This window comes from Guyparkeria halopsychrophila (assembly GCF_044582135.1).
Classification (GTDB): domain Bacteria; phylum Pseudomonadota; class Gammaproteobacteria; order Halothiobacillales; family Halothiobacillaceae; genus Guyparkeria.
Window position 1 is genome coordinate 1 of record NZ_JBDODP010000011.1, and the last position, 89,038, is coordinate 89,038.

Genomic DNA, 89,038 nt, shown 5'->3' on the forward strand with positions numbered 1-89,038 from the left:
CCTTTCATCATGGCCGTGGCATTCGGGGCTAGCGCCTGCTTTCTGGTGCCCTTCGGCTATCAGACGCATCTCATGGTGTATTCGACCGGGCGGTACCGGATGGGGAATTACTTACGGACCGGCCTGCCCCTGACAGTGGTCTACTCGGCGGCCGTCATCATCTTGATTCCACTCGTCTTTCCTTTCTGATCGATCGAAAACCGAGGCCCCAATCACCGTCACTTTCGCCTCCGGATTGGCACGCCGCATTTGCCAAACCCGTGGTCAGAAAATCGAAAGACAGGCCTACTGCCCTACCACGATCAAGCGCGGCCACTCCACCTACCGGATTTAAGAGGTACTCGGCCCGCTGCTCGGACTGGGTGGGTCCATCATCAAATTGTCATCTGAGTAGTTATCTTCAGCATGATTCTCACCGTCAGTGTTTTCGCCTTGGTTTTTGGACGAGTCTTTCTCCTTGGAATTATCCGGAGCGTTCATCGCTGCGACCGCCTCGACATCCTCCTCTGACGGTTCAACGCCAAGAGCCCGGCCACGCCGACCACTGCGCCGTTTCCCATAGTGCTGGGCAGCAGTTTCGTCGCTGCCATGCCCCATCAAGGCGGCGATTACGGTTGGTTTGAGGCCGGCTGCCTTCGCATTCGCGGCAAACTGATGGCGAGCACTGTAGAGCGTGATCTTTCGCTTGTAGCCGCGCAGTTTTCTCGCCCGCGCTAGGCTTTGCTGAATCGCCCGAAGACCGCACGGGTCTGCATCTTCATCCCCGGACTGCCGCTCCCTGCGTCGTTTGAGTGCACGAACTTTCATTGCCAAATTGCATCGCATACAAACTTTCAGATCCGTGGGCTCAATCGACCCGCGAGAGAAATGCAAAGTTCGATGGGAGCCAAACGAACGCCCTTGGGTCGCCTTGGCATTTCTGACGACAAGCCGGCTGTCGCACTCGGTCGCATCAGTCGGGCGATCGAAAAACGTGAACTGAGCCTCCGCCCATTCGCTAGGCCGTAGGCCGAACTGACATCCGGCAATCAACAGGTCGGCAGCAAGGTGGGCGCTCTTGGACCGCGTACTACGCAGTGCGCCGCACAGGCTTACCAATTCCCGAGGGTTGATGTGCTTTGCCTTCCCCGAACTTGTACCACTGGGCTTGGTAAAACGCCTGTCTATTCCCCGATCGCTTTCCCATTCCCTTTGCTCTTTGCCTTCGCGAATGCTGAGGACAGTTCGGCCGCCACGGAATTCGATGTAATACCGAACTGCCGCTCGGTACTGCCGCTGGGTAGCCTTGCCACGCTCCGCCAGAAAGTGATTATTGAACCAGGACTCAAACCATTCCGGCTCTTCCTCGGGATCTACCCCATCATGTGCCTGGGAAAACTGTCTTAGAATCGAACGCGCGCGTTTCAGGTAACTGTGATGCGTTTCTGGGGTAACTGCCTGAGATTGATGATCGCTTCCTTTCATAACAATAGACCGGTGGAGTTTTGGCTTCCTCCATATGTTACACGAACACCACAAACATGCGTGTAACACCTATGTCAGATTGGAATATCCGGGCCGGAAAGCGATCGACGGCTCTTCCCCGATCACGCAGCATCAAGACATTACACAGGTGACGTATTCCGGGTCTGCCCCCTGCAAAACAGAACGTTTCGCCCCTTAGTAAAAGCACGAAGGAGCGCTTCTTGCGCACCACGTCTGATCAGGCGGGGGTAATAGGCAACGCCGTCTCGACGAACAGCTTGAGGCGCTTTCGGCCGCGGAAGCTGTCGGCGACGGGGCGGTAGGCGATCTGCCAGTGACGGCCGGGGGGGAGTGGATCGGGGGCGCGGAACCAGATGGCGTCGACGGGTCGGGTATCCGGGTGGTCGAGCAGCCGCACCGACAGGCGCCAGTGCTTGCCGTCTTTCAGGGCGGTTTTCTCGAGCACTTCGAAGGTGTTGTCGAACAGCGGTTCGGGAAAGCCGGTGCCCCAGGGACCGTGGTGGTCGAGGGTGTCGATGAAGTCGAGGTGGAGGTCGGCGGCTTCCAGGGGGCCGTCGGTGATCACTTCGCGGCCATCGGGTAGCCGGTCGTGGTGACGAGCGACGGCCTGCGTGAAGGCCTGACGAAAGGCATCGAGTCGGTTGCGATCAAGGGACAGGCCGGCGGCCATGGCGTGTCCGCCGAAGCCGTCGATCAGGCCGGGGTGTCGGGCGTCGATCTCGACCAGCAGGTCGCGCAGGTGGATGCCGGATATCGAGCGACCGGAGCCCTTGAGCCGGCCGTCGTTTGTACCGACCTCGGCCGGGGCGAAGACGAACACGGGGCGCACCCAGCGGGTTTTCAAGCGCCCGGCGACGATGCCGATCACGCCGGGATGAAAGCCCGGATCGAAGCGCACCCAGTCGGCCGGGTTTGACGGCGGCGTATCGCCCTGCCCGGCCATCGCTCGATCGAGGTCGGCGGCGACGGTGTCGAGCATGTTGGCCTCGACGTCGCGACGTTGCCGGTTGATCTGATCGAGCGTGCCGGCCAGTCGGCGGGCCTCGGCCGCATCATCGGCGAGCAGGCATTCGACGCCAAGCCGCATGTTCTCCAACCGCCCGGCGGCGTTCAGGCGCGGACCGATGGCAAAGCCCAGATCGCTCGACCGGGCCTCGCGCGGGTCACGCCCGGCGACGGCAAACAGCGCCAGGATGCCCGGCGCGCAGGCGTGGGAGCGGATGCGGGCCAGGCCCTGGGCAACCAGGCGCCGGTTGTTGGCATCGAGTTCGACCACGTCGGCGATGGTGCCCAGGGCCACGAGATCCAGCCAGTTGGCAAGATTGGGCCGCTGACGCGTGGCGAACCAGCCACGCCGGTCGAGCTCGCCACGTACGGCGGCAAGCAGGTAGAAAGCCACGCCGACGCCCGCCAGCGCCGTCGAGCCGAAGGCCGCATCGGCGCGGTTGGGATTGACGATGGCATCGGCGGCGGGGAGCGTCTCGCCCGGCAGGTGATGGTCGGTGACCACCACGCGCGACCCGGCGGCCTTCGCGGCGGCGACCCCGGCGTGGGCGCTGATGCCGTTGTCGACGGTGAGGATCAACGCCGGTGGCGTGTCGAGTTCGTCCAGCAACGCCGGGCTCAGGCCATAACCGTGGCGCTGGCGATCGGGGATCAGGAAGTCGACCTGCTCGGCTCCCATGGCACGCAGGCCACGCAGGCACAGCGCCGTGGCAGTGGCGCCGTCGGCATCGAAGTCACCGACGATCAGGATGGATTCGTGGCGCTCGATGGCATCGCTGACCAGTCGAGCGGCCTCGTCCAGATCCGGCAGGCCGGCGGGCGGGAGGACCGCCTGCAGTCGATGATCGAGTTGTGCGGCCTCGGTAATGCCCCGCGCGGCGAGCACGCGGGCCAGCCGCGGGTTGAGATGTGCCAAGGCCTCGGTGGGTTCGCCCGCGGGGCGTCGCCGGATGCTGGCGACACCCAGAACGCGCGCGGCCTTGGGGCCGGCTTTTATCTCAGTGGTCATCGACCCACCCGCTGGAGCAGCCGGCGCCAGGCACGTCTCAGCGACGATTCCGGCTGCCATACCCCGCCCTGACCATCATCTAGGCGAATGCGCACGCCTGGACACTCGGCCTGCAGTCCCTCGAGCCAGGCATCGATAGAAGTCAGCTCTTCCTGGAAGCCCCCCAGATCGCCCTCCAGGCGGCACCACGCCGCCTCGGTCAGTAGCACGCGCACGGGCCTGCCGGCACGGATCGCCTCGCTTGTGGCCGCCACCTCGTCGTCTCGCCACGGGTTGGCCTCGAACGTGGCGAGCACGGCCGGCGAGTCGGTCAGGATCAGCCGCTCCCCGACGGGCGGTGACGGCAGTTCATCGGTCAGGGCACTCAGCCCATGCGGCCAGAAGCTGCTCAGAATGGGTTGGCCGTGGGCGGCGCGGCGGTCGTTGAGCGGTTGGGGGTAGAGCCACATCTGCAACTCGGTCAGCCATTGGCGCAGCAAGGGGTCACTGTGTTCCTCGTCGATAAACACGCCGGCGTTGCGGTTCAACAGGCAGGCCAGAGGCGCCCCGCCCCGCGTGAGGGCCGCGTTCGCCGGGCCGATCCCTTCCGGGCGCAATTGGGCCAGCAGGTAGAGCTGGCGACCCAGGCGAATGGCCTGCATGCCGTCTTCGGCCAGCCACGGGTTGAGCTTGGATAGCAACCCGTCGAGCTCCCCCTCGGTCAACGCGAGATAGCGGGGGCCGAGGGTGATGGCGTGATCGGTCTCGGGCTTGAGGTGAACCGGGTCGAAACACAGCAGCCGCTCGAAACCCTGCGCACGCCACTCGGCCACTTGTTGGGCAAACCCGGCGCGTGTGCCGCCGGCAAGGCGCCAGTCGCCCAGGGCGCGGGCCAGGGGATAATCGGGGGCGGTGATGGCAAGCGGCGTATCGGCGGACCCGGTCTCGTCCACGGCCGCCAGCGCGAGCGCATCGGGATCGTCACAGGCGATATCGTCAGGGCCTTCGACGGTCAATAAACCACGCTGGAACCGGCCACCGAGCAGATGGGGCAACGGGCGCTCGCCCGCCTCGGGGGCATCCAGACCCTCTCTCGGCCAGGTCCAGACGGGGTGCGAAAAGCCGCTCTGGTCATCGCCCGATGCGTCGAGCGGGTCAAGGCCCAGTACACCCAGTTCCACGTCAACGATTCCGCGCGTCACGCCTCGTCACCCAGCAAGGCATTATCCAGACCAAGCAACCGCCGGCCGCGGTGGTTGTGGCGAATGGAGAGCATGGCGGCGTATTCCGTCTCCACGTGCGCGATCGCCGCCATTGGCGCGTTCAGCACCCAGGCGCAGGCGACCCGCATGACAATCGCGTGCGAGAGCACCAGCACGGACTGGCCGGCGTGATTGGTCTCCAGGCGGGCAAGCCCGCGTGTGACGCGCTCGAAGAAATCGGCCATTGGCTCGCTGCCGGGCGGACGGCCGTCGACCGGGTCGGCGAGAAAGGCGGCGTGCTGTTCGGGGTAGCGCTCGGGGATCTCGGCATGCCGCAAGCCCTCCCAGGGGCCAAAGCCGATCTCGCGCAAGTCCGGGTCGACGACCAGTTGTAGTCCGCGGCGCTCGGCGACCGATGCGGCGAAGGCCTTGCAGCGACGCAGCGGCGAGGTGGCGACCACGTCCCAATCGGCCAACCCGCGCGCCTCGAGCATTTCCAGGCGTCGCTCGAGTTGCTGCCAGCCAAGGTCGCTCAACGGGTCGTCGACGGCATCGCCACGAAAGCGGCGGCCGCCGACGGGTTCGCCGTGGCGAATCAGGTCGAGTCGGGTGGTTTGAGAGGGCATGGACGCTCGGGGTTCGAATTCGAGGCGAGAGTCTAACAGCCGGGCGAGGGTCGCCGAGCGGGAAGCTCGGTTCGCCACAATCCGGTGAGAGCGGCTTGCGACGAACGGTGAGCGACGGCGGGCGCCGTCGGTCGGAAAGGAGGTTATCCGACCCGTGTCACTTCTTGCCGGCAACCAGCATGACCAGCCCAACAACGACGCTCACGCCACCGGCAATCCAGTAGATCATGGTGTTGTCGGTGTACTCGCCGGTGAACGCCTCGGAAAGTTGGTCTTCCAGACCTTGCGATGCCTGGTAACCGAAAAAGAGGAGGATGAGACCCAGTACAAGCAGGGCGATGCCGATAATTTGCTGCGTTTTCATGACGATTACTCCTGGAGCGGGAAACCGGGTCAAGTGTAGGCGGTCGTCCCAACCACTGCTTGGGCGTCTGAAACCTGCCGGATTGGTCGCGTGCCGAAAGAGAGCGGCAAGCGACCAATCCGGCGTTCGGTCACGGCACCCAGCCGATCATGGTGAGCACGGCCACCAGGGCCAACCCGAACAACAAGGCACGCAGCACGATGGCGTGGGCGGCTCGATACCAGGCGCGCTGGTCGGCGAGACAGGCGTTCTCGTCGAGGCATTCGTCGGCCCGCTCGACGTCGATCACGGCGTGACCCACCCGGGCGATCAGGCCGATCGACCCGGCCTCCCAACGATCCATGGCGCCGTGTTCGCGGCCCAGCACCGGGTCGCCACGCCAGGCATTCACCCCGCGCTGGAACGAGCCCGCCAGGAGCATCAGCACGGTGAACACCGGGGCCGCCGGTACAACGAGCAACGCATGCGCCTTCTTCTGCCAGCGGTGTAACCAGCCTGCCTTCGCCTCGTCTGCATCTCCCGGATCGCTCTCGCGCGCCAGCCACTCGGTCAGCCGATAAAAGAGCGCGCCGGCCGGGCCGAGCAACACGAACCAGAACAGCACCAGGAACCATTCGCTGAAGGCCAGCACGATGATGCGCTCGCCGGTCTGGCGGGTGGTCGCCGTGGCCGGATCGACCGGCGTGCCGTCGAACAGCACCCCCCGGGCCGACTCGACCGTCTCCTGATCCTCCCGGCCCGCCGCGTCCAGCAACTGCCGGTTGATCTCGGAGGTGTTGCGCGGGGTGATCACCAGCAGCAGCACGACCAGCGATACGAGCCAACCGATCCAGCCGTCACCGCCGGGGCCGAGCCACGCCAGCAAGACCAACGGCAGCAACAGCCAGACGATCAACCGGGCCGCGGTGGCGCCAATCATCCCGGCCAGCGTGTCGAACACCTCGACCGTGGCGCGATGCGGCCAACGATCGGCCCGCCATCGCTGGAACAATTCCAGGAATCGATCGAAGGCGATGACGAGTATCAGGATCAGGAGTTTCATCGCGTGGATACCCCAACGTTTGGCGGGAATGGAAAGGACGTCATGCGGTGGCAAGTCCGTCAGGCAGTCGGGAAGCCAGGTGCCCCCAGTCGAACGCCGGGCCGGGGTCGATCTTGCGGCCCGGGGCGATGTCACTGTGGCCACGCACGGCATGCACCGTTGGATAGGCGTGCTTGATTGCGGCGAGCACCTGGCCGAGCACTTCGTATTGCACGGCGGTGTAGGGCTCTGTGTCGGTCCCTTCGAGCTCGATGCCGATGGAGAAGTCGTTGCAGCGCGTGCGTTCGCCGTACCGCGACTGCCCCGCATGCCACGCGCGCCGATCGAAGGGGACGAACTGCGTGACCGAACCGTCACGATAGATCACGACATGGGCGGACACCCGCAGATCACGGATCTCATCGAAATAGGGGTGCTCGGCCGGATCGAGGTCATTGGTGAAAAACCGCTCGATGGCGGTGCCGCCGAACTCGCCCGGCGGCAGGGAGATGCCGTGGACCACCACCAGTTCGAGGCGCTCGTCGCGGGGACGCAGATCGTGGTTGGGCGAAGGGACATAGCGCACGCTGTCCAGGCGATGAGTGGCGGGATCGATATTCATTGCGGATCAGTCCTCAGTCCATTTGAGTGCGGCGGCCGGCCAGTGGGCCGACGACCACTCGCTGGCGACTTGTTCGTTCCATGCCTTGCCGCCCTGATGCGCGCAGAGGCCTTGTAATGCCACGTCGACGGTGGCCTCGCGCACGGCCTGCCGGTCGCCGGGGAAACGAAAGCGGGTCGCGAAGGCGACGATGCCCGACGCGGTCACCTCTGCGTCGACGGGTGAGCGATAGCCCCAGGCGATCCAGACCGTGCCGACCGGCTTGGTCTCGCTGCCACCCCCCGGCCCGGCCACTCCACTGATGGCGACGGCGTAATCGACATCGGCCCGCTCGATCGCCCCGCGCGCCATCGCCGTGACCACCTCGCCGGACACCGCGCCCACCTCGGCGAACAGGGAAGACGGCACCGCCAGGTCACGCTGTTTCGCGCGGTTGCTGTAGGTGACCCAGCCGCCCTCGAACCAGGCCGAGCTGCCGGCCCGTTCGGTCAGATTCGCCGCCAACAGCCCACCCGTGCAGGACTCGGCCACGGCCAGGTGCAGGCCACGCGCCTGGAGGGCCTCGCCCAGACACTGGATACGGGCGCGGCGATCGAGACCGTCGTCGGTCATCGCATCAAAGCCCGTCCAGTTGGGCGGTCGCTGCATTGGTTGGGCGTCTTCTGGCTCGGCCATCCTGCTTGCTTGTCCCTGGTGACGCCGGCTGCTCCCGAAGCAATCCGGGGGCCGGGTTTTGGTTACAATGCCGCGCATGACGAAACCGACATCGCCCCGCCCCGCCCCGTCCTCCCAGACGACCGGAGAGACCGACCCTCTCGGCGCGCATACCCCCATGATGCAGCAGTTTCTCGGGATCAAACAAGATTACCCCGACGTGCTGCTGTTCTATCGCATGGGCGATTTCTACGAGCTGTTTTTCGAGGACGCCCGTCACGCAGCGAGGCTGCTCGATCTCAACCTGACCCAACGCGGCACCTCGGCCGGCGAACCCATCCCGATGGCCGGCGTGCCGGTGCATGCCTACGAGGCGTACCTGGCGCGCCTGTTGAAGGCCGGCGAGTCGGTCGCCATCTGCGAGCAAGTCGGCGACGTGCAGGCCAAGGGGCCGATGAAGCGCGAGGTGGTCAAGGTGGTCACCCCGGGCACCGTCACCGATGAGGCCCTGCTCGAACAGCGCCAGGCCCATCGGCTGGTGGCGGTGGCGCGCACCCGTTCGCGGGGCCGTGAACGACTCGGCCTGGCGCACCTGGACCTTTCCAGCGGCCACTTCGCCATCATGGCGCCGAACGGACCGGACGAGTTGGCCACCGAGCTGGCCCGCGTCGACCCGCGCGAACTGCTGCTGCCCGAAGGGCTGCGCATCGAGGCGTTGACCGATAGCCTGTTCCGCGCCGAGGGGTTCAGCCGGGAACGCCCGATCTGGCACTTCTCGAGTGAGACGGCCACCGAACGGCTGTGCGCCCAGTTCGGCACGCGGGATCTGGCCGGCTTCGGCATTCATGCCGACAACCGCCAGTCTCTCGACGCGGCCCTGGGCGCGGCCGGGGCGCTGTGGCAGTACGTCAACGACACGCAGAAGACGCACCTCGGGCATATCGACGGGCTGGCCGTCGAGCAGACCAGTGATGCCCTGCTGCTCGACGTGCATACCCGCCGCCACCTGGAACTGTTCGAGGACAGCCAGGGGCGCCCGGACGGGGCGTTGATCGGCCTGCTCGACCGCACGGCCACCGGCATGGGCGCGCGCCGCCTGCGCGAGTGGCTGGCCCGCCCGCTGCGCGATCACGACGCACTCGCCGCCCGGCACCAGGCGATCGGCGAGCTGCGCGAGCGCCACCTGCCGGCCGCACTGTTCGACGCCCTGCGACAGGTCAATGACATCGAGCGGATCACCACGCGCATCGTGCTGGGCACGGCCCGGCCCCGCGATATGGCCGCCCTGCGTGACTCGTTGCACCAGTTGCCCTCCCTGACCGCCACCCTTGCCGCCTGCGACCAGCCGCTACTGACCACGCTGATCGACGAGCTGGCCGATCTGCCCGAGGTGCGCGAATTGCTGGATGCCGCGATTGCCGAAAAGCCCTCGGTCTGGCTGCGCGACGGCGGGGTGATCGCCGTCGGCTTCGACGAGGAGCTCGATCGACTGCGCGGGCTGTCCCAACGCGCCGACACCACGCTGACCGCCATGGAAGAGGACGCGCGGCGCCAGTCGGGCATCGACAACCTCAAGCTCGCCTACAACCGCGTCCACGGCTACTACTTCGAGGTGCCGCGCAGCCAGTCGGCGCGCATGCCGGAGACCTTCACCCGTCGCCAGACGCTTAAGTCCGTCGAGCGCTACACCAACGACACGCTCAAGACCTTCGAGCAGGAGGTGCTCACGGCGCGCGACCGATCGCTGGCCCGCGAGCGCGAATGCTTCGAGGGGCTGCTGGTCACCCTGGCCGGTCAGCAGGGCGAGTTGCGCCGGCGTGCCAATGCCCTGGCGGATCTGGACACGCTGGCCGCGCTGGCCGATGTCGCCGAACGCCACGGCTGGAACGCACCGCGCTTTCGCAAGGCACTGGGCGTGGATATCCGCCAGGGCCGCCACCCGGTGGTCGAGGCCAACAGCGAGGCGATCTTCGTGCCCAACGATGCCGAGCTGGCACCGGACCGGCGCATGCTGCTGATCACCGGCCCGAACATGGGCGGCAAGTCGACCTACATGCGCCAGACCGCGCTGATCGTGCTGCTGGCCCATGCCGGGGCGCACGTGCCGGCCGAGGGGGCCGAGATCGGACCCATCGACCGCATCTTCACCCGCATCGGCGCCTCCGACGATCTGGCCTCGGGGCGCTCGACCTTCATGGTGGAGATGACCGAGACCGCGGAGATCCTGCATCACGCCACCGAGCGCTCGCTGGTACTGATCGACGAGATCGGGCGGGGCACCTCGACCTTCGACGGCCTGGCCCTGGCGTGGGCGGTCGCCGAGCACCTGTTGCAGAAGAACCGCGCCATGACGCTGTTCGCCACCCACTACTTCGAGCTGACGACGCTCTCCGAGCAGTTCGAGACGCTGATCAACGTGCACCTCGAGGCGATCACGCACAACGGCGAGCTGGTGTTCCTGCATGGGGTGAAGGACGGCCCGGCCAACCAGAGCTACGGCATCGACGTCGCCCGGCTGGCCGGCCTGCCCCGCCCCACCATCCGGCGGGCGCGCGGGCTGCTGGAAAAACTCGAGTGGCAGTCCCATGCCGGCGGCGAGGTGCCGCAACTGGACCTGTTCGCGGCCGAAGCGCCCACCGAGATCGCCGAACCCGAGCCCGACCCGTTGCTCGAGGCCATCGACGCACTCGATCCGGACGAGCTCTCGCCGCGCGCCGCACTCGACCTGCTTTACGAGTGGAAGACGCACCGCGAGCAAGACCTCTGAGCCGCCCCTTGTTTCGAAAGATATACTGAGTCCATGCCATCATCCGCCGACCGACCGCTAGTCTCTCTTACCGTGGCCGGCATCGCCCGCCGTGACGACGAGTACCTGATCGTCGAGGAACGGATCCGCGGCCAGCGCTACCTCAATCAGCCGGCCGGGCACGTCGAGCCGGGCGAAACCCTGCTCGAGGCGGTGATCCGCGAGGTACGCGAGGAGACCCGCTTTGCCTTCGAGCCGACCGAACTGCTGGGGCTGTACCATGACAACCCGCACCAGGGTCGGCGCGTGCTGCGGGTGGCGATCATCGGCGACATCGGCGATGCCCCGGACGACGAGCCCCTCGACGAGGGCATCCTTGCCGCGCACTTCATGAGCCGCGAGGCGATCGAGCGCTCGGCCCTGCCGCACCGCTCGCCGTTCGTCACCGCCGCGATCCGCGACTTCGAACGGGGGCGCCGCTACCCCCTCGACCTGCTGAACTCGCTTTGATGACCGATACCCGTTTCGACAATCTGATCCCCCCGGCCCCGGCCGATGCCCCGCGCGTCATGGTGGGCATGTCCGGCGGCGTGGATTCCTCGGTGGCCGCCCTGCTTCTCAAGCAGGCCGGCTACCGCGTCGAGGGCCTGTTCATGAAGAACTGGGAGGGTGACGACGACGAGGATTTCTGCGCCGCCAAGGACGACATGCTCGATGCCATGGCGGTGGCCGACAAGCTCGGCATCGAGTTCCATTTCGTCAATTTCGCCGCCGAGTACTGGGACCGGGTCTTCGAGCACTTCCTGGCCGAATACCAGGCCGGACGCACGCCCAACCCGGACATCCTCTGCAATCGCGAGATCAAGTTCCGCGCCTTCCTCGACCATGCCCGCGCGCTGGGTGCCGATGCGATCGCCACCGGTCACTATGTACGACGGCTCGACGACGAGACCGGCGTGCACCTGGCGCGCGGCGTGGATGCCAACAAGGACCAGAGCTACTTCCTGCACGCATTGACGCGCGAACAGGTCGGCGCAGCCTATTTCCCGGTCGGTGAGCTGGAAAAGCCGCGCGTACGCGAGATCGCCGCTGCCCATGATCTCGTCACGGCGGACAAGAAGGACTCGACCGGTATCTGTTTCATCGGCGAGCGTCGGTTCGCCGATTTTCTCAAGACCTACCTGCCCGCCCAGCCAGGGCCGATCGAGACCCTTGACGGCGAACGACTGGGCACCCACCAGGGCCTGATGTACCACACCATCGGCCAGCGCCAGGGGTTGGGCATCGGCGGCACGAAAACCCATGGCGACGCGCCGTGGTACGTGGTGGGCAAGGATCTCGAGACCAACACGCTGCTGGTCGCCCAGGGCAAGAACCATCCGGCCCTGTTCGCCGACCGGCTGGAGGCCGAGCAGGTCCACTGGATCGAGCCGCCACCGACCGACCGGCCAATGAGCGCCAAGATCCGCTACCGTCAGCCCGATCAGGCAGTCAGCATCGAGCAGACGGGCGATCGCCTGATCGCCACGTTCGCCGAGCCACAACGGGCCATCACCCCCGGCCAGTCGGTGGTGTTCTATGATGGACCCATCTGTCTGGGCGGTGCGGTGATTACCCGCGCCCTGCCCCGGGACTGACTCTCGACACTCATCCAACCGATTCAGGACGCATGGCACAAGATACCGACGACCAATTGATCGCCATGGCCGGCATGACCCAGGCCGTCCAGTTGATCCAGACGCTCGCCTACGAAGGGCGTGTCGCCGATCAACAGGCGTTAGAGGGGAGCATTGGTTCGCTGTTCGCTTTCGACGCGCCCGACACGGCCAGCATCTACGGCGGCCTGCCCGGGGTGCGCTTCGGCATGACGCGCCTGACCGAACTGCTGGCCGGCAACTCGCGCGCGCCGCGTGATCTCGAGTTGACCCGCTACCTGGTCACGCTGTTTGCCGTGACCAAGGCCTTTCGTCGCGATGACGAGATGGCCGGCAAATTGTTCAGCCGACTCGAGGAACTCAAGCCGGCCTTCGATCAGCACGGCGCCGACAGTGGCCTGATGGCCGATCTGAACAACCTCTACCGCGGCACCCTGAGCAACCTGCCGCAAAAGTTCGTCATCAACGGCGAGAAGCATCACCTCGAGGACATGGCCATCTCCTCGTCGGTACGCGGACTGCTGCTCGCCGGGGTGCGTGCCACCATCCTGTTCGACCAGGTCGGTGGCCGACGCTGGCGCCTGCTTTTCCAGCGCGGCAAGTACCTGGCCCGTGCCGAGGAAATCGTTCGGCACCTCTGAACCGCCCGACAACCGGCCGCCCTTTTCACAGGATCATCGCATGCCCGAACAGCTGCTCCGGATGCTCACCGAACGCCACGCGGACGATCCGGTCGGCACGCTGGTTGCCACCATCGACTGGTTGCGTCCCGGTTCGGACGAGGATGCCTCGGCGGCAATCGAACGCATCGATCAATTGCAGGCGACGCTGGAGGCAAACCCCAGTGTGCAGGCGGCCCTTCATGAGCGCCTCGGGGATTGGCTCGACGAGGCGCGATTCTTCCAGATCCTGGCCGGCCTCGGCCTGTTCTCGCGACGCGGCTTCCTGCGGGAGCTGGGCCAGCGGGTCTACGAGCGCCTGAATCCGGCACCGGCCGACCCGATGAGCGTGCGTGACGTGTTCTACCTCGCATTCCACGAGGCCGATGATGGTGACTGGGTGGCACAGGTGCCGCCGGCCTGCTGGGTGAGGCTGATGCGGGCGCTCTGGCCCTGGTCGCCGGACGACGCCGGCCAGAAAGGCAGGGATCGGCTCACGCGCGAGACGCTTTACGCCGTGGAGATGCTCGCCATCTGGATCGCCGCCGAGGAGTTCGAGCCCGACATCCTGCGGCTCGACCCGAGCATGGCGACACGCGATTCCAGTTTCATCGCCCTGCAGCGAGAAGTGGGCGCGTACGTGCGCGACTACGGCGGCTGGATGGACGGCAAGCTCGAGGACTTCCACGACGATGCCCACATCCGGGTCCTGCTCGAGCAATGCACCGAGGAAATCGAACGCCTGCAACGCCGCGCGGTCACGCGTGGGACCAGTATCGCGTTGACCCATCTGCTGGAGCGACTCGGCCAGACCATCGATCGGATCGAACGACTACTCGACATCCTCGATCCCAAGGCATGCGAGCAGTGCAACGCACGATCGACGGCCCTGTTCACCGAGCTGGTCGAGGCCAGCTCCGAACGTCGCGGTATCCGCCCGCTGATCCGCCGCAGCGTGCGTCAACTCGCGCGCAGCGTCACCGAGAACGCCAGTGACAAGGGCGAACACTACATCGCTGGCGACCGACCCGCCTACTACCGAATGCTGGCCTCGGGGCTGGCCGGCGGGCTGATCATCGCCATGATGGCGCTACTGAAGATTCACATCCTGGAGAGCGACTTTGCGCGCCTCTCTGAAACCGTGCTGGTGAGTCTCAATTACGGGCTGGGCTTCGTCCTGATTCACATCCTGCACGGAACCGTGGCCACCAAGCAGCCGGCGATGACGGCGGCGAGCATCGCCGAGCAGGTCGAACAGGGCGAACACGGCCGGGCAAACCCCCGCAAGCTCGCCGATCTCCTGCTGCGCGTGGGACGCACCCAGTTCGTCGCCATCGCCGGCAACGTCATTGCCGCACTTACGCTTGCCTACCTGATCGCGTGGTTCTGGCAACAGCAGGCGGGTGTCACCCTGATTGGCCCGGAACGGGCCGCGTACATGCTCGAGGGCATCAATCCCGTGACCGGCCTGGCCCTGTTCTATGCCGCCATTGCCGGCGTCTGGCTCTTCCTCTCGGGCCTGATCGCGGGGTTTTTCGACAACCGGGCCGCGTATCTGGGCCTTGAAGCGCGGCTGCGTGAACACCCGCTGCTGCAACGTTTGCTGCCGCAGGGAGCCCGTCACCGGCTGGCTGCCTACATCGATGGCCATTACGGCGCCCTGATCAGCAACTTCGCCTTCGGCGTGATGCTCGGCTCTACCGGCTATGTGGGCTACCTGCTTGGCCTGCCACTCGACATTCGCCACGTCGCCTTCTCGTCGGCGGATCTGGGCTACGCGATGTCGCACGAGTTCGTCGGGCCGCTGATGTTCGTCCTGTTGCTGGGCTTCGTGCTGCTGATCGGCGCGGTCAACCTCACGGTGAGCTTCGCCCTGGCGCTCAACGTCGCCCTGCGGGCGCGCGGTACCCGCATCGCCCGGCCCCGCAACCTTGCGCGGGCGTACTGGCAACTGATCCGTGAGCGCCCGGCAAGCCTGGTCTATCCACCCGCCGGGCCTAATGTCGAATCACCGGATGCGGCGTCCGACAGTGCCGAACCGGAATCCGCATCCAGCGAGCAGCCCGGCGATCAATCGACAGGCCGCCAGTGACAGCCTGTGAGAAGCCGCCCTCCCCTTCGCGCATCGGACAACGGGGCGGCGGGGCAACGGACAAGGAAACGACCGAGCAGGCCCACCGCCTCCGGCTTAGGTCGTAGCGACAACACGACAAAGCAACCAGACAAGAAAAACCGCCAGTGAGCCTTGCTCGACTGGCGGTTTTTCATGCGTAGGCGATCCCGCGGGCGGGCTAAGGACCTGTCAGACCTGTAGGTGTTTCCGCAACTGGTACTGCCAGATAAAGCCGATCACCGAGAAGACGGCGAAGATGCAGGCCGACACGGCCCAGAACTCCCAGCCCTTGGGCTCAATACCGCCGATCGAGTATTCGATATAGAGACCCGTGCCCATGCCGGTGACGAAGTAGACCAGCCATTCGACGATCCGCCACCAGAACGACTTTTGGCGGCCCGGCTCGACCACCGGGATCGCCAGGAACAGTCGCTGATTGATGAACGGCAGGTTCGCCAGGACGAACAGCCCGATCAGGTAGCTCGCGATAATCCAGTCGGCGATCATGTAGGCCTCGTTTCGATGGCGTGTGAGAGTGTCGGGTTACAGTCCGAAGGCACCGGCCGTCAGTGCGGTCAGGCCGGTCGGGTACAGGCCGAAGATCAGCATCGAGGCGCCGCTGAGCACCAGCACGCCTCGTACATTGAGATCGGCCTGGATGGGGCTGGTGTCCTCCGGCTGGTCAAAGTAGACCATCTTGACCGCGCGCAGGTAGTAGAACGCCCCGATCACCGCCGTGACCACGGCGAAGGTGGCGAGCCACCACAGGCCCACCCCGACGATCGACTGCAGCACGGCCAGTTTCGCCCAGAAGCCGAAGGTGAACGGGATGCCGGCCATCGAGAACATCAGCAACAGGAAGACGAATGCCATCACCGGGCTACGATCGTTGAGCCCCTTCAGGTCGTCCATGCTCTCGGCCTCGAAGCCCTGGCGGGCCAGCAGCAAGATGATGCCGAAGCCACCGATGGTCATCACGGCATAGGCGATGGTGTAGAACAACGCGGCGGCGTACCCCTCGTTGGTACCGGCCAGCACACCCAGCAGGATGAAACCGACGTGACCGATGGTCGAGTAGGTCAGCATCCGCTTGAAGCTGGTCTGCGCAATGGCGACCACGTTGCCGATCGCCATCGACAGCATCGCCACGACGATCAGCATCGGCTGCCAGTCGGCGAACAACGGCCCCATGCCATCGACCAGCAGGCGCATCACCAGGGCGAGCGCGGCGACCTTCGGTGCGGCGGCCAGATACAGCGTCACGGCCGTGGGCGCCCCTTCGTAGACGTCGGGCAACCACATGTGGAACGGGGCGATGCCCATCTTGAACACCGCGCCGACCACGATGAGCACCAAGGCGGCCTTGAGCGCCATCGAGTCCTCACCGCCGGCGACCGACTCGGCAATCGCGGTCAGGGTCAGGTCACCGGTCACGCCGTAGAGCAGCGACATGCCGTAGAGCAAGATGCCCGAGGCCAGTGCACCCAGCACGAAGTACTTCATCGCTGCCTCGGAGGCGCGACCGTCGTCACGCTTAAAGGCGGTCATGGCATACAGCGCGAGCGACATCAGCTCCAGGCCGAGATAGAGCAGCAGCAGGTGGTTCGAGGAGATGGTGATCATCATCCCCAGCACGCCGAACAGGCCGAGCATGTAGTACTCGCCCTTGTCGATGCCGCGCTGGCGCAGGTAGGTGCGCGAGATGACGAACACCGCCGCGACCAGCACGTAGACCACCAGCTTCATCAGATCGGCCATGGGATCGTTGACCACCATGTCGCCGAAGCTCATCCGCACGCTGTCATCCATCTGCACCAGCGTGATCACGAACAGCGCGACCAGGGTGAGGATGGAGAGCACGAAGCTCACCGTCGGCCCGCGCTTGGGCAGGAACGGATCGACGAGCAGGATCAGGCACGCCATCGCCGCGAGGACGATTTCGGGAAGGACCGGTTGCAGGTTCAGTGAGGCGAGTGTCATAGGGAACGTCTTACAACTTGGTGGTCAGCGCCTGTTGCGCCAGGTTCTCGATCGAGGCGTGCATGACCTCGACCAGCGGGTTCGGCCAGACGCCGATCAACACGATCAGGAATGCGAGCACACCCAGCATCCAGGCCTCGCGGAAGTTCAGGTCTTGAAGGGTCTTCACCCCTTCATTTTTCACCTCGCCGAAGATCACGCGCTTGACCATCCACAGGGTGTAGGCCGCACCGATGATCAGGGTGAGGGCCGCGGCGAACGCAATCCAGAAGTTCGCCTTGAACGCCGCGAGGATGACCATGAACTCGCCGACGAAGCCCGAGGTGCCCGGCAGGCCGACGTTGGCCATCGCGAACAAGACCACCAGCGCGCCGAACCACGGCATCGTGTTGACCACCCCGCCATAGGCCGAGATGTCACGGCTGTGCAGCCGGTCGTAGAGCACGCCGATCGAGAGGAACATCGCCGCGGAGATCAGGCCATGGGAGATCATCTGCACCATCGCGCCCTCGAGCGCCAGGGTCACGCCACTGGCCGAGGTGTTGTCCGGATTGGCAACGATCATGTAGATCAAGAACAGGCCGAGGGTGACAAAGCCCATGTGCGAGATCGACGAGTAGGCGACCAGTTTCTTCATGTCCGACTGGACCATTGCCACTAGGCCGATGTAGACGATCGCGATCAGCGACAGCGCGATCACCAGCCAGTCGAGCGTCGCCGCGGCGTCCGGCGTCATTGGCAGCGAGAAGCGCAGAAAGCCGTAACCACCGATCTTGAGCATGATCGCCGCCAGGATGACCGAGCCGCCGGTGGGCGCCTCGACGTGCGCATCCGGCAACCAGGTGTGCACCGGCCACATGGGGATCTTGACCGCGAAGGCAATCAGGAACGCCAGGAAGATCAGGATCTGCTCGGTCAGCGTCAGCGGCAATTCGTGCAGCACCGGGATGGCGAAGCTGCCGGCCTGGAAGTACATGTAGATCAGCGCGACCAGCATGAACACCGAGCCGAGGAAGGTGTACAGGAAGAACTTGATCGTCGCGTACACCCGCTGCGGGCCACCCCAGATCCCGATGATGATGAACATCGGGATCAGCATGGCCTCGAAGAAGAAGTAGAAGACGATGGCGTCCATCGCGGCGAAGGTGCCGTTCATCATCCCTTCCATGATCAGGAACGCGGCCAGGTACTGGTGGGCCTTGTCCTTGATCACTTCCCAGGCGGCGACCACCACGAGGATGGTGGTGAAGGTGGTCAGCACGATCAGCGGCATCGAGATGCCGTCGACGCCCAGCGCGTAGTTGATGCCGAAGGCCGGAATCCACGGCAGGTGCTCGACGAACTGCATCGCGGCGGTCTGGGTGTTGAAGCCCACGATCAGGCCGAGGCTGATCACGAAGACCACGACGGAGACGATCAGCGCGAACCAGCGCGCCGAGGTGGCACGCCGTTCGCCGAACAGCATGACGGCAAGGCCTGCCGCGATCGGCAACCAGACGAGCAGGCTCAGTATGGGCCAGGAGGTCAGCATCGAACCGTTATCCTTCGCTTGTTATCGGTATGGGCGTTACGCGCCAATGAACACGATCCAGGTCATCAGCCCGATCAGGCCGAGGATCATGACGAACGCGTAGTGGTAGAGGTAACCGGTCTGGATCAGGCGCCAGGTGCGGGCCATGTAGCCCACCAGCGCGGCCGTGCCATTGACCAGCCAGCCGTCGATCGCCCGCAGGTCTGCGCCCTGCCAAAGACCACGACCCAGCAGCCGGGAGCCGCCGGCGATGACGGTGTTGTTGAAGCTGTCGAAGCCGTAGCCCTCGTCGAGGATTCGCTTGGGCCAGGCGAACACGCGGGCGAACAGCGGCGGCAGCACCTTCGGCATGCCCAGGTACATGATCGCCGCCAAGGCCACACCGGCCAGCGCCATCCAGACCACCGGCGTGGTCCAGCCGTAGAGGAACATGCCCCAGGCGCCCTTGAACTGGTCTTCCAGGGTGGCCATCGCACCATGAGTGGCAAGTACGCGGATCGAGTCATCGAAGTAGGCGCCGAACAGCCACGGCTCGACCACGAGGAAACCGATAATCAGCGATGGCACGGCCAGCAGCATCAGCGGCACGGTGACCACCTTGGGCGATTCCTTGGCGTGCGATTCGGTGTGGGCATCCATCCGCGACTCGCCGAAGAACACCAGGAACAGCATGCGGAAGGTGTAGAACGCGGTCACGAACACGCCGATGAACAGCGCCCAGTAGGCGAACTCCGCCCCCGGCAGCTCGGAGGCAGCCACGGCGTAGATGATCGACTCCTTCGAGTAGAACCCGGAGGTGCCGGGGAGGCCGATCAGCGCCAGTGCCCCGATAAAGAAGGTCGCGAAGGTGATCGGCAACTTCTTCGCCAGCCCGCCCATCTTGCGCATGTCCTGCTCGTGGTGCAGCGCGATGATCACGGAGCCCGCCGCCAGGAACAGCAGTGCCTTGAAGAAGGCGTGGGTCATCAGGTGGAACAGCGCCGGGCTGTAGGCCGAGACGCCCAGTGCTGCCGTCATGAAACCGAGCTGCGAGAGCGTCGAGTAGGCGATCACGCGCTTGATGTCGTGCTGGACGATGCCCAGCAGGCCCATGAAGATCGCGGTCACCGCGCCAATCACCAGGATGAACGACAGTGCGGCGTCGGACAGCTCGAACAGCGGCGAGAAGCGCGCCACCATGAAGATGCCGGCGGTGACCATGGTCGCCGCGTGGATCAGTGCCGAGATCGGCGTCGGGCCTTCCATGGAATCCGGCAGCCACACGTGCAGCGGCACCTGCGCGGACTTACCCATCGCGCCGATGAACAGCAGGATCGCGATCACGCTGATCAGCGACCACTCGACGCCCGGCCAGTACTCAACCGTGATGTCGGCCAGTTCGGGCAGCCGCTCGAACACGGTCGCGTAGTGCAACGAGTCGGTGTACGCCAGGATCGCGGCGATGCCGAGCAAAAAGCCGAAATCACCCACCCGGTTGACCAGGAAGGCCTTGAGGTTGGCGAAGATCGCCGACTCGCGCTTGTACCAGAAGCCGATCAATAGGTATGAAACCAGGCCAACGGCTTCCCAGCCGAAGAACAACTGCAACAGGTTGTTCGCCATCACCAACATCAGCATCGAGAAGGTGAACAGCGAGATGTAGCTGAAGAAGCGCTGGTAGCCGGGATCATCGTGCATGTAGCCGATGGTGTAGATGTGCACCATCAGCGAGACGGCGGTAACCACCACCATCATCATCACGGTGAGGTTATCGACCAGGAACCCGATATTGAACTCGAACAGGTCCGAGGCGATCCAGGTGTAGACGGTCGCGTCGAACGTCGACAGCCCGCCGAAGACGTGCATATAGAAGGCGTACAGGGACGCGGCCAACGCGATCGCCACGCCGATGATGGTCACCCAGTGGGCGCCGGACCGACCGATCTGTCGTCCGAACAGGCCCGCGATGATCGAGGCGATCAGCGGGGCAAGTACGACGGCAAGGTAAACCTTTTCCATTGGATCAGCCCTTCATCTCGGTCAGGTCTTCGACGTTGATCGTGCGTCGATTGCGGAACAGCGTCACCAGGATCGCCAGACCGATCGCCGCCTCGGCCGCGGCCACGGTCAGGACGAAGAACACGAACGCCTGGCCGTCGATATCACCGGAGAAATGCGAGAACGCCACGAAGTTGACGTTCACCGCGAGCAGCATCAGCTCGATGGCCATCAGAAGCACCAGCACGTTCTTGCGGTTGAGGAAGATGCCGGCGACGCTGATCGAGAACAGCAGACCGCCGAAGATCAGGAACTCGGACAGGCTGATCATGACGTTTCCTTATCCTGGTTGGCTTTGGAGTCACCCGCGACATCACCACGGCGGGTCTTGTCATCATCCAGCTCGGCAATGCGTACGCGATCCTCGGCCCGCACACGCACCTGGGCGTCGATGTCCTGGTAGTGGACGCCCGGGCGGCGGCGATGGGCGAGCGCGATCGCCGCCACGATGGCGACCAGCAGGATGAATGCCGCGATCTCGAACGGGTAGACGAACTTCGTGTAGAGCACCTGGCCGATGGCGCGCGTGTTACCCGCGTCCGCCGCAGCCGGCTCCGATGCCGGGTAGAGCTCCAGCCCGAAGGTCGCCGGGCCGAGGATCAAGGCCAGTTCGACGATCATTACCAGCGCGACCAACACGCCCACCGGCAGGTTGCGGATGAAGCCCTCGCGCAACGGCGCGATATTGACGTCGAGCATCATCACCACGAACAGGAACAGCACCATCACCGCGCCGACGTAGACGAGCAGCAGCACGATGCCGAGGAACTCCGCCTCCATCAATATCCAGATCAGCGCGGTGGAGAAGAACGTCAGCACCAGGAACAGGGCGGCGTGCACCGGGTTCCTGACCGTCACCACCCGGATGGCGGCGACCACCGCGACCGAGGCAAATACGTAGAAAAGGATCTGGTAGAGCGACATGACTATCCTTCTGCTGGGAGCGGGTGTCCGCCCCTGAGCCGGTTGACCGTTGTTTCGTTCGTTGTTTCAGGTGCGGGGCGCCGTGCCACGACCGGACGGGACGTTACCACGACCACCGCCCGCCGGCACGTCACCCCGTACCGATTACCCGTTGCCGGTAAACATCACCGGTACGCGGCATCCGCAAGGCGGTCCGCCGCGATCTGTGGCTCGAGGCGGTCACCAATCTCGAGGAGTTTCTCCTTGGTCATGATGTTCTCGCCACGATTCTCGAAGTGGTACTCGTAAACCCTTGTCTCGACAATCGAATCCACCGGGCAGGCCTCTTCGCAGAAGCCGCAGTAGATGCACTTGAACAGGTCGATGTCGTAGCGCGTGGTCCGGCGCGTGCCGTCCTCGCGCTGCTCGGATTCGATGGTGATCGCCAGCGCCGGGCAGACGGCCTCGCAGAGCTTGCAGGCAATGCAGCGCTCTTCGCCGTTGGCGTAGCGGCGCAGCGCGTGCAGACCACGGAAACGCGGCGACTGCGGGGTCTTCTCCTCCGGGTACTGGACGGTGTACTTGTGACCGAAAAAGTACTTGCCGGTCACCGACATGCCGAGCAACAGCTCCCACAGGAACCACGTCTTGAAAAAATGCTTGATCGCGTTCATTGCAGGCTTCCCCTTAACCGAACCACGGGCCGACTTCAAAGTAGAAGAATGCGCCTTCCACCACGATCCAGAGAATGGTTACCGGAATAAAGACCTTCCAGCCCAGTCGCATGATCTGGTCGTAGCGGAACCGCGGAAAAGTCGCGCGGAACCAGATGAAGACGAACAACAGAACCGAGATCTTGAGTATGAACCAGACGATACCCGGCACGAAGGCGAACGCCGGCTCGAGGAACGTGCCCTGGAACGGTGACAGCCAGCCACCCAGGAACAGCACCGCGGCCAGCGCCGAGATCAGGATCATGCTGGCGTACTCGGCCAACATGAACAGGGCGAAGGCGATGCCCGAGTACTCGACGTGGAAGCCGGCGACGATTTCCGATTCACCCTCGGAGATATCGAAGGGAGCGCGGTTGGTCTCGGCCACGCCGGAGACGAAGTAGACAACGAACATCGGCAACAGCGGCAGCCAGTACCAGTGGATGATGCTGCCCTCCTGGCCACGCACGATCTCGGAAAGGTTCAGGCTCCCGGAGACCATCAGCACGCCGACCAGCGCAAAGCCCATCGCCAGCTCGTAGGCGACCTTGTGGGCCGCCGAGCGCATGCCGCCGAGCAGTGCGTATTTCGAGTTCGAGGCCCAGCCGGCCAGGATCACGCCGTAGACGCCGGCCGCGCCGATCGTCAGCACGTACAGCAGCCCCGCGTTGATGTCGGCCAGCACCCAGCCGTCGTCGAACGGGATGACCGCCCAGGCGACCAGCGCGGCCACCAGCATCAGGATCGGCGCGAGGTAGAAGATGAACTTGTTGGCGACCGTCGGGGTGATCACCTCCTTGAACATCAGCTTGAACACGTCGGCGAACGGCTGGAACAGCCCGCGCGGGCCGACCCGGTTGGGGCCGATACGTACGTGCATGTAGCCGATGACCTTGCGCTCGGCCAGCGTCAGGTAGGCGACGGCAAGCACAACCGGCAAGACAATCACCAACGTGAGCAGCACGTGCACGACGAAGTACTGCCAGGACGGCGACATCCAGCCGATGACCGGGGAAAGCCATTCGGTGATCATGCGGCGACCTCCACCTGAATTTCGACCTTGCCGGGACGCGCGGCCAGTTCGCCGGCATGCATGCCGCTGAACACGACGACGCTGCCCGGCATGACGCGCGGATCAACGCGAATCGGCAATTCAGCGCGCAAGCCATCCTGTTCGATCATCGCGGTCAGGTCATCGGCCCACCCTTCGCGCTCAGCGTCGGCCGGATTGACCAGCACGTGCCGCTGCATCTCGGCCTTTTCGGTGCCTTGCAACGGCGCGGCGCGGCGGATTACCGGATCGATGCCGTACATCGCCACCGCGGCAATGCGCTGATAACCGCCCTGCCCAGCCATTGCCGGCAGTTCGAAGCGGGCATCGGCAAGCGACGTGGTCTTGTTCTCGAGTGCGACTTCCTGGCAATGCCCCTGGATCTCGCGGCGCACCTCGGTGACCGCCATGTAATCGAAGCCGTTGAGGTCGAGCAGGTTGCCCAGCACCCGCAGGATCTTCCAGGCCGGACGCGACTCGCCCAACGGACGAACCGAGCCGTTCACCGACTGCCAACGACCTTCGCCGTTGACCCAGGTGCCGGCGGTTTCGACCGCGGTGCCCATTGGCAAGAGCACGTCGGCGTAACGCTTCATCGCCGGGGTGACGTAACTGGTGATGGCGACCACGCAACCGGCCTGTTCCAGGCGTGCGATTGCCGCCTGACCCGCCGCCGAGTCGTATTCCGGCTCGACGCCCTGCAGAATCATCGCCTCGCAGGGCTCGGCCAGCATGTCCGCGGCATGACGACCGTGACCGACGGCATCCGCACCACCAGCGGCACGATGCGGCACCGCACCGGCCAGCCAAGCGCCGGCGGCGTTGCCGCCCTGGGCGACGATGCCCAGTTGAGCGCCGGTCAGACGCGCCAGCTCGGCGGCCACGGCACGCATCGCGGCGAAGTCGGGGGCATTCTGTGCCACGGCACCGAAGAAGATCGCGGCGTTCCCGGCCTCTTTCAGTTCGTTGACAATCGCCGCGGCGTCCTCGATCTCGGCGACCGGGTGATCGGACAGATTCGACGGGATCTCACCACCGGCCGCCTTGAGCAGGGCGAGCAGGCTGCCCAGCTCACCGCCGTCGGCCACCTTGCTCGGGGCTTGGCGCGCCGGGAAGGTCAGATCCTGTTGGTAGGGATGGATCAGGGTGACCCGTGCCTGGTTGTTCAGCGCGGTCTGGCGCAGGCGGTGGGCAAACAGCGGCACCTCTTCACGCACTGCCATACCGACCGTCACGGCCGCGTTCAGATCGGCGATCGCCGGAATATCCATGCCCAGCCACGGCATGACCGGATCGTCGGCATCGCCGGAGAAGTCGGTCTGACGCAGACGGTGATCGATGTTGTTCGAGCCCATGCCGCGGACGATGCGCGCGGTCAGGTACTGCTCCTCGAGGCTCGCGTTGGGCGAGACCAACGCGCCCAGCGAGGCCGGACCCTGTTTGTTCACGATCTGTTGAATGCCCTGAGCGGCAGCGTCGAGCGCCTCTTCCCAGCTCACGGCAACCCAGTCGCCGTCACGCTTGACCATCGGACGGGTCAGGCGATCGTCGGTAAACAGGCCGGTGTAGGCATAGCGATCGCGGTCGGCGATCCAGGTCTCGTTGACCGCATCGTTTTCGCGCGGAACGGTGCGCATTACCCGCCCGTCGCGGGTGTGGATATAGAGATTCGAGCCGAAGGCATCATACGTCGACAGGTGCTTGTGCTGCACCAGTTCCCAGGGACGGTGCGTGTAGCGCGACGGCTTGGCCGTCAGCGCGCCGACCGGGCACAGGTCGATGACGTTGCCGGAAAGCTCCGAGGTCACGCTTTTGGAGATGTAGGTGCCGATCTCCATCTGATCGGTACGACCGGTCGCGCCCAGTTCCTTCAGGCCGGCGATTTCCTCGCCGAAGCGCACGCAGCGTGTGCAGTGAATGCAACGGGTCATGTCGGTGGCGATCAGCGGACCAATGTCCTTGTCCTTGACCACACGCTTGGCCTCGGAGTACTGACCGACGCCCTCGCCGTAGCCCATGGCCACGTCCTGGAGCTCGCACTCGCCGCCCTGATCGCAGATCGGGCAGTCGAGCGGGTGGTTGATCAGCAGGAACTCCATGGTCGAGCGCTGGGCGTTAATCGCCTTGGGGCTACGCGTGGAGACCTTCATGCCCTCGGAAATCGGTGTCGAACAGGCCGGCAACGGCTTGGGCGCGCGCTCGACCTCCACCAGGCACATGCGGCAGTTGGCCGCGATCGACAGCTTGCGGTGATAACAAAAGCGCGGGATGTTGATCCCGGCCTTGTCCGTCACCTCGATCAGCATGTCCCCCGGGTTGCCCTGGAGGGTCATGCCGTCAACTTCAAAGGTAATCTGCTCGTCACTCATACCTGGAAACCTGATTGCACGGCCGGCCTTAGGCCGCCTGGGATGCGCGGTCGACCATGCTGTGGCCGTGCTTGATGTAGTACTCGAATTCCGGTCGGAAGTGCTTGATAAAGCTCCGAACCGGCGTGGCGGCGGCATCACCGAAGGCGCAGATGGTGCGTCCCTCGATCTTGCTGGCCACGTCGTCGAGACGGTCGAGATCCTCGAGCGTGCCCTTGCCGTCGATGATCCGGTTGAGCATGCGGTACAGCCAGCCGGTACCCTCGCGGCACGGCGTGCACTGGCCACAGGATTCCTTGTAATAGAACTGCGCCACGCGGCGCAGCGCCTTGACCATGCAGGTGTCTTCATCCATGACGATCAACCCGCCCGAGCCCAGGAACGTGCCCGACTTGGCAATCGAGTCGTAGTCCATGTTGGTCTCGAGCATGATCCCGCCCGGGATCACCGGCGACGAGGTGCCGCCCGGGATCACGGCCTTGCACTTCTTGCCACCGCGCATGCCACCGGCCATTTCCAGCAGGTCGGCAAACGGGGTGCCCATCGGGATCTCGAACACGCCCGGCTTGTTGACGTGGCCCGATACCGACCAGATCTTCACGCCGCCACTGTTGGGCACGCCCAGATCGGCGAACCATTGGCCGCCATTGCGCATGATCGCCGGCACGGAGGACAGCGTCTCGGTGTTGTTGACCGTGGTCGGCCGACCGTACAGGCCGAAGTTGGCCGGGAACGGCGGCTTGAAGCGCGGCTGGCCCTTCTTGCCCTCGAGCGATTCAAGCAGCGCTGTTTCCTCGCCACAGATGTAGGCGCCGGCGCCCAGGGAACCGTATAGGTCGAAGTCGATGCCCGAGCCCTGGATGTTCCCGCCCAGCACGCCGTACTCGTACGCTTCCCGGACGGCCTGTTCGAAGCGCTCGAACACCAGGTCCGAGAACTCGCCGCGCATGTAGTTGTAGCCCTTGGTCGCGCCGATGGAGTAGCCGGCGATCGCCATACCCTCGACCAAGGCGTGCGGGTTGTTCATCAGGATCTGGCGATCCTTGAAGGTGCCCGGCTCGGATTCGTCCGAGTTGCAGACGATGTATTTCTGCCCCGGGGCGTTGCGCGGCATGAACGACCACTTGAGCCCGGTCGGGAAACCGGCCCCACCGCGACCACGCAGATTCGAGGTCTTGATCTCCTCGATGACCAGCGCCGGGTCGGTCTTTTCCTCGAGGATCTTCTTCCAGGCCTGGTAGCCGCCGGAGGCAAGGTAGGCCTCCAACGACCACGGCTGCTCGTGTTCGAGCGTGGCAAAGCAGACCGGGGTGTGACTGACGTAATTGAAACTCATGGCGTCAATCCAGCTTGTCGAGAATTTCGTCGACCCTCTCGGGCGTCAGATTCTCGTAGTAAACGTGATCGACCTGCATCATCGGACCGCCGCCGCAGGCCGCCAGGCATTCCTCTTCCTGCTTCAACAGGATCCGGCCGTCGGGCGTCGACTCACCGGTCTTGATGCCGAGCTTTTTCTCGCAATGATCGACGATCTCGTCGGATCCCATCAGCGAGCAGGCAATGTTCGTGCAGACCGAGACGTGATGACGCCCGCAGGGCTTGGTCTCGATCATGGAGTAGAACGAGGCCACCTCGTAGACCGAGATCGGCTCCATCCCGAGGTACTCGGCGATCGCGTCCATCAGATCGACGGTGACGTGACCGTCGTTCTGGTGCTGCGCAATTCGCAGCGCGGCCAGCGAGGCCGACTGCTTCTGGTCCTCGGGGTAGCGCGCGAGCCAGCCGTCGATTTCCTCGCGGCTGTGATCGGTCAGCAGGTGGAGTTTGCTCTCGGTCATCAGCGGTCGACCTCTCCGAATACGATGTCCTGGGTGCCGAGGATTGCCACGACGTCGGCCAGCATGTGCCCACGTGACATCTCGTCGAGACCCGACAGGTGGGCAAACCCCGGCGCCCGAATCTTGAGACGATACGGCTTGTTGGCCCCGTCGGAAACCAAGTAAATGCCAAATTCGCCCTTCGGGTGTTCCACGGCGGCATAGGCCTCGCCGCGCGGCAGGGTATACCCCTCCGTGAACAGCTTGAAGTGGTGAATCAGCGACTCCATGTCCGCCTTAACCTCCTCGCGGCGCGGCGGGACAACCTTGTGGTCGTCAGCCATCACCGGGCCCGGGTTCTTGCGCAACCAGTTGATGCACTGGCGGATGATGCGGTTGGACTGCCGCATCTCCTCGACGCGCACCAGGTAGCGGTCGTAGCAGTCGCCGTTCTTGCCCACCGGGATGTCGAAGTCGAGCTGGTCGTAGACCGCGTAGGGCTGGTGCTTGCGCAGATCCCATTCGATGCCGGAGCCGCGCAGCATCGGGCCGGTAAAGCCCATCTGCAGCGCGCGTTCCTTGGAGACCACGCCGATATCGACGGTGCGCTGTTTCCAGATGCGGTTGTCGGTCAGCAGCGTCTCGTACTCGTCGACATACTTCGGAAAACGGTCGGTGAAGTCCTCGAGGAAGTCGAGCAACGAGCCCTGGCGCGCTTCGTTCATGCGATTGACGTCGCGCTCGCTGTGCCACTTGGAGGCCTGGTACTTGGGCATCGAGTCCGGCAGGTCACGTGCCACGCCACCCGGGCGGTAGTAGGTGGCGTGCAGGCGGGCCCCGGAGACCGCCTCGTAGCAGTCCATCAGATCCTCGCGCTCACGGAAGGCGTAGAGGAATACCGCCATGGCGCCGATATCGAGCGCGTGCGCCCCCAGCCAAAGCAGGTGGTTGAGGATGCGGGTGATCTCGTCGAACATCACCCGGATGTACTGGGCGCGCTCGGGGATCTCCAGATCCAGCAACTGCTCGATGGCGCGCACGTAGGCGTGCTCGTTACACATCATCGAGACGTAATCGAGTCGGTCCATGTAACCGATCGACTGGTTGTAGGGCTTGCTCTCGGCGAGCTTCTCGGTCGCGCGGTGCAGCAACCCGATATGCGGGTCGGCGCGGACGACGGTTTCACCGTCCATCTCGAGCACCAGGCGCAGCACCCCGTGGGCCGACGGGTGCTGGGGACCGAAATTCAGGGTGTAGTTGGCGATTTCCGGCATCTATCAGCCCTCGTCGAGGTCAATGTAGCGGCTGTCGTCGCGGTGCACCTTCGGCACCAGCACCCGAGGCTCGATCGACACCGGTTCGTAGACCACCCGCTGCTTCTCAGCGTCGTAGCGCACCTCGACATGCCCGATCAGCGGGAAGTCCTTGCGGAACGGATGACCGACAAAGCCGTAGTCGGTCAGGATCCGACGCAGGTCCGGGTGACCGTCGAACAGGATGCCGAACAGGTCGAACGCCTCGCGCTCGAACCAGTTCAACCCGGCCCACACCGACACGACCGATGGCACCACCGGGGCCTCGTCGTCTGGGCAATAGACCCGCACGCGCAGGCGCCAGTTGTGGGTGTAAGACAGCAGGTGGGCGACCACGGCAAAGCGCGGGCGGCCCAGATCCCCCAAGTCCGGCTCGTCGCCGAACTTGAGCCAGCCACTGGTGTTCGGCTCGACGGCACGGCTGTAACCGGTATAGGAGACCGTCTCTTCGCCGGCCCACTCGTCAATGCCGTACTCGAGGTAGTCGATGCCACACAGGTCGACGCACTGCTCGAAACGCGTGGCTTCGCTCGATTCGAGGCGCTGGGCGACCTCGCGCCAGTGCTTGGCCTCGACCTGGATGGTGAGTTCACCGCGGTCGAAGGTCTGATCGACGATGTGCTCGCCGATGGTTTCCTTGAGGGCCGTTTGCAGATTCATGGATGAGGCTACCCCTGTGCTTGCCGGTACCCGTCAGGCACGCGCAATGGTGTTGGTGCGACGGATCTTGTTCTGCAACTGGATGATCCCGTACAAGAGCGCCTCGGCGGTCGGCGGGCACCCGGGCACGTAGATGTCGACCGGCACGATCCGGTCACAGCCGCGCACCACCGAGTAGGAGTAGTGGTAGTAGCCGCCGCCGTTGGCGCAGGAACCCATCGAGATCACCCAGCGCGGCTCGGCCATCTGGTCGTAGACCTTGCGCAATGCCGGGGCCATCTTGTTGACCAGGGTGCCCGCCACGATCATCACGTCGGACTGACGCGGACTCGGACGGAACACCACGCCGAAACGGTCGAGGTCGTAACGGGCCGCGCCAGCGTGCATCATCTCGACGGCACAGCAGGCCAGGCCGAAGGTCATCGGCCAGAGCGAGCCGGTACGCGCCCAGTTGATCAGCTTGTCGGCCGACGTGGTGACAAAGCCCTTCTCCAGAACGCCTTCTACTCCCATTCCAGCGCCCCCTTCTTCCACTCGTAAATAAAGCCGATCACGAGCACGCCCAGGAAAATGGCCATGGCCGCGAGCCCGAAGCCGCCGATGTCCTCGAGCGCAACGGCCCAGGGAAACAGGAAGGCGATCTCCAGATCGAAGATGATGAACAGGATGGCGACCAGGTAGTAGCGGATGTCGAACTTCATGCGCGCGTCCTCGAACGGCGGGAAGCCGCACTCGTACGCATCCAGCTTGGCCGCATCCGGCCGATTGGGTGCCAGCACCTGACCGATGACCAGGAGCCCCAGGGAGAACAGGGTGGCCACACCGAAGAAGATCAGGATAGGAATGTAGCCTTCAAGCATCTGACACCCTCTTGCTCGAAACCCGGCCAGGTCGATCCCGGCCGGTTTTTTCTGCGCGTTCGACCGCCTTGCACGCGCCGGAAAACTCAACGGCCACGTACAAGAATAGCGAATCGAACCGGAAAAGTGTGTTTGGTGCGGACGGTGGGACTCGAACCCACACAGCTTTCGCCACTACCCCCTCAAGATAGCGTGTCTACCAGTTCCACCACGTCCGCTTTGATTGTCAACCGGATCATCGCTTGATCCAGTCGTAACGGCGATTGCCCGCCGTTACTGTCCGGGCACATCCGACGGCGATTGGGTGCTGCCGTCTTCCTGCCCAGAGGGTGCCGCCGAGTTCGAGGATGGGACGTCGGTCGGCGTGCCTGCCGGCTTGTCGGACGGGGTGCGTCCGCCTTGCTCTGGCGCGTTTCCAGTCTCGGAAACGGGTGCAGAATCTACCACGCTCGAGGGCTCCTGGGAAGAGGTAATCACGTAGGCAAGCAACAAACTGGTGCCAAAAAAGGCCACCACCATCCACCCGGTCACCTTCTGCAGGGTGTTTGCTGGCCCACGCGCCCCGTGAACGGTGCCAGACGCGCCCGAACCGAACGCGGCGCCGGCATCCGCCCCCTTACCATGCTGGATCAATACCAGCCCGATCAGGGCCACACCCAGCAGCACGTGAATGATGATTACAAATGTGGTCATTGCTTACCTACCGTGTCCGCCGCGGCGCGGCAGATTCCCAGAAAATCCTCGGCCTTGAGCGACGCCCCGCCGATCAAGCCACCGTCGATATCCGGCTGCGCGAGAAGGTCGGCCGCGTTAGCGGGCTTCATCGAGCCACCGTACTGAATGCGCACCGATTGCGCGATGCCGGCGTCGTGATCCGCCAACTGGCCACGGATGAACGCGTGTACGGCCTGAGCCTGCTCGGGCGAGGCCGTCCGTCCGGTGCCGATCGCCCAGACGGGCTCGTAGGCAATCACGATCCGGTCGAAGGCCTGGATGCCGTTACCACTGATCACCGCGGCCAGCTGGCGACGCACCACCGCCTCGGTCTCGTCGGCCTCGCGCTCTTCGAGCGTCTCGCCGACGCAGAGGATCGGCGTGAGGCCGGCGGCCAGCGCCGCCTTGACCTTGGCGTTGACGACCTCGTCGGTCTCGCCGTAAATCGCGCGCCGCTCGGAGTGACCCAGGATCACGTAGCGCGCGCCCACGTCGGCCAGCATCGGCGCGGCGACTTCGCCGGTAAAGGCGCCACTGTCGTGTTCGGAGCAGTTCTGCGCCCCGACATCCAGCGCGGTCGAATCGGCGAGCCGGGCGACCTGCGGCACAAAGACGAACGGCGGGCAGACGGCCACGTCGATGCCTTCGAGCGACGGCATGCCGTCGAGCGTGCCCAGCACCAGCGACTCGTTGTCGGCCAATGTGCCATTGAGCTTCCAGTTTCCTACGACGATCGGTTTACGCATCCGATGGTTCCAATTCAAATGTTCAAGAGCCAGATGTTTTTAACGGTCAGCCCGAGCGGCGGCACTGCGCATTGCACGTACCGCCCCGGGAAACGGGCGACAAGACTACTTGGCCGCCCCCCATAAATCAATCCGCCAGCGGCGCGCGCGACAGCATGACCACGGCCTCGGCCGCGATGCCTTCGCCCCGTCCGGTAAAGCCCAGTTTTTCCGAGGTCGTTGCCTTTACGTTCACCTGATCGGTCGACCAGCCGCCGGCGGCCGCGATCGAGTCGCGCATGGGGCTGACCCAGGGGGCGAGCTTGGGCGCCTGCGCAATCACGGTCGCATCGACATTGACCAACTGCCAACCGTCTTGGGCGATCCGTTCGACGACCCGGCGCAGCAGGTCACAACTGTCGGCTCCCGCCCAGGCGGGATCCGTGTCCGGAAAGTGCCGGCCGATATCCCCGAACCCGGCCGCACCCAACAGGGCATCGCAAATCGCATGCAGCAGGACATCCCCGTCGGAATGCGCCCGAAAGGCCCGATCGAAGGGAATACGACAACCACCGATCCACAGATGATCGCCGGGCTCGAAGGCATGCACGTCGAAACCGTGGCCGATACGCAGCGAGAAAGGATCAATCATCGAGCACTCCCTGTCGCCGGAGGATCACCCGAGCGATGCCGAGATCCTCCGGGTGGGTGATCTTGAGGTTGTCCGTGCCGGCGTCAACGGCCAAGGGCGACAGCCCCAGGCGTTCGAGCGCCGAGGCCTCGTCGGTGATATCCGCCCCGGCCGCCAGACCCTGTTCGATCGCCTCGAGCAGCACGCCCACCGGGAACAGCTGCGGGGTCAAGGCATGGCGCAGCACACGGCGATCCACGGTCTCGGTTACCCGCCCGTCGGCATCGACCCGCTTGATGGTGTCGCGCACCGGTGCGGTCAGCAGCGCGCCCTCCGGGTAACGGGCCGCAGCCAATAGCCGATGCAGGTCCGCCGGTTCCACGCAGGGTCGCGCGGCGTCATGGACCATCACCCACTCGCCCAACCCGTCGGTCGGTTCGTGGCGCGCTCGCGGCGAGAGGCTTGCCCAGCGATCACGAAATAGGGCCAGTCCGTTGCGCACGCTCAGCGCCCGGCTGGCGCCCCCGTTGACGCGGTGAATCGGGACGCCGACGAGATGCAGCGCATCCAGCGCGCCTTCCGGGACCCCGTCGCCGGTAACCAGCACCACCCCGGCGAGACCCGGCAGGTTGGCAAACCGCGACAGGGTCACCTCCAGCACCGAACGCGCGCCCAGGCTCAGGTACTGCTTGGGCGTGTCGTTACCCATGCGCCGACCGAAACCGGCGGCCGGCACGAGCAGCCACCAGCGCCCGGCCTCGGCCGGGGTCGCCGGGGCGGGCGGCAAGGGGGTGACAGAGGCGCTCATCGCCCTGCCCCACGGAACGGCATGAGAAGGTCAATGAGCGTTGGGAAACGAAACGACCGCAAGCGACTCATCGACGAATCACTCGCCGATCGAGGGAGAGGTCACGCGGCTCGGGTCGACCACCGGCGGGGTAATCGTATCGGGACGGACGGCCTCGACCACCTGGTAGAAACGCTCGCCCTCGCGCACCAGGCCCAGCGTCAGGCGCGCCTGTGCCTCGACGGCATCCATGCCCTCACGCAGACTGCCCACCTCGGCGGCCAGCGTCTCGTTGCGCCGTTCAAGCCGGGTCTGTTCGGCCTGCAGGATCGACAGACGATCCTGCTTGGCGTTCACTTCACCCACCGAGGCCTCGCTGACCCAGACCCGCCACTGCAGGCCGGCGACCATCAACACAAGGATGACGGTCAGCAGGCGCACGAGACGCTCGCCAAACCCGCCACCGGTGCAGCACTCACGACCATCCGAGAGGATTCGCCGCAACGCATCGATGGGATGAGAAGCATGGAGTCAGTGCGCCCCGAAAGCCAAGACGTCTGCCTTACTGACCGAAGGCCGCGCGTCCCGGGAAACGGGCCTTGTCGCCAAGACGCTCCTCGATACGCAGCAGCTGGTTGTACTTGGCGATCCGGTCGGAGCGCGACAGCGAGCCGGTCTTGATCTGACCCGCGTTGGTCGCCACGGCCAAGTCGGCGATGGTGGTGTCCTCGGTCTCGCCCGAACGGTGGGAGACGACGTTGGTGTAGCCGTTCTCCTGCGCCAGGCGCATGGCCGCGAGCGTCTCGGTCAGGGTGCCAATCTGGTTGACCTTGACCAGCATGGAGTTGGCAACCTTGCGCTCGATGCCCTCGCGCAGGATCTTCTCATTGGTGACGAACAGATCGTCGCCAACCAGCTGGCACTTGTCGCCCAGGCGCTCGGTCAACAGTGCCCAGCCATCCCAGTCGTCCTCGGCCATGCCGTCCTCGATCGACAGGATCGGGTACTTCTCGACCCACTCGGCCAGCAGATCAACCATGCCGGCGGCATCCAGGGTGCGGTTCTCGCCGGTCAGGACGTACTTGCCGTCCTTGATGTACTCGGAGCTCGCCGCATCCAGGCCCAGGAAGACGTCCTTGCCCGGGGTGTAGCCGGCCTTCTCGATCGCTTCCATGATGGCCTCGATCGCGGCCTCGTTGGACGGCAGGTCCGGGGCGAAGCCGCCCTCGTCGCCGACGGCGGTCGACAGGCCGCGCGCGGCCAGCACCTGCTTGAGGGCGTGGAACACCTCGACGCCGTAGCGCAGCGCCTCGGAGAAATTCGGCGCACCGGCCGGGATGATCATGAACTCCTGCATGTCGATGGAGTTGTCGGCGTGCTCGCCCCCGTTGATGATGTTCATCATCGGCACCGGCAGAGTCACCGCGGCCTCGCCACCGAGGTAGGAGAACAACGGCTCGCCCCGCTCAAGCGCACCCGCCTGCGCAGCGGCCAGCGAGACGGCAAGGATGGCGTTCGCGCCCAGGCGTGACTTGTTCTCGGTGCCATCGAGCTCGATCATCTTGTTGTCGATGTCCGCCAGCGCATGGACGCTCATGCCCTTGACGGCGTCGTTGATCTCGCCGTTCACGTTTGCCACCGCACGGGTGACGCCCTTGCCGAGGTACCGACTCTCGTCGCCGTCACGCAGCTCGATCGCCTCGCGGGCGCCGGTGGAAGCGCCGGAGGGTACGATCGCCCGCCCCACGATACCGCCGGCCAGATGAACCTCGGCCTCGACGGTCGGGTTGCCGCGTGAATCGATGACTTCGCGTGCGTGCACTCGCTCAATGGCTGCCATGCAGTGTTCTCCTGACTTTATGTTCGGTTTGGATCGGCTGCGAACCGGCGCCTATGCCGCGCCCGGCCCGGTCATTCGTTTGTCGGCCGCCCAGCCGTTTCGGGCGGCCACTGTTCGGCTCAGTCCGTCAGACCCAGCCGCGCGTTCTCCGGGAAGCCCGAGGCCTTGACCGTGCGATCAAGCGTGGTCAGCGTCAGCAGCAGATCGGCCATCTCGTCGAGCGGCCAGGCGTTCGGCCCATCGGAAAGCGCTTTGGCCGGGTCCGGATGCGTCTCCATGAATAGCCCGGAGATGCCCGCGGCGACCGCCGCGCGCGCCAGAACCGGCACGAACTCGCGCTGCCCGCCCGAGGCCTTGCCCTGCCCGCCCGGCTGCTGCACCGAGTGGGTGGCATCGAACACCACCGGTGCCCCTGTCTGGCGCATGATCGCCAGAGCGCGCATGTCGGAAACCAGCGTGTTGTAGCCAAAAGACACGCCGCGCTCACAGACCATCACCTGGTCATTGCCGACCGCCCGGGCCTTCTCGACCACGTTGGCCATGTCCCAGGGAGCGAGAAACTGGCCCTTCTTGATATTCACCGGCTTGCCCTGACGGGCGACGTTCTGGATGAAATTGGTCTGCCGACAGAGGAAGGCCGGCGTCTGCAACACGTCGACCACCGAAGCGACTTCCTCGAGCGGCGTATCCTCGTGGACGTCGGTGAGCACCGGCAGGCCGAATTCACGCTTGACGTCCTCGAGGATCGCCAGCCCTTTCTCCAGCCCCGGCCCGCGGAAACTTTCCGTCGAGGAGCGGTTCGCCTTGTCAAAGGAACTCTTGTAGATCAGACGGATACCAGCGGTTTCCGCCATTTCCTTCAAGCGCCCCGCCGTCTCCTGCGCCAAGTCGGCCGACTCGATCACGCAGGGGCCGGCGATCAGAAACAGCGGTTGGTCCAGTCCGACCTCGAAATCCAGAAGCTTCATCGTCATGCGTCGTCCAGGGCCTCGGCCTTGCCCACTCGGTGGGTATGGGCCGCGTTGACAAAGGCAACGAACAGCGGATGGCCGTCGCGCGGGGTAGAGCGAAATTCGGGGTGGAACTGACAGGCGAAGAAGAACGGATGCTCCGGCAGTTCGACCGTCTCGACCAGTTCGTTCTCGACAGACCAGCCGGCGAACACCATGCCGGCGTCTGCCAGGGGTTTTTGATAGCCGTTGTTGAATTCGTAGCGATGCCGATGGCGCTCGCTGATCTCGTCGCACTCGTAGATACGGTGCGCGAGCGTGCCCGGCTCGATGCGGCAACGCTGCGCGCCCAGGCGCATGGTGCCGCCCATGTCGACGTTCTCGCTGCGCTCGATGCGGTTGCCCTGCTCGTCGCGCCATTCGGTAATCAGCGCGATGACCGGGTTCTCGGTTTCACGATCGAACTCGGTCGAGTGCGCGCCCTCGAGGCCGGCCACGTGACGGGCGTATTCGATCACAGCCACCTGCATGCCGAGGCAGATGCCCAGATACGGCTTGCCCGATTCACGCGCGTAGCGAACGGCTTCGATCTTGCCTTCGACCCCACGCGAACCGAAGCCGCCGGGCACCAGGATCGCATCCATGCCTTCGAGACGAGCCACGCCGTCGTGTTCAAAGGTTTCCGAGTCGAAGTAGTGGATGTTCACCCGCGTACGGGTCTGGATACCGGCGTGCAGCAGCGCCTCGTTGACGCTCTTGTAGGCGTCCACCAGATCCACGTACTTGCCGACCATGGCGATATCGACAATACGATCGGGCTTGGTCTGCGCCTCGACCACCCGGTCCCACTCGGTGAGATCCGCCGGCCCGGCGCTCAGATGCAGCTTTCTGAGCACCGTCTCGTCGAGGTTCTGTGCGTGGAGCAGGCGCGGAATGCGGTAGATCGTGTCGGCATCGATCGCGGAGATGACCGCGTCGTGCTCCACGTTGGTGAACAGTGCGATCTTGCGCCGCTCCTCTTCTGGCAGCGGCACCTCGGCGCGGCAGACCAGGATGTCGGGCTGGATACCGATCGAGCGCAGTTCCTTGACGGAGTGCTGCGTCGGCTTGGTCTTGACCTCGCCGGCCGCCTTTATGTAAGGCACCAAGGTCAGGTGCATGAAGATGGCGCGATCATGGCCCATCTCGACGCCCAACTGACGGATCGCCTCGAGGAACGGCAGCGACTCGATGTCGCCGACGGTGCCGCCAATCTCGATCAGGGCCACGTCGTAGCCCTTGGAGCCCTCGACCACCCGGCGCTTGATCTCGTCGGTGACGTGCGGGATCACCTGGACGGTGCCGCCGAGGTAGTCGCCGCGCCGCTCACGGCGGATGACGGTCTCGTAGACCCGCCCGGTGGTGAAATTGTTGCGTCGACCGACCGGGGAGCGCACGAACCGTTCGTAATGGCCCAAATCGAGGTCCGTTTCCGCACCGTCGTCGGTCACGAACACCTCCCCGTGCTGGAAGGGGCTCATCGTGCCCGGGTCGACATTGATGTAAGGATCGAGCTTCATCAGCGTCACGCGCAGGCCACGAGATTCGAGCAGCGCGCCCAGTGAGGCGGCGGCGATTCCCTTGCCCAGTGACGAGACGACCCCACCGGTAACGAAGACGAACTTGGTCATTAACGAACCATATCGAGAGGAGGTTGATGGCGGCCCGACGGGCCCCGTTTCAAGGGCGGAATGGTACCGCAAACACCCTGCAGCGGCAATCTATCCACCCAGCGCGGAAAGCGCCGCGGCCCGCCCGTGGCGGCCTGCATCAACACCGGCGAGCAACGACGATCCACGCACCTCGGTGCGAACCCGCGGGATGGCCAAAACGCGCAAGTAATGCGACCATACAGATGTTTGATTCCCATGACAGTCGGCACCAGCCCATGACCCAATCCCCCAACCCGGTCCAGCAACGCGAAGACGAGATTACCCGCCTGGTATTCGACGTCTCCAGGCTATGGCGCGTCCAGATCAACAAGATCCTGAGTGAATTCGATCTGACCGCGTCCGCTTGGGCCGTGTTGCGCATCCTGCGCGACGAGGGCGAAGGCCGCACGCAGAAGGAACTGGCTGGCGAACTGGCCATCGAAGGTCCGACATTGGTCAAGTTGCTCGACGGCCTGGAAAAAGGCGACTGGATCGAGCGACGGATCTCCGAGTCCGACCGGCGCGCCAAGACCATCTGGCTCAAACCCGATGCCCATGCGCGAATCGAGGCGGCCGACACGGCGCTCGCCGGCTTTCGCCATCAGGTGATCGGTGAGTTGACCGATGAGGAAAAGCGCGACTACATGACGCTGAGTCGCAAGGTGCGGGACCTGCTGAAAAGCTTTTAATGACTCCGGGCCTTGGTCACGGCCATTCCCTGGCGCGGCAGGTGATCCGCGATCACACCGTCCGGCAAGCTGACGTTTGACGAGCCCCGTATGCCACGCAAGTTTTTCCGTCGCCTGACACCCAATCGCCAGCGAATCGTCAATCAGCCGTTCCTGCGCCCGGTGGCGCAATTCCTCGGCGATCCGAACCTCTGGCACTTGAACCGCCGCTCGGTCTCCGGCGGCGTCGCCCTCGGTCTGTTTCTCGCCTTCATTCCGCTGCCGGGCCAGATGTTGATCGCTGCCGTGGGGGCGATCGCGATGCGGGTCAACATCGCCCTGGCCGTTGCGCTCGTCTGGACCACCAATCCGGTCACCATCCCGCCGTTGCTCTGGTTGGCCTACCAGATCGGCGCGATGCTCACGGGCGCGGAACTGGCCCCGCCAACCGGCGAGATGAGCGTTGGTTATGCCATGAGCCAGTTGCCCGCGATCTGGCTGCCGCTGGGCGTGGGCCTGGTCACCCTGTCGTTCGTCAGCGCCCTGCTGGGCTTTGCCACCATCCGCCTGATCTGGCGCTTCCATATCTCGATGCACAAGCGACGCCGTCGCGCTCAACGCCGCCTGCGCCTGCGTCAATCCCAGCGCAAGTCGCGCAAGCCCTGACCCATCCCTCCCCTCCCAGCAGGGGCTCTACGTTATACTGCCCCGTCTTAAATTCACCGCGCCGGCCGTGCGGCCTGCCCGCCTGTGCAGGACGACGGCCCGGCCGCTCCAGGACCGCGCGTCGCCCATGACTTCGATCGACCGAGACCATCCCGTTTTCGACCAGCTCCGTGACCTGATGCGCGAGCGCATCCTGGTGCTCGACGGCGCCATGGGCACCATGATCCAGAACGCCCAGCTCAACGAGAATGACTTCCGCGGCGAGCGCTTCGCCGACTGGCCGGTGGATCTCAAGGGCAACAACGACCTGCTGGCGCTGACCCGTCCCGACGTGATCGCGGACATCCACCACCAGTACCTGGACGCCGGCGCGGACATTATCGAGGCGAACACCTTCTCGTCCACGCGCATCGCGATGGCCGACTACCAGATGGAAGAGCTGTCGCGGGAGATCAACGTGGTCGCCGCGCAAATCGCCCGCCAGGCCGCCGACGCGAAGACCGCCGAGACGCCCGACAAACCGCGTTTTGTCGCCGGCATCCTGGGGCCCACCAACCGCACCGCCTCGATCTCGCCCGACGTCAACGACCCCGGTTACCGCAACACCAGCTTCGACGAACTGGTCGAGGCCTACCGCGAATCCGCCGAGGCCCTGCTCGAGGGCGGCGTCGACATCTTCCTGATCGAGACCATCTTCGACACGCTCAACGCCAAGGCGGCCGTGTTCGCCCTCGAAGAGCTATTCGTCGATCGCGGCCAGCGTTGGCCGGTGATGATCTCCGGGACCATCACCGACGCCTCCGGGCGCACGCTCTCGGGCCAGACCACCGAGGCGTTCTACAACAGCCTGCGCCACGCCCGGCCGTTGTCGATCGGCCTCAACTGCGCGCTCGGGCCCGACCTGCTGCGCCAGTATGTCGCCGAGCTCTCGCGGCTGAGCGAGTACTTCATCTCCGCCCACCCCAACGCCGGCCTGCCCAACGAACTGGGCGAGTACGATCTGGAGGCCGACCCGATGGCCGCCTCGATCGGCGAATGGGCCGAGGCCGGCTTGCTGAACATCATCGGCGGCTGCTGCGGCACCACCCCGGCGCACACCGCCGAGATGGCTCGCCGGGTGGACGGGATCAAGCCGCGCCAGCCGGTCAAGCCGGAGGTCGCCTGCCGCCTGTCCGGGCTCGAGCCGTTCAACATCACGCCCGACTCGTTGTTCGTCAATATCGGCGAACGCACCAACGTCACTGGCTCAGCGCGTTTCCGTCGCCTGATCAAGGAAGACGACTACGACACGGCCCTGGACGTCGCCCGCCAGCAGGTGGAAAACGGCGCACAGATGATCGACGTCAACATGGACGAGGGCCTGATCGACGGCGTCGAGGCGATGCAGCGCTTCCTCAACCTGGTGGCCGCCGAGCCGGACATCTCGCGGGTGCCGATCATGATCGACTCCTCGAAGTTCGAGGTGATCGAGGCAGGCCTCAAGTGCGTCCAGGGCAAGGCCGTGGTCAATTCGATCTCGCTCAAGGAAGGCGAAGACTCGTTCCTCGAGCAGGCGCGTACCGTCCAGCGCTACGGCGCCGCCGCGGTGGTGATGGGCTTCGACGAGGACGGCCAGGCCGACAGTCTCGAACGGCGCAAGCAGATCGCCCGGCGGGCCTACGACCTGTTGATCGGCATCGGCTTTCCCGCCGAGGACATCATCTTCGACCCGAACATCTTCGCCATCGCCACGGGCATCGATGAGCACAACAACTACGCGGTCGATTTCATCGACGGGACGCGCTGGATCAAGGAGAACCTGCCGCATGCGCTGATCTCCGGCGGGGTCTCCAACGTGTCGTTCTCCTTCCGCGGCAACGAGGGGGTACGCGAGGCGATCCACAGCGTGTTCCTCTACCACGCCACCCAGGCGGGCATGGACATGGGCATCGTCAATGCCGGCCAGCTCACCGTGGTCGACGAGATTCCCGACGAACTGCGCGAGGCGGTCGAGGACATCGTGCTCAATCGCCGCAGTGACGCCACCGACCGGATGCTGGAGCTTGCCGACAAGTACCGCGGCTCCGGTGGCGAGAAATCCAGCGGCCCCAGCCTCGAATGGCGCGAGTGGCCGGTGGAAAAGCGCCTCGAGCACTCACTGGTCAAGGGCATCGACGAGTACGTGATCGAGGACACCGAGGAGGCGCGCCAGCGTGCCGAATTGCCCTTGCACGTGATCGAAGGCCCGCTGATGGACGGCATGAACGTCGTCGGTGACCTGTTCGGTGCCGGCAAGATGTTCCTGCCGCAGGTGGTCAAGTCCGCCCGCGTGATGAAAAAGGCGGTCGCCCACCTGCTGCCCTACATGGAAGAGGAAAGCTGCCAGGCGCAGTCGGCCGGCAAGATCGTGATGGCCACCGTCAAGGGCGACGTGCACGACATCGGCAAGAACATCGTCGGCGTGGTCCTGCAGTGCAACGGCTTCGAGATCGTCGATCTCGGCGTGATGGTGCCGACGCAGAAGATCCTCGACACCGCCCGCGAGGAGAACGCGGATCTGATCGGCCTGTCGGGCCTGATCACGCCGTCACTCGAGGAGATGACCAACGTCGCCGCCGAGATGCAGCGCCAGGGCTTCGACATCCCGCTGATGATCGGCGGGGCGACCACCTCCAAGCTGCACACCGCGCTCAAGATCAAGCCCTCCTACGATCAGCCGGTCATCCACGTGCTCGACGCCTCGCGCGCCGTGGGCGTGGCCAGCAAGCTCTTGGGCAAGAACAAGCAGGCGTTTGTCGACGAGGTCGAAGCGGAGTACGCCAAGGTGGTCGAACGCCGCAAGGCCAACCAGAAGGAGGCCAAGCGCTCCTCCATCCAGCAGGCGCGCGACAATCGCCAGCGCGTCGACTTCGAGCACTACACCCCCGTCGCACCGCAGCAGCCGGGCGTGCATATCATCGAGGACTACCCGCTCGAGAAAATCGTCGAGCGCATCGACTGGACGCCGTTCTTCCAGAGCTGGCAGTTGTTCGGCAAGTTCCCCGCGATTTTCGACGACGAGAAGGTGGGCACCGAGGCGAAGAAGCTCTACGAGGACGGCCGGGCGATGCTCAAGCAGATCGTCGAGGAGAAGTGGCTCACGGCCAACGCCGTCTACGGCTTCTGGCCGGCCGCCTCGGTGGACGATGACATCCGCGTGTTCACCGACGAATCGCGCCAGGGCGTCCAGACCACCCTGCACCATATTCGCCAGCAGATGCCGCGCTCGGGTGGCAAACCCAACCAGTGTCTGGCCGACTTCGTGGCGCCGACCGGCAGCAAGGTCAAGGACTGGATCGGCGGATTCGCCGTGACCACGGGTCACGGCATCGAACCGCACGTCAAGCGCTTCGAAGAGGCGAACGACGACTACCACGCGATCCTGCTGCAATCGCTGGCTGACCGCCTGGCCGAGGCCTTCGCCGAAACGCTGCACGAACGGGTCCGCAAGGAATACTGGGGCTACGCGGCCGACGAAACGCTCTCCAACGACGAGCTGATCGCCGAGAAATACCAGGGCATCCGCCCGGCTCCCGGTTACCCCGCCTGCCCGGATCACACCGAAAAGGGTTTGTTGTGGGAACTCCTGGCGCCCGAACGCATCGGAATGGAATTGACCGACTCGTACGCCATGCATCCGGGCGCTGCCGTCTCGGGCTGGTATCTGGCCCATCCGGAGGCACGTTACTTCGGTGTGGGCCGCATCGGCCCCGACCAGGTCGACGACTACGCCCGCCGCAAGGGCTGGAGCCGTGCCGAGGCCGAGAAGTGGCTCGCGCCGATTCTGGGGTACGAGCCGGATTGACCGTCACGCAGCAGGCCCTGCTCGCGGGAGTTGAGTTATCCCCCGAGCAGGCCGAGAATGATCAGGGAAACTTTGCACGAATGGCATACCGCTCTGCGTGCCTTGAGCCGGGCAGTTGCAAGACGGCCGTCCGACGCGGAAGGGGGATTCCCTTTCCGAGGACGGCAACACAGCAGATGTCCGGCTCAAGGCGCGCCCTGCGGGCCTGACGAGCCGCCCGTGATCGGCGTTGCGCCGTCTTGACGTGGCCACCGGCACGCCGGCGACGACACGCCTTGATCACGAACGGCTCGCCTGGCCAGAGCGGCAGCGCATTCGTGCAAAGCTTCCCTAACGCGAGACGGCCGACACATCCTCGACCCGCATCGGCAGCCAATGGATCGGAACGCACCTCTGAAAATCTACGAGCAACCACTGAACGAACGGATCCGGGCCTGCCTCAGGCTCGACAATTTGTTCGCCCGCATCGACCATCACCTGCAAAGCAGCTCGCGGGACGACACGCTTTGCACGGTGCTCCTGCTGCTCGAGGCCGCCGATGTCCTCTCGCGCATCGACATCAAGCGCGAGCTGATCAAGGAGCTCGAGCGACAGCAGGCCCGCCTGAGGAACGTGCCGGATACCCCCGGTGTCGATCGCGACAAGCTCAATGCCCTGCTCGATCAGCAGAACGGCCTGATCAAGGCGCTGCACGGCTACCACGCCCAGCCCGGTGCGCATCTGAAAACTCACGAGCTATTGAACGCCGTGCGCCAGCGCGCCTCGATCCCCGGTGCTTTGTGCGAATTCGACATCCCCGGCCTGCACTACTGGCTGAGCCTTCCGGACGCCGAGCGCCGCGAGGACATCGATGTTTGGCTGGAGCCGTTTACGGACATTCGTCTGGCAAACGAACTGGTCATCAGCCTGATCCGCAACAGCGTTGATACCATGTCGGTGGTCGCCGACGAAGGCTTCCTGCAGCAGAGCATCGAGAGTGCGACGCCCTACCAGTTGCTACGCGTGATGATCGACGATGACAATGGCGCGTACCCCGAGATCAGTGCCGGCAAGCACCGCTTCACCGTGCGTTTCATGACGCTGGACCGCGAGAACGGGCATCCCCGTCAGGTCCACGAGGACATCGAGTTCCGCCTCGCGTTGTGTCGCCTGTGACCAACCAGCGACTCGAATGTCGATCGGTCAGGGACCGGCGGGGATCACGCTGATCTGACTTGGCTTTACCAACATCAGGACGAAAATAGAGCTCATCAATGACCGCAACCTCCCGCAAGGCCGCGAGAACCGACGCCCCGGCACTCGACATCGATCAGCGCTCGCTGGCGCTCACCCATGTTCACCTTTACGAGACACACCTGCTCAAGCTCACCCGCAGCCTGAGCGAGCGTTTCGGCAACCCCGGGGTCGGTGACGAACGACAGCCTTGCGTGATCGATCTGGCGGCGATCGCGGACAGCGGCAAGTGGATCGATTTCCCCGCCCTGGTGAGCCTGCTGCGCAACTATCGCCTCGAACCGGTCGGCGTGGTCCACGGCAACGACCAGCAGAAGACCCAGGCTCGCGGCGCCGACTTGCCGGTCTTCGACGACCAGACAGCCCAGACCCAGACCCAGGCCCCGCCCGAACCGGCAGTCCAACCAGAGCCGGTCAAGGCAGCGGAACCGGAACCGGAACCGGCAGTCGACACGGCCCCGACGAGCTCGCCCGGCCCGGTGCCCCCGATGATCCTGCGCCACCCGGTCCGCTCGGGCACCGAGTTGTACGCCCGGGGTCAGGACATGGTGGTGATGAACACCGTCGGCGCCGGGGCCCGCGTGGTGGCCGACGGATCGATCTACATCCACGGCGCGCTCAAGGGCACTGCCGCAGCCGGCGCCGGCAACCAGACCGAGGCGCGGATCTTCTGCGAGTCCTTCGAGCCGGAGATCATCGCCATCTGCGGCACCTTCCTCGATGGGGAACAACTGGCGCGACATCCGGCCTGGGGCAAGCGCGTGGTGATAGAACTGGTCGACGGCCAACTGATGGTCCATCCGTTCGACTGAACGCCGCGAGTGCGGCGCGAACGGAAGAATTTCACGGTCGTTGGGAAAGGCCCGCCTTTGTGGCACAGTCCGCCCCACCTGACGACCCCGCCCCGCGGGGCATGACGTCAACAATATTTCGCGATTAGGGAGACAATCCGTGTCCAAAGTCCTGGTGGTAACCTCCGGCAAGGGCGGCGTTGGCAAAACGACGACCAGCGCCGCCATTTCGAGCGGCCTGGCCATGGCCGGCAAGAAGACCGTGGTGATCGACTTCGACGTCGGCCTGCGCAACCTCGATCTGATCATGGGCGTCGAACGCCGCGTGGTCTACGACATCGTCAACGTCATCCAGGGCGAGGCGGGCCTCAACCAGGCCCTGATCCGCCACAAGGAAGTCGACAACCTCTACGTCCTGCCCGCCTCGCAGACCAAGGACAAGGACGCGCTGACCGAGGAAGGCGTCGGCAAGGTCCTCAACGACCTGCGCGAGGAAGGCTTCGATTACATCGTCTGCGATTCGCCGGCCGGCATCGAGCGTGGCGCCCAACTGGCGATGTACTACGCCGACGAGGCCATCGTGGTCTCCAACCCCGAGATCTCCTCGGTGCGCGATTCCGACCGCATGCTGGGCATCCTCGCCAGCAAGTCGCGTCGGGCGAAGGATGGCGAGACCTCCATCAAGGAGCACCTGCTGATCACCCGCTACGCCCCTGAGCGGGTCGGCACCGGCGAGATGCTCTCGGTCGAGGACATGCTCGAGATCCTGGCCGTCCCGCTGCTGGGTGTCATCCCGGAATCGCACGCCGTACTGCAGGCATCCAACGCCGGCCGGCCGGTGATTCTCGACGAGAACACCGATGCCGGTCAGGCCTACAGCGACGCGGTCGCCCGTCTGATGGGCGAAGAGGTCCCCATGCGTTTCATCGAGACCGAGAAGAAGTCGTTCCTCGGTCGCCTGTTCGGTCGGAGTTAAGCCATGGGATTGCTGGATATCTTTCGTAACCGGTCACAAGACCCGTCAGCCAAGATGGCCAAGGAGCGGCTGCAGATCCTGATCGCGCATGAACGCGGCCAGGGGCAGTTCCGTGCGCCGCACTACCTGCCCGAAATGCAGAAGGAGATCCTCGAGGTGATCCGCAAGTACGTCCACGTCGAGGACGATGCGGTCAAGTTCGAGGTCGAGCACAACGAACAGTTCGAACTGTTCGAGCTCAATATCACCCTGCCCGAGAAGGGGGAAGGCAACGAGCGGTCCGACTGAACGGGCCACCTTGCCATTCGAATGACGCCTGCCACCCCCGCCCGCCGGGGGTGTTCGTCGTTATGGGCGGGTAAAAAACATCTGTTGGCGCCGGCACGCCCGTCCAGCTAAGGTGCTAGATCCGCCAACCAGGTAGTGATTGACGATGCAAACGCTCCTCGACGCGCTCTTTTCCCCACTGTGGACGCCGGTACTGGTGGGCGTGCTGATCGGCCTGCTCGCCTTCGCCCAACGCTGGCTTGCCGACCAACCGCTCTCCTGCTCGACCGGCTTCGCCAACCTGGCCGGCCGCCTCAAGCCGGGCGCAACACGCGACTCCCAGGATGACTGGCGGATCGTGTTCCTGCTCGGCATCCTGCTCGGCGGTGTGATCGCGGCCCTCACGGATGGCGCGCCCGGCTGGCAGGGCACCGCCGCGGAGTTCGGGCGCTTCTACAGCGCCCTGGTGCCGGACTCCACGCTCGGATCGGCGATCTGGTGGCTGGTCGGTGGCCTGCTGATTGGCCTGGGCGCCCGGCTGGCCGGCGGCTGCACCTCGGGTCACACCATTGCCGGGGTCGCGATGGGCGCACCGGCCAGCCTGGTGGCGTCGGCCGTCTTCTTTGCGGTCGCGGTGGGCACCGCCCAACTGGCCGCCTGGATGCTGGGAGTCTGAGCGATGATCAATCGACGCAATCTGTTGTTCCTGGTCTTTGGCACCGCGTTCGGCTTTCTGCTCAGCCGCGCCGGGGCGACCAGCCCGGCGATCATCAGTGACCTGCTCCTGTTCGAGGACCTGCGCCTGCTGTGGGTGATCGCCACTGCCGTGGCCGTCGGCGGCGCCCTCACGTGGCTGGCCTGGCGGTTTGGCTGGCGCGCACGCAACACCGGCGAGCCGATCTCGATCGAGCACAAGCCGTTCAAGCGGGGGCTGATCGTCGGCGCGGTATTGTTCGGTCTGGGCTGGGCCGCCACCGGGGTGTGCCCCGGCACCGCGCTGGCAATGATCGGCGAAGGCAAGGGGTTCGCCGTGTGGGTCGGCGCCGGGATCCTGCTGGGCGCGGGTGCCGGCAGTTGGATCAATCGCCGCCTCGAGAAAGACTAAAACGCCACCGGGCGCGATCTTCAGTCCTTCGCCAGATACTGCTGCGCGTACCAGCCGTTCTGCTTTTTCAGCATCATCGGGAAGAGCTCACTGAAACCTTCCGGGAGCGACTCACGAATGACCGGCTCGTCGGCCAATCGCTCGCCCCAGCGCATCACCGTCGGGATCGCATTCCAGTCGAGCAGTGACTCCGGCAAGGCGAACAGCCGCTGGAACAGCGGGGCGAACGAGGTATCCACCAGCGAAAGCTGTTTGCCTGCAAAATATGGGGCCGGCGGCTTTTTGGCGAGGTGTTTCTCTAAATGGCCGAACAGCTTGGCCAATTCGTCACGCTTGGCGGTACTGGCGGACTCCTCCGGGGCGGTAATCGCCCCGAACATCGCCATCAGTCCCGCCGAACCCAGTTCGATCCAGGCCCGTTGCTGGGCGCGCTCGAACGCATCCTCCGACAGCATGCGCTCGCCGAAGGATTCATCGAGGAATTCGTTGATCACCGCCGACTCGAACAGCACCTCGCCATCGACCTTGAGCACCGGCACCTTGCCCAGCGGCGAGACCTCGTCGAACCAGCTCGGCAGATCGTTGAGCTGGATGAACGTGGTGTCGAATGGCACCCCTTTGTGCTTGAGGGTGATCACCGAGCGCTGGACAAAGGGACAGAGCTTGAAGCTGATCAGTTCGAGTTGCATGATGCCTCCACATCGAAAAAGCCACGGGTCTTGCCCGACAAGGGCACGAGCTTAGCCCACCTGACGCTCCGATTGCCGCCACCATCGTGAAAAAACGCCCCACAACCTCCCCCGCCGATGCCTCCGCCAACAGCGCCAGCCAACGTCTGGACACCTGGCTGTGGGCCGCGCGTTTCTTCAAGACGCGCCAGCTTGCCTCGACGGCCATCGACGGCGGCAAGATCGAGCTCAACGGCCAGACGGTGACCAAGCGCGGCAAGTCGGTGCGGCCCGGCGATCGGCTGACCATCGGCAAGGCCGGCATGCGATTCATCGTCGATGTCCAAGCGCTCAATCCCAAACGGGGGGCCGCCAGCGAGGCCGCGCTGCTCTACCGGGAGACGCCCGGGAGCATCGAGCAACGCCAGCGGGTCGCCGAGCAACAGCGCGTCGAGCGCGAGCTCAATCCCCACCACAAGCCGGCCAAACAAGCCCGCGCCCTGCTACGGGCCCTGCGCGGCAAATCGTTCTGAACCGGTCGATCTCGAGCACCCCCGCTACCCCCGCTACCCCCCCGGGCCGGCGAACCACCGACACGATGCCTATACTCGCGCAACAGATCCACAGCACGAGGAGAAGGCATGCAAGTCAGCGAGGCGATTGCGACCCGACGCGCCATCAAGCAGTTCGACCCGGAACACCAATTATCCGAGGCCGACCAGGACCGACTGATCGAACTGGCGATGCAGTCACCGACTGCCTTCAACCTGCAACACTGGCGGTTCGTCGTGGTGCGTGATCCCGCCCGCCGCCAGGCGATCCGGGACGTGGCCTGGGATCAGGCGCAGGTGACCGATGCCTCCATGCTGGTGATCCTCTGCGGTCGTCGCGACGTCTGGCAAACCCAGGCCGAGCGCGTCTGGCGAGGGGCACCGGCCGAGGTGCGCGAGATGATGGCCGGCGCGATCGACGCCTATTACCGCGACAAACCGCAGGTCGAACGCGACGAGGTGATGCGCAGCTGCGGCATCGCCGGGCAGAGCCTGATGCTCGCCGCGCGGGAAATGGGGCTCGACTCCTGCCCCATGGACGGCTTTGATTACCAGGCCGTCGGCCGCCTGATCGACCTGCCCGATGACCACCTGATCTCGTTCATGGTCGCGATCGGCAAGAAGGCGGCCGACGTCTGGCCACGCCCGGGGCAGCTTTCGCTTGATGAGGTACGGCTCGTCGATGGATTCTGAACTTGTCGGTCCCGCTGACCTCCAAAGGGTGGCGGCAGAGAAGCTGCCCCTTCAATTTTCGAGTCCGACACACATTCGCCGGATCGTTCCGGCAGACAAGGAGAGCAACACATGAACGCACGTAACGCATTGATCGCCCTGATGATGGCCCTGGGCCTGACCCTCGCCGGCTGTTCCGACAACGACAACCAAGGTCCCGCCGAAGAGACTGGCGAGCAAATCGACGAGTCCATGGAAGAAAAGGGCGACGAGATCGAAGAGGCGACCGACGAGATGGGCGACGAAATCGACAAGATGGGCGACGAAGTCGACGAAGAAAACAACTACTGATCGGCACGCACGCCCTGATGTTCAGGCCCCGGCATGGCCGGGGCTTTTTCGTGAGCGCAAGAAATTCCCGTTCCCCTTAAAGGGACCGATCCGGATCGGCAGGGAGCCGATTCAAAGGACGAGGTCGAAGGACGAGGGTTCACCGACAGACCTGGCGAGGCCATCGAGGATACCCGTCTCAAGACCCGCGCAGCGGTGCCCGGACGGACAAGCACACCGCCAATGCCACGTCGGGACACCGGCGAGCGAAAGCCAAGTGTCCTCCTTGGCCATTCATTCGAGGTCAATCGGCAAGGGCCTGATCGATCACGTCGCGGTAATTGCGGATACGGCGGACATAGTGCACCGGCTCGTAGCCGCGGGCATAGCCGTACTTGGTCTGCGGGTAGTAGCGCTTGTCAGCCTTCAACGGCAGCACCTCGCGCATGTCGACCCACGAGTCCGGATCGAGGCCGAGATCACGGGCCAGCCGACGCGCATCCAGCACGTGTGCCCGCCCGAGGTTGTAACTGGCCAGGGCCAGGTAGGTGCGATCCGGCTCGGGGATATCCTCCGGCAAGCGGGCGTGACGATCGGCAAGATAACGCGCTCCGCCGAGAATCGACTCACGCGGATCGAGCCGATCCTCCACCCCCAGCGACTCCGCGGTTGGCCGGGTGAGCATCATGATGCCGCGCACCCCGGTGGGTGAGGTCGCTTGCGGGTCCCAATGCGATTCCTGGTAGGCCATCGCGGCGAGCAGGTCCACGGGCAAACCGGTTTCCTCCGAAGCCTGTCGGAATTCGTCCAGGTAGTGCGGCAGACGGTCGTCAAGCCGACGATTGAGCGCCCTCATGTCGACGAAATCGAACTCTTCGATGTGCGAGTAATAGCGCTCGCGCATCGCCGCCACCGCCGCCTCGCCCGCCTCACTCTCGCGCCAACGGCGCGTGGCCTTGGCCACTTCGGTGTGCCCGGCAGCCGCATACCAGCCCACGGGTTCGTTCTGATCGAGATTCATCGCCACCTCGAGATGCGGCCAGTACCGGCGCACCATTCGCACGATCGACGAGTCGGCGACGGTACAGCCCACCTCGCCGGTGGCCACCTGGGTCAGCAGCACCTCACTGCTGCGTGACGGGTCGGCGACAAAGGTCAGATCCGGCACCGTCCGCGCCAATTCTTCCAGCCGAGCGACGTAACTCGAATCCCCCGTCACCTGCAGATCCACCCCGGCCAGGCCTTCAATGGTGTCCGGCAAGGGGCGATCGTCGCGATGGCAGACCACCTGCTGGACCACCTCCCCGTGCACCAGACCCGGCTCAAACCGTTCGCTCCGGGCCGGCAGATGAGTCAGCCCGGCCGCGGCGAGATGGGCACGGCCCGTCGCCAACGCCTCGATCACTTCTGCGGTCGATTCATGCACTTGCCAATCCACCACCCAGCCACGGCTGTCGGCAAAGGCCATGACCAGATCGTGCTCGGGCCCGGTTGCCGACTGATCGCGTCCCAGGTAACGGGCGGTGGGGCCATTTCGCGTCGCCACCACCAACTGCTGCGTGTCGAATGGCGAGGCAAACGCGGCATCCGACGTGTCATCAGCGCACCCGGAAAGCAGCAGCAAAACGCCGACTGGAATCATCAAGAGGAATGGGGGCATGCAAGGGGCTCCACGTTTAGGGCGTGTGTCTCGGGCATCGAACCGACAACATGGTAGCTCACTAGGCACGACGGCTCGGCACCGGCCCGCCACGGCGCTACACTCCGGATCATGACGCGCAATCCCGACGGCCGGCACGACACTCCATCCCCACCTCAAGGCCTCCCGTCACCGCGGCAGGCCGTGCTTAGGCGCGAGCTCGGCCCGGTGCTGCTGACGTTATACGGCCTGGGGTCCATTCTGGGCGCGGGGATCTACGTGGTGATCGGCGAGGTCGCCGGGGCAGCCGGCTTGCTCACGCCGTTTGCCTTCATCCTCGCCGCGCTGGTCGCCTCGCTCACGGCGCTGTCGTTCAGCGAACTCACCGCACGCATCCCGGAGGCCGGCGGGCCGATCGACTACGCCCGCCAGGCATTTGGTCGACGGGGGCTGTGTATCGCCATCGGCTGGGGACTGGTAGCCACCGGCACCGTCTCGGGGGCAACCATCCTTACCGGCTTCGAGCGCTATGCGTCTCTTTTCATCGATCTGCCCCGGACCTGGACATTGATTATCGTCACCTTGGCACTGGGTGGCATCGCGATCGCGGGCATGCGCGAGAGCGCCTGGTTCATGGCCGCCACCACGCTACTCGGCATGGCAGGACTGGGGTACGTGGTCTGGGTGGCGGTCCCAGCGATGGGGGACGCGCCGGTACGGCTGGCAGAATCGCTGAGCGGGCTCGAGTTCGGCATGATCACCGGACTGTTTCTGGGCGCCTTCCTGGCGTTCTACTCGTTCATCGGTTTCGAGGACATGGCCAACCTCGCCGAGGAGGTTCACGACGCCAAGCGCACCATGCCGCGCGCGATCGTCAGTGCCGTGGTGATTTCACTCGTGGTCTACGCGCTGGTAGCCATCGCCGCCACCAGCGTGCTATCGCCGGATGACCTGTCACAGGCCCACGCCCCGCTGGTCGCCGTGGTCGAGGCGCAGGGCCACCCGGGCGTGCCGTTGGGGCTGATCAGCCTGTTCATCATCGTCAACGGCGCGCTGGGCCAGATCATCATGGCCACGCGCCTGCTGATGGACATGGGCCGCGACCAAGCCGGGGCCCCGCAGGCACTGGGACGGATCAACCCACGCACACACACGCCGATCGTCGCCACCGTCGCGGTGAGCGCGACGGTGCTAGTGCTGGCTCTCTTTCTGCCACTGGCGACCCTGGCGAATCTGACCAGCGCGATCATGCTGGCCGTCTTCATCACGGTGAATGCCTCGCTGATCGTCCTCAAGCGTCGTGGCCAACCCGAGGACGTGCCGAACGTTCCACGGTGGATCCCCTGGGCTGGGCTGCTGCTGTCCACCGGCGCCCTGATCACCCAGGGGATCTTCGCGGCGACCGGCAGCCTTGGAGGCTAAACTCCGGGCAAGACATCCCCACACCCAACGAGGCGTCACGACGTGAAATCCCTTCTGGTGCTCACGCTACTCACCTCGGCCTTCCTTCTCGGCGGCTGTTCACACGTCGCGCGTGTCGATGCTGGCCACCTGACCGCGTTCGGCGAGCCGCTCGAGCAGCCGGAGCAGTACCTGTACTTACCTGGTGCGTATCGACAACCGGGGCCGGTCACCGGAAGAGCTCCCTCCTCTCGCCATCCGGTTGCCCGACTCAGACCCACCCATTGCGCTCGAAGCGCTCACCCCGACCGTCGCGGCGCGCTATTTGCCGGCCTTCGTGCCGCCAGCGCAATGGCCGACCACTTGGAAGGAAAAGGCAAGCCGGCGAACGGCGTTCGAGGGAGGAGGCATCTACGTCGATTTCGAGGCCAGGGGGCCGGGCTTGATCACCCTGTGCTCACATTGCCACGGCGGCCGGCACTCCCCGGTCCTGTGCACGGCGGACGGTTCGGTCTGCCACCAACTGCCGCTCACGTATGAGGGGCTGGTCGAATTGATCGGACCACCCGACCGGGTCCAGAGGGTGCGTGAGGTGACGTACTGAGTCCTTGCCGCCCGCCTCCTAATCCTGGTCGAGGCGAATGCCGCCAAAGAACAGGACGCGGTCGAGCTCGGCCTCCTTCAGTTGCAAACCATGCTCGGCATGCAGCCGCGACACCGCCTCCTCGCGCGTGCGCGGCGAGGGCTGCATGTCGCACAGGAACTGGCCGACATCCTCGACCACCGCCCAGGGATAGAGTATCCAGCGCCATTCCCGGATGGACTCGGCAACGAAGTCCGCCGGGCACGCCGTCCCCTGTTTTTCATGCAATACCACGGTGCGGACCGATGCCGGGCGCAGGTCGTCCAGGTACGGGCGCAAGGCCTGCAAGGTCTTGCCGCTATCGTTGACGTCATCGACGACCAGCACGTGTTCGCCCTCGATCGCGGCGCCCAGCGGCACGGTGACCCGCGCCTGCGTCACGGCGTGCGCGCCGGCCGCGTAATGCTGCACCTTGACGCTCATCAATCGGGAGACACCTAGAAAATCGCAGACATACCGCGCCGGCATGAACCCGCCGCGGGCCACGGCGATCACGGTATCCGGCCGGTAGCCGCTCGATCGCACCATGCGCGCCAGGCGGTCGGCACCGGCGACGACCTCCTCGAGCGTAATCGCGCGGACGGGTAACGATTCGCGTCGAGTCATTCCGTTCCTCCCTGACTGGTCCTAGTCGCGAATGTCGCGTGGGCGACCGCGTGGGCGATCGCCTGGACAATCACCTGGGCAATCACCCGGGTGGCGATCACGCCTTCTTGACGAACTCGGACTTGAGCTTCATCGGCCCGAAGCCCTCGACCTTACAGTCGATGTCGTGGTCGCCCTCGACGATACGGATATTCTTGACCTTGGTGCCCACCTTGACCGCCCCGGAGCCACCCTTGAGCTTGAGATCCTTGATCACGGTCACGGTGTCGCCATCGGCCAGCGGATTGCCGTTGGCATCACGTGCGGCGGGCTGCTCATCGGCCTCATTCGACGGATCGGCCTCGCCCGTCCATTCGTGGCCGCACTCGGGGCAGACGAACAGCGTGCCGTCGTGGTAGGTGAAGGTCGAGCCGCACTCGGGGCAAGGGGGCATATCACTCATCTGTCGGTCCTGGGTCATTAACTGGGTCATCAAATCGAGACACCATGGTAACCCGAGCACCGGCAACGCTTGCAGCCCGGGGGGCGGGCCGGTAGCCTCGACGAGGTCATTACGCATCGGGCGCGCCCAGTTATTGCCTGGCCATCGCCCGGCCATTGCCCACCGATTGAAGCGGAACGCCACGTGATCCAGGACCTCCAGCGACAACTAGCACGCCACCGACGCCTCGTCGGATTGCTGTGCCTGGTCGTGGCGCTCCAGAGCCTGTGGTGTTGCGCCTGGCACGTTCACACCGCCCATGACGAGGTTGGTGGTGGCGTCGTACACCTGGAACACGCCGATTCCCACGCGGACGCCGTCGAGATTGAATCGACCGCCACGCTCAAGGCCTTCGGTGACGGGCTGGGCCTGTTCTTCGTACTGGCACTGCTGATCGCCCTGCCCCGACCAGCCGCGGTTCGCCCGCCGGCAAGCGTCAACACCCCTCCTCCCTGCCGACCGCACCTGCGTCCACCCGGGCGCGCCCCTCCTCTGGCCTGACAACTCCCGAAACTGATAGCGCCACCTAAGCCGTCGAGACGATCGACGGGGTGGCATCTGCCCCGTCGTGGGCGTTGATTCAGAGGAGTTCGTCATGCCGATGACGTCTCGAACGCGTTGGGTGCGATGCATCCCTCGTCCCTTGCTGGTGAGCAGCCTGTTGCTGCTCGTCCCCTTGAATACCTTGGCGGCCGACTGGACGCTCGAGCGCAGTGCCGAACGGGCGCTGGCCGTCGCCCCCGAGCTGAAAGCCGCCCGTGCCGAGCGTGACCGATTCGCCGGCCTGGCCGACGAGGCCGGTCGCTGGCCGAATCCCGAGATGGAGATCGGCGTTAGCGACGAAGTAGGCATCGCGGATGGGTCGGGCGGTTGGTCTCTCAAGGAATACGCGATCCGCCAATCACTGCCTCTCGGTGGCCGCATCGCTCACCGTGCCGACGCCGCCGACACGCGCATCGAGGTGGCCGAGGCCCAGACACTCCAGCACGCGCTGACCATGGAACATCGCGCGGCCCTCGCCTTTCACCAGCTGCAATGGGCACAAGCCCGTATCGAGCAGGCCAAGCACCAGCAGGAGTGGACCCAGCGCTTCGCGCACATCGGTGACCGCCGCGCCCGTGCCGGCGACCTGTCCGAACGCGAACGCCTGCGGTTAAACCTGCTGCATGCCGAGGCCCAGGCCGAGCTGGCCGAGCGCCGCCAGGTGCGACAAGCCGCGCTCGCCACCTACCGCGGCCTGCTCGCGATCGACCAGAAAACCGCCGTCACCCTGGCCGAGCTGAGCCGACCGAAAGCGCCACCGGCTCTCGACACCTTGCGCGAGCGCCTCGACCGGCACCCCACCCTGCGGGCCGCCGCCCGGCAGGTGGCCGCGGCACGCGCCGAAGTAAAACAGGCCCGGGCCGAGCGACTGCCCGACCTGGCCGTCCGCATGGGACGTGAGCGCGGCCATATCAACGGTCGCACGGAGACCACCAACCACATCGGCCTCTCTGTCGAACTGCCGCTCTGGTCGCAGGGGCGCGGTCGCGTCGATGCAAGGCAAAGCGCGGCCATCCGTCAGGACGCCGAGCGCCAGGTCACCGCACGTGACCTGGGTATCCGGCTGGAACGCTCCCACGCCCGTCTTGCCGGCGTGCTCGAACACATTGACGAACACCGCACCGCCGTGCTCGAGCCAGCCGACACCGTGCTTGAGCAGACCCGCCAAGGTTTCGAACAGGGCGAACTGCGCCTGACCGAACTGATCGATGCAGCCCAGGCCAACATCCGCGCCACGCAACGGTATATCGACCTGCTGCTCGAGGCGCGTGAACACCAAGCCGATCTGCGTCTCGCCGCCGGCCTGATGCTTACGACCGATTACCCGGAGCAGAACCGATGAACCCGATTTTGATGCCCCGCCGGCGCCTTTGGCTCGTGCTGGCGACTACCTTGAGTCTTCCCCTGTCCGGCTGTCTTGACGAACTCGGCCACGAACACGACGAGCAGGGCGAGCCTATCGGCGCGAATGTGGACGATGCCGCAAAGGACGAGCCACCCATGCGCGCGGTCACGACCTGGTCGCGGGAACTCGAGCTATTCATGGAGTTCCCCGCGCCGACCGCCGGCACACCCGGCAAGTACATCACGCACCTCACCCACCTGAAGGACTTCTCGCCGGTCATGTCCGGCCCGCTCCGCTATCGATTCGAGCGCGAGGACGGTCACGTCGAGGAACACGTTGCCGAGGCCATCGCGCGGGACGGCATCTTCCTGCCCGAGATCCGTGTCGAGAAACCCGGGCGTTATGAGCTCGACCTGACCCTCGGCACGGGCGACGGGGCACTCACCATCGAGGCCGGCCACGTCAACGTCACGTCGCCGGGCGAGACGATCGCCAGTGACGAGGGTCACGGTCACGACCATGGCGACGAGCGCGGCGATATCGCGTTCCTCAAGGAGCAGCAATGGCGGATGGACTTTGCCGTCCAGCAGGCCTTCAGCGACTACATCACCGAACGCCTGTCCGTACCGGCGCGTATCGAGCCCCGCCCGGGCCAGAGCGCCCAGGCGACCGCCCCGACGGGGGGCATGCTGATCCCACCAGACAGCGGCGAGTGGAAACGCCCCGGCGACCGCGTCGAGGCCGGTGACGTCCTGGCTCGCGTTCTGCCGTTAAGCGGTGCCGAGGACGTGAGTTTGCTCGACCTTGACCTGACCCAGGCACGGGAGCGGGTTTCCCTCGCCCGTGCCGAACGCGATCGCATGCAAAGCCTCTACGACGACGGCGTCGTGTCAAAAAAGCGCCTCGATCAGGCGAACTCCGAATACCGCGTCGCTCGGCAGGCACTGGAGCGTGCCCGTACCCGGCTCGATCAACTGGAGGGTGAACGTGATCAGGCGGGTGCGGCCGTCACCCTGCGCGCCCCCATCAGTGGTCGGATCACGGCCAGCCCGCACGCCTCCGGCGAGCTGGTCGCGGCGAATGCCACCGTTTTCTCCCTGCTCGACGACAGCCACGTCTGGCTCAAGGCGATGGCCTACCCCGGCGACATGGCCCGTATCGATCGCCCCGGCAACGTCGTCGCACGCCAGGCCGGAGCCCCGTGGCAGTCGCTGCCCGGGGCAACACTCGCCTACGTCGGCACTCGGACCGAGGAAAACGGCACCGTCCCGGTGGTCTTCGACGTGCCCAACCCCGACGGCCAGCTGATTCCCGGCACGGCCTGGTCAGCGGCGTTCTCGACCGGCGTCGGGCAGATGGCCGTGGTCGTGCCCAAATCCGCCATTCTCGACGACGACGGTATCGAGGTGGTGATCGTGCAGCACGGCGGCGAGCGCTTCGAGCGCCGGCAGGTCAAGACCGGGATCCGCAGTGGCGACCGCGTGGCGATTACCGCCGGGCTGCAGCCGGGCGAACGAGTGGTCACCCAGGGGGCCTACACCGTGCTGCTTGCTTCGCGAGGTGAGCAAGACATCGGCCATGGCCACGCCCACTGAGGAGCACCGACATGTTGGACCGATTGATTGACTGGTCACTGCAGAACCGCCTGCTGGTGATAGCCGCCTCCGCCCTGCTGCTCGTTCTCGGTGTGTTGACCGCGCGCGATGTGCCGGTAGACGTATTCCCGGATCTGACCGCCCCGACCGTCACGGTGATGACCGAGGCACCGGGCCTGGCCGCCGAGGAGGTGGAACAGCAGGTCAGCTTCCCGATCGAGACGGCGATGAACGGGGCGACTGACGTACGGAGGCTGCGTTCGCAATCCGTGCCCGGCTTTTCCATCGTCTGGGTGGAGTTCGAATGGGGCACGGACATTCTCGAGTCGAGGCAAATTGTGACCGAGCGTCTCGATCAGGCCCGTGACGACCTGCCCCAGGCCGCCGGCGTGCCGCAACTCGGGCCGATCACCTCGATCATGGGCGAGATCGAGTTCTTCGGCGTGCGTGCCGAGCCGGGCGAAAATCAGGGCGCCAGCCTCATGCTGGCCCGGGAAGTCGCCGACTGGCAACTCGAGCCCCAACTGCTCGCGATTCCCGGCGTGGCGAACGTCACCGCCCTCGGCGGCGACATCCGCGAGTATCAGGTGCTGGTCTCTCCCGACCGCCTCCAGGAGATGAACATTGGCCTGGATCAGGTGCGCGAGGCGGCGTCCCGGGCGAACCGGAACGCCGGCGGCGGCTGGATCAGCGAAGGGGGCCAGGACTACTTGCTGCGTTTCCTCGGCCGCACGGAACATGCGCCGGACATCGGTGAGGCGGTCATCACCGTCCGCGGCGACGCACCCATTCGCATCCGCCACGTCGCCGAGGTGCGCGAGGGTCCGGGCATCCCGATCGGCGATGGCAGCATCAACGGCGACCCCGGCGTTGTCGTCGCGGTATCCAAGCAACCGGGCGCCGACACCATTGAGCTGACCCAGCGTATCGGTCGGGTCCTGGAGCAGGCGAAGGCCGACCTGCCAGAGGGCATCCACCTCGAGCCGGGACTGTTCCGCCAGGCCGATTTCATCTCCCGTGCCATCGATAACGTCGCCGTGGCACTTCGGGATGGCGCGATCTTCGTCGTGGTGGTGCTGTTCGCCTTCCTGTTCAGTTTCCGCACCACGCTGATTTCCGTGCTCGCCATCCCGCTGTCACTCGTGGTCGCCCTGGTCGGGCTCAAGTGGATGGGCATCGGCATCAATACCATGACCCTGGGTGGGATGACCATCGCCATCGGCGCGCTGGTCGACGATGCGATCATCTTCGTCGAGAACATCTACCGACGACTGCGCGAGAACGCCCGTCGCGAGCAGCCCGCCCCAGCGGCCAGTGTGGTCTATCGCGCCAGCTCGGAGGTACGCCAGTCGGTCGTCTTCTCGACGGCCATCATCATGCTGGTGTTCGCCCCGCTGTTCTTTCTCCAGGGGGTCGAGGGGCGACTGCTCGAACCGCTGGGTCTGGCCTATCTGTTCGCGATCGCCGCATCCCTCCTGGTCGCCCTGACGCTGACGCCGGTGCTGAGCCTGTGGCTGCTGTCGAAGGACAAGGCCCTGGGCGAAGAGAAAGACCCACCGCTGATCCGCTTCTTCAAATGGCTTTATGCCCCCATCCTGAAGGCCAGCCTGCGCTTCGCACCTGCCGTGCTGGGATTCTCGGTGATCATGGTGGTGGCCACCCTGCTGGTTATCAGCCAATTCGGTCGCTCGTTCCTGCCGGAATTCAACGAGGGCAGCCTGACGATCGCGGTGACAGCCCCGCCCGGCACCTCTTTGGAGACCTCGGCGGCCATCGGCGGACAGATCGAGGACATCCTGCTCGATTTCGAAGAGGTGCAAACCGTGGCCCGCAAGACGGGTCGGGCCGCCCTGGACGCGCATACGCAGGGACCGAACTCCTCCGAGCTCGAGGTGACGCTGGGCGAGCTGCCACAAGGCAAGGAGGCATTTTTGGCCGAACTGCGCGGCGCCTTGAATGGCGTGCGCGGGGTCAATATCAATATCGGCCAGCCACTCTCGCATCGCATCGACCACATGCTATCCGGCACTCGGGCGGCCATTGCGGTGAAGATCTTCGGCCCCTCGCTGGCCGAACTTCGACGCCTTGGCGGCGAACTCGAAGGCACCATGCAGGAGGTGGACGGTCTGGTCGACGTCGCCATGGAACCGCTGCAAGCCGTACCGCAACTGCGATTGCGTGCCGATCGCGAGGCGATCGCCCGCTACGGAATGACGGTGGAGGAAGTTGCCCAACTGGTGGAGACCGCCTACCGCGGCAGCGTCGTCTCGGAGGTGTTCGAGGGTAATCGACGCTTCGACCTGGTGGTCCGTTTCAACGACAACGCCCGCGAAGATCGTCACGCAGTCGGCGATACCCTGATCAGGACAGCCACCGGCGACATGGTGCCCTTGCGGGCACTGGCCAGCCCTTCGTTCGAGCGCGGGCCGGGCACCATCCTGCGCGAGAACGCGCAACGTCGTCTCGTGGTCAGCGCCAACGTCGCCGGTCGCGACCTGCGTGGCGCGGTCGAGGCCATTCAGGCGAGTGTCGATGCCGACATGAGCCTGCCGGAGGGCTACCGAATCGAGTACGGTGGCCAGTTCGAGGCGGAGGCCAATGCCACCCGCACCATCGGCTGGGTCTCGCTGGCCGTGCTCGCCGGCATCCTGCTCCTGCTGCAGATGGCCTTCCGCTCGCTGCGGCTGGCGCTGCTGGTCATGGTCAACATCCCGCTCGCCCTGGTCGGTGGCGTGGCCGCGGTCTGGTTCATGGGCGGGACGATCACGGTCGCGGCCCTGGTGGGCTTCATCACCCTGTTCGGCATCGCCATCCGCAACGGCATTCTGTTGATCAGCCGTTATCAGGCATTGGCGCGGGACGGCATGGATGTCGATCAGGCGGTGGTCACCGGCTCGATGGAGCGACTCGCCCCGATCCTGATGACCGCCCTGACCGCGGGTCTGGCGTTGATTCCGTTGGCGATGGGGCTGGGCGAGGCCGGCACCGAGATCCAGGCGCCGATGGCGGTGGTGATCCTCGGCGGGCTGGCCACCTCGACATTCCTCAACATGGTCGTGCTGCCGGCGCTCTACCGGTTGGTTGCCGCGCGTCCGGGCGGGAAGCCCGGATGACGCGTCATCCAGTTACCGTTTCGAACGCGACTTGAGCGCCAACGCGGCCTGGTTGCGCAGGGTGCGCAGGCTGTTGAGATTGCCTTCCGTGAAGGCCGCGGCCGGGCCCTCGAGGTAGAACAGGCCAAACGGGGCACGATTGACGTGGAGGGGATAGGCCATCGCCAGGTCGCCCGTGCCCTGGAACTGCCAGTCGAAGATGTCGTCGCTGGGCATCTTCGGCCGGTGGATACTGCGATCCTCACCCGACTGGAACACCTGCGCCACGCGGCTGGTCTCGGAAAGCGACACGGTCATGCCAGGCTTGAATTCGGCGAACGACGCGCCCTGCCCCAGACGCGGAACCAGCTGCCACGCCTTGCGTTCCAGCATGTACAGCACGGCCAGATCCAGCCCTAGGCCCTCGTGCATCGCCTCGAGCATGCGCGCGAAGATCTGGCCGAGCGGCTCCTCGTCGGTCAATGCCTGTGTCGTCTGCTCAATGCAGGCGATCAGGCGCTCGGAACGCACCTCGGGATCCGGGTCGGCCGCCACCGACTCCTGGGCGGGCATGGGCGTGTCATGGTCGGCCTCCATGCGCTGCAGGAAGGCGGGCCGCTCGGCCGATGACAAGAGCTCCTCGTATTCGAGCATGTGGTCGCGTGCCACGGTGCTGGCGTCTTCGAAGACCGACGTCTCCACCTCGCAACGCCGTGCCAGGTCGAGCGTGTCGCGCCGGATGGCCTCCACGGAATCGCCACGAGCGATCACCTCGGCCGCCGTACGCGCCAGTTGCCCCAGTCGCAGGGCGCGCGCCTCGGGGGTCAACCGGGTGATCTTGCCCGAGGCGCGCGCGGTGGTGAGAAAACGCCGCGCGGATTCCGGCAGGCCCCACTGGCGGCAGACGTCACGGGCGAGCGCCACGGGTAATACGCCAACCACCTTCTGGATGGCCGTATCCTCGTCGAGCCCCTCATCACGACGGGCCCGCTCGATCTCGGCCAGGTGCTCGGGGGCATGGCGATAGACCAGCAGTGCCCCAAAGTCCTGGAACAGGGCGCAGAGGAACATTTCCTCGGCCGACAACCCGCCCAACTCCCGGGCCAGGTCCTGGGCGAGAAACGCCTGGTAAAGCGCCTGCAGGAAACGGCTTTGCAACAAGCGGCTGTGACGCTTGCTCTCGATTTGCTCGAACAGGGAAAGTGCCAGCGCGGCCAGCCGCACCTCCTCGAAACCCAGCACCGTCACCGCGCGGGTCACCGTGTTGATCTGGCCGCCCAGGTGGCGGTAGTGCGCGGCGTTCGCCAGCCGGAGGATGCGGTGGGTCAGCGCCGGGTCGCGCAAAATCAGCGCGGAAAGGTCATTGGCCGAGGCCAGTTCGTCATCAGTCAGCCGATACGCCTCCTGAACCGTGCGCGCGAACGCCGGAAAGTCCGGATTGCGCGCAATCCGCTTGAGGAGGGTGGATCGGAAGTTCTCTTTCACGTCTGGGGCGAGGTCCCGGTGCAAACAATTGGGCGGCGAGACTTTACCACGACGACCTGGCCGAATGGCGGCCAGGCACGCTACGCCTTGTTCCTTTTTCGGCGCCGATCAGCCGATCTTTAGGTAGTCACCACCGTGTTCCTTGAGAAAGGCGAGAAACTCGCGGGCGATCACTGACAGGGCCTTGCCGCGCGGGTAGACGATGTTCCAGTAGCGTTGCAGCGGAAAGCCCTCGACATCCAGCTTGACCAGCGGCCCGGCCTCGCTCTCGAGATTCAACGCATGCTCGGAGACCACCGAGATACCCAGTTGGCCGACCACCGCGTGCTTGATCGACTCGTTGCCCTCCAGCACCAGCCGCTGCCGAAGCTTGAGCCCGTGCTGGGCGAAGTGTTCTTCGACCTTGTGCCGAATGCCCGACCCCGGTTCGCGCATGATGAACGGCTCCTCGGCGATGCGCTCGATCGGGATGTGGCGCTCGCGGGCCAGCGGATGATCGCGGTGGGCGATCACCACCAACGGGTTGGGGGCGAAGGGAATCAGCTCAAGATCGATCCCACTGTCGGGTACGTGACCGATGATGTAGAGATCCGAGAGATTGTCCTCGATGCGCTTTAACAGCGTGTCCCGGTTGGAGACCTTGAGCTCCATCTCGATATCCGGGAACTGCTTAGCGAAATCCCCCATCGCCAGCGGGGCGAAGTACTTGGCGGTGGTGATCACCGACAGGCGCAACCGGCCCCTCTTCAGGCCCTTGAGGTCGTTGAGCGACATCTCGAGGTTCGACAGGGCATCGATCACGTCGCGGCAACCGCGGGCCACCAGGTTGCCGGCATCGGTGAGAAAGATCTTGCGACCCACCTGCTCGAATAACGGCATGCCCACCGTCTCCGAGAGGCTTTTGACCTGCGCCGAAACGGTCGGTTGGGTCAGAAACAACTCCTCGGCGGCCCGCGTGAAGCTTCCCAGCCGAGCCACCGCCTCGACGATCTCGATCTGCCGCAGGGTCGCGTGCCGAAGGAGGTAACGCGCCTCCGATTGCCGAGTCTCTTCCGCCATCATTCCTCTCCTGCCCGTCTTTGGTCGCCTGCATAGAACGGATTCTATGCAACAGCGACCACAAGATCGATGCAAACCCTGCCTGTCGCGCTCCGACGGAGGCCAATCCGCCCGCCCAGCGCCATGGTGAATGCCTACCAATGCATTGGGATGTGTCGCCCCATTTATTGACTATTATCTATACATAGACCCTAAGGAGGTCGGCTAGGCCCCGGCGTCTGTGTCTTGCCCAATGCCCGCCATGGCGGGCATTGATGCCGGAAATGGCAGGACAAGCGATCAATCATTGCCCCCCGAAGATCCGAGCAAAACCAACACATAGACGTTTATCAATGGATCACTTAGGCAATTCGAATTGGTGAACCAGGCCATGGATCACTACCTTTCGTCCTGCCGGCGGGTCCGTCTGCAACCACGCGGCGGACCCGACCAACCAGCCTGACCGGAGGGACATCATGACCACACTGACCAACTGGCCGATTGCCGGTGCCCTGCTCGCCTTGATGCCGTTGCTCCTGCTCGGTGCGGCGATCCCCGCCACCGGCGCGGGCGTCGAGGCGGCACGCCGCTACCGCCAGCGCGTGCGCTGGGCGGCCATCGGCGCCCTCGGGCTGGCCATCGTGGCCGCCATCGCCTTTCTTGCCGGCAGCCGGGCCCCACTGACGATCGCCGCCCTGCCCTTGCCGAGCGACATCGGCGCGCTGGCGCTGTCGATCCAGGTCGACCAGCTCACGATGGCGCTCGCCGTTCTGGTGGCCCTGGTGGTGACCCTGATCGCCCGCTACAGCGAGAAATACCTCGATGGCGATCCGCAGCAGGCGCGCTTCTTCCGCCTGCTGGCACTGACCGCCGGCTTCTTTCTACTGGTCGTGATCTCGGCCAACCTCGCCCTGTTCACCCTCGGCATCATCCTGACCGGCTTCTCGCTGCACAAGATGCTGCTGTTCTACCCGGACCGCCCGCGCGCGGTCATGGCGACGCACAAGAAGTCACTGTTCAGCCGCACCGCGGATGCCTGCCTGGTGGCCGCCACCATCCTGATCGGCCAGCAGGTCGGCAGCCTGCAGTTCGACGCGATCGCCGAGTGGGCCAATGCGCAGGACGGCATGCCGGTAGGGATGCATGCCGCGGCCTTCCTGATTGTGCTCGCCGCGATCCTCAAGAGCGCCCAGTTCCCGTTCCACGGCTGGCTGCTGCAGGTCATGGAGGCACCCACGCCGGTCTCGGCGCTGATGCACGCGGGCATCGTCTACAGCGGCGCGATCATCGTGCTGCGCACCAGCGAGTTTCTGCTCGCCCAGGGCAGCGCGCTGTACCTGCTCGCCATCGTCGGGCTGGCCACCCTGGTGATCGCCTCCCTGGTCATGCTCACGCAGACGGCGGTGAAGTCCTCGCTGGCCTGGTCGACCACCGGGCAGCTCGGCTTCATGCTGCTCGAGCTGGGCCTGGGCCTGTTCGCCCTGGCGCTGCTGCACCTGATCGGCCACTCGCTCTACAAGGCGCACGCCTTCCTCGCGGCCGGCAGCATCCCCGACCAGCTGCGCCAGCCCAAGCCCGCCGCGCGCCGCCGCATCCGCATCGGCACCTGGCTGCTCACCATCGTCGCCAGCCTCGCGCTGACCACGGCGCTCGCCGCGATCCTCGGCTTGCAAGTCAGCCACGAGCCGGCGCTGATTGCCCTGGTCGCGATCGTCGCGCTGGCCGTGGCCCAACTGGTGCTCAAGGCGATCACGGTCGCGCCGAGCGGCGCGGGTATCGCCCGGGCAATAGCGGTCGCAGCCGTCATGGCGGCTGTCTATTTCCTGCTCCACGAGGCCTTCGTGACCCTGTTCGGATCGACGGTCGCCGCGATCCCGGACACCCTCACGCCGGCCTACGGCCTGATGCTGGCGCTGACCACGATCAGCTTCCTGTTCCTCGCCTGGCTGCAGGGCCCCGGCCGCGATCACTTCAACGGCTCGGGCCGCAAGGGGCTGTTCGTGCATCTGTACAACGGGCTGTATGTCGACCTGCTGGTCGAGCGCGCCGCGCACCGCCTGTGGCCGCACAAGGTCGGTCAGCACCGGTCGCAGCACGACGTCGTCAAGACGCAAACCCCCGCCACCACGACCCCCTACTGATTCGCCGGTTTCCTACCGGGAGGACCCTGTCATGACTCTGGCAACGCAAGCACCGCCGGCCAACGCTCAGGCAACGCCGTCGACCGAACACCTCGATCTCGAGCAGGTTCGCCAACTGGCCGACGCGGCCGGTCGCAAGATCGCCCCGCTCTGGCCGCTGGACTCGTTCGTCGCGGTCAATCCCTACCTCGGCCTGATCGACCAGTCATTTAGTAAGGCGAGTGGCTATCTGGCCGCGATCGCCGGCGAGCGCACCGCCATGGATCACGAATGGTATGCCGCGCGTTGGGCTGATGGGCGCCTGACGCGCGAGCACATCGAGCGGGCCGTCGAGCAGCTGGGCAACCCGGTGGCCGTCGAGACGGTCATCAACGCGCTTGAATCGCATCGCACGACCAGCACCCCAGTGCCCATGCTGGTCGAGGCGCTCGATCGCCCCGGCGCGGCACCGATCTCGATCTTCGTGGTCGACCAGATCAGCCACTTCCTCGCCGCGCACTTCGACCGCGGCCAGGCAATCTGGAGCACGCCGGACGAGAGCGAGTCGCTGTACACCGCGTGGCGCGAGTACACCCTGATCGATCGCAGTGCGCGGGCTGCCGGGCTGGGTCAGGCACGACGCTATCTGCGCGAGGTGCCCACCGATCCGATCGAGGCGATCGCCTGGGCGATCGAGACCCTGCAGTTGCCCGAGTCGGTGCACGCCGACTACCTGTTCGCGGCCCTCAAATCGATCAACGGCTGGGCGGCTTATTGCCGTTACCGCCTGTGGGGCGCGGAGCTGACCGGCGGGACCTGCGACGATCTCACCGACCTGCTCGCCGTGCGCCTGGTCTGGGAGGCCCTTGCCCTCAAGTCGACCGACAGCGCCGCGATTCGCCGCGAATGGCAGCGCCAGATCGAGCGCCACCACGAGGCGATCGCCGCCGCCCAGAACGAGGCCATTATCGACGAGGTCATGCTCACGGCCACCGAGATCGCCTTCCGCGATCCGGTCGTCCAGCATTTCCGCGAGGCGACCGCGATCCGCAGCACGACAGCGGCGCGCCCACCGATTCAGGCGGCCTTTTGCATCGACGTGCGATCCGAGGTCTTCCGCCGTCACCTGGAAACGAGCTTTCCCGGGGCACAGACCATCGGCTTTGCCGGGTTCTTCGGCGTGCCGCTGGCCTACCGCCGCCTGGGCGAGTCGCAGTGCCGCACGCACACGCCGGTCCTGCTCAACCCGGGCGTGACCGTGGAAGACCACGTCGAGGACAATCCCGATCTGGCCGCACGCCGGCAACAGCGCATCGGCAACACCCTGTCGTGGAAGCAGTTCAAGCTCTCGGCGGCCTCCTGCTTCACCTTCGTCGAGTCGGCTGGCCTGACCTACCTGCCCAAGCTGATCGGCGACACGCTCGGCTGGCACACGCCGACCCCGCCGCCGGACGAGGCCGGGCTGACCGACGCGGAGCGCGCGCAGGTTCATCCGGCACTCGGGACGGAGGCCAGCGTGGACGAGCGCGTCGGCATGGCCGAGGGCATCCTGCGGGGGCTGGGTCTGACCGATGCCATCGCACCGATCGTGCTTGTGGCCGGACACGGCAGCACCACCACCAACAACCCGCATCGGGCGGGACTGGACTGTGGTGCCTGCGCGGGGCAGACCGGCGAGGTCAGCGCCCGGGTAGCGGCCGACCTGCTCAACGACCCCGTCATCCGTCCGGGCCTGGCCGAGCGCGGCATCGAGATCCCCGCAGACACGCGCTTTATCGCCGCGCTGCACGACACCACCACTGACGAGGTCGGCCTGCTCGACCTCGAGGAGGGGACTGTCGAGCAGGCGAAGCTCGACGAATTGCGCCAGGCACTGGGACAGGCCGGGGACCTCACCCGCCTGGAGCGCCTGGTCACGCTGCGCGAGAACCTGAGCGACAACCCGGCGGACCGCGAGGCGGCGCGCAAGTCCGTGACGCATCGGGGCCGGGACTGGTCCGAGGTGCGCCCGGAGTGGGGCCTGGCCGGCAACGCCGCCTTCATCGCCGCCCCGCGCGAGCGCACCCGCGATCTGGATCTCGGCGGCCGGTCGTTCCTGCACGACTACGACTGGCGCAAGGACGAGGGCTTCGGCGTGCTCGAACTGATCCTGACCGCCCCGCTGGTGGTGGCCAGCTGGATCAACCTGCAGTACTACGGCTCGACCGTGGACAACGAGCGCCAAGGGTCGGGCAACAAGGTGCTGCACAACGTCGTCGGCGGGCTCGTCGGGGTGCTGGAAGGCAACGGCGGCGACCTGCGGGTGGGCCTGTCGATGCAGTCACTGCACGACGGCGAGAACTGGCGACACGAGCCGCTGCGGCTGTCGGCCTTCGTCGAGGCACCCGCCGAGGCGATCGATACCATCATTGCCGGCAACCAGACGCTGCAACACCTGATCGACAACCGCTGGTTGACACTGCTGCGCCTCGATGACGCGGGCGAGGTGTTCCGTCGGCGCGGACACGGTGACTGGGTGGCCGAAACGACCTGAGGTCACCGGCATTCGCCGGTCACGACACCGAAAACGACAAAGGGCGCGGATTCATCCGCGCCCTTTTCTTTGTCCAGTCATCGTCAATTGCGATGCGTGTCGCTTCAATCGGCCACGCTGCCGCGCACCGGCATGGAGGCAAACCGTCGCCACACCAGACGCCAGGTCAACGGTTCGCGGCGATTCCACGGCAGCAACGACACCAGCCGAGCCATGGTGCAGTAGCCCACCGATACCTGAGCCCAGGTACCGATGGTCGGGATCCAGAACAGCCAACGCATCGGCTCGGGCAGCGCGACCAGTAGCAGAAGCAGATAGAAAAAGCGCACCTGAACCGGAAAGGCCGTCGGGCGCTCCGCCCTGACCGCGAAGTGCACCAAGTTGATCACGGTCAGACCGATCGCCAGCCACAGCCCGACCGGATCAACCAGCACCCCATAGGTCAGCAACACGGCCGTCACCAGCCAGTACCACCACCCGACGTCTTTCACCTCCAGCATCAGCATGGTCACGCTCCTTGTCATGGTTCTGAGTGTCGATTCCGAGCATAGCCTGCTTTTCATTAGCAGTCTATGCATATCGATATGCGACGCGGTCATCGCGCATCCCGTTCCCTTGGGAACTAGTAGCCTGGCTATCTTGTCGCAGGACTCGATCATCAACCACAAACGGACAGAACCAAGGAGTCCTCAATGCGAATTGCCCCCAGAACCCTCGCCGTACTGGTCACTGCTTTCGGCTTTTCCCACCAGGCCATGGCGGCCGACGCCCCGCACTGGACCTACGAGGGCGACACCGGACCGGCGAAATGGGCAACCCTGGATTCGTCCTTCAAGACCTGCGGGGATGGCGTGAACCAGTCGCCCATCGACCTGCGCACCCCCGTCGCGGCCGAGCAGTCTGCCCCGGCCTTCGACTACTCTGCCGGTGGGACTCACGTCGTCAATAACGGTCATGCCGTTCAGGTCGACTACCAGAAGGGCAGCACACTGACGCTCGACGGCCACGACTTCCAACTCAAGCAGTTCCATTTCCATGCCCCGAGCGAGCACACGATCGAGGGTCGTCATTTCCCGCTTGAGGCGCATTTCGTCCATGCCGATCCGGTCGGCAACCTGGCCGTGGTGGCCGTGCTCTTCGAGAAAGGCGAGGCCAACGAGGCGCTCGAGCCGCTCGTGGAGAACCTCCCTGACTCTGCGGGAGACGAGGTTGAACTGAATGCGGCGTTCGACGCAGCCGACCTGTTGCCGGCCGAGACCGAGCATTACCGCTACAACGGCTCGCTGACCACGCCTCCCTGCAGCGAGGCGGTCCGCTGGGTGGTCATGCAAGAGCACCCCACCCTCTCTGCCAAGCAGATCAAGGCCTTCGAGAAGGCGATCGGCATGGATAACAATCGCCCGGTGCAACCGGTCAATGCACGGGTGCTGATCGACTGATCGTATCGGCACTCAGGCCCTCCCCGATTGAGCTAAGCTCCCCATCAAGGCCGATGTGATCAACCGAGGGCCTGCCCGATGGATTCCGACTGGATCAAGCGCACCTATTTCAGCGATGAACAGTTGCGAGCCGCCGATGAGTATCTTCGGGAAGTCGGTGCAGACCTGTCCTTGGACCGGCGGATCACCGCCGGCCATGAAGGCGACTTCAGGCTCTTCGTCAACGACAAACAGGATCTGCATGGCTATCTGGGCCACACCGAAGACGGCACCATTGCGGTCATCGTCCCCGAGCCCCCGGCCTCCCTCAAGCAGGCCCACATGATCCCCGGCGACCAGGTGATCCTGCAGGCCGGCGAGAATCGCTTCATGGGACGACTACGACAAACCTTCCACGGACGCCGCAAAGAGGATCCTGGCGGCTCCTTCGTGATGACGATCCACCCCGCTGATGGATCGGCTGACGGTTGCCGAAAACGGGGGCAAATAGAGAAAGGGCGCGTCGCGACGCGCCCTTTCTACGTTTGGCTCCCGGCTGCGCCGCGAGCGGCCTTACCAGGATTTGTAGGGCAGGAACTTGCCGTTCATGGTGATCACGACGCGATCGCCGGCGGGGTTGGCCTCGCGGTCGATATCGAGCGAGAAGTCGATCGCGCTCATGATGCCATCGCCGAATTCCTCGTGGATCAGCTCCTTCATGGTCGGACCGTAGACGCCCACGACCTCGTAGAGGCGATAGATCAACGGATCGGTGGGCACGGTCTGCTCCCAGGTCTTCATCGGGCAGTCCTCGATCGCGGCCTTGGCCTCGGCGGGCAGTTCGAGGATCGCGACGAGCTTGTCGGCGAACTCGGGCTTGAGGCTGTTCATGCCCAGGCAGGCCGAGGTCACGAAGGTCGGCGACAACCCCACCCCGCTGGCGATATCGGCCCAGGACAGGCCCAACTCGGTCTTCTTTTCCAGGATCAGGTCGGTCAGTGCGTGCTTGGTCATCATGAGGGCATCTCCGTCAAGGGATCACGTTGGTTGGCTTGGGAAGGTCTGCACGAATAGCCAACGCCTCTGCGGGTCGCCAGGCGTCCAGATGCAAGGCGCCGTGCGCGGGCAATGGCCCGTCCCATTGGCAAGCACGGCAACGCCGTAGATGGGCGCCTGGCGGCTCGCCCTGCGGGGCTTTCCGGCTTGACCGCCCTCAGTGTTACCGATCCTCGCCGGGCAATGAGCCCGCCTTCGGATCGATGCCTTGATGGCGAACAAGCCGGTAAGCCAGAGGCATTGGCTATTCGTGCAGACCTTCCCTTGGTGGCCGGCAATGGCCACTGCCCGCTTCATTACAAGAAGCCTGCCAAGCCTCGTTTTTTTCTTTATTTCATAAGGTTAGACGGCCACCTCACCTGACGGCACACCCCGAATCGGACATTGTCCGCCCCGCACCGCACAAACATCGGACATTGTCCGACACTGCGCGCCCCACCACGGGGCGCCCCTGCCAAAAACGCTCTAAAACGACGCGTTGACGCCATTCCCGGTTGTTGGCACAGCCTCTGCAATGCAGTAGGCGACGGCGGGACTCGTCCAGCGAGATCCCGGCCCACGTCCAAGCCAATCCAAAACCGGAGTGAATACTCATGAGCACAGCAACCGCCCAACCCGTCGCCCCGTCCTGCATCCGCCAGGCGATCAAGGAAATCGATGCCGACGGCCTCAAGGCGCTGAGCGAGAAGGGCAAGGCCAACCCGGACGCGGTGGTCACGCTCAAGGCGAAGACCGTCTGCGAAGGCCGCTTTCGCAACCTGACCTACATCCGCGATCTCGACCCGGTGGTCGTCGACGAGCCGCCGCACCTGCTGGGCGACGACACCGCCCCGAACCCGTCCGAGGCCACCCTGGCCGCCCTGGGCGCCTGTCGGGCCGTGGGCGTGCACGCCAATGCCACCGCTCGCCAGATCAAGATCAGCAAGCTCGAGCTGAACATGGAAGCGGACATCAACGTCACCGCCGTCTGGGGCACGGGGGATCTCGACGAATCGAAGCCGCTGGGCTTTACCGCCATCCGCGTGTACTTCGACGTCGAGACGGTCGACCCGATCAGTGACGAGGACCTGCAGGACCTGCTGAATACCGCCGAGAAGTGGTCACCGGTGGCCAACACCATGACCCGCCCGGTCGACCTCTCCTGCCATCTCGCCTGATCACCGAGACGTCATCCAATCGGCCCGGTCCTCCGGGCCTCCTTTCGGAGATGATTCCATGACCCTCGCTACCCAAGCCCCCGTGGCGACCCGGCCGGATGTGGCCCCGCCCGAGGTGCCAAGCTTCCTGAAAACCGAAACCCCCGACCTCGACACGGTCATTCGCCGCGCCCTCAAGCCGAAGGTGATCGCGATCGACCACGGCGAATACCCCGCCGACCTGTTGCACGAAATCGGTGCGGCCGGCGCCTATCGCCACCACCTCGCCACCCAGAACCCGGCCGGCATGGATATCGCCGCGGCCATCGACGACATGGACCGCATCTCGGCCGAGTGCATGTCGACCGGCTTCATGACCTGGTGTCAGGACGCCGTGGCCTGGTATGTCGAGAACGCCGACAACCAGCACTTGAAGGACACCGTCCTGCCGAAGCTCGCCAGCGGCGAACTGCTCGGCGGTACCGCCCTGTCCAACCCGATGAAGTACTTCGCCGGCATCGAGGACATCCTGCTGCATGGCGAGGAAACCGACGACGGCTTTATCGTCAATGGCAACCTGCCGTGGATCTCGAATCTGGGCGAATCCCACGTGTTCGGCTCGATCTTCCACGTTAAGGGCGAGCACCCGCGCGACGTGATGGCACTGGTCCACACCGACACACCAGGGCTGACGCTCAAGCAACTGGTCGAATTCACCGGCATGGAAGGCACCGGCACCTACGCCCTCTTCTTCGAGGATGTCTTCATCGCGAAGAACGAGATCATGGCCGACCCGGTCGGCCCGTTCCTCAATCGCATCAAGGCCGGCTTCGTGCTGCTGCAAGCGGGCATGGCCACCGGCGTGATCGAAGGCTGCATCCGCCTGTGCGAGGACGTCGAACCGCGTCTCGGTCACGTCAATTGCTACCTCGACGACCGCCCCGACGAACTGCGCGAGGCACTGGAAGACGCTCGCGCCCTGGTGCGCGACCTGGCCCAGGACGTACACAACCCCGACCCGGCCTACTTCCGTCAGGTACTGGAACTGCGGCTCGCCGGCTCGGAACTGGCCCTGCGCGCGGCCAACAGCGCCATGCTGCATACCGGCGCGAACGGCTACCTCGTCGATGCACCCGCCCAGCGCAAGCTGCGCGAGGCCTACTTCGTCGCCATCGTGACCCCGGCGATCAAGCACCTGAGGAAGGAAATCGAGGCGCTGATCGACTGACAAGCACCCCGATAAACCTATTACGCCACCCGATTGCGGCGTCGCGTGCTCGCTCGCTCCTCGCCTATCCGATCGATATGTCCCGTCGCTCGCTCCACGGCTCCTTGCACTCGGGCGGCTCATGACGGTTTCTCGAGGTACTTGAAAATATGACATCCAGTGCCCGATTCGACACCCGACTATCGCTGACCCTGTTCGGCTTAATGCTGGCCTGGCTGTGTATCGAGGCCATCGACGTGACCCGCCCCAAGGCCGAGCCGCGACCAACCGCCCCATACGAATTGAATGAATTCAAGGTGACCCGCCATGAACACGCCTGAAGAAGACATCCGCTGGATCTGCACCGTCTGCGGCTGGATCTATGACGAGGACGAGGGCGACCCGGACAGCGGGCTGGCGCCGGGCACCCGTTTCGAGGACATCCCTGACGACTGGTACTGCCCGCTGTGCGGCGTGACCAAGGCCGACTTCATGCCCCTGCACGAGTACGCCGCCCAGCGCGCCGTCGAGGCGAATGCCCCGCGCCCCCGGGCCGTGCGGGGTGGCGTGGGCGGGCCCGACTCGGTGGTCATCATCGGCGCCGGCGTGGCCGGCTGGACGGTCGCCGAACAGTTGCGTGCCCGCGACCCCGACCGCCCGATCACGCTGATCAGCAACGACGAGGCGGCCGCCTACACCAAGCCGGGCCTGTCGATGGCGATCAGCCAGGGACGCGCGCCGACCGACCTGATCGAGCAGAGCGGGCCGACCAAGGCGGCCGCACTGGGCATCACCCTGCAACCGAACACCGCCGTGCTCGCCCTGAACACCGACGGCAAGCGACTGCTGACCACGCGCGGCCCGGTCCACTACGGGGACCTCGTGCTCGCGCTCGGTGCCCGCCAGCGTTTCCGCGCCTTCGATGGCGATGCCGCCAATCGCATTACGCGCCTCAATCACCTGGCCGCCTACCAGCGCCTGCGCGCTCGCCTCGATGCCGAGTCGCGGCATCTGACCATCATCGGCGCCGGGCTGATCGGGGTGGAACTGGCCGAAGACCTGACCGCCGGCGGGCATCGCGTGACCGTGCTCGATCTCGGCGAGCGCATGCTCGATCGGCTCGCCCCCGCCCCGCTGGGCAACGAATTGGGGCAACACCTGGCGGCCAAGGGCGTGGATTTTCGCCCCGGCACCAGCCTCGCCCGCGTCGATCACGCCGACGGTCGCCTCAAGGTGACGCTGACCAACGGCGGCGAGATCCACAGCGACGAGGTGATCTCGGCGATGGGACTGGTGCCCAACACCGCCCTGGCCCAGCGCGCCGGGCTGATCACCAACCGCGGCATTCTCGCCTCGGCCCAAACCATGCAGACCAGTGATCCGCACGTCTACGCCGTTGGCGACTGCACCGAGATCGATGGCAACAGCTACTTCTTTATCGAGCCAATCCGTCGCATGGCCCAGACCGCCGCCGCGGCCCTGAACGGCGATTGCGAACCGTTCGAACACCGCCCGGCGGCCATCCGCATCAAGACACCCAGCCTGCCGATCATGCTCTGCCCGCCCGATCGCAAGCTGGTTGACCTGGGCCGCTGGACGCCACACCCGGTCGACGCCGGCCAACGCAACGACTTTGTCAGCCGCGGCCAGTTGGCCGGTTATGCACTGGCCGGCAAGGCCGTCAGCGAACACGAATCCCTTTACCGGCGCGTCACGGGGCGCGCTAGTTGAGGCGGTCACACCCGTCGACTCACCCACCGAGGCCAAAAGCCTCAGGAGAAAGACATGAGCACCCCCCTCATCGAACCGCAGGACTTGCAGCAATTACTCGGCACCACCCCGGACGACGTGGTACTGCTCGACGTCCGCGACGTCGACGAGTGGATCGCCGAGAGCTCCTCGCCCTACGGCAAGGATTTCTGTCCGCGCAAGGGACGCCTGCCCGAGGCGGTGTGGATCGAGTGGTATCACGGGAACCCCTGCACGGTTCGATAGCGTCTCTGCGGGACCGCCAAGGGCCCAGGTGCAAGGCGCAGCCCTTGTGAAGGGCCGTCGCCCTTCACAAGGGCTGCAACGCCGCAGATGGGCCCTTGGCGGCCCGCCCGGATGGGGCTCGCGGGTTTGCCCGCACTCGGCGTTGCCGTCCCTCGACGGGCAATCAAGCCCACCTTCGGGCCGGCGCCTTGATTGCGGGCAAACCCGCGAGCCAGAGATGCCATCGAACCGTGCAGGGGTTCCCTGATGAAGCCCGGCGAGGTAGCGCGCTTCAAGTCGCCCAGCGAGATTCGCGCCGAGTGCGACAGCGTCGGCATCACCCCGGATTCCGAGGTGTTCCTGTACTGCTTCAAGGGCGCTCGGGCCTCCAACACGCTGGTCGCCCTGCGCGCCGCGGGCATCGAGAACGTGCGGTTGTATTTCGGTTCCTGGAACGAGTGGTCGCGCGACCCGAGCCTGCCGATCGAGGAAGGCCTGCCCTTCGTGGCCTGATACGATCCTGCAGAGCCATTGCATCGCTCTGAGGCCCGGCATGCCGGGCCTTTTTTTGCTGCGGGCCGAACGGACTCCCGCCCCAACCCACTCCCGGAGACACCGCCGTGAGTTCGATCACGCTCTACGACTTTCCCCTGTCCGGCAACTGCCACAAGGTGCGGTTGCTGCTCTCGATGCTCGAGATCGATCACGAGCGCGTCACTATCGACGTCGTCGCCAACCAGACCGCCTCGCCCCAGTTCAAACGCATCAACCCGCGCGGCCAGGTGCCCTTTCTGGTCGATGGCGAGGTGAGGATCTGGGACTCGATGGCGATCCTGATCTACCTGGCGCGTCGATACGGCACCACTCGGTGGCTCCCCGACGAGCCGACGGCCGAGGCGCTCGTGATGCAATGGCTGGCCGTGGCCGGCGACGAGTTGCTCTACGGCCTGGCCCGCGCCCGCGCCGTCTGGCGACTCGGTCGCCCCTTCAATCGCGAGCAGTGCCAGCAGGAAGGACGGGGCGGCCTGTCGTTGATGGAGCAACGACTCGCGCAGGCCGATTGGCTGGCCGCCGAGCATGTCACCATCGCGGATATCGCCTGTTACCCCTACGTGGCGCTGGCCGACGAGGCCGGTGTCACGCTGGAACCCTACCCCGCCGTCCGTGAATGGCTCGCGCGGGTCGAGGCCCTGCCCGGCTGGGTGCCGCTGATCGAACGCGAAGACGAAGGGGGTTGAAGCGACTCCACGAGGCGATACGGGGCGTCAGTCACGCACTTTGGGTCGGTCTTTCTCGAGCTGTTCCTGTGCCCGTGCCTGCACCGGGCCGGGGATCGCGGCGGCCCGCCGTATCGCGTCGTCCGCCTCGCCCGTCTGGCCGAGCGAACGGAGCACAAGCCCCAGGTTGAGCCAGGCGGCCGCGAAATCGGGGTCTTCCTGCACGGCGCGGCGAAACGCTTGAACCGCGTTCTCTCGCTCGCCGCTGGCCGCCAGGGCGTTGCCGAGGCCAAATTGCGCCAGGGCAAGGCTCGGCTCGCGAGCAACCAGTGACCGCCATGCGGGCAGGGTCGGCTGCGCACCCTGCACCGACTCGAACGCCGAGATCGCGCCGGCGGCCTCGCGGCCCACGGTAGAGACCGGCAATTCACCCGGGGGCAACGCCACGAAGGCCCAGCGGCCCGAACGCGCCCAGGTGGCATCGAATCGCCCCATCGCAACGTCCATGCGCGGCGTTTCGCCGCTGTGGAGCACCAGGCGTTCCTGGTCGAGGTCGTAGCCGGTCACCACCGCGTAGTGCCACATCGGCCACCACGCCAGGGCCAGATTCTGCAACACCGCCACGGAACGACCGGCCGCCACCTCCTTCAAGAGGGCATCCATCCGTCCCGGGATCACGAACGGGATCAGCCCGTGACGCCGGACGGTGGCCAGCATCTCGGGCTGGACGCTGCCATCGCGACCGGGCAGGAACACCTGTGGGATCAGCTCGTCGACACTCGCGGCACGCCCGCCGTGCTCGAGCACCATGGCCAACGTGGCAGGACCGCACTGGTAGTCACCCTGGCCATAAAACGGCACCTCGTCGATCAGGTGCCGATCCGGGACGGCCGAGCGCGTCGCCTCCGACAAGGATGGCGTCGTGGCGCAGCCACTGAGCAACAACAAAGCGGCCAGAAACGACAAAGCGCCCGGCCAGCGGGCGCTTTTGATCGATTGATATCGCATCGTGATCAGCGAGTGAACGGGAACACGCTGGTCAGTCCCAGCAGATCGGTCACCAGCAGGACGATGAACACCGTGAACAAGGCACCGACCACGGCATTGGCCCCCGCCGGCATCTGGTCAAGGCGTGCGTTCATCTCGCGCACTTCCTGATCGGACAAGGCCGCGACACGCTGTTCGACCTGCGCCGGGTCGACGCCCTGGGCGACCAGCTGGTCACGCACCTCGTCTCGGGAGAGCAACTCCACGACCCGTTCACGATCCACGCTGGCCTGATCGGCGTTCAACGCTTCCTGGGTCGTGACCAGCCCGTCGATCACCGACGACGGCGCGGCCATCGCCGATACGCTGCCCAAGGTAAACGACGCAATCACGAACGGCGTGACGATTCGAGCGACTTTCTTCATGACATCCACCCCCAGTGCAAAACCCATTTTTTCCCGGCAAAACCGGACACTTACAAGTCTAGTCCAATCCTGCCGGGTTTCCGGGCGCGCGCAGTCAGGGGGGCCTTGACCAACACGGGCGTGTCACGGACGGCGCAACCCCAATTTGTCGAGCCGATAGCGAAACTGTCGGGTGGTCATCCCCAGGCGTTTGGCCGCCTGTGTCTTGTTGCCGCCGGTTTCGCGCAATGCCTCAAGCAGCGCATCGCCCTCGTCCTCGCGCACCCAGCGATACCGAGTGCCCACCTCAGCGGGCGGTGGCGGGTTAAATCGAGCCACTCCCGTGCCCGGCGCGCCTTCGGCATCCGTGGACCGATCGGGAACCGATTGTGCAGCGGCCGGGGCGCTGCCCGCCTCGAGGTGATCGGTGACATGGGATTCATGCGTCAGGATCAGCTTGATGTCGGCCACGGTGATCCAGCCATTCTGCGCCACCAGCACCGCGCGCTTGATCACGTTCTCCAACTGGCGAATGTTGCCGGGCCAGTTGTAGGCGGCCAGGCGATCGAGCACGCCGGTCTCGAAGGCGGCATTGCGATCGAATTCCTGGCTGGCAACCTGCAGGAAATGCCGCGCGAGGAGCTTCACGTCGCCATCGCGCTCGCGCAGGGCCGGCAGGGAAATGGGAAAGACGTTCAGCCGGTAGAACAGGTCGATGCGAAAGCGGCCCTGGTTGACCGCCTCCTGCAGGTTCTTGTGCGTCGCGGCAATGATGCGCACGTCGACCGGCACGTCCTTGGTGCCACCCACCCGGTGGATGGTCTGTTTTTCCAGCACATGCAACAGCGTGGACTGCAAATCGAAGGCCAAGTCTCCGATCTCGTCGAGAAACAGCGTGCCACCGGAGGCGAGTTCGACACTGCCCTTCTTGGCCGACACCGCGCCGGTGAACGCGCCCTTCTCGTGGCCGAACAACTCGGATTCCAGCAGCGCGTCCGGGATGGCCGCGCAGTTGATCGCGATGAACGGCCCGTCGCAGCGCGGGCTGGTCAGGTGCACCATCCGGGCGAAGCGCTCCTTGCCGGTGCCGGACTCGCCGTTGAGCAGGACGGTGGCCTGGGTGGGCGAGACATGCAGGGTCTGGCGGACGGCCTGGCGCAGGGCCGGGCTCTCGCCGAGGATACCGTGACGCCCTTCCTGGTTGCTCGACAGGGCCTCGCGCAGGGATTCGTTCTCCTCGGCCAGCGCGGCGGTCTGCTCGCGGATCAGGTCGTCGACCTTGAGCACGCGGGCGATCAGCGCGGCCATGATGCGCAGCAACGTGATGTCGCGGTGTAGCGGGCGGTGGCGTTCGCGGATGCGATGGGCACCCAGCACCCCCATGGGCTGATCCTCGCTGAGGATGGGCACGGCGAGAAAGGCGACCGTCTCATCGGGCAACGTATCGCGTTCGACCGCGCGGGTGAGATAGACCGGCTCTTCGTCGATGTTCTGGACCACCGCCACCTGCCCGGTGCGCATCACCCGACCGGTGACACCCTCGCCCAGCCGGTAGCGGCCACGTTCGCGCTCGGCGGACGCCAGCCCGTAGGCATAGCGGATCTCCATGAACTCGCCACTGGCATCGGGCAACACCACCCGGCCGCGATTGAGGCCGGTGATCTGCGAGAGCAGCCGCAGCATGCGCCCGATCACGGTGTCGGGATCGTTCACGTGCGAGAGCCATTGCGTGGCCTCGTGGACGACCAGCAGTTCCGCATCGGCGCTGTCGGCGCGCGCCGACGATTGAATGACTTGCGCGTGGGTCATGGGGCAACTCCGGGCGAATAGATGACATTCCCGGAAGTGCAAGAAACAGGCCCATGACTTTGTCCGCCATTGGCGGGCATTGCGCACCGGCGGCGCTCATGCCGACGCACCAAGAACGGGACAAACCGCCCACCAGCGCTCCTTCGTGGTGCGAAAACACGCCATTTTCCGACAAAACGCGGCTATCTAACGTAAACGGGCAGTGTGGCACGGCATCTGCAACCTCGAGGTCGTCACTCACCGACCCGAGAACCAAATCATGTCCACATTCGATAACCCGTTCGACCCCAACAAGTCCCTGCATCGTGGCTGCACCTGCGGCAAGCACGCCAACCAGGCCGACCACAACGCGGCGATCACCGCCACCCCGAACCCGACGGACGAGGAGCAGGCCCTTAATCGCGCCGTCGAATCGTCGGTGATGCGCTCGCTGTTCCCGGAAGACCGGACGCGTCGGAATTTCCTCAAGGCCGTAGGCGTGAGCACGGCGATGGCCGCCGTCTCGACCTTCTTCCCGATGGCCGCCGCCAAGGCCGTTGCCGCCGACCCGGTCGGGCCGCTGGAGAAAAAGAAGCTCAAGGTGGGCTTTATCCCGATCACCTGCGCCACGCCGATCATCATGGCCCACCCGATGGGCTTCTACGAGCGTGAAGGACTCGACGTCGAGGTGGTCAAGACCGCCGGCTGGGCGCTGATCCGCGACAACGTCAACAACGGCCAGCTCGATGCCTCGCACATGCTCTCGCCGATGCCGATTTCCGCTTCGCTCGGGATCGGTGCCCAACAGCAGGACACCTACGTCGCCACCATTCAGAACATCAATGGCCAGGCGATCACGATGCACAACAAGCACAAGGACAATCGCGATCCGAGCAACTGGAAGGGCATGACCTTCGGCATTCCCTACGACCACTCGATGCACAACCTGTTGCTGCGCTACTACCTCGCCGAGCACGGCGTCGACCCGGACCAGGATGTCCAGCTCAAGGTCATCGCCCCGCCGGAGATGGTCGCCAACCTCAAGGCCGGCAACATCGACGGCTTCCTCGGCCCCGAGCCGTTCAACCAGCGCGCGGTCTACGAGGGCGCGGGCTTCATCCACGTGCTCTCGAAAGACCTGTGGGACGGCCACCCCTGCTGTGCCTTCGGTGCGACCCGGTCGTTCGTCGAGGAGAACCCCAACACCTTCTCCGCGCTGTTCCGCGCCATCGCCAGCGCCACGGTCTACGCGCACAAGAAGGAGAACCGCCCCGAGATCATCGAGGCGATCGCCCCGGCCAACTACCTCAACCAGCCGAAGATCGTGCTCGACCAGGTAATGACGGGCCGCTACGCCGACGGGCTGGGCAACATCATCACCGAGCCCGAGCGCGCCGACTTCGACCCGTTCCCGTGGGAGTCGATGGGTGTGTGGATCCTCACGCAGATGAAGCGTTGGGGTTACATCAAGGAAGACATCGACTACGCCGACATCGCCGAGGAGATCTTCCGGGCCACCGACGCACGCCAGCGTCTCGCCGAGATGGGCCTGCCGGCACCGGAGACCAACAGCAAGAAACACACGATCATGGGCAAGGTCTTCGACCCGACCAAGCCGCAGGAATACCTCGAATCGTTCGAGATCGGGAGGAGTTAAGCCATGAGCCAGTCACTCAGCCTACGGGCCGGCCTCGTCTCCATCCTCATCCTGCTTGCCTTCATCGGCGCGTGGTGGGGGGCGACCCTGCCCACCCAGGTCGATCTGGGCGACATGGACCCCGAATACGCCGCCATGATGGGTCTCGATACCACCCAGGAGTCGGACATCCCGACGCCGGGGCACATCGGCTCGGCGATCTGGACGCATCTCTCGGACCCGTTCTACGTCAAGGGCTCCAACGACATGGGCATCGGCATCCAGCTGGCCCATTCGCTCTGGCGGGTGCTCGCCGGCTTTGCGTTGGCCGCGATGGTCGCCGTGCCGCTGGGCTTTCTGATCGGCATGTCGCCGCTGATGCACAAGGCGCTGGACCCGTACATCCAGATCCTGAAACCGATCTCGCCGCTGGCCTGGATGCCGCTGGCGCTCTACATCATCCAGGACGCCTCGATCTCGTCGATCTTCGTGATCTTCATCTGTTCGATCTGGCCAATGATGGTGAACACCGCCTACGGCGTGTCCTCGGTCCGCGACGACTGGCTCGCCGTGGCCAAGACCCTCGAGGTCGGCCCGATCAAGAAGGCGTTCAAGGTGATCCTGCCGGCGGCCGCACCGACGATTCTCACCGGCATGCGTATCTCGATGGGCATCGCCTGGCTGGTGATCGTCGCCGCGGAAATGCTCGTCGGTGGCACCGGCATCGGCTACTTCATCTGGAACGAGTGGAACAACCTCGATCTCGCCAACGTGATCTTCGCCATCCTGCTGATCGGCGTGGTCGGCATGATCCTCGACATGATCTTCGGCCTGCTCGGCAAGGTCGTCAGCTATAAGGAGGTCTGAACCATGACTACCCCCAGCTTTATCCAGGTCGATGGCCTGGAAAAGACCTTTCCCGGCCCGGCCGGCCAGGAACCGGTCACCGTGTTCCAGAACCTCGACTTCGAAATCGAGAAGGGCGAGTTCGTCTGCCTGATCGGTCACTCGGGTTGCGGCAAGTCGACCATCCTCAACATCCTTGCCGGACTGGATGCCGCGAGCGACGGCTACGTGTTCATGGAGAACAAGGAGCTCACCGGCCCGGGCCTCGACCGCGGGGTGGTCTTCCAGGGACACGCCCTGATGCCGTGGCTGACGGTGCGCGAGAACGTCGCCTTCGCGGTGAAGTCCCGCTTCAAGCGACACTCCAAGGACGAGGTGAACGCACAGGTGGAGAAGTACGTCGACATGGTCGGCTTGACCCCGGCGATCGACAAGAAGCCCCACCAGCTCTCCGGCGGCATGCGACAGCGGGTCGGCATCGCCCGGGCCTTTGCCATCGAACCGAAGATGCTGTTGATGGACGAGCCGTTCGGCGCGCTGGATGCCCTGACCCGCGGGGTGATCCAGGACGAGCTGCTGGCGATCTGCCAGGCCACCAGCCAGACGGTGTTCATGATCACCCACGACGTCGACGAGGCGATCCTGCTGGCCGACAAGATCCTGTTGATGACCACCGGCCCGTTCGCCGAGGTCGCCGAGGTGGCCTACAACCCGCTGCACAAGCCGCGCTCACGCCAGGAAATGCACCACGACGGGCACTACTACCCGTTCCGCAACCACCTGATGGACTTCCTGGTCAACGGTCCGGGCACGCCCTACAGCGACAAGGCAACCGACGGCACTCCGCCGGCCCTGGACAAGGCCCCGCGCACCGGGCCCAGGCGCGTGGTGAGCGCCTGACCCGAGACGGGTCGACACGCCCGTCATCCATCCGGCCCCAGGGCCGGATTTTTCGTGGTGTGGTCACAATCGTGGTGGAATCGTTTTTTCAGTCGCCGTGAATCGCGCGGGTGATCGCCTCGACGACCTGACGATCCCGGTTACGAATACTATTCTCCACGGCCATCACCGTAAGGTGGTATAGGCGCGGCGTGGATCATCCAGCAGGTACACGTTTCGAAGGCCCCGGTCACGGCGAAGTTGCCGAGAGGGATCGGTCCCTGGGCCATGGCCTGTTGGTTGATCGAGCGTCGGCCGGCTGCACCACGATATGGCCCTGTATGATCGAGAAATCCATGCCAGAACTCCATGCCGCGCCCTAAATCGCGGGCCAGATCGTCGGCCACGAATCCAGGCCCGTATGCGGGGGATTGAAACCACCACGCTCGACAACGGTCACACACTTCCTGCCGGCCCAACAGGACAGGCCGACCATTCAACCCTTGGTAGCCCAAACCCATGCAGCCCGGACGTTATTCCTTCGCCTCAATCCCGATCATGCTGTCCTTTTTGGCGCTGATTGCCACACCGATGGCAACCGCGGGCAAGACAAGTGACGCGGTCCACGAAACTACGCTCGACAACGGCCTGAAGGTGCTGGTCCTGCCGGACGAACGCGCGCCGGTGGTCACGCACCAGATCTGGTACAAGGTCGGCTCGGTCGACGAACCGGGGGGGATCACCGGGATTGCCCACATGTTCGAGCACATGATGTTCAAGGGGACGAAGACCCTCGGCCCGGGTGAATTCTCGGACATCATCGCGCGCCTCGGCGGCGAAGAGAACGCCTTCACCGGGCGCGACTTCACCGGCTATTACCAGACGCTCGCCGCCGACGAATTGGAGACGGTGATGCGTTGGGAGGCCGATCGCATGGCCAACCTCGAGATCGACCCGGAGGAATTCGCCCGCGAGAAGGAGGTGGTCAAGGAAGAATGGCGCTCGCGCATGCGCGACAACCCCAATGCTCGCCTGAGCCAACTGCTCTACGCCACGGCCTTTACCAGCAGCGGCTATCACCACCCGATCATCGGCTGGAAGACCGATATCGACGCCTATACCGTCGAGGATGTGGAACGCTGGTACCGGGAGCATTACGCGCCCAACAACGCCACCCTGATCGTGGTCGGCGACGTCGAGCCCGACGCGGTGATCGAACTGGCCGAGCGCTACTATGGCAAGGTCGAGCAACGCGACCTTGCCCCGGCCAAGCCCCGTGAGGAAATGACGCAACACGGCGTCAAGCGGGCGACCCTCAACATCCCCGCCAAGCTGCCGCACCTGACGATGGGCTACAAGGTCCCCTCGTTGGTCACCAGCAAGGATCCGGGCACCGCCTACGCGCTCGCGGTCACCTCCGGCATCCTCGCCGGCGACTCCGGCGCCCGCCTGAACAACGAGTTGGTGCGTGCCGGCAAACTCTCGTCGGCCTCGGCCAGCTACAACCTCAATGCCCGTGAAACCACCCTGTTCACCATCGATGCCACGCCGCGCGACGGTCAGCCGCTCGAGGAGGTCGAGGGTCTGTTGCATGAACAGATCGCCGGGCTGAAGAACGAGCCGGTCGATGAAAAGGAACTCGAACGCATCAAGGCTCAGGTGGTCGCCTCGGATGTCTATGAGCGTGATTCGCTGTTCTACCAAGGCATGACGTTGGGCATGTACGAAACGGTGGGACTCGACTACCGACTGGCCGACCGGTTTGTGGAGGGCGTGCGCGCGGTCACTATCGACGACGTGCAAACCGTCGCCCGCAAGTATTTCCACGACGATGGCCTGACTATCGTCACCCTCCAACCGGTAAGCGGCGAGCCAACCACGCTACCCAGCCCGACCGGAGGTATCGAACGTGTCTATTGATGCCCGCCACCCCACTTGGCTCGCGATCCTCGCCGTCGGCGCCCTGCTGCTCACGGGTACGGCGCGTGCCGAGCCGCTGTTGGCGCTTGAGACCTGGCAGACCGACAACGGGGCCGAGGTGCTGTTCTATCCCATCGACAGTCTGCCCATGGTCGACGCCCAGGTGATCTTCGATGCCGGCAGTGCTCGTGATCCTGAGGACCAGGGAGGCACCGCCAGCTTGACCGCCTCATTACTCGAGGAAGGCACCACCGAACGAGATGCCAAGGCGATCGCCGATGGTTTCGCCCGTGTTGGCGCGCAGTTCTCGGCCAGCGCCAACCTCGAGACGACTACCGTGCGCCTGCGCAGCCTGACCGAGGACGGCTGGCTCTGGCCCGCCGTGGAGCTGATGGCCGAGGTCATCGCCCGTCCCGCCTTCAACGACGAGGACATCCAACGCGAGCGCGAGCGTCAGTTGCGCGGCATCCAGTCCCGCCAGCAATCCCCGCAGGCGGTCGCCAGCGACGCGTTTCGCAAGGCGGCCTACGGCAACCATCCCTACGCCCACCCCACCGAGGGCACACGCGAATCGGTGGAATCGATCGATCCGTCGGCTGTCCGCGCATTCCACCAACAGCGGTTTGTCGCCGCCAATGCCACGGTGGTGATTGTCGGTGACCTGGATGCCGATCAGGCGCGACGACTGGCCGACACGCTTACCGAGGGCCTGCCCACGGGCCAGCCCGCCCCCGCCCTGCCCGAGGTGGCACCGTTGCAGGAATCGGAGACGGTGCGTATCGACTTCCCCTCGGAGCAGTCGACCGTGTTGGTCGCATTCGACGGGGTCAAGCGCAAGCACGAGGACTACCTGCCGCTCTACGTCGGCAACCACATGCTGGGCGGCAGCGGCTTTGCCTCGCGGCTGATGTCCGAACTGCGCGAGAAGCGCGGCCTGGCCTATAGCACCTACAGCTACCTGATGCCGCTGCGAGCCGGTGGGCGGCTGGTCATGGGCATCCAGACACGCAACGATCAGGTGGACACCGCCCTGTCGCTGATGAACGAGGAACTGGCGCGCTTCATCGATGAAGGCCCGACCGACGAGGAACTGGCCGACAGTCAGGCCAATATCGTCGGTGGCTTTCCCATGCGCCTGAACAGCAACAGCAAGATCATTGAACAGATCGGCGCGCTGGCCTTCCTCGACTTGCCGCTGGATTACTTCGACGAATACACCGACCGGGTCGAGGCCGTGACTGCCGACGAGATCCTTCAGGCCTTCGACCAGCATATCGAGCCGCAAAAGCGAGTGGTGGTGATCGTCGGGCCATCGGCCGAGGAAGCGGAGGCCGACAGGAAAACCGAGTAACACTTTGGGAACTTGCGATAAGCCTGCCTATCAAAGCGGTCATCGGTTAACCGTCAGGGGCTCGCGGCATGGCCGACCAGCCCCTGACCACACTCACAGGAGCAAGACCATGACCAAACGCATTCCCACCCTGCTGGCTGCATTGATCCTGCCGGCCACGGCTGCGTTCGGCGCCGACCTTCACCGCGACGCCGCCATTGGCGGGGCGATCGGGGGCGCGATCGGCGGTGTCGTCGGTGCCGAAGTCGGTGGCCGCGAGGGCGCGATCGTGGGTTCCGGCATCGGCGCGGCCGTCGGCACGGGTGTGACCACGCGCAACAGCCGCGATGATCGTTATTATCGCGACGACGGCCACCATGAGCGCTATCGCTACCGCGAGGGACACGGCCACCCCCAGGGACGCTTCTGTCCGCCGGGGCAAGCGAAGAAGGGACGTTGCTGAAACAAGGCTCAACAGCCTCGATCACCCCACCCCGCAAAACACGAAACGCCACCGGCTTTCCGGTGGCGTTCTGTTTTCTGCCCCACGAATCGCGGCCACAGGTCACTCCGGCAACGACCCGCCGGCGGATTCCGAGCTACGTCTGTTCGTCCGTCTTGCTGCCGTCGCCAGAACGATCTCGCCTGTCGTCATCCCCATTGATCGCCTGCTTCGCCGGCGAGAGCAGGCGCAGGCTGGCGAAGGTGACGATAGAGAGCAACAAGGCGATCTCGAAGCGATTCCAGGCCACGGCCACGCCGATCGCACCGGTGGCCCACAGGCTTGCCGCGGTGGCCGTGCCGCGGGTGTGATCACGACTCTTGAGGATGGCGCCTCCACCGATAAACCCCATCCCGGTAATGATGCCCTCGAACACCCGCGCCTCGGCATCGCTGGATTCGAGCACGTTGATGCCCAACAGCATGTAGGCGCAACTGGCCACGGCAACGAGAGGAAACGTGCGCAACCCCGCCGAGCGCGAGTGGCTCTCGCGTTCCAGCCCCACCGGCAAGGCCAGCACATAGGCCGCCGCCAGATAGGTCAGATTCCAATAGACCGACGCCCAATCGATATCAAACGGCATTCGCGCGCTCCCTGCTAACGAGTTGGCCCGACTAAAACCGCGAAAGCTCGTGCCGGGTCATAGCTGGAAACCATTGGCGTGCCACCCATGGACGTTTGGCTGCCGAATCAGAGTGATTCGGCCACCTCCTTGGAATGGCGCTCTAGAAGGTCGTCGGCGCGGTGTTTTTCGTCCTCGTCTCGCGCGTGAACCACCACCGTCCACTCGCCATGCGAGCTGGCCTCCTGGGTGTCGGTGATCACACCCTCATGATCCGGTCGAGCCGAAATCAGTCCCGCGGCCATCCCGCCGATTGCCCCGCCGATCACCGCGAACACGCCAAAGACCCAGCCCGGACTTGTCGTGGCCCAGTCAAACCCGGCGCCGACCAGCACGCCGGCGAGGACCAGGCCGGCGACGGCACCGACGATCGCCAATATGGTGTGCGTACGCAGCATGGTCGAGAAAATGGCGCCGGATTCCCTCTCTACCTTGCTCGACAGATGCCGATCATGTGGCTCGACCAGTTCAACCTGGTCCGAGGAGAACCCGCCCTCGGCGGCCAGCGCGTTGGCCGCGTCGCGTGCATGACGGGCGTCATGGAATACGGCACTGACCTTATGGGGAAACTCTTCGGTGATGATCTCAGCCTGGGTCATGAGCTACCTCCTAATCCGGAAAAACGGCGAATTTCAACCAGAAATCCGGTCCTGTTCGTGGGAGTTGTAACGGAGACAATAGTTCACAGGACGCCAGCAGAAACGCCAGCGACAAGCCCAGGATTGCCCTTGGGCTGCCAAACACATTGGCGATTCGCGCTGGCACTGCCGGGACGGGCAACGCGGGAGGGGACTCGGGGTCAGTCTCGCTTGAAGCGGGTGACCAATTCGTGAAACTCGCATGAACTCGTGGTGCGCTTCAAGCGCCACTGATCTGTAGCGGGCAGAGCACTGAACGGCAAACGCCCGACTATCTGAACTACCTTCTTCTGTAGGAATCCCAATGACAGGACTCGGGCATTTTCCGATCCCGTTACGGATCGCCACATAGGAGGGTCTCTTATGGACCGTGCAGAAATCATTTCCGAACGTTTCCCGCACGTGGTCGACGCCGTATTCCATGACGAGCGGCGCGCCCGCGATGCGGCTAATGCCCTGGCCACCAAGGCCGGGCTGTCGAACGAGCAGATCGACGTGGTCGAGCCGAACGATCCCCAGCGGGCGGAGAAGCTGGAGCCGGAGTCGTCCGAGGTTACCCGGACCATACTTCGTTCCCATGCCGCGCTCGGCGTGATCGGTGCCGTCGTCGGCCTGATATTCGCCGGCATCCTGATCGTCGCCGGTTTCGATTTTGCGCAGACCCGGCCGGGCTGGGTCTACGGAATTCTCGCCGTGGTCGGCGGCCTGATCGGCATGCTGGGTGCCGGTATCGTGTCCGTTCGACTGGATCATGAGCGGGTGGTCGCGGAGACCCGCGACACATCAACGCACGGCGAGTGGACGGTCGTCGCCCACGCCCATAACGAGGACGAGAAGCACCGCGCTGGCGAGCTCCTCAAGGAGTACTCCGGGACGGTCAGCCAATCAAGGCCGGCCGAGCCAAGCAGCCCCAACACCTCGAGCACATCCTGACCCATGCGGCCGGAAACGACACGCCCGATAACCTCGCTGATTGATACGCCGATAGAGCCGCTCGGCGCGCTGGACATCCTCGCGTGACGGGCAGGCTCGGACCGACTCATAACCAATCACCTCGCCGTGGTCGGTAATCGGCGTGACATACGCATCGACCCAGTAATCGCCTCCGTCCTTCGACCGGTTCTTCACCAGATCCATCCAGGGCGGGCCGGCCTTGAGATGCGTCCACATCACCTCGAACGCCAATGACGGCTCGTCCGGGTGGCGCACGATGTTGTGCGGCTGGCCAATCAGCTCATCACGGGAATACCCACTGATCGCGACGAACGCCTCGTTGCAATACGTAATCCGCCTTTGATATCCGTGGTCGACACCAGCCGCTGCCCCGGGCGAGGGTGTGTTCGGCATCGGTGACGGGCAGGTTATTACGCATGAATTAGTGACTATTCTTAGGGATGTCGACTTAGAGGTGACGACTTCGGGATGGCAAGCCGAAACAACATATCGGGGCGATAAAATATTGGGGTTATCGAGCCCGTGAAGGAAAACTTTAGTG

Annotated in this window: 86 protein-coding genes, 1 tRNA gene and 1 pseudogene; 41 read left to right on the forward strand and 47 right to left on the reverse strand. The window is 65.0% G+C overall.

Annotation, left to right across the window (positions count from 1 at the left end):
• Positions 1–189, forward strand: a pseudogene (locus ABGV18_RS06125) (SLC13 family permease); the annotation flags it as partial.
• Positions 190–330: 141 nt separating this feature from the next.
• Here the strand turns inward: ABGV18_RS06125 and ABGV18_RS06130 are convergent.
• The 8 genes from ABGV18_RS06130 to ABGV18_RS06165 all read right to left on the reverse strand — a co-directional run bounded on the left by ABGV18_RS06130 (position 331) and on the right by ABGV18_RS06165 (position 7,988).
• A complete protein-coding gene (locus tag ABGV18_RS06130; RefSeq protein WP_396585264.1) occupies positions 331–1,464 on the reverse strand; it encodes a hypothetical protein in 1,134 nt (377 codons plus the stop codon).
• 238 nt (positions 1,465–1,702) lie between these two features.
• Positions 1,703–3,499: a single-stranded-DNA-specific exonuclease RecJ gene (recJ, locus tag ABGV18_RS06135; RefSeq protein WP_396581972.1), complete on the reverse strand. Its 1,797-nt coding sequence runs from the start codon at positions 3,497–3,499 to the stop codon at positions 1,703–1,705.
• On the reverse strand, positions 3,496–4,680 hold the full coding sequence (locus ABGV18_RS06140; RefSeq protein ID WP_396581973.1) for a hypothetical protein: 1,185 nt from the start codon (positions 4,678–4,680) through the stop codon (positions 3,496–3,498). Before ABGV18_RS06140 ends, recJ begins: the two co-directional genes overlap by 4 nt.
• Positions 4,677–5,306 (reverse strand): histidine phosphatase family protein, encoded by a 630-nt coding sequence (locus ABGV18_RS06145; protein WP_396581974.1) that lies wholly within the window; start codon positions 5,304–5,306, stop codon positions 4,677–4,679. Before ABGV18_RS06145 ends, ABGV18_RS06140 begins: the two co-directional genes overlap by 4 nt.
• Positions 5,307–5,463: 157 nt before the next feature.
• On the reverse strand, positions 5,464–5,670 hold the full coding sequence (locus ABGV18_RS06150; protein WP_396585265.1) for a DUF3185 family protein: 207 nt from the start codon (positions 5,668–5,670) through the stop codon (positions 5,464–5,466).
• Between the two features lie 130 nt (positions 5,671–5,800).
• Entirely contained in the window at positions 5,801–6,712 is a 912-nt protein-coding gene (gene ampE, locus ABGV18_RS06155; RefSeq protein ID WP_396585266.1) for a regulatory signaling modulator protein AmpE, read from the reverse strand.
• Between the two features lie 40 nt (positions 6,713–6,752).
• Complete coding sequence (ampD, locus tag ABGV18_RS06160; RefSeq protein WP_396585267.1) at positions 6,753–7,313, reverse strand: 1,6-anhydro-N-acetylmuramyl-L-alanine amidase AmpD; 561 nt, start codon at positions 7,311–7,313, stop codon at positions 6,753–6,755.
• A 6-nt stretch (positions 7,314–7,319) separates the two neighbouring features.
• Entirely contained in the window at positions 7,320–7,988 is a 669-nt protein-coding gene (locus ABGV18_RS06165; protein ID WP_396585268.1) for a nicotinamide-nucleotide amidohydrolase family protein, read from the reverse strand.
• Positions 7,989–8,145: 157 nt separating this feature from the next.
• On the opposite strand from ABGV18_RS06165, the gene mutS reads away from it, so the two are divergent.
• Genes mutS through ABGV18_RS06190 form a run of 5 tightly spaced genes read left to right on the forward strand, consistent with a single transcriptional unit; the run spans position 8,146 to position 15,119 of the window.
• Positions 8,146–10,734: a DNA mismatch repair protein MutS gene (gene mutS / locus ABGV18_RS06170; RefSeq protein WP_396585269.1), complete on the forward strand. Its 2,589-nt coding sequence runs from the start codon at positions 8,146–8,148 to the stop codon at positions 10,732–10,734.
• Positions 10,735–10,767: 33 nt separating this feature from the next.
• Positions 10,768–11,223, forward strand: a complete 456-nt coding sequence (locus tag ABGV18_RS06175; RefSeq protein ID WP_396585270.1) for an NUDIX domain-containing protein — start codon at positions 10,768–10,770, stop codon at positions 11,221–11,223.
• A complete protein-coding gene (mnmA, locus tag ABGV18_RS06180) occupies positions 11,223–12,350 on the forward strand; it encodes a tRNA 2-thiouridine(34) synthase MnmA (protein ID WP_396585271.1) in 1,128 nt (375 codons plus the stop codon). Before ABGV18_RS06175 ends, mnmA begins: the two co-directional genes overlap by 1 nt.
• Positions 12,351–12,382: 32 nt before the next feature.
• Positions 12,383–13,009: a DUF489 family protein gene (locus ABGV18_RS06185; RefSeq protein ID WP_396585272.1), complete on the forward strand. Its 627-nt coding sequence runs from the start codon at positions 12,383–12,385 to the stop codon at positions 13,007–13,009.
• A 40-nt stretch (positions 13,010–13,049) separates the two neighbouring features.
• Entirely contained in the window at positions 13,050–15,119 is a 2,070-nt protein-coding gene (locus tag ABGV18_RS06190; RefSeq protein WP_396585273.1) for a site-specific recombinase, read from the forward strand.
• Between the two features lie 210 nt (positions 15,120–15,329).
• Here ABGV18_RS06190 and ABGV18_RS06195 read toward each other — a convergent pair whose 3' ends face one another.
• The 24 genes from ABGV18_RS06195 to ABGV18_RS06310 all read right to left on the reverse strand — a co-directional run bounded on the left by ABGV18_RS06195 (position 15,330) and on the right by ABGV18_RS06310 (position 37,691).
• On the reverse strand, positions 15,330–15,647 hold the full coding sequence (locus tag ABGV18_RS06195; protein WP_396585274.1) for a DUF2818 family protein: 318 nt from the start codon (positions 15,645–15,647) through the stop codon (positions 15,330–15,332).
• Positions 15,648–15,683: 36 nt separating this feature from the next.
• A complete protein-coding gene (gene nuoN, locus ABGV18_RS06200; RefSeq protein ID WP_396585275.1) occupies positions 15,684–17,120 on the reverse strand; it encodes an NADH-quinone oxidoreductase subunit NuoN in 1,437 nt (478 codons plus the stop codon).
• 10 nt (positions 17,121–17,130) lie between these two features.
• Complete coding sequence (locus ABGV18_RS06205) at positions 17,131–18,651, reverse strand: NADH-quinone oxidoreductase subunit M (RefSeq protein WP_396585276.1); 1,521 nt, start codon at positions 18,649–18,651, stop codon at positions 17,131–17,133.
• A gap of 36 nt (positions 18,652–18,687) precedes the next feature.
• Positions 18,688–20,649, reverse strand: a complete 1,962-nt coding sequence (gene nuoL / locus ABGV18_RS06210; RefSeq protein WP_396585277.1) for an NADH-quinone oxidoreductase subunit L — start codon at positions 20,647–20,649, stop codon at positions 18,688–18,690.
• Positions 20,650–20,653: 4 nt separating this feature from the next.
• Positions 20,654–20,959 (reverse strand): NADH-quinone oxidoreductase subunit NuoK, encoded by a 306-nt coding sequence (gene nuoK, locus ABGV18_RS06215; RefSeq protein WP_058575727.1) that lies wholly within the window; start codon positions 20,957–20,959, stop codon positions 20,654–20,656.
• Positions 20,956–21,612, reverse strand: coding sequence for an NADH-quinone oxidoreductase subunit J (locus ABGV18_RS06220; RefSeq protein ID WP_396585278.1), 657 nt, complete (start codon positions 21,610–21,612; stop codon positions 20,956–20,958). Before ABGV18_RS06220 ends, nuoK begins: the two co-directional genes overlap by 4 nt.
• 164 nt (positions 21,613–21,776) lie before the next feature.
• Positions 21,777–22,265 carry an NADH-quinone oxidoreductase subunit NuoI gene (nuoI, locus tag ABGV18_RS06225; RefSeq protein ID WP_396581990.1) on the reverse strand — a complete coding sequence of 163 codons (489 nt, stop codon included), beginning with the start codon at positions 22,263–22,265 and terminating at the stop codon, positions 21,777–21,779.
• A gap of 13 nt (positions 22,266–22,278) precedes the next feature.
• Complete coding sequence (nuoH, locus tag ABGV18_RS06230) at positions 22,279–23,301, reverse strand: NADH-quinone oxidoreductase subunit NuoH (protein ID WP_396585339.1); 1,023 nt, start codon at positions 23,299–23,301, stop codon at positions 22,279–22,281.
• Between the two features lie 32 nt (positions 23,302–23,333).
• A complete protein-coding gene (gene nuoG, locus ABGV18_RS06235; RefSeq protein WP_396585279.1) occupies positions 23,334–25,724 on the reverse strand; it encodes an NADH-quinone oxidoreductase subunit NuoG in 2,391 nt (796 codons plus the stop codon).
• Positions 25,725–25,752: 28 nt separating this feature from the next.
• A complete protein-coding gene (gene nuoF, locus ABGV18_RS06240; RefSeq protein ID WP_396585280.1) occupies positions 25,753–27,060 on the reverse strand; it encodes an NADH-quinone oxidoreductase subunit NuoF in 1,308 nt (435 codons plus the stop codon).
• 4 nt (positions 27,061–27,064) lie between these two features.
• Positions 27,065–27,562 (reverse strand): NADH-quinone oxidoreductase subunit NuoE family protein, encoded by a 498-nt coding sequence (locus ABGV18_RS06245; protein WP_396581993.1) that lies wholly within the window; start codon positions 27,560–27,562, stop codon positions 27,065–27,067.
• Complete coding sequence (locus tag ABGV18_RS06250; RefSeq protein WP_396585281.1) at positions 27,562–28,815, reverse strand: NADH-quinone oxidoreductase subunit D; 1,254 nt, start codon at positions 28,813–28,815, stop codon at positions 27,562–27,564. Before ABGV18_RS06250 ends, ABGV18_RS06245 begins: the two co-directional genes overlap by 1 nt.
• Positions 28,816–28,818: 3 nt before the next feature.
• Positions 28,819–29,514, reverse strand: a complete 696-nt coding sequence (locus tag ABGV18_RS06255; protein WP_396585282.1) for an NADH-quinone oxidoreductase subunit C — start codon at positions 29,512–29,514, stop codon at positions 28,819–28,821.
• 33 nt (positions 29,515–29,547) lie between these two features.
• The gene (locus ABGV18_RS06260; RefSeq protein WP_058575719.1) at positions 29,548–30,027 is read right to left on the reverse strand and encodes a NuoB/complex I 20 kDa subunit family protein; all 480 of its coding nucleotides are present in this window, start codon (positions 30,025–30,027) and stop codon (positions 29,548–29,550) included.
• On the reverse strand, positions 30,018–30,374 hold the full coding sequence (locus ABGV18_RS06265; protein ID WP_396585283.1) for an NADH-quinone oxidoreductase subunit A: 357 nt from the start codon (positions 30,372–30,374) through the stop codon (positions 30,018–30,020). The genes ABGV18_RS06260 and ABGV18_RS06265 overlap by 10 nt, the downstream gene beginning before the upstream one ends.
• A 133-nt stretch (positions 30,375–30,507) precedes the next feature.
• Positions 30,508–30,592, reverse strand: a tRNA-Leu gene (locus ABGV18_RS06270).
• Between the two features lie 55 nt (positions 30,593–30,647).
• Positions 30,648–31,067 (reverse strand): preprotein translocase subunit SecG, encoded by a 420-nt coding sequence (gene secG, locus ABGV18_RS06275; protein WP_396585284.1) that lies wholly within the window; start codon positions 31,065–31,067, stop codon positions 30,648–30,650.
• Positions 31,064–31,834 carry a triose-phosphate isomerase gene (gene tpiA, locus ABGV18_RS06280; RefSeq protein WP_396585285.1) on the reverse strand — a complete coding sequence of 257 codons (771 nt, stop codon included), beginning with the start codon at positions 31,832–31,834 and terminating at the stop codon, positions 31,064–31,066. Before tpiA ends, secG begins: the two co-directional genes overlap by 4 nt.
• Before the next feature lie 127 nt (positions 31,835–31,961).
• Positions 31,962–32,465, reverse strand: a complete 504-nt coding sequence (gene ispF / locus ABGV18_RS06285; protein WP_396585286.1) for a 2-C-methyl-D-erythritol 2,4-cyclodiphosphate synthase — start codon at positions 32,463–32,465, stop codon at positions 31,962–31,964.
• Complete coding sequence (ispD, locus tag ABGV18_RS06290) at positions 32,458–33,252, reverse strand: 2-C-methyl-D-erythritol 4-phosphate cytidylyltransferase (RefSeq protein ID WP_396585287.1); 795 nt, start codon at positions 33,250–33,252, stop codon at positions 32,458–32,460. The genes ispF and ispD overlap by 8 nt, the downstream gene beginning before the upstream one ends.
• 78 nt (positions 33,253–33,330) lie before the next feature.
• Positions 33,331–33,672 carry a septum formation initiator family protein gene (locus tag ABGV18_RS06295; RefSeq protein ID WP_396585288.1) on the reverse strand — a complete coding sequence of 114 codons (342 nt, stop codon included), beginning with the start codon at positions 33,670–33,672 and terminating at the stop codon, positions 33,331–33,333.
• Between the two features lie 121 nt (positions 33,673–33,793).
• Positions 33,794–35,071, reverse strand: a complete 1,278-nt coding sequence (gene eno, locus ABGV18_RS06300; protein WP_396585289.1) for a phosphopyruvate hydratase — start codon at positions 35,069–35,071, stop codon at positions 33,794–33,796.
• A gap of 119 nt (positions 35,072–35,190) precedes the next feature.
• Complete coding sequence (kdsA, locus tag ABGV18_RS06305) at positions 35,191–36,039, reverse strand: 3-deoxy-8-phosphooctulonate synthase (RefSeq protein ID WP_396585340.1); 849 nt, start codon at positions 36,037–36,039, stop codon at positions 35,191–35,193.
• 2 nt (positions 36,040–36,041) lie between these two features.
• Positions 36,042–37,691 (reverse strand): CTP synthase, encoded by a 1,650-nt coding sequence (locus ABGV18_RS06310; RefSeq protein ID WP_396585290.1) that lies wholly within the window; start codon positions 37,689–37,691, stop codon positions 36,042–36,044.
• A gap of 257 nt (positions 37,692–37,948) precedes the next feature.
• Between ABGV18_RS06310 and ABGV18_RS06315 the strand changes: the two genes are divergently transcribed.
• The 9 genes from ABGV18_RS06315 to ABGV18_RS06355 all read left to right on the forward strand — a co-directional run bounded on the left by ABGV18_RS06315 (position 37,949) and on the right by ABGV18_RS06355 (position 47,241).
• Positions 37,949–38,401 (forward strand): MarR family transcriptional regulator, encoded by a 453-nt coding sequence (locus tag ABGV18_RS06315; protein WP_396585291.1) that lies wholly within the window; start codon positions 37,949–37,951, stop codon positions 38,399–38,401.
• 90 nt (positions 38,402–38,491) lie between these two features.
• Positions 38,492–39,046, forward strand: a complete 555-nt coding sequence (locus tag ABGV18_RS06320; protein ID WP_396585292.1) for a DUF2062 domain-containing protein — start codon at positions 38,492–38,494, stop codon at positions 39,044–39,046.
• 127 nt (positions 39,047–39,173) lie between these two features.
• Positions 39,174–42,869 carry a methionine synthase gene (metH, locus tag ABGV18_RS06325; RefSeq protein WP_396585293.1) on the forward strand — a complete coding sequence of 1,232 codons (3,696 nt, stop codon included), beginning with the start codon at positions 39,174–39,176 and terminating at the stop codon, positions 42,867–42,869.
• Positions 42,870–43,244: 375 nt separating this feature from the next.
• On the forward strand, positions 43,245–44,024 hold the full coding sequence (gene zapD, locus ABGV18_RS06330) for a cell division protein ZapD (RefSeq protein WP_396585294.1): 780 nt from the start codon (positions 43,245–43,247) through the stop codon (positions 44,022–44,024).
• Between the two features lie 98 nt (positions 44,025–44,122).
• Positions 44,123–44,914, forward strand: coding sequence for a septum site-determining protein MinC (gene minC / locus ABGV18_RS06335; RefSeq protein ID WP_396585295.1), 792 nt, complete (start codon positions 44,123–44,125; stop codon positions 44,912–44,914).
• 139 nt (positions 44,915–45,053) lie between these two features.
• Positions 45,054–45,869: a septum site-determining protein MinD gene (gene minD, locus ABGV18_RS06340; protein WP_396585296.1), complete on the forward strand. Its 816-nt coding sequence runs from the start codon at positions 45,054–45,056 to the stop codon at positions 45,867–45,869.
• A gap of 3 nt (positions 45,870–45,872) precedes the next feature.
• Positions 45,873–46,157, forward strand: coding sequence for a cell division topological specificity factor MinE (minE, locus tag ABGV18_RS06345; protein ID WP_396585297.1), 285 nt, complete (start codon positions 45,873–45,875; stop codon positions 46,155–46,157).
• A 145-nt stretch (positions 46,158–46,302) separates the two neighbouring features.
• Positions 46,303–46,812 carry a YeeE/YedE family protein gene (locus ABGV18_RS06350; protein WP_396585298.1) on the forward strand — a complete coding sequence of 170 codons (510 nt, stop codon included), beginning with the start codon at positions 46,303–46,305 and terminating at the stop codon, positions 46,810–46,812.
• A 3-nt stretch (positions 46,813–46,815) separates the two neighbouring features.
• A complete protein-coding gene (locus ABGV18_RS06355; protein WP_396585299.1) occupies positions 46,816–47,241 on the forward strand; it encodes a DUF6691 family protein in 426 nt (141 codons plus the stop codon).
• 20 nt (positions 47,242–47,261) lie between these two features.
• Here ABGV18_RS06355 and ABGV18_RS06360 read toward each other — a convergent pair whose 3' ends face one another.
• Positions 47,262–47,930 carry a glutathione S-transferase N-terminal domain-containing protein gene (locus tag ABGV18_RS06360; protein ID WP_396585300.1) on the reverse strand — a complete coding sequence of 223 codons (669 nt, stop codon included), beginning with the start codon at positions 47,928–47,930 and terminating at the stop codon, positions 47,262–47,264.
• Between the two features lie 86 nt (positions 47,931–48,016).
• On the opposite strand from ABGV18_RS06360, the gene ABGV18_RS06365 reads away from it, so the two are divergent.
• The 3 genes from ABGV18_RS06365 to ABGV18_RS06375 all read left to right on the forward strand — a co-directional run bounded on the left by ABGV18_RS06365 (position 48,017) and on the right by ABGV18_RS06375 (position 49,483).
• Positions 48,017–48,442, forward strand: coding sequence for a S4 domain-containing protein (locus ABGV18_RS06365; RefSeq protein ID WP_396585301.1), 426 nt, complete (start codon positions 48,017–48,019; stop codon positions 48,440–48,442).
• A gap of 108 nt (positions 48,443–48,550) precedes the next feature.
• Positions 48,551–49,153 (forward strand): nitroreductase family protein, encoded by a 603-nt coding sequence (locus ABGV18_RS06370; RefSeq protein ID WP_396585302.1) that lies wholly within the window; start codon positions 48,551–48,553, stop codon positions 49,151–49,153.
• Between the two features lie 111 nt (positions 49,154–49,264).
• The gene (locus ABGV18_RS06375) at positions 49,265–49,483 is read left to right on the forward strand and encodes a hypothetical protein (RefSeq protein WP_396585303.1); all 219 of its coding nucleotides are present in this window, start codon (positions 49,265–49,267) and stop codon (positions 49,481–49,483) included.
• Positions 49,484–49,766: 283 nt separating this feature from the next.
• Here ABGV18_RS06375 and mltF read toward each other — a convergent pair whose 3' ends face one another.
• Positions 49,767–51,122, reverse strand: coding sequence for a membrane-bound lytic murein transglycosylase MltF (mltF, locus tag ABGV18_RS06380; protein WP_396585304.1), 1,356 nt, complete (start codon positions 51,120–51,122; stop codon positions 49,767–49,769).
• A 207-nt stretch (positions 51,123–51,329) separates the two neighbouring features.
• On the opposite strand from mltF, the gene ABGV18_RS06385 reads away from it, so the two are divergent.
• Positions 51,330–52,523 carry an amino acid permease gene (locus ABGV18_RS06385; protein WP_396585305.1) on the forward strand — a complete coding sequence of 398 codons (1,194 nt, stop codon included), beginning with the start codon at positions 51,330–51,332 and terminating at the stop codon, positions 52,521–52,523.
• Between the two features lie 184 nt (positions 52,524–52,707).
• Positions 52,708–53,106 (forward strand): hypothetical protein, encoded by a 399-nt coding sequence (locus ABGV18_RS06390; protein WP_396585306.1) that lies wholly within the window; start codon positions 52,708–52,710, stop codon positions 53,104–53,106.
• Between the two features lie 18 nt (positions 53,107–53,124).
• Here ABGV18_RS06390 and ABGV18_RS06395 read toward each other — a convergent pair whose 3' ends face one another.
• Together ABGV18_RS06395 and ABGV18_RS06400 are read right to left on the reverse strand one after the other, a co-directional pair.
• The gene (locus ABGV18_RS06395) at positions 53,125–53,751 is read right to left on the reverse strand and encodes a phosphoribosyltransferase family protein (protein ID WP_396585307.1); all 627 of its coding nucleotides are present in this window, start codon (positions 53,749–53,751) and stop codon (positions 53,125–53,127) included.
• A 97-nt stretch (positions 53,752–53,848) separates the two neighbouring features.
• On the reverse strand, positions 53,849–54,193 hold the full coding sequence (locus ABGV18_RS06400; RefSeq protein ID WP_396585308.1) for a zinc ribbon domain-containing protein YjdM: 345 nt from the start codon (positions 54,191–54,193) through the stop codon (positions 53,849–53,851).
• A 183-nt stretch (positions 54,194–54,376) separates the two neighbouring features.
• On the opposite strand from ABGV18_RS06400, the gene ABGV18_RS06405 reads away from it, so the two are divergent.
• The 4 genes from ABGV18_RS06405 to ABGV18_RS06420 all read left to right on the forward strand — a co-directional run bounded on the left by ABGV18_RS06405 (position 54,377) and on the right by ABGV18_RS06420 (position 60,828).
• Complete coding sequence (locus ABGV18_RS06405) at positions 54,377–54,733, forward strand: hypothetical protein (RefSeq protein ID WP_396585309.1); 357 nt, start codon at positions 54,377–54,379, stop codon at positions 54,731–54,733.
• A 94-nt stretch (positions 54,734–54,827) separates the two neighbouring features.
• Positions 54,828–56,117, forward strand: a complete 1,290-nt coding sequence (locus ABGV18_RS06410; protein ID WP_396585310.1) for a TolC family protein — start codon at positions 54,828–54,830, stop codon at positions 56,115–56,117.
• Positions 56,114–57,715 (forward strand): efflux RND transporter periplasmic adaptor subunit, encoded by a 1,602-nt coding sequence (locus ABGV18_RS06415; protein ID WP_396585311.1) that lies wholly within the window; start codon positions 56,114–56,116, stop codon positions 57,713–57,715. Before ABGV18_RS06410 ends, ABGV18_RS06415 begins: the two co-directional genes overlap by 4 nt.
• Before the next feature lie 11 nt (positions 57,716–57,726).
• Positions 57,727–60,828, forward strand: a complete 3,102-nt coding sequence (locus ABGV18_RS06420) for an efflux RND transporter permease subunit (protein WP_396585312.1) — start codon at positions 57,727–57,729, stop codon at positions 60,826–60,828.
• Positions 60,829–60,840: 12 nt separating this feature from the next.
• Here the strand turns inward: ABGV18_RS06420 and ABGV18_RS06425 are convergent, their stop codons facing one another.
• Entirely contained in the window at positions 60,841–62,292 is a 1,452-nt protein-coding gene (locus ABGV18_RS06425) for an HDOD domain-containing protein (protein WP_396582027.1), read from the reverse strand.
• 108 nt (positions 62,293–62,400) lie between these two features.
• Positions 62,401–63,351: a LysR family transcriptional regulator gene (locus ABGV18_RS06430; protein WP_396582028.1), complete on the reverse strand. Its 951-nt coding sequence runs from the start codon at positions 63,349–63,351 to the stop codon at positions 62,401–62,403.
• Positions 63,352–63,806: 455 nt separating this feature from the next.
• Between ABGV18_RS06430 and ABGV18_RS06435 the strand changes: the two genes are divergently transcribed.
• Positions 63,807–65,471: an NADH-quinone oxidoreductase subunit L gene (locus ABGV18_RS06435; protein ID WP_396585313.1), complete on the forward strand. Its 1,665-nt coding sequence runs from the start codon at positions 63,807–63,809 to the stop codon at positions 65,469–65,471.
• 31 nt (positions 65,472–65,502) lie between these two features.
• Entirely contained in the window at positions 65,503–67,983 is a 2,481-nt protein-coding gene (locus tag ABGV18_RS06440) for a YbcC family protein (protein WP_396585314.1), read from the forward strand.
• A gap of 104 nt (positions 67,984–68,087) precedes the next feature.
• Here ABGV18_RS06440 and ABGV18_RS06445 read toward each other — a convergent pair whose 3' ends face one another.
• The gene (locus tag ABGV18_RS06445; RefSeq protein WP_396585315.1) at positions 68,088–68,489 is read right to left on the reverse strand and encodes a hypothetical protein; all 402 of its coding nucleotides are present in this window, start codon (positions 68,487–68,489) and stop codon (positions 68,088–68,090) included.
• Positions 68,490–68,675: 186 nt separating this feature from the next.
• Between ABGV18_RS06445 and ABGV18_RS06450 the strand changes: the two genes are divergently transcribed.
• Positions 68,676–69,422 carry a carbonic anhydrase family protein gene (locus tag ABGV18_RS06450; RefSeq protein ID WP_396585316.1) on the forward strand — a complete coding sequence of 249 codons (747 nt, stop codon included), beginning with the start codon at positions 68,676–68,678 and terminating at the stop codon, positions 69,420–69,422.
• 12 nt (positions 69,423–69,434) lie between these two features.
• Here the strand turns inward: ABGV18_RS06450 and ABGV18_RS06455 are convergent, their stop codons facing one another.
• Together ABGV18_RS06455 and cynS are read right to left on the reverse strand one after the other, a co-directional pair.
• Complete coding sequence (locus ABGV18_RS06455; protein ID WP_396585317.1) at positions 69,435–69,665, reverse strand: hypothetical protein; 231 nt, start codon at positions 69,663–69,665, stop codon at positions 69,435–69,437.
• A gap of 309 nt (positions 69,666–69,974) precedes the next feature.
• The gene (gene cynS / locus ABGV18_RS06460) at positions 69,975–70,418 is read right to left on the reverse strand and encodes a cyanase (RefSeq protein ID WP_396585318.1); all 444 of its coding nucleotides are present in this window, start codon (positions 70,416–70,418) and stop codon (positions 69,975–69,977) included.
• Between the two features lie 632 nt (positions 70,419–71,050).
• On the opposite strand from cynS, the gene ABGV18_RS06465 reads away from it, so the two are divergent.
• The 7 genes from ABGV18_RS06465 to ABGV18_RS06495 all read left to right on the forward strand — a co-directional run bounded on the left by ABGV18_RS06465 (position 71,051) and on the right by ABGV18_RS06495 (position 76,012).
• The gene (locus ABGV18_RS06465) at positions 71,051–71,614 is read left to right on the forward strand and encodes an OsmC family protein (RefSeq protein WP_396585319.1); all 564 of its coding nucleotides are present in this window, start codon (positions 71,051–71,053) and stop codon (positions 71,612–71,614) included.
• Positions 71,615–71,672: 58 nt separating this feature from the next.
• Positions 71,673–72,821 carry an acyl-CoA dehydrogenase family protein gene (locus tag ABGV18_RS06470; RefSeq protein ID WP_396585320.1) on the forward strand — a complete coding sequence of 383 codons (1,149 nt, stop codon included), beginning with the start codon at positions 71,673–71,675 and terminating at the stop codon, positions 72,819–72,821.
• 149 nt (positions 72,822–72,970) lie between these two features.
• Positions 72,971–73,141, forward strand: a complete 171-nt coding sequence (locus ABGV18_RS06475; protein WP_396585321.1) for a hypothetical protein — start codon at positions 72,971–72,973, stop codon at positions 73,139–73,141.
• Complete coding sequence (locus ABGV18_RS06480) at positions 73,128–74,531, forward strand: FAD-dependent oxidoreductase (protein WP_396585322.1); 1,404 nt, start codon at positions 73,128–73,130, stop codon at positions 74,529–74,531. The genes ABGV18_RS06475 and ABGV18_RS06480 overlap by 14 nt, the downstream gene beginning before the upstream one ends.
• 54 nt (positions 74,532–74,585) lie before the next feature.
• Entirely contained in the window at positions 74,586–74,795 is a 210-nt protein-coding gene (locus ABGV18_RS06485; protein ID WP_396585323.1) for a hypothetical protein, read from the forward strand.
• Positions 74,796–75,041: 246 nt separating this feature from the next.
• Positions 75,042–75,287 (forward strand): rhodanese-like domain-containing protein, encoded by a 246-nt coding sequence (locus ABGV18_RS06490; RefSeq protein WP_396585324.1) that lies wholly within the window; start codon positions 75,042–75,044, stop codon positions 75,285–75,287.
• A gap of 107 nt (positions 75,288–75,394) precedes the next feature.
• Complete coding sequence (locus ABGV18_RS06495) at positions 75,395–76,012, forward strand: glutathione S-transferase N-terminal domain-containing protein (RefSeq protein WP_396585325.1); 618 nt, start codon at positions 75,395–75,397, stop codon at positions 76,010–76,012.
• A 27-nt stretch (positions 76,013–76,039) separates the two neighbouring features.
• Here ABGV18_RS06495 and ABGV18_RS06500 read toward each other — a convergent pair whose 3' ends face one another.
• The 3 genes from ABGV18_RS06500 to ABGV18_RS06510 all read right to left on the reverse strand — a co-directional run bounded on the left by ABGV18_RS06500 (position 76,040) and on the right by ABGV18_RS06510 (position 79,191).
• Positions 76,040–76,903 (reverse strand): PA2778 family cysteine peptidase, encoded by an 864-nt coding sequence (locus ABGV18_RS06500; RefSeq protein ID WP_396585326.1) that lies wholly within the window; start codon positions 76,901–76,903, stop codon positions 76,040–76,042.
• A 101-nt stretch (positions 76,904–77,004) separates the two neighbouring features.
• On the reverse strand, positions 77,005–77,403 hold the full coding sequence (locus tag ABGV18_RS06505) for a PA2779 family protein (RefSeq protein ID WP_396585327.1): 399 nt from the start codon (positions 77,401–77,403) through the stop codon (positions 77,005–77,007).
• Between the two features lie 123 nt (positions 77,404–77,526).
• Positions 77,527–79,191 carry a sigma-54-dependent Fis family transcriptional regulator gene (locus ABGV18_RS06510; protein WP_396585328.1) on the reverse strand — a complete coding sequence of 555 codons (1,665 nt, stop codon included), beginning with the start codon at positions 79,189–79,191 and terminating at the stop codon, positions 77,527–77,529.
• Between the two features lie 259 nt (positions 79,192–79,450).
• On the opposite strand from ABGV18_RS06510, the gene ABGV18_RS06515 reads away from it, so the two are divergent.
• The 6 genes from ABGV18_RS06515 (at position 79,451) to ABGV18_RS06540 (ending at position 86,244) form a co-directional block, all read left to right on the forward strand.
• Complete coding sequence (locus tag ABGV18_RS06515; RefSeq protein WP_396585329.1) at positions 79,451–80,827, forward strand: ABC transporter substrate-binding protein; 1,377 nt, start codon at positions 79,451–79,453, stop codon at positions 80,825–80,827.
• Positions 80,828–80,830: 3 nt separating this feature from the next.
• Entirely contained in the window at positions 80,831–81,673 is an 843-nt protein-coding gene (gene ntrB / locus ABGV18_RS06520; protein WP_396585330.1) for a nitrate ABC transporter permease, read from the forward strand.
• Between the two features lie 3 nt (positions 81,674–81,676).
• The gene (locus tag ABGV18_RS06525) at positions 81,677–82,552 is read left to right on the forward strand and encodes a nitrate ABC transporter ATP-binding protein (RefSeq protein WP_396585331.1); all 876 of its coding nucleotides are present in this window, start codon (positions 81,677–81,679) and stop codon (positions 82,550–82,552) included.
• A 498-nt stretch (positions 82,553–83,050) separates the two neighbouring features.
• Positions 83,051–84,451 (forward strand): insulinase family protein, encoded by a 1,401-nt coding sequence (locus tag ABGV18_RS06530; RefSeq protein WP_396585332.1) that lies wholly within the window; start codon positions 83,051–83,053, stop codon positions 84,449–84,451.
• Positions 84,441–85,802: an insulinase family protein gene (locus ABGV18_RS06535; protein ID WP_396585333.1), complete on the forward strand. Its 1,362-nt coding sequence runs from the start codon at positions 84,441–84,443 to the stop codon at positions 85,800–85,802. Before ABGV18_RS06530 ends, ABGV18_RS06535 begins: the two co-directional genes overlap by 11 nt.
• 109 nt (positions 85,803–85,911) lie before the next feature.
• Positions 85,912–86,244: a glycine zipper domain-containing protein gene (locus ABGV18_RS06540; protein WP_396585334.1), complete on the forward strand. Its 333-nt coding sequence runs from the start codon at positions 85,912–85,914 to the stop codon at positions 86,242–86,244.
• A 136-nt stretch (positions 86,245–86,380) separates the two neighbouring features.
• On the opposite strand, the gene ABGV18_RS06545 is transcribed toward ABGV18_RS06540, so the two are convergent.
• Together ABGV18_RS06545 and ABGV18_RS06550 are read right to left on the reverse strand one after the other, a co-directional pair.
• Complete coding sequence (locus ABGV18_RS06545; protein WP_396585335.1) at positions 86,381–86,866, reverse strand: MgtC/SapB family protein; 486 nt, start codon at positions 86,864–86,866, stop codon at positions 86,381–86,383.
• Positions 86,867–86,973: 107 nt separating this feature from the next.
• Positions 86,974–87,504, reverse strand: a complete 531-nt coding sequence (locus tag ABGV18_RS06550) for a hypothetical protein (protein WP_396585336.1) — start codon at positions 87,502–87,504, stop codon at positions 86,974–86,976.
• A gap of 402 nt (positions 87,505–87,906) precedes the next feature.
• On the opposite strand from ABGV18_RS06550, the gene ABGV18_RS06555 reads away from it, so the two are divergent.
• Positions 87,907–88,476 carry a hypothetical protein gene (locus tag ABGV18_RS06555; RefSeq protein ID WP_396585337.1) on the forward strand — a complete coding sequence of 190 codons (570 nt, stop codon included), beginning with the start codon at positions 87,907–87,909 and terminating at the stop codon, positions 88,474–88,476.
• Here the strand turns inward: ABGV18_RS06555 and ABGV18_RS06560 are convergent.
• A partial coding sequence (locus ABGV18_RS06560; RefSeq protein ID WP_396585338.1) for a PAS domain-containing protein occupies positions 88,429–89,038 on the reverse strand: 610 nt, incomplete at its 5' end. The genes ABGV18_RS06555 and ABGV18_RS06560 overlap by 48 nt on opposite strands.

Coding starts and splice junctions, on each gene's coding strand:
- ABGV18_RS06360 (WP_396585300.1), bottom strand. CDS start 47,930: ATGCAACTCGAACTGATCAGCTTCAAGCTCTGTCCCTTTGTCCAGCGC.
- ABGV18_RS06420 (WP_396585312.1), top strand. CDS start 57,727: ATGTTGGACCGATTGATTGACTGGTCACTGCAGAACCGCCTGCTGGTG.
- ABGV18_RS06320 (WP_396585292.1), top strand. CDS start 38,492: ATGCCACGCAAGTTTTTCCGTCGCCTGACACCCAATCGCCAGCGAATC.
- ABGV18_RS06505 (WP_396585327.1), bottom strand. CDS start 77,403: ATGAAGAAAGTCGCTCGAATCGTCACGCCGTTCGTGATTGCGTCGTTT.
- ABGV18_RS06350 (WP_396585298.1), top strand. CDS start 46,303: ATGCAAACGCTCCTCGACGCGCTCTTTTCCCCACTGTGGACGCCGGTA.
- ABGV18_RS06175 (WP_396585270.1), top strand. CDS start 10,768: ATGCCATCATCCGCCGACCGACCGCTAGTCTCTCTTACCGTGGCCGGC.
- ABGV18_RS06470 (WP_396585320.1), top strand. CDS start 71,673: ATGACCCTCGCTACCCAAGCCCCCGTGGCGACCCGGCCGGATGTGGCC.
- mltF (WP_396585304.1), bottom strand. CDS start 51,122: ATGCCCCCATTCCTCTTGATGATTCCAGTCGGCGTTTTGCTGCTGCTT.
- nuoH (WP_396585339.1), bottom strand. CDS start 23,301: ATGTCGCCGTCCTGGCAGTACTTCGTCGTGCACGTGCTGCTCACGTTG.
- minE (WP_396585297.1), top strand. CDS start 45,873: ATGGGATTGCTGGATATCTTTCGTAACCGGTCACAAGACCCGTCAGCC.
- mnmA (WP_396585271.1), top strand. CDS start 11,223: ATGACCGATACCCGTTTCGACAATCTGATCCCCCCGGCCCCGGCCGAT.
- ispF (WP_396585286.1), bottom strand. CDS start 32,465: ATGATTGATCCTTTCTCGCTGCGTATCGGCCACGGTTTCGACGTGCAT.
- ABGV18_RS06260 (WP_058575719.1), bottom strand. CDS start 30,027: ATGGGAGTAGAAGGCGTTCTGGAGAAGGGCTTTGTCACCACGTCGGCC.
- ABGV18_RS06540 (WP_396585334.1), top strand. CDS start 85,912: ATGACCAAACGCATTCCCACCCTGCTGGCTGCATTGATCCTGCCGGCC.
- ABGV18_RS06265 (WP_396585283.1), bottom strand. CDS start 30,374: ATGCTTGAAGGCTACATTCCTATCCTGATCTTCTTCGGTGTGGCCACC.
- ABGV18_RS06130 (WP_396585264.1), bottom strand. CDS start 1,464: ATGAAAGGAAGCGATCATCAATCTCAGGCAGTTACCCCAGAAACGCAT.
- ABGV18_RS06400 (WP_396585308.1), bottom strand. CDS start 54,193: ATGAGTGATATGCCCCCTTGCCCCGAGTGCGGCTCGACCTTCACCTAC.
- ampD (WP_396585267.1), bottom strand. CDS start 7,313: ATGAATATCGATCCCGCCACTCATCGCCTGGACAGCGTGCGCTATGTC.
- nuoN (WP_396585275.1), bottom strand. CDS start 17,120: ATGACACTCGCCTCACTGAACCTGCAACCGGTCCTTCCCGAAATCGTC.
- nuoI (WP_396581990.1), bottom strand. CDS start 22,265: ATGAACGCGATCAAGCATTTTTTCAAGACGTGGTTCCTGTGGGAGCTG.
- eno (WP_396585289.1), bottom strand. CDS start 35,071: ATGGCAGCCATTGAGCGAGTGCACGCACGCGAAGTCATCGATTCACGC.
- ABGV18_RS06430 (WP_396582028.1), bottom strand. CDS start 63,351: ATGGCGGAAGAGACTCGGCAATCGGAGGCGCGTTACCTCCTTCGGCAC.
- ABGV18_RS06195 (WP_396585274.1), bottom strand. CDS start 15,647: ATGATCGCCGACTGGATTATCGCGAGCTACCTGATCGGGCTGTTCGTC.
- ABGV18_RS06555 (WP_396585337.1), top strand. CDS start 87,907: ATGGACCGTGCAGAAATCATTTCCGAACGTTTCCCGCACGTGGTCGAC.
- secG (WP_396585284.1), bottom strand. CDS start 31,067: ATGACCACATTTGTAATCATCATTCACGTGCTGCTGGGTGTGGCCCTG.
- ABGV18_RS06510 (WP_396585328.1), bottom strand. CDS start 79,191: ATGACCCACGCGCAAGTCATTCAATCGTCGGCGCGCGCCGACAGCGCC.
- ABGV18_RS06245 (WP_396581993.1), bottom strand. CDS start 27,562: ATGACCGAGAGCAAACTCCACCTGCTGACCGATCACAGCCGCGAGGAA.
- cynS (WP_396585318.1), bottom strand. CDS start 70,418: ATGATGACCAAGCACGCACTGACCGACCTGATCCTGGAAAAGAAGACC.
- kdsA (WP_396585340.1), bottom strand. CDS start 36,039: ATGAAGCTTCTGGATTTCGAGGTCGGACTGGACCAACCGCTGTTTCTG.
- ABGV18_RS06315 (WP_396585291.1), top strand. CDS start 37,949: ATGACCCAATCCCCCAACCCGGTCCAGCAACGCGAAGACGAGATTACC.
- ABGV18_RS06550 (WP_396585336.1), bottom strand. CDS start 87,504: ATGACCCAGGCTGAGATCATCACCGAAGAGTTTCCCCATAAGGTCAGT.
- recJ (WP_396581972.1), bottom strand. CDS start 3,499: ATGACCACTGAGATAAAAGCCGGCCCCAAGGCCGCGCGCGTTCTGGGT.
- ABGV18_RS06475 (WP_396585321.1), top strand. CDS start 72,971: ATGACATCCAGTGCCCGATTCGACACCCGACTATCGCTGACCCTGTTC.
- ntrB (WP_396585330.1), top strand. CDS start 80,831: ATGAGCCAGTCACTCAGCCTACGGGCCGGCCTCGTCTCCATCCTCATC.
- ABGV18_RS06185 (WP_396585272.1), top strand. CDS start 12,383: ATGGCACAAGATACCGACGACCAATTGATCGCCATGGCCGGCATGACC.
- ABGV18_RS06445 (WP_396585315.1), bottom strand. CDS start 68,489: ATGCTGATGCTGGAGGTGAAAGACGTCGGGTGGTGGTACTGGCTGGTG.
- tpiA (WP_396585285.1), bottom strand. CDS start 31,834: ATGCGTAAACCGATCGTCGTAGGAAACTGGAAGCTCAATGGCACATTG.
- nuoK (WP_058575727.1), bottom strand. CDS start 20,959: ATGATCAGCCTGTCCGAGTTCCTGATCTTCGGCGGTCTGCTGTTCTCG.
- ABGV18_RS06255 (WP_396585282.1), bottom strand. CDS start 29,514: ATGAATCTGCAAACGGCCCTCAAGGAAACCATCGGCGAGCACATCGTC.
- ABGV18_RS06355 (WP_396585299.1), top strand. CDS start 46,816: ATGATCAATCGACGCAATCTGTTGTTCCTGGTCTTTGGCACCGCGTTC.
- ABGV18_RS06190 (WP_396585273.1), top strand. CDS start 13,050: ATGCCCGAACAGCTGCTCCGGATGCTCACCGAACGCCACGCGGACGAT.
- ABGV18_RS06435 (WP_396585313.1), top strand. CDS start 63,807: ATGACCACACTGACCAACTGGCCGATTGCCGGTGCCCTGCTCGCCTTG.
- ABGV18_RS06530 (WP_396585332.1), top strand. CDS start 83,051: ATGCAGCCCGGACGTTATTCCTTCGCCTCAATCCCGATCATGCTGTCC.
- ABGV18_RS06220 (WP_396585278.1), bottom strand. CDS start 21,612: ATGTCGCTCTACCAGATCCTTTTCTACGTATTTGCCTCGGTCGCGGTG.
- ampE (WP_396585266.1), bottom strand. CDS start 6,712: ATGAAACTCCTGATCCTGATACTCGTCATCGCCTTCGATCGATTCCTG.
- mutS (WP_396585269.1), top strand. CDS start 8,146: ATGATGCAGCAGTTTCTCGGGATCAAACAAGATTACCCCGACGTGCTG.
- nuoL (WP_396585277.1), bottom strand. CDS start 20,649: ATGGAAAAGGTTTACCTTGCCGTCGTACTTGCCCCGCTGATCGCCTCG.
- ABGV18_RS06490 (WP_396585324.1), top strand. CDS start 75,042: ATGAAGCCCGGCGAGGTAGCGCGCTTCAAGTCGCCCAGCGAGATTCGC.
- ABGV18_RS06410 (WP_396585310.1), top strand. CDS start 54,828: ATGCCGATGACGTCTCGAACGCGTTGGGTGCGATGCATCCCTCGTCCC.
- ABGV18_RS06310 (WP_396585290.1), bottom strand. CDS start 37,691: ATGACCAAGTTCGTCTTCGTTACCGGTGGGGTCGTCTCGTCACTGGGC.
- ABGV18_RS06485 (WP_396585323.1), top strand. CDS start 74,586: ATGAGCACCCCCCTCATCGAACCGCAGGACTTGCAGCAATTACTCGGC.
- nuoG (WP_396585279.1), bottom strand. CDS start 25,724: ATGAGTGACGAGCAGATTACCTTTGAAGTTGACGGCATGACCCTCCAG.
- ABGV18_RS06150 (WP_396585265.1), bottom strand. CDS start 5,670: ATGAAAACGCAGCAAATTATCGGCATCGCCCTGCTTGTACTGGGTCTC.
- ABGV18_RS06480 (WP_396585322.1), top strand. CDS start 73,128: ATGAACACGCCTGAAGAAGACATCCGCTGGATCTGCACCGTCTGCGGC.
- ABGV18_RS06165 (WP_396585268.1), bottom strand. CDS start 7,988: ATGGCCGAGCCAGAAGACGCCCAACCAATGCAGCGACCGCCCAACTGG.
- ABGV18_RS06455 (WP_396585317.1), bottom strand. CDS start 69,665: ATGCAGATCCTGTTTGTCGTTGACGAAGAGCCTGAAGTCGCCTTCATG.
- ABGV18_RS06395 (WP_396585307.1), bottom strand. CDS start 53,751: ATGACTCGACGCGAATCGTTACCCGTCCGCGCGATTACGCTCGAGGAG.
- ABGV18_RS06205 (WP_396585276.1), bottom strand. CDS start 18,651: ATGCTGACCTCCTGGCCCATACTGAGCCTGCTCGTCTGGTTGCCGATC.
- ABGV18_RS06450 (WP_396585316.1), top strand. CDS start 68,676: ATGCGAATTGCCCCCAGAACCCTCGCCGTACTGGTCACTGCTTTCGGC.
- ABGV18_RS06415 (WP_396585311.1), top strand. CDS start 56,114: ATGAACCCGATTTTGATGCCCCGCCGGCGCCTTTGGCTCGTGCTGGCG.
- ABGV18_RS06370 (WP_396585302.1), top strand. CDS start 48,551: ATGCAAGTCAGCGAGGCGATTGCGACCCGACGCGCCATCAAGCAGTTC.
- nuoF (WP_396585280.1), bottom strand. CDS start 27,060: ATGAGTTTCAATTACGTCAGTCACACCCCGGTCTGCTTTGCCACGCTC.
- zapD (WP_396585294.1), top strand. CDS start 43,245: ATGGATCGGAACGCACCTCTGAAAATCTACGAGCAACCACTGAACGAA.
- ABGV18_RS06515 (WP_396585329.1), top strand. CDS start 79,451: ATGTCCACATTCGATAACCCGTTCGACCCCAACAAGTCCCTGCATCGT.
- ABGV18_RS06465 (WP_396585319.1), top strand. CDS start 71,051: ATGAGCACAGCAACCGCCCAACCCGTCGCCCCGTCCTGCATCCGCCAG.
- ABGV18_RS06375 (WP_396585303.1), top strand. CDS start 49,265: ATGAACGCACGTAACGCATTGATCGCCCTGATGATGGCCCTGGGCCTG.
- metH (WP_396585293.1), top strand. CDS start 39,174: ATGACTTCGATCGACCGAGACCATCCCGTTTTCGACCAGCTCCGTGAC.
- ABGV18_RS06545 (WP_396585335.1), bottom strand. CDS start 86,866: ATGCCGTTTGATATCGATTGGGCGTCGGTCTATTGGAATCTGACCTAT.
- ABGV18_RS06145 (WP_396581974.1), bottom strand. CDS start 5,306: ATGCCCTCTCAAACCACCCGACTCGACCTGATTCGCCACGGCGAACCC.
- minC (WP_396585295.1), top strand. CDS start 44,123: ATGACCGCAACCTCCCGCAAGGCCGCGAGAACCGACGCCCCGGCACTC.
- ispD (WP_396585287.1), bottom strand. CDS start 33,252: ATGAGCGCCTCTGTCACCCCCTTGCCGCCCGCCCCGGCGACCCCGGCC.
- ABGV18_RS06525 (WP_396585331.1), top strand. CDS start 81,677: ATGACTACCCCCAGCTTTATCCAGGTCGATGGCCTGGAAAAGACCTTT.
- ABGV18_RS06250 (WP_396585281.1), bottom strand. CDS start 28,815: ATGCCGGAAATCGCCAACTACACCCTGAATTTCGGTCCCCAGCACCCG.
- ABGV18_RS06440 (WP_396585314.1), top strand. CDS start 65,503: ATGACTCTGGCAACGCAAGCACCGCCGGCCAACGCTCAGGCAACGCCG.